General features: G+C 59.6%; 101 protein-coding genes and 8 pseudogenes (2 of these 109 only partly in view). 43 read left to right on the forward strand and 66 right to left on the reverse strand.

Translation table 11 applies throughout. The features are described 5' to 3' along the window. From AB4N80_RS22175 to AB4N80_RS22185, 3 genes are all read right to left on the reverse strand, one after another. A protein-coding gene (locus AB4N80_RS22175; RefSeq protein WP_354336563.1) for an alginate export family protein crosses the window boundary here: on the reverse strand, nt 1–1,280 show its 5' portion. It extends 37 nt beyond the left edge of the window; only the first 1,280 of its 1,317 coding nucleotides appear in the window; it begins with the start codon at nt 1,278–1,280; the stop codon falls past the left edge of the window. Nucleotides 1,281–1,358: 78 nt separating this feature from the next. Then, nucleotides 1,359–2,660 carry an NAD(P)/FAD-dependent oxidoreductase gene (locus AB4N80_RS22180; RefSeq protein ID WP_122568350.1) on the reverse strand — a complete coding sequence of 434 codons (1,302 nt, stop codon included), beginning with the start codon at nt 2,658–2,660 and terminating at the stop codon, nt 1,359–1,361. A gap of 48 nt (nt 2,661–2,708) precedes the next feature. Next, entirely contained in the window at nt 2,709–4,148 is a 1,440-nt protein-coding gene (locus AB4N80_RS22185; RefSeq protein ID WP_240998518.1) for an APC family permease, read from the reverse strand. 226 nt (nt 4,149–4,374) lie between these two features. Between AB4N80_RS22185 and feaR (AB4N80_RS22190) the strand changes: the two genes are divergently transcribed. Further along, nucleotides 4,375–5,340, forward strand: coding sequence for a transcriptional regulator FeaR (feaR, locus tag AB4N80_RS22190; protein ID WP_122568349.1), 966 nt, complete (start codon nt 4,375–4,377; stop codon nt 5,338–5,340). Between the two features lie 125 nt (nt 5,341–5,465). Continuing rightward, nucleotides 5,466–6,278: a molybdenum cofactor biosynthesis F family protein gene (locus tag AB4N80_RS22195; protein WP_122568348.1), complete on the forward strand. Its 813-nt coding sequence runs from the start codon at nt 5,466–5,468 to the stop codon at nt 6,276–6,278. Between the two features lie 164 nt (nt 6,279–6,442). Here the strand turns inward: AB4N80_RS22195 and ydiJ are convergent, their stop codons facing one another. Next, the gene (gene ydiJ, locus AB4N80_RS22200) at nt 6,443–9,505 is read right to left on the reverse strand and encodes a D-2-hydroxyglutarate dehydrogenase YdiJ (protein ID WP_460078834.1); all 3,063 of its coding nucleotides are present in this window, start codon (nt 9,503–9,505) and stop codon (nt 6,443–6,445) included. Between the two features lie 157 nt (nt 9,506–9,662). Between ydiJ and AB4N80_RS22205 the strand changes: the two genes are divergently transcribed. Further along, on the forward strand, nt 9,663–10,565 hold the full coding sequence (locus AB4N80_RS22205) for a LysR substrate-binding domain-containing protein (RefSeq protein WP_122568346.1): 903 nt from the start codon (nt 9,663–9,665) through the stop codon (nt 10,563–10,565). Between the two features lie 7 nt (nt 10,566–10,572). Here the strand turns inward: AB4N80_RS22205 and AB4N80_RS22210 are convergent, their stop codons facing one another. The 4 genes from AB4N80_RS22210 to AB4N80_RS22225 all read right to left on the reverse strand — a co-directional run bounded on the left by AB4N80_RS22210 (nt 10,573) and on the right by AB4N80_RS22225 (nt 14,687). Beyond that, complete coding sequence (locus AB4N80_RS22210; protein WP_460078838.1) at nt 10,573–12,315, reverse strand: OPT family oligopeptide transporter; 1,743 nt, start codon at nt 12,313–12,315, stop codon at nt 10,573–10,575. 324 nt (nt 12,316–12,639) lie between these two features. Continuing rightward, the gene (locus tag AB4N80_RS22215) at nt 12,640–13,053 is read right to left on the reverse strand and encodes a VOC family protein (RefSeq protein ID WP_122568344.1); all 414 of its coding nucleotides are present in this window, start codon (nt 13,051–13,053) and stop codon (nt 12,640–12,642) included. Between the two features lie 23 nt (nt 13,054–13,076). Beyond that, nucleotides 13,077–13,502, reverse strand: a complete 426-nt coding sequence (locus tag AB4N80_RS22220) for a YciI family protein (RefSeq protein WP_460078841.1) — start codon at nt 13,500–13,502, stop codon at nt 13,077–13,079. A gap of 165 nt (nt 13,503–13,667) precedes the next feature. Then, on the reverse strand, nt 13,668–14,687 hold the full coding sequence (locus AB4N80_RS22225) for a substrate-binding domain-containing protein (protein ID WP_122568427.1): 1,020 nt from the start codon (nt 14,685–14,687) through the stop codon (nt 13,668–13,670). 307 nt (nt 14,688–14,994) lie between these two features. Here AB4N80_RS22225 and AB4N80_RS22230 point away from each other — a divergent pair, with 307 nt between their 5' ends. Further along, nucleotides 14,995–15,891 carry a LysR substrate-binding domain-containing protein gene (locus AB4N80_RS22230; RefSeq protein ID WP_122568342.1) on the forward strand — a complete coding sequence of 299 codons (897 nt, stop codon included), beginning with the start codon at nt 14,995–14,997 and terminating at the stop codon, nt 15,889–15,891. Here the strand turns inward: AB4N80_RS22230 and AB4N80_RS22235 are convergent. Beyond that, the gene (locus AB4N80_RS22235; RefSeq protein WP_122568341.1) at nt 15,885–16,793 is read right to left on the reverse strand and encodes an MBL fold metallo-hydrolase; all 909 of its coding nucleotides are present in this window, start codon (nt 16,791–16,793) and stop codon (nt 15,885–15,887) included. The genes AB4N80_RS22230 and AB4N80_RS22235 overlap by 7 nt on opposite strands. A gap of 331 nt (nt 16,794–17,124) precedes the next feature. On the opposite strand from AB4N80_RS22235, the gene AB4N80_RS22240 reads away from it, so the two are divergent. Continuing rightward, nucleotides 17,125–18,375: an MFS transporter gene (locus AB4N80_RS22240; RefSeq protein WP_122568340.1), complete on the forward strand. Its 1,251-nt coding sequence runs from the start codon at nt 17,125–17,127 to the stop codon at nt 18,373–18,375. Nucleotides 18,376–18,401: 26 nt separating this feature from the next. Here the strand turns inward: AB4N80_RS22240 and AB4N80_RS22245 are convergent, their stop codons facing one another. Next, nucleotides 18,402–20,393 (reverse strand): sigma-54 interaction domain-containing protein, encoded by a 1,992-nt coding sequence (locus AB4N80_RS22245; RefSeq protein WP_122568339.1) that lies wholly within the window; start codon nt 20,391–20,393, stop codon nt 18,402–18,404. Nucleotides 20,394–20,577: 184 nt separating this feature from the next. On the opposite strand from AB4N80_RS22245, the gene AB4N80_RS22250 reads away from it, so the two are divergent. From AB4N80_RS22250 to AB4N80_RS22260, 3 genes are all read left to right on the forward strand, one after another. After that, nucleotides 20,578–21,600: a Gfo/Idh/MocA family oxidoreductase gene (locus tag AB4N80_RS22250; protein ID WP_305481374.1), complete on the forward strand. Its 1,023-nt coding sequence runs from the start codon at nt 20,578–20,580 to the stop codon at nt 21,598–21,600. Next, a complete protein-coding gene (locus tag AB4N80_RS22255) occupies nt 21,597–22,388 on the forward strand; it encodes a TIM barrel protein (RefSeq protein WP_460078849.1) in 792 nt (263 codons plus the stop codon). The genes AB4N80_RS22250 and AB4N80_RS22255 overlap by 4 nt, the downstream gene beginning before the upstream one ends. A gap of 81 nt (nt 22,389–22,469) precedes the next feature. Then, nucleotides 22,470–23,396, forward strand: coding sequence for a sugar ABC transporter substrate-binding protein (locus AB4N80_RS22260; RefSeq protein WP_122568336.1), 927 nt, complete (start codon nt 22,470–22,472; stop codon nt 23,394–23,396). Between the two features lie 110 nt (nt 23,397–23,506). Here the strand turns inward: AB4N80_RS22260 and AB4N80_RS22265 are convergent, their stop codons facing one another. Beyond that, nucleotides 23,507–24,382 (reverse strand): LysR family transcriptional regulator, encoded by an 876-nt coding sequence (locus AB4N80_RS22265; RefSeq protein ID WP_122568335.1) that lies wholly within the window; start codon nt 24,380–24,382, stop codon nt 23,507–23,509. 99 nt (nt 24,383–24,481) lie between these two features. Between AB4N80_RS22265 and AB4N80_RS22270 the strand changes: the two genes are divergently transcribed. Then, nucleotides 24,482–25,651 carry a mandelate racemase/muconate lactonizing enzyme family protein gene (locus tag AB4N80_RS22270; RefSeq protein WP_122568334.1) on the forward strand — a complete coding sequence of 390 codons (1,170 nt, stop codon included), beginning with the start codon at nt 24,482–24,484 and terminating at the stop codon, nt 25,649–25,651. 101 nt (nt 25,652–25,752) lie between these two features. Further along, complete coding sequence (dctA, locus tag AB4N80_RS22275; RefSeq protein WP_122568333.1) at nt 25,753–27,060, forward strand: C4-dicarboxylate transporter DctA; 1,308 nt, start codon at nt 25,753–25,755, stop codon at nt 27,058–27,060. Nucleotides 27,061–27,144: 84 nt separating this feature from the next. On the opposite strand, the gene AB4N80_RS22280 is transcribed toward dctA, so the two are convergent. From AB4N80_RS22280 to AB4N80_RS22295, 4 genes are all read right to left on the reverse strand, one after another. Further along, nucleotides 27,145–27,906: an SDR family oxidoreductase gene (locus AB4N80_RS22280; RefSeq protein WP_460078854.1), complete on the reverse strand. Its 762-nt coding sequence runs from the start codon at nt 27,904–27,906 to the stop codon at nt 27,145–27,147. Between the two features lie 33 nt (nt 27,907–27,939). Next, a complete protein-coding gene (locus tag AB4N80_RS22285) occupies nt 27,940–28,767 on the reverse strand; it encodes an EamA family transporter (RefSeq protein ID WP_460078857.1) in 828 nt (275 codons plus the stop codon). Nucleotides 28,768–28,835: 68 nt separating this feature from the next. Beyond that, a complete protein-coding gene (gene gcvA, locus AB4N80_RS22290) occupies nt 28,836–29,741 on the reverse strand; it encodes a transcriptional regulator GcvA (protein WP_122568330.1) in 906 nt (301 codons plus the stop codon). Nucleotides 29,742–29,828: 87 nt separating this feature from the next. After that, nucleotides 29,829–30,401: a TetR/AcrR family transcriptional regulator gene (locus tag AB4N80_RS22295; protein ID WP_122568426.1), complete on the reverse strand. Its 573-nt coding sequence runs from the start codon at nt 30,399–30,401 to the stop codon at nt 29,829–29,831. A gap of 121 nt (nt 30,402–30,522) precedes the next feature. On the opposite strand from AB4N80_RS22295, the gene AB4N80_RS22300 reads away from it, so the two are divergent. From AB4N80_RS22300 to AB4N80_RS22320, 5 genes are all read left to right on the forward strand, one after another. Continuing rightward, the gene (locus tag AB4N80_RS22300) at nt 30,523–31,281 is read left to right on the forward strand and encodes an SDR family oxidoreductase (protein ID WP_122568329.1); all 759 of its coding nucleotides are present in this window, start codon (nt 30,523–30,525) and stop codon (nt 31,279–31,281) included. 136 nt (nt 31,282–31,417) lie between these two features. Then, entirely contained in the window at nt 31,418–32,152 is a 735-nt protein-coding gene (locus AB4N80_RS22305; RefSeq protein ID WP_240998517.1) for an NADPH-dependent F420 reductase, read from the forward strand. A gap of 452 nt (nt 32,153–32,604) precedes the next feature. Then, nucleotides 32,605–32,847 carry a hypothetical protein gene (locus AB4N80_RS22310; protein ID WP_122568328.1) on the forward strand — a complete coding sequence of 81 codons (243 nt, stop codon included), beginning with the start codon at nt 32,605–32,607 and terminating at the stop codon, nt 32,845–32,847. 171 nt (nt 32,848–33,018) lie between these two features. Next, the gene (locus tag AB4N80_RS22315) at nt 33,019–33,459 is read left to right on the forward strand and encodes a hypothetical protein (RefSeq protein ID WP_122568327.1); all 441 of its coding nucleotides are present in this window, start codon (nt 33,019–33,021) and stop codon (nt 33,457–33,459) included. A 30-nt stretch (nt 33,460–33,489) separates the two neighbouring features. Next, the gene (locus AB4N80_RS22320) at nt 33,490–36,411 is read left to right on the forward strand and encodes a DUF4132 domain-containing protein (RefSeq protein ID WP_460078862.1); all 2,922 of its coding nucleotides are present in this window, start codon (nt 33,490–33,492) and stop codon (nt 36,409–36,411) included. A 31-nt stretch (nt 36,412–36,442) separates the two neighbouring features. Here AB4N80_RS22320 and AB4N80_RS22325 read toward each other — a convergent pair whose 3' ends face one another. Next, nucleotides 36,443–37,357 carry a LysR substrate-binding domain-containing protein gene (locus AB4N80_RS22325; RefSeq protein ID WP_122568325.1) on the reverse strand — a complete coding sequence of 305 codons (915 nt, stop codon included), beginning with the start codon at nt 37,355–37,357 and terminating at the stop codon, nt 36,443–36,445. Nucleotides 37,358–37,542: 185 nt separating this feature from the next. On the opposite strand from AB4N80_RS22325, the gene AB4N80_RS22330 reads away from it, so the two are divergent. The 7 genes and pseudogenes from AB4N80_RS22330 (at nt 37,543) to AB4N80_RS22360 (ending at nt 45,592) form a co-directional block, all read left to right on the forward strand. Then, the gene (locus AB4N80_RS22330) at nt 37,543–39,063 is read left to right on the forward strand and encodes an ABC transporter substrate-binding protein (protein ID WP_122568324.1); all 1,521 of its coding nucleotides are present in this window, start codon (nt 37,543–37,545) and stop codon (nt 39,061–39,063) included. A gap of 105 nt (nt 39,064–39,168) precedes the next feature. Beyond that, the gene (locus AB4N80_RS22335) at nt 39,169–40,086 is read left to right on the forward strand and encodes an ABC transporter permease (RefSeq protein ID WP_122568323.1); all 918 of its coding nucleotides are present in this window, start codon (nt 39,169–39,171) and stop codon (nt 40,084–40,086) included. A 9-nt stretch (nt 40,087–40,095) separates the two neighbouring features. Continuing rightward, a pseudogene (locus tag AB4N80_RS22340) lies at nt 40,096–40,997 on the forward strand (ABC transporter permease). Between the two features lie 32 nt (nt 40,998–41,029). Further along, nucleotides 41,030–42,046: an ABC transporter ATP-binding protein gene (locus AB4N80_RS22345; RefSeq protein WP_122568321.1), complete on the forward strand. Its 1,017-nt coding sequence runs from the start codon at nt 41,030–41,032 to the stop codon at nt 42,044–42,046. Then, nucleotides 42,043–43,032, forward strand: a complete 990-nt coding sequence (locus AB4N80_RS22350) for an ABC transporter ATP-binding protein (protein WP_122568320.1) — start codon at nt 42,043–42,045, stop codon at nt 43,030–43,032. Before AB4N80_RS22345 ends, AB4N80_RS22350 begins: the two co-directional genes overlap by 4 nt. Then, nucleotides 43,029–44,453, forward strand: a complete 1,425-nt coding sequence (locus AB4N80_RS22355; protein WP_460078868.1) for a M20 family metallopeptidase — start codon at nt 43,029–43,031, stop codon at nt 44,451–44,453. Before AB4N80_RS22350 ends, AB4N80_RS22355 begins: the two co-directional genes overlap by 4 nt. Further along, on the forward strand, nt 44,450–45,592 hold the full coding sequence (locus tag AB4N80_RS22360; protein ID WP_460078870.1) for a M20 family metallopeptidase: 1,143 nt from the start codon (nt 44,450–44,452) through the stop codon (nt 45,590–45,592). The genes AB4N80_RS22355 and AB4N80_RS22360 overlap by 4 nt, the downstream gene beginning before the upstream one ends. Before the next feature lie 907 nt (nt 45,593–46,499). On the opposite strand, the gene mdeB is transcribed toward AB4N80_RS22360, so the two are convergent. The 4 genes from mdeB to AB4N80_RS22380 form a co-directional block, all read right to left on the reverse strand. Beyond that, nucleotides 46,500–49,199 (reverse strand): alpha-ketoglutarate dehydrogenase, encoded by a 2,700-nt coding sequence (mdeB, locus tag AB4N80_RS22365; RefSeq protein ID WP_460078872.1) that lies wholly within the window; start codon nt 49,197–49,199, stop codon nt 46,500–46,502. Further along, nucleotides 49,196–49,618 (reverse strand): hypothetical protein, encoded by a 423-nt coding sequence (locus AB4N80_RS22370; RefSeq protein WP_122568316.1) that lies wholly within the window; start codon nt 49,616–49,618, stop codon nt 49,196–49,198. Before AB4N80_RS22370 ends, mdeB begins: the two co-directional genes overlap by 4 nt. 56 nt (nt 49,619–49,674) lie before the next feature. Next, the gene (locus tag AB4N80_RS22375) at nt 49,675–50,136 is read right to left on the reverse strand and encodes a transketolase (RefSeq protein WP_460078875.1); all 462 of its coding nucleotides are present in this window, start codon (nt 50,134–50,136) and stop codon (nt 49,675–49,677) included. Nucleotides 50,137–50,305: 169 nt separating this feature from the next. Continuing rightward, on the reverse strand, nt 50,306–51,322 hold the full coding sequence (locus AB4N80_RS22380; protein WP_122568314.1) for a 1-aminocyclopropane-1-carboxylate deaminase: 1,017 nt from the start codon (nt 51,320–51,322) through the stop codon (nt 50,306–50,308). A 199-nt stretch (nt 51,323–51,521) separates the two neighbouring features. Between AB4N80_RS22380 and AB4N80_RS22385 the strand changes: the two genes are divergently transcribed. The 4 genes from AB4N80_RS22385 to AB4N80_RS22400 all read left to right on the forward strand — a co-directional run bounded on the left by AB4N80_RS22385 (nt 51,522) and on the right by AB4N80_RS22400 (nt 54,978). Beyond that, nucleotides 51,522–52,031: an Lrp/AsnC family transcriptional regulator gene (locus AB4N80_RS22385; RefSeq protein WP_163006837.1), complete on the forward strand. Its 510-nt coding sequence runs from the start codon at nt 51,522–51,524 to the stop codon at nt 52,029–52,031. Nucleotides 52,032–52,200: 169 nt separating this feature from the next. Continuing rightward, on the forward strand, nt 52,201–52,719 hold the full coding sequence (locus AB4N80_RS22390; RefSeq protein ID WP_305470589.1) for a transporter suffix domain-containing protein: 519 nt from the start codon (nt 52,201–52,203) through the stop codon (nt 52,717–52,719). Between the two features lie 74 nt (nt 52,720–52,793). Continuing rightward, nucleotides 52,794–53,924, forward strand: coding sequence for an HlyD family secretion protein (locus AB4N80_RS22395; RefSeq protein WP_354336531.1), 1,131 nt, complete (start codon nt 52,794–52,796; stop codon nt 53,922–53,924). Continuing rightward, complete coding sequence (locus tag AB4N80_RS22400; RefSeq protein ID WP_460078879.1) at nt 53,914–54,978, forward strand: DUF2955 domain-containing protein; 1,065 nt, start codon at nt 53,914–53,916, stop codon at nt 54,976–54,978. The genes AB4N80_RS22395 and AB4N80_RS22400 overlap by 11 nt, the downstream gene beginning before the upstream one ends. Nucleotides 54,979–54,995: 17 nt before the next feature. Here AB4N80_RS22400 and AB4N80_RS22405 read toward each other — a convergent pair whose 3' ends face one another. The 6 genes and pseudogenes from AB4N80_RS22405 to AB4N80_RS22430 all read right to left on the reverse strand — a co-directional run bounded on the left by AB4N80_RS22405 (nt 54,996) and on the right by AB4N80_RS22430 (nt 61,485). Next, nucleotides 54,996–55,856, reverse strand: coding sequence for a sensor histidine kinase (locus AB4N80_RS22405; protein WP_460083138.1), 861 nt, complete (start codon nt 55,854–55,856; stop codon nt 54,996–54,998). Beyond that, nucleotides 55,857–56,462 (reverse strand): annotated as a pseudogene (locus AB4N80_RS22410) (response regulator transcription factor); the annotation flags it as partial. After that, a pseudogene (locus AB4N80_RS22415) lies at nt 56,454–58,718 on the reverse strand (sensor histidine kinase); the annotation flags it as partial. The pseudogenes AB4N80_RS22415 and AB4N80_RS22410, both read right to left, overlap by 9 nt. 23 nt (nt 58,719–58,741) lie before the next feature. Further along, on the reverse strand, nt 58,742–59,845 hold the full coding sequence (locus AB4N80_RS22420) for an ABC transporter substrate-binding protein (protein WP_122568309.1): 1,104 nt from the start codon (nt 59,843–59,845) through the stop codon (nt 58,742–58,744). 441 nt (nt 59,846–60,286) lie between these two features. Beyond that, nucleotides 60,287–60,817 carry a DUF2867 domain-containing protein gene (locus tag AB4N80_RS22425; RefSeq protein WP_460078882.1) on the reverse strand — a complete coding sequence of 177 codons (531 nt, stop codon included), beginning with the start codon at nt 60,815–60,817 and terminating at the stop codon, nt 60,287–60,289. A 23-nt stretch (nt 60,818–60,840) separates the two neighbouring features. Continuing rightward, nucleotides 60,841–61,485, reverse strand: a complete 645-nt coding sequence (locus AB4N80_RS22430) for a DJ-1/PfpI family protein (protein ID WP_460078885.1) — start codon at nt 61,483–61,485, stop codon at nt 60,841–60,843. Between the two features lie 126 nt (nt 61,486–61,611). Between AB4N80_RS22430 and AB4N80_RS22435 the strand changes: the two genes are divergently transcribed. Next, nucleotides 61,612–62,166: a TetR/AcrR family transcriptional regulator gene (locus AB4N80_RS22435; protein WP_460078887.1), complete on the forward strand. Its 555-nt coding sequence runs from the start codon at nt 61,612–61,614 to the stop codon at nt 62,164–62,166. 40 nt (nt 62,167–62,206) lie between these two features. Here the strand turns inward: AB4N80_RS22435 and AB4N80_RS22440 are convergent, their stop codons facing one another. Both AB4N80_RS22440 and AB4N80_RS22445 read right to left on the reverse strand, forming a co-directional pair. Continuing rightward, complete coding sequence (locus AB4N80_RS22440; protein WP_122568306.1) at nt 62,207–62,836, reverse strand: LysE family translocator; 630 nt, start codon at nt 62,834–62,836, stop codon at nt 62,207–62,209. Nucleotides 62,837–62,984: 148 nt separating this feature from the next. Next, nucleotides 62,985–64,151, reverse strand: coding sequence for an MFS transporter (locus tag AB4N80_RS22445; RefSeq protein ID WP_122568305.1), 1,167 nt, complete (start codon nt 64,149–64,151; stop codon nt 62,985–62,987). Nucleotides 64,152–64,246: 95 nt separating this feature from the next. On the opposite strand from AB4N80_RS22445, the gene AB4N80_RS22450 reads away from it, so the two are divergent. The 3 genes from AB4N80_RS22450 (at nt 64,247) to AB4N80_RS22460 (ending at nt 68,472) form a co-directional block, all read left to right on the forward strand. After that, nucleotides 64,247–65,140, forward strand: a complete 894-nt coding sequence (locus AB4N80_RS22450) for a LysR family transcriptional regulator (protein WP_122568304.1) — start codon at nt 64,247–64,249, stop codon at nt 65,138–65,140. Between the two features lie 448 nt (nt 65,141–65,588). Continuing rightward, nucleotides 65,589–66,836, forward strand: a complete 1,248-nt coding sequence (locus AB4N80_RS22455) for an OprD family porin (protein ID WP_122568303.1) — start codon at nt 65,589–65,591, stop codon at nt 66,834–66,836. 25 nt (nt 66,837–66,861) lie between these two features. Next, the gene (locus AB4N80_RS22460) at nt 66,862–68,472 is read left to right on the forward strand and encodes an argininosuccinate lyase (RefSeq protein ID WP_122568302.1); all 1,611 of its coding nucleotides are present in this window, start codon (nt 66,862–66,864) and stop codon (nt 68,470–68,472) included. A 125-nt stretch (nt 68,473–68,597) separates the two neighbouring features. On the opposite strand, the gene AB4N80_RS22465 is transcribed toward AB4N80_RS22460, so the two are convergent. Then, nucleotides 68,598–69,824, reverse strand: a complete 1,227-nt coding sequence (locus AB4N80_RS22465) for a cation:dicarboxylate symporter family transporter (RefSeq protein ID WP_122568301.1) — start codon at nt 69,822–69,824, stop codon at nt 68,598–68,600. A 121-nt stretch (nt 69,825–69,945) separates the two neighbouring features. Here AB4N80_RS22465 and AB4N80_RS22470 point away from each other — a divergent pair, with 121 nt between their 5' ends. Then, nucleotides 69,946–70,860, forward strand: a complete 915-nt coding sequence (locus AB4N80_RS22470; RefSeq protein ID WP_122568300.1) for a LysR family transcriptional regulator — start codon at nt 69,946–69,948, stop codon at nt 70,858–70,860. Between the two features lie 64 nt (nt 70,861–70,924). On the opposite strand, the pseudogene AB4N80_RS22475 reads toward AB4N80_RS22470, so the two are convergent. Both AB4N80_RS22475 and AB4N80_RS22480 read right to left on the reverse strand, forming a co-directional pair. Continuing rightward, a pseudogene (locus AB4N80_RS22475) lies at nt 70,925–71,116 on the reverse strand (response regulator transcription factor); the annotation flags it as partial. Nucleotides 71,117–71,765: 649 nt separating this feature from the next. Then, the gene (locus AB4N80_RS22480) at nt 71,766–73,199 is read right to left on the reverse strand and encodes an HD domain-containing phosphohydrolase (RefSeq protein ID WP_305470568.1); all 1,434 of its coding nucleotides are present in this window, start codon (nt 73,197–73,199) and stop codon (nt 71,766–71,768) included. Nucleotides 73,200–73,313: 114 nt separating this feature from the next. Here AB4N80_RS22480 and AB4N80_RS22485 point away from each other — a divergent pair, with 114 nt between their 5' ends. Together AB4N80_RS22485 and AB4N80_RS22490 are read left to right on the forward strand one after the other, a co-directional pair. Then, nucleotides 73,314–74,075 (forward strand): alpha/beta hydrolase, encoded by a 762-nt coding sequence (locus tag AB4N80_RS22485; protein ID WP_122568297.1) that lies wholly within the window; start codon nt 73,314–73,316, stop codon nt 74,073–74,075. 165 nt (nt 74,076–74,240) lie between these two features. After that, nucleotides 74,241–75,800 (forward strand): GMC family oxidoreductase, encoded by a 1,560-nt coding sequence (locus AB4N80_RS22490; protein ID WP_460078897.1) that lies wholly within the window; start codon nt 74,241–74,243, stop codon nt 75,798–75,800. A gap of 43 nt (nt 75,801–75,843) precedes the next feature. On the opposite strand, the gene AB4N80_RS22495 is transcribed toward AB4N80_RS22490, so the two are convergent. Continuing rightward, nucleotides 75,844–76,767, reverse strand: a complete 924-nt coding sequence (locus AB4N80_RS22495) for a LysR substrate-binding domain-containing protein (RefSeq protein ID WP_460078900.1) — start codon at nt 76,765–76,767, stop codon at nt 75,844–75,846. 117 nt (nt 76,768–76,884) lie between these two features. Between AB4N80_RS22495 and AB4N80_RS22500 the strand changes: the two genes are divergently transcribed. Beyond that, nucleotides 76,885–77,658, forward strand: a complete 774-nt coding sequence (locus tag AB4N80_RS22500; protein WP_460083141.1) for an SDR family oxidoreductase — start codon at nt 76,885–76,887, stop codon at nt 77,656–77,658. 134 nt (nt 77,659–77,792) lie between these two features. On the opposite strand, the gene AB4N80_RS22505 is transcribed toward AB4N80_RS22500, so the two are convergent. Beyond that, nucleotides 77,793–78,569: an EAL domain-containing protein gene (locus AB4N80_RS22505; RefSeq protein ID WP_122568294.1), complete on the reverse strand. Its 777-nt coding sequence runs from the start codon at nt 78,567–78,569 to the stop codon at nt 77,793–77,795. A 198-nt stretch (nt 78,570–78,767) separates the two neighbouring features. Between AB4N80_RS22505 and AB4N80_RS22510 the strand changes: the two genes are divergently transcribed. Then, the gene (locus AB4N80_RS22510; RefSeq protein WP_122568293.1) at nt 78,768–79,508 is read left to right on the forward strand and encodes an NAD-dependent epimerase/dehydratase family protein; all 741 of its coding nucleotides are present in this window, start codon (nt 78,768–78,770) and stop codon (nt 79,506–79,508) included. A 64-nt stretch (nt 79,509–79,572) separates the two neighbouring features. On the opposite strand, the pseudogene AB4N80_RS22515 reads toward AB4N80_RS22510, so the two are convergent. Further along, nucleotides 79,573–79,704: pseudogene (locus tag AB4N80_RS22515) on the reverse strand (LysE family translocator); the annotation flags it as partial. Nucleotides 79,705–79,810: 106 nt separating this feature from the next. After that, nucleotides 79,811–80,716: a LysR family transcriptional regulator gene (locus tag AB4N80_RS22520; protein ID WP_122568292.1), complete on the reverse strand. Its 906-nt coding sequence runs from the start codon at nt 80,714–80,716 to the stop codon at nt 79,811–79,813. A gap of 111 nt (nt 80,717–80,827) precedes the next feature. Here AB4N80_RS22520 and AB4N80_RS22525 point away from each other — a divergent pair, with 111 nt between their 5' ends. Continuing rightward, the gene (locus AB4N80_RS22525; protein WP_354336510.1) at nt 80,828–81,679 is read left to right on the forward strand and encodes an NmrA family NAD(P)-binding protein; all 852 of its coding nucleotides are present in this window, start codon (nt 80,828–80,830) and stop codon (nt 81,677–81,679) included. A 144-nt stretch (nt 81,680–81,823) separates the two neighbouring features. Here AB4N80_RS22525 and AB4N80_RS22530 read toward each other — a convergent pair whose 3' ends face one another. The 12 genes and pseudogenes from AB4N80_RS22530 to AB4N80_RS22585 all read right to left on the reverse strand — a co-directional run bounded on the left by AB4N80_RS22530 (nt 81,824) and on the right by AB4N80_RS22585 (nt 90,674). After that, nucleotides 81,824–82,123 (reverse strand): hypothetical protein, encoded by a 300-nt coding sequence (locus tag AB4N80_RS22530; protein WP_122568290.1) that lies wholly within the window; start codon nt 82,121–82,123, stop codon nt 81,824–81,826. A 105-nt stretch (nt 82,124–82,228) separates the two neighbouring features. Next, complete coding sequence (gene arsJ / locus AB4N80_RS22535) at nt 82,229–83,449, reverse strand: organoarsenical effux MFS transporter ArsJ (protein ID WP_460078906.1); 1,221 nt, start codon at nt 83,447–83,449, stop codon at nt 82,229–82,231. A gap of 9 nt (nt 83,450–83,458) precedes the next feature. Next, a complete protein-coding gene (locus AB4N80_RS22540; RefSeq protein ID WP_122568288.1) occupies nt 83,459–84,463 on the reverse strand; it encodes an ArsJ-associated glyceraldehyde-3-phosphate dehydrogenase in 1,005 nt (334 codons plus the stop codon). A gap of 45 nt (nt 84,464–84,508) precedes the next feature. After that, nucleotides 84,509–85,225: an arsenical resistance protein ArsH gene (arsH, locus tag AB4N80_RS22545; protein ID WP_305470562.1), complete on the reverse strand. Its 717-nt coding sequence runs from the start codon at nt 85,223–85,225 to the stop codon at nt 84,509–84,511. 66 nt (nt 85,226–85,291) lie between these two features. After that, nucleotides 85,292–85,762, reverse strand: a complete 471-nt coding sequence (locus AB4N80_RS22550) for an arsenate reductase ArsC (RefSeq protein WP_122568286.1) — start codon at nt 85,760–85,762, stop codon at nt 85,292–85,294. A gap of 27 nt (nt 85,763–85,789) precedes the next feature. Continuing rightward, the gene (locus AB4N80_RS22555; RefSeq protein ID WP_122568285.1) at nt 85,790–86,161 is read right to left on the reverse strand and encodes a metalloregulator ArsR/SmtB family transcription factor; all 372 of its coding nucleotides are present in this window, start codon (nt 86,159–86,161) and stop codon (nt 85,790–85,792) included. Nucleotides 86,162–86,175: 14 nt separating this feature from the next. Beyond that, nucleotides 86,176–86,244: pseudogene (locus AB4N80_RS22560) on the reverse strand (arsenate reductase ArsC); the annotation flags it as partial. A 343-nt stretch (nt 86,245–86,587) separates the two neighbouring features. Beyond that, nucleotides 86,588–87,658, reverse strand: a complete 1,071-nt coding sequence (locus AB4N80_RS22565; protein ID WP_122568284.1) for a flavin-containing monooxygenase — start codon at nt 87,656–87,658, stop codon at nt 86,588–86,590. Between the two features lie 37 nt (nt 87,659–87,695). After that, nucleotides 87,696–88,046 (reverse strand): ArsR/SmtB family transcription factor, encoded by a 351-nt coding sequence (locus tag AB4N80_RS22570; protein WP_122568283.1) that lies wholly within the window; start codon nt 88,044–88,046, stop codon nt 87,696–87,698. Between the two features lie 226 nt (nt 88,047–88,272). Beyond that, the gene (catA, locus tag AB4N80_RS22575; RefSeq protein ID WP_305470559.1) at nt 88,273–89,202 is read right to left on the reverse strand and encodes a catechol 1,2-dioxygenase; all 930 of its coding nucleotides are present in this window, start codon (nt 89,200–89,202) and stop codon (nt 88,273–88,275) included. Between the two features lie 41 nt (nt 89,203–89,243). Next, complete coding sequence (gene catC / locus AB4N80_RS22580) at nt 89,244–89,534, reverse strand: muconolactone Delta-isomerase (RefSeq protein ID WP_122568281.1); 291 nt, start codon at nt 89,532–89,534, stop codon at nt 89,244–89,246. Between the two features lie 12 nt (nt 89,535–89,546). Next, nucleotides 89,547–90,674, reverse strand: a complete 1,128-nt coding sequence (locus AB4N80_RS22585) for a muconate cycloisomerase family protein (protein ID WP_122568280.1) — start codon at nt 90,672–90,674, stop codon at nt 89,547–89,549. A 114-nt stretch (nt 90,675–90,788) separates the two neighbouring features. Between AB4N80_RS22585 and AB4N80_RS22590 the strand changes: the two genes are divergently transcribed. Then, nucleotides 90,789–91,664 carry a LysR family transcriptional regulator gene (locus tag AB4N80_RS22590; RefSeq protein ID WP_122568279.1) on the forward strand — a complete coding sequence of 292 codons (876 nt, stop codon included), beginning with the start codon at nt 90,789–90,791 and terminating at the stop codon, nt 91,662–91,664. A 163-nt stretch (nt 91,665–91,827) separates the two neighbouring features. Here AB4N80_RS22590 and AB4N80_RS22595 read toward each other — a convergent pair whose 3' ends face one another. From AB4N80_RS22595 to AB4N80_RS22640, 10 genes are all read right to left on the reverse strand, one after another. Next, on the reverse strand, nt 91,828–92,325 hold the full coding sequence (locus tag AB4N80_RS22595) for a flavin reductase (RefSeq protein WP_092169021.1): 498 nt from the start codon (nt 92,323–92,325) through the stop codon (nt 91,828–91,830). Nucleotides 92,326–92,335: 10 nt separating this feature from the next. Continuing rightward, nucleotides 92,336–93,295, reverse strand: coding sequence for a PDR/VanB family oxidoreductase (locus AB4N80_RS22600; protein ID WP_122568278.1), 960 nt, complete (start codon nt 93,293–93,295; stop codon nt 92,336–92,338). A 51-nt stretch (nt 93,296–93,346) separates the two neighbouring features. Next, entirely contained in the window at nt 93,347–94,087 is a 741-nt protein-coding gene (locus tag AB4N80_RS22605) for an SDR family NAD(P)-dependent oxidoreductase (RefSeq protein ID WP_122568277.1), read from the reverse strand. A gap of 11 nt (nt 94,088–94,098) precedes the next feature. Next, entirely contained in the window at nt 94,099–94,575 is a 477-nt protein-coding gene (locus tag AB4N80_RS22610; RefSeq protein ID WP_122568276.1) for an aromatic-ring-hydroxylating dioxygenase subunit beta, read from the reverse strand. 15 nt (nt 94,576–94,590) lie between these two features. Then, on the reverse strand, nt 94,591–95,865 hold the full coding sequence (locus AB4N80_RS22615) for an aromatic ring-hydroxylating oxygenase subunit alpha (protein WP_122568275.1): 1,275 nt from the start codon (nt 95,863–95,865) through the stop codon (nt 94,591–94,593). Nucleotides 95,866–95,884: 19 nt separating this feature from the next. After that, entirely contained in the window at nt 95,885–96,247 is a 363-nt protein-coding gene (locus AB4N80_RS22620; RefSeq protein ID WP_122568274.1) for an IacB protein, read from the reverse strand. A gap of 16 nt (nt 96,248–96,263) precedes the next feature. Then, a complete protein-coding gene (gene iacA / locus AB4N80_RS22625) occupies nt 96,264–97,436 on the reverse strand; it encodes an indole-3-acetate monooxygenase (RefSeq protein WP_122568273.1) in 1,173 nt (390 codons plus the stop codon). Between the two features lie 474 nt (nt 97,437–97,910). Next, nucleotides 97,911–98,534, reverse strand: a complete 624-nt coding sequence (locus tag AB4N80_RS22630) for an NIPSNAP family protein (RefSeq protein WP_122568272.1) — start codon at nt 98,532–98,534, stop codon at nt 97,911–97,913. 93 nt (nt 98,535–98,627) lie between these two features. Continuing rightward, nucleotides 98,628–99,158 carry a nuclear transport factor 2 family protein gene (locus AB4N80_RS22635; RefSeq protein WP_305471180.1) on the reverse strand — a complete coding sequence of 177 codons (531 nt, stop codon included), beginning with the start codon at nt 99,156–99,158 and terminating at the stop codon, nt 98,628–98,630. A gap of 7 nt (nt 99,159–99,165) precedes the next feature. Continuing rightward, complete coding sequence (locus AB4N80_RS22640; RefSeq protein WP_305492134.1) at nt 99,166–100,290, reverse strand: amidase; 1,125 nt, start codon at nt 100,288–100,290, stop codon at nt 99,166–99,168. Between the two features lie 204 nt (nt 100,291–100,494). On the opposite strand from AB4N80_RS22640, the gene AB4N80_RS22645 reads away from it, so the two are divergent. Both AB4N80_RS22645 and AB4N80_RS22650 read left to right on the forward strand, forming a co-directional pair. Beyond that, complete coding sequence (locus tag AB4N80_RS22645; protein WP_122568270.1) at nt 100,495–100,971, forward strand: MarR family winged helix-turn-helix transcriptional regulator; 477 nt, start codon at nt 100,495–100,497, stop codon at nt 100,969–100,971. Between the two features lie 139 nt (nt 100,972–101,110). Next, nucleotides 101,111–102,595 carry an aldehyde dehydrogenase family protein gene (locus tag AB4N80_RS22650; protein ID WP_122568269.1) on the forward strand — a complete coding sequence of 495 codons (1,485 nt, stop codon included), beginning with the start codon at nt 101,111–101,113 and terminating at the stop codon, nt 102,593–102,595. Between the two features lie 140 nt (nt 102,596–102,735). On the opposite strand, the gene AB4N80_RS22655 is transcribed toward AB4N80_RS22650, so the two are convergent. Next, entirely contained in the window at nt 102,736–103,200 is a 465-nt protein-coding gene (locus AB4N80_RS22655; RefSeq protein WP_122568268.1) for a DUF4440 domain-containing protein, read from the reverse strand. Nucleotides 103,201–103,413: 213 nt separating this feature from the next. Further along, nucleotides 103,414–104,313: a transcriptional regulator FeaR gene (gene feaR, locus AB4N80_RS22660; RefSeq protein ID WP_122568267.1), complete on the reverse strand. Its 900-nt coding sequence runs from the start codon at nt 104,311–104,313 to the stop codon at nt 103,414–103,416. Between the two features lie 495 nt (nt 104,314–104,808). On the opposite strand from feaR (AB4N80_RS22660), the pseudogene AB4N80_RS22665 reads away from it, so the two are divergent. From AB4N80_RS22665 to AB4N80_RS22675, 3 genes and pseudogenes are all read left to right on the forward strand, one after another. Then, nucleotides 104,809–105,786, forward strand: a pseudogene (locus AB4N80_RS22665) (methyl-accepting chemotaxis protein); the annotation flags it as partial. Between the two features lie 309 nt (nt 105,787–106,095). Further along, a pseudogene (locus tag AB4N80_RS22670) lies at nt 106,096–106,692 on the forward strand (methyl-accepting chemotaxis protein); the annotation flags it as partial. Between the two features lie 152 nt (nt 106,693–106,844). After that, nucleotides 106,845–107,345: a hypothetical protein gene (locus AB4N80_RS22675; protein ID WP_240998514.1), complete on the forward strand. Its 501-nt coding sequence runs from the start codon at nt 106,845–106,847 to the stop codon at nt 107,343–107,345. A 3-nt stretch (nt 107,346–107,348) separates the two neighbouring features. On the opposite strand, the gene AB4N80_RS22680 is transcribed toward AB4N80_RS22675, so the two are convergent. The 7 genes from AB4N80_RS22680 to AB4N80_RS22710 all read right to left on the reverse strand — a co-directional run bounded on the left by AB4N80_RS22680 (nt 107,349) and on the right by AB4N80_RS22710 (nt 114,536). Next, complete coding sequence (locus AB4N80_RS22680) at nt 107,349–108,560, reverse strand: MFS transporter (protein ID WP_240998513.1); 1,212 nt, start codon at nt 108,558–108,560, stop codon at nt 107,349–107,351. A gap of 40 nt (nt 108,561–108,600) precedes the next feature. Next, nucleotides 108,601–109,908 (reverse strand): NAD(P)/FAD-dependent oxidoreductase, encoded by a 1,308-nt coding sequence (locus tag AB4N80_RS22685; protein WP_122568264.1) that lies wholly within the window; start codon nt 109,906–109,908, stop codon nt 108,601–108,603. Nucleotides 109,909–110,116: 208 nt separating this feature from the next. Continuing rightward, nucleotides 110,117–111,313 carry a multidrug effflux MFS transporter gene (locus AB4N80_RS22690; RefSeq protein WP_460078922.1) on the reverse strand — a complete coding sequence of 399 codons (1,197 nt, stop codon included), beginning with the start codon at nt 111,311–111,313 and terminating at the stop codon, nt 110,117–110,119. After that, a complete protein-coding gene (locus AB4N80_RS22695; RefSeq protein ID WP_436278744.1) occupies nt 111,310–111,558 on the reverse strand; it encodes an alpha/beta fold hydrolase in 249 nt (82 codons plus the stop codon). The genes AB4N80_RS22690 and AB4N80_RS22695 overlap by 4 nt, the downstream gene beginning before the upstream one ends. A 31-nt stretch (nt 111,559–111,589) precedes the next feature. Beyond that, nucleotides 111,590–112,882: an NAD(P)/FAD-dependent oxidoreductase gene (locus AB4N80_RS22700; RefSeq protein ID WP_122568262.1), complete on the reverse strand. Its 1,293-nt coding sequence runs from the start codon at nt 112,880–112,882 to the stop codon at nt 111,590–111,592. 58 nt (nt 112,883–112,940) lie between these two features. Then, complete coding sequence (locus tag AB4N80_RS22705; protein WP_092169062.1) at nt 112,941–113,363, reverse strand: RidA family protein; 423 nt, start codon at nt 113,361–113,363, stop codon at nt 112,941–112,943. A 33-nt stretch (nt 113,364–113,396) separates the two neighbouring features. Then, nucleotides 113,397–114,536: a tyramine oxidase subunit B gene (locus tag AB4N80_RS22710; RefSeq protein WP_122568261.1), complete on the reverse strand. Its 1,140-nt coding sequence runs from the start codon at nt 114,534–114,536 to the stop codon at nt 113,397–113,399. A 188-nt stretch (nt 114,537–114,724) separates the two neighbouring features. Between AB4N80_RS22710 and AB4N80_RS22715 the strand changes: the two genes are divergently transcribed. Then, on the forward strand, nt 114,725–115,343 hold the 5' portion of the coding sequence (locus AB4N80_RS22715; protein ID WP_354336701.1) for an AraC family transcriptional regulator. It continues 209 nt past the right edge of the window; 619 of the gene's 828 nt are visible here — the first part of the coding sequence; it begins with the start codon at nt 114,725–114,727; its stop codon lies off the right edge, out of view.

Below are 115,343 nucleotides of genomic sequence, written 5' to 3' on the forward strand. Positions count from 1 at the left end.
TTGGCGCGGCTATTGCCCACTTGCGTCCCGCCGCTCGCCGAACTCTGCTTCGGCTTGTAGAGACCGACCAGTGGCATCAGGGTCCAGTGCGGGTCGATCGCCCATTCGGCATAGATATCCGCTTCATCGGCGTCAAGCTGGCCACGGCGAGTATCGAGCGTACGGAACGTGTAGAGCAACATCCCCAGCTTGAGGTCATCGGCGGCGGTGACCTTCAAACCCAGATGCTGCACGGCCGCGTTGCTGTTGAACGGCCCCGCATAGTTGGCCGCGACTTCACCCTGGAACCAGGTGCCCAGCGCCCGGCCGTTTCCATAGAAAAGCGGGTCGTAGCCCTCTGAGAAACGGCTGTAGCGGTAGTTGATCGAAGGCGTGCCGGGCAGGTCGGCAAAGGTCCAGCCGGCCTCCAGGTACCAGGCGTTCTCCCTGGCGTTGTCCTTGTCTTCCCAGGCGTATTCACCCGCCAGGAATAACCCGGCAACACCGGCATTGCCTTGCCCTCGCACGCTATAGAGCTGCATGCCCTTACGGTCGGGAAACAGCATGTCGGCCATGGTCTGGTCAGTGTCGGTGACGTTCAGGTAGGTCAGGCCAAGGGTGCCTTGGGGACTGACATGTTCCAGCGTACCGACCGCCAGTTCCGGACTGGCTTGGGCCGGGTTGTCAGACTTGAGCCACATCAGGTCACCGCGCCAGCCTTGCTGGCCACCCAAGCGCAGCACGGCCGTGCGGTCGAACGCCTTGCGACCGGTCAGGTAGTAAGCCCCGCCTCGATTGGCCTGGCCGTCGAGAAATTCCTTGCCCAAGTTCAGGGCATCGCCACTGACCAGAAAGCCGTCGCCGATCACAATATTTTGCCGGCCGACCGACAGGTCCACGCCATTCTCGCCCAAGGCGCTGAACAGCGTGCCAGAGTGCCAGCCCACGTAGGCATCTTCGATTTTTGTCGTGCGTTCGTCACCAGAGGTCCAACCCGCCGGATCGCCATCGCCAAAGGTCGCGGAGCTGACCCAGTTCAACGAGCCATAGAGTTGCGAACCGGCGTCGAGGGTATGGCGCGCATCAAGGCCGTATTGCAGCACCGCTTCCTGCCAGCGGCTGGAACCCTCACCGCGGGTCCCAGACTGCGAGTAGTTTTCACGGCTGTAGAAGGCACCAGCCAACGCCAGCAGGCGCGCATCGACTTCTGTTGTCCCATTGTTGTAGAGCGGTTGTGCCAGCCCTGGAACAGCGGCGCAGGTGAGCGAAAGCACAACGATTGTTTTTTTATAGGCGTGCATAGGCCGAACTCCGATGTCAGAAAGGAGAAACAGTGGGCGCCGCCAGGCGGCGCTGGTCAGGTCAGGGATAAAGCGGTGTCAGCGGCGACCGTTGCGGTAGCCCGCCAGTTGGTGACTGACTTTTCCGAGTGTGCAGATCAAGTTTCGCCAATGGTCCTTGCCAGGAATACGCGTTCGCGGGATCGCACTCATCACATCCCAATGCCGCGATCCGCTGGTCATCCCGTCGGCAATGACACGGCTGACCACGTGGCTCGGTGTCACGCCGAAGCCCGAGTAACCCTGGACGAAATAAGCGTTATTGCGCCCAGGCAGCGTGCCGATTTGCGGGAACAGGTTGGCGCTGCACTCCATCGGCCCACCCCAGGCCAGGTCGATTTTCACGTGTTCAAGGTACGGAAAAACCTTGAGCATCAGATGGCGGTTCCATACCTTCAAATCGTTGGGGATGTACTCCAGCAGGCGCGTCGCGGAACCAAACAGCAGACGATTTTCATTGGTCACCCGGTAGTACTCGATCACCGGGCGAATATCACTGAACGCCCCACGGATCGGGCTGATCTGCTCGATCAGCGAGGTCGGCAGCGGCTCCGTCACCAACTGAAAGGCGTAGGTGCTGACCATCGTCTTGTGCAGCTCGGGTTCCAAGCGGTCGAGAAATGCGCCGCAGGACCAGAGGATTTTTTTTGCCCGCACCGATCCCTTCGCCGTGCGCAAGGTGATGGTGTCGCCGTAAGTCACTTCAAGCACGGGGGTGTTTTCATAAATGCGCCCTCCCAGTCCCACCAGGGCCTTGGCCGCCCCCAACAGCATGTTCAGCGAGTGGATGTGACCGTTGCCCATATGCTTGAGGGCACAGCTGTACACATCGGAGCCGACGATGTTCCTGACTTCGGCGCCTTCGAGGTAGGCAATCTCATGCTCCGGATTGAGCTGCTTGTATTCCTTTTCCCACGCCTGCAGCAGGCGCCCCTGTCGCTTGTTGAAACCCAGGTAGCCGTAGCCATGGCAGAAATCCGCGTCAATCTGGTAACGCTGGATGCGGCTCTGGATGATCGATGCGCCCAGATCGCTGATCTCGAAAATCGCCTTGAGTCCCTCCTCCCCGACGCTTTTGCGAATCTTCTCCAGGTCATGGCCGATCCCGGCCATCACGTGTCCACCATTGCGCCCCGAGCCACCAAAACCCAGGTAGCGGGCCTCCAGCACGACCACGTCCGTCACTCCGCGCTCGGCCAGTTCCAGCGCGGTATTGATGCCGGAGAATCCGCCTCCGATGACCACCACTTCGGCTTCCAGATCCTGCTCCAGATCATCGAATTTCAAATCATATTTGCGGGTAGCCGTGTAATAGGTCGTAGGTGTTTCAACGGACAACATGGGTGTTCCTCTTGGTCAGCGCTTTTATTATTGTCAATACGATGCAGTTCAATGCTGGGATACCGGCGGCAAGGCTGGCACACGGTCCTGGACGACGCGTCGATAGGCATACAGCAGCAGCGAACACGTGAGGATGCCCACGGCGATCAAGACTTCTTTCAAACCGCCATAACCGGCCAGTTCGGCCGAGGCGGCCCCAACCACGACCACCACGGCGGTGAACAGGCTCAACAACCAGGCCACCGCCAGCCAGCCGCGCCCCAGGCGCACCGGACGCGGGTGCAACGGCGCGTCCTTGCGCAGCCAGATAAACCCCGAGAGGGCGAAGAAGATGGCGATCAGATAACCGATATTGGCCGTCACCAGAATCGCCAGGGGCGAAGACAGGAAAAAGATCATTGCCAGGTTCACCACCACCGCCACACTCATGCAACGTCCCGGCACCTGATGCTTGTTGAGCACGCCCAATTGCTTGATGGTCAGCCCTTCCAACGCCGTTCCGTACAGCGCCCGCGAGCCATCGGCCAATGCCGCATTCAGGCCCATGAACAGCCCCACCAACAACGTGGCGACAAAAAAGCTGCTCCAGCCCGAGCCCAGCACGGCGTTAAAAGCGCCGATGTAGAAACCGCTGGGGTTTTCCAGGGCCGCTTGCGGATCCACCAAGCCACCCAAGCCGAAGGCCACCGCGGCAAACACCAACACGGTGTAACCGCCTGAACTCATCAACGCTAGGCGCATATCCCGCTGGCTGCGGTATTCAGGGCCGAAGGCCGCGCACATCTCCGTGCCGTAGGCGCTCCAACTGATCAAGAACAGCCAGACCAACGCGGTGCGCAACGATCCCCAGTTAAACGCCTCTTGCGCCTGCCAGGCCGACTGGAACCGGTCCAGGCTCCAGCCATGGGCCAATAACGGTGCGACCGCCAGCACCAGGATCGGCACCAGCAACAGCGCCCCCATGTATTTGGAAATCGATGCCGCCAAATGGATGCCACGCCGGTTGAATTGCCAGAAGATCAGGATCAAGCCCGCCCCGATCAACTGCGCCAGACCGATGTTGGCCAGGCCGGTGTCGAGGCTCCAGGTCTGCTCGGGAAACCACTGGGCCTGAATCAGCGCGCCGGCGCTGACGCCGATGATGGAAAGCACCGCCGACCAACCCAACCAGTAGCCGAACGCGGCCAAAGGGCCGACCCAGGCACAGCGCTTGCGCCAGCCTTCAGCCGCGATCATCGCGATGCCGCCGGGTTTATCGGGAAACATCGCGCTGACCTCAAGAAAGATCCAGTTCTGACAGGCACCGATGGCGGCCGAACCGACCCAGAGCAACAAGGCCGCGACCGGGCCGAGTGCGCCGAGGGCAAAGCCGAAAGAGGCGAAAATCGAGCCCGACACCGCCATCGACAGCGCGAATGCGTCCGTCCAGCGCAGGGTCTTTTGCAGGTGCGAAGCCGAGGCCTGGGTATTGTTATACGTTGTATCCACGGGAATAGACTCCAGCCGAGTAAGAAGCACACGTCCATTAAGCGCCCCTCTGTACGGGCAAGGACATGGTTCAGAATGTCGTGCACATGTCTGTCACTGCCATGGCTGGGCGGATGCTTGCCTTTTCAACAGGCCTGTTACTAAATGCTTCTATCGCCGGAAACCTGCCGACGGTCGATCCAACCATAAAAACAAAACCGGCGCTCAGCCGGCAGCCGAGGTCACGATGCATAACGCTTGGCAAGCAGAGCCGCTCTACCAGGGCCCCCAGGGGTTCGAAGCCTGGCATCACGACCTTGGCGAAAAATGCGGCACCTTTCATGCTGAACCGCCGGCCGGACCGGGTCTGGCGAGTTTCACCGGCGCGATGAAAAACTTGATCGGCCCCCACCCTGCGCTGGACGGCTCGCGCATCATCAGCAACTGTCAGCACCTGCACCGAGCCCACAGCGACATTCGCGCCGACGACAAGGATTTCTTCTACCTGGTCTTACAAGTGGGTGGCAGTGCATCGATGTGCCAGGCTGACAATAGGGCCCGGCTCGGCAAGGGTGACCTGGTGCTGCTGGACATCACCCAGCCCTGCGATTTTTATTTCGATAGCCTGAGCGACCAGATGTCCCTGATCATTCCCCGTCAGGCGCTGCGGCAACGCCTGGGACAGCGGCAATTGCTGTTCAATCGGCCCTTGGCTGCCAACAGCGCCCTTGGCAGCATGGCCGGCCTGATGACCCAGCGCTTGTTCGACGCCGCCAGCCTTCAACCGGAAGAAACCGCAGCGTTGTTCGACGCCTTGCTGATGCTGTTGCGGCCCGGTGTCAGCGCCGCGCACGACGGTGAGCATTCCAGTGGCCAGGCACAGAAACTCGTCAAGGCAAAAGTCCTGATCGAACGGCATCTGCGCGACAGCGAACTGTCTCCCGAGCGCCTGGCCGAAGCCATCGGCACGTCGGTCAGGAACCTGCACCGGTTGTTCGCCCAACAGCACACCACCATGGGACGCTACATCCTGGAACAGCGGCTGCAACACTGCGCCGAGGCCATCCGTCAGGCTGCCCCTCAGGAAAAAATCACCGCCATTGCCTACGCCTGGGGTTTCAACGACGTCAGCCATTTTTCCAAGGCGTTCAAGGCGCGATTCGGCATTTCTCCTCGCGACTATCGCTATCAGCATTCAGACGAATACAGGTGATCTCGGCGTTGTCGGCAATGTGTCACTCCAGCACAAGCGATGGCACCCTGCGCCAAGACATTGATAGCCCCCCGCTCCTAGCATGAAACCTCAATCGGCACCGGCCGTGAAATCGAGGAAGCGTTGTGAGCTATCAAATTGAACAAGCATTGAAGAACCAGCCTTTCGTGCCAGAAGAACACTGGCCAACCCTGGAAGAAATGGCCGATGGTTTCAATGAATACAAATACCCACCGAGCCCATTCCTGGCTGGAAAAAAAGCCAACCTTCGCTTCGAAAACGGCTGGCTGATCGAGCATCACTTTGTCGATGACACGACGCTGACCTGGACCATCCTCGAGGGCGAAGGCACCGGCGCATCCGAAACGGAAACCTACGAAGCGGTGGAAGTACGGCCCGGCATTTTCTTCGTCGAATTCCTGAAACCCGAACACCAGGAGTCGGCCACGCTGGTGTGGAAATACGAGACCGGCGACGTGCTGGCGGCGGTCTCCGCCTTCTACAATCGTGGGAGTGAAAAACGCACCCGTACCGACTTCGTCACCGCCGTGGTCGATGGCAAGCCCGGTGGTTCGCCCATTCTCCAGGCATCCAGCCTGGTCGGTAAGCGCGTGCTGTACCGCTACAGCGCGGACGATTGGTATGAGCACGTCTATTTCGGCGCGCAAACCATGGCCTGGCACTGCGTGAACGGCGCGGAAAAAGGCATGGCCGATGTCGAGCGTTGCGCTTATTTCGACGTTGCCGATGACCTCTACGTGTTGTTCTGGACCGAAACGATCATGCCCGTGGAATCGGTCATCGTCGTGGATCTCGCGCAAATGCGTTCCATCGGACGCTTCTTTTGCTGGGACCCAAAGCCCGGAAAGCTGATCCACCTGACCTTTGGTTCGAAGGCGACGGTACTGAACGAGACGGCGTACCCTGCTTCATTTTGAACGTACGAATGTGTAGGAGCTGTCGAGCGAAGCGAGGCTGCGATCTTCCCCCTGACACTTGAATTTCAAGCGAAAGATCAAAAGATCAAAAGATCGCAGGCTTCGCCAGCTCCTACAGAGCCCAGCGGGAGCAAGCTCCCTCGCCACGGGTTTGTCACTCGCACCTATCCGCGTTCGAGTGACACCGCTTTCACTCGCGCCAACAGCACCTGCAATGGATGAAGCACCGCCACACCCTCTTGCCGCTTCACCTGGCTGCGGCAGGAATACCCATCGGCAATCACCCTGCCCGACTGATTGAATTTCTGCAGGAGCGGCTTCCAGGACTGTCCATAGATCGTGTCAGACGTTCCAGCATTTCGCGTTTCATGCCCATAGGTGCCCGACATCCCGCAACAGCCGCTGGCTTGCACTTGAAGCGTCAGGCCCACGCGTTGGAAAATCTTCTGCCATTGCCCGATGCTGCCCGGCTCGTTGGTTTTCTCCGTACAATGCGGCAGAAAGTGATAAGGCTCGCTCGCCTCCACAACTGCATGTTCCGGCAGCGCATCAATCAACCACTCCTGCGCAAGCATCACCTGGGGAGCGTTACCGGTTTCCAGGGTCTTGGCGTACTCCTGTCGATAGACCAGGGTCATCGCCGGGTCGAGTCCCACCAATGGAATCCCGTACTGCTGAAGGCTGAGCAAGGACTGGCCATTGAAGCTGGCAGCCTTCTCAAACGCCTTCAGGAAACCCTGGACCTGAAGCGGTTTGCCATTGGGCGCGTACGGGGCCAGGAAAACCTTGTAGCCCAGTCTCGAAATCAGATCCACCCAGTCAACAAGCAATGGCGTTTCAAAAAAACGGGTAAACGCGTCCTGAACGAGGATGACGCTTTTCTCCCGCTGCTCAGCGCTAAGCGTTTCCAGGCGTGCAGGGGTTGCCACCTCCACGTTCCAGCGCCGGCACACGGCGGCAAAATCCACCAAACTGAGCAGCGGGCTATCGACCATCCCGGCTACTCGTTCGAGCCCCCAGCGGATCGGCCGGGCACTCATCACGAAGTTGTACAGGCGCGGCATTTTGGCGAGATACGGCACCGTGTATTCCAATGAGCCAATCAGGTAGTCCTTGAGAGGACGCAGGTAGCGGCTGTGATAAAGCTCAAGGAAACGCGAGCGGAACTCCGGCACATTCACTTTGACAGGACACTGACCCGCGCAGGATTTGCAGGCCAGGCAACCGGTCATCGCTTCGTAGACCTCATGGGAAAAATCTGGCTGCCCCATCTTCCGGGCCAGGCTATTCACGGCCCGACGCGCGACACCCTGCGCCCCGCCAGCCCCTCGAACCCGATCGCTGGCCGCCAGCACATCGACACCCTGCTCCCCCTGCAACCTCAGCCATTCCCGGATCAGCGAGGCCCGCCCCTTGGGCGAGTGAATGCGATTGCGCGTCGCCTTCCAGGACGGGCACATGGCGTCATCCGGATCGAAGTTGTAGCACGCGCCATTGCCGTTGCAATGAACCGCCGTGTCATAACTTTGCCAGACGCGTTCATCGATGGTCCGGTCCAGGGCACCGCGCATTTCCACTTCATCGACGCGGGTCAGTCGAGCATCGGGGACCGTATTCGGGGTGGCGATCTTGCCCGGGTTGAGTTGGTTGAAGGGATCGAAAGCCGCCTTCAACGCTTGCAGCGCGGGGTACAAATCACCGAAGTAATCGGGCACGTATTGCGACCTCAGCCCCTTGCCGTGCTCGCCCCACAACAATCCGCCATACTGCTGCGTCAAAGCTGCGACCGCATCGGAAATCGGCCGGATCAATGCGGCCTGAACAGGATCCTTCATGTCGAGGATCGGACGCACATGCAGGACGCCGGCGTCGACGTGACCGAACATGCCGTACTGCAAGTCATGGCTATCGAGCAGCGCACGGAACGCCTGGATGAAGTCCGCCAGGTGTTCAGGTGGAACCGCGGTGTCTTCGACAAAGGGCTGGGGCCTGGCCTCGCCCTTGACGTTGCCCAATAACCCCACGGCGCGCTTGCGCATCGCATAGACACGCTTGAGCGCATCGGCGCCGATCGCCAGGGTGTGGCCCAAGCGGACAACGGAAGCATCACGCTGCAGGTGCAGGACGAACTCATGAACCTGCTGCTGAACCGCCGCTTCGTCATCCCCGCTGAACTCAATGAGGTTGATCCCCAGCGTCGGCGTGGCAGGGTCTTCAGGGAAGTACTCGGCGACGCCGTGCCAGACAATGTCCTTCATCGCCAGCATCAGCACTTTTGAATCCACGGTCTCGATCGACAGCGGCTTCATGGCCATCAACGCCTTGGCATCACGCAGGGCGTCCATGAACCCGGCGTAACGCACGTTCACCAGGATCGAATATTTCGGGATGGGCAGAACATTTAATTTGGCTTGGACGATGAAGCCCAGGGACCCTTCGGAGCCGCAAAGAACGCTGTTCAGATTGAAGCGCCCATCGGGTTCGCGTAGATGGGCCAAGTCATAACCGGTCAGGCAGCGGTTGAGTTTCGGAAAGGTGTCCCTGATCAGTTCGGCGTGGGTATCGGCGATGTCCACCGCGCACTGATAGACCTCGCCCACCCGATCCTGGCGGTTGACCAGCGCCGGCAAAAGCGCGGCGTCGACTGCGGAACTGGTGAGACGCTCACCGCCCAGCAACACCGTCGAAAGCTCAAGCACATGATCGCGCGTCTTGCCGTAGGTGCAGCTCCCCTGGCCACTGGCGTCCGTGTTGATCATGCCGCCAATGGTGGCGCGATTCGACGTCGAGAGTTCGGGGGCGAAGAACAAACCGTAGGGCTTGAGCGCTGCGTTCAGCTGGTCCTTGACCACACCGCTCTGCACCCTGGCCCAGCGTTCCTCGACGTTGATTTCCAGGATGTTGTTCAGGTGACGGGAAAGATCGACCACCACGCCGTCGGTGAGCGATTGCCCATTGGTGCCGGTGCCACCACCACGCGGCGTGAGCACGACTGCACGGTGTACGGGTTCGGCGGCCAGGCGCGCCAGGATCGTCACGTCCTGTTCATCCAGGGGAAACACTGCCGCTTGGGGCAGGCGCTGGTAGATGGAATTGTCGGTGGCCAAAACCGTCCGGTCGCCATGGTCGCGGGCAATCTCGCCTCGAAACCCCGCCACTTGGAGCGCGTTTAGAAAAGCGTCATAGGTCGCTTTCTGGGGATCAGGAGGCGTTAACCGGGCAATCATGATGTATTCCTACAGGCTGAGAAGCTAATCTATGCATTCACATTACGTATGCTCGGCACAAGACGCATCGAGCAGTTGCACAAGGTTTTCATGATTCTTGCCTCCCTTCACGGTGGGAGCAAACGTAATTCCTGCTGGCTTTGCATGAGCTTTATGAATGAACCCTAGACGCCTGACACCCTCGATGTCACTGCTGGTTGCCTTTGAGGCCGCCGCGCGCCATTGCAGCTTCACCAAGGCCGCGGAAGAGCTGGCATTGACCCAGAGCGCCGTCAGTCGACAGGTACAAACCCTGGAGGCGCAACTTGAAATCGAACTCTTCCGCCGTGAAGGCCGCAAGATTGAATTGACCGCGGCGGGCGCGCTGTATCAGCACGAGCTGGCGGCCGCGCTGGGGCGTATTCGAAGCGCAACGTTGCAGGCCATCGCCTACAAGAACGACAGCGGCCCCTTGAACCTGGCCGTCCTGCCAACCCTCGGTTCCAAATGGCTGCTACCACGGATGCATGAGTTCTATGCCAAGCACCCGGACCTGCTGGTGCACATACATTCGAGGATCATCCGCGAAGACGTTCAATCCTCCACCCATGACATGAACGCAATCATCTGCGCAGGCTCGGGGGAATGGCCCGGCTACGTTTCCCATCAGTTGCTCACGGAAAAGCTGGTGGTGATCGCCAGTCCGACCGCGCTGCCCGAGTACCGGGCCATGTCGCCGGCAAACGTTGCCGAGCATGCCTTGTTGAACGTCGTCTCAAGGCCAGGTGTCTGGTCGGACTGGTTCGACAAGCACAACGTCGACCACCGCAACATGCGATCAGGCCCGAGCTTCGAACTCACGGCCCACCTTATCCAAGCCGTATCAGCGGGAATTGGAATCGGGCTGGTTCCGCAGATCCTGGTGCAGGATGAACTGAAGAGCGGCGACCTGGTTGCGTTGTTCGAACCGATGGAAAGTGGGCGCAGCTACTACCTGGTCTATGCGAGCCGATACCAACATCTACCGGCGCTGAAGGCCTTTAGCACTTGGCTTCTGTCGTTGCCGTTTCCCGATAACTGAGGTCGCCTCACCCATTCCCCAGCATCTGCCACAACGACGCCCCTACCCCGGTAATGCTCTCCCCGGCAATCAACCCCGCCGCCGCGGTAATGGCGAAGCGTTCGGTGAGGCTCGGCCAGCGACAGCTCACCAGCCACGTGAGCACCGCACCGAGGGCCATAATCAGGGACACCGAGGCCGGCAAGACGAAGGCCAGTCCCAAGGCCGCCGTGCTTGGCAGATAGCGGGCCCGATGCGCCGGCAGCAGGCTGTCGAGGATCCCCAACAACAAACCGACCAGGCCGCCGATGAAAATCGCCCAGCGAATGCTCGCTGATAATGAATCCAGGCCCAGGGTCAGTGTTTGCGCCACGGCCTTCCAGGTGGCGACCGCCGGGGCCGGCCACTCTTCGGTGAGCAGCATGGTTTGCGGGTCCGGGATCAGGGCCAGATAGGCCAGCACGCCGACGATGCTGCCGACGAAAATCCCCAGGGTCTGGGCGATCAACTGCTTGCGCGGCGTGGCACCAATCGCCCGGCCGACCTTGAAGTCGTTCATCAAGTCGGTGCACTGCCCGGCCGAACCACCAGCGGTGTTGGCGCTCATCAGATTGATCGGTACTTGGCCCGGGGCGACGATGCCGAAACTCAACTGGGACAGTTGCCCAATGGCCCCGATCGGCGGAATGCCCGTGGCTCCGACCACACGGGCGGCCACCGCCGCCAGGCAGATCGCCAAGGGAATGGTCAACAAGGCCATCCATGGGTTGATGCCGAACAACAGCACTTGCAGGCTGACCACCAAAATGATCGACAGCGCGAAACCGACGGCAGGCCCAGGCTTGGGGACCGTCCAGATCGCCCCGCCGCCCGCCTTGGTCGACCGGTGCAAGGCCCACAAGCGAATCGCCAATGAGGCCAAGGTCGAGCAGACCATCAGGCTCACCCCCGGCCAGAGCAACCACTCCACCAGCGCCGCGAACTGCGGGCCGCTGCTGCCGCTCGGCAACTGCACCAGGCCTTGCTCCAGCAGCCACGGCGCCAACCCGCCCCACGCCAGCAAGGCGCCGAGCAGCAGAGTCAGGCCCACGCGAATACCGATGATGCCGCCAAACCCCACCAACAGCAGCGACGGGTCAGCGGTGAAGGTCAGGCGTTCCAGTTGAGCGCTCGGAGACCAGCGCGGGATGGCCCACATGAAGGTGTCGACCGCCTTGACCAGCCCGGACAGCAAGGCGGCGCTGAGCAGCACCTTCAAACGCGTCGCGGCTTCGTGGCCGTGGTTGTAGATGTGCAGCAGCGTTTCCAGGGTTGCCATGCCTTCGGGAAATTTCAGCGCCTTGTCATTGAGCAGTGAGGGGCGCAGGTACCAGGCAATCCAGATCCCCAGGAAACTCACCGAAAAAACCCAGGCCACCATGGGAATGGCCTCCAACTGCTGGCCGGTCAGCAAGGTGTAGGCCGGGATGGGCGCGACCAGCCCACCGGAAATGATCGACGCAGCGGCAGAGGCTACGGTCTGGTTGATATTGCTTTCGTGCAGCGTCCAGGGCAGTCGCCCCACCGATCGACTGGCCAAGCCTTGCCAGATGCCATAGCCGATCAGCAAGGCGATGATCGACATATTGAACGACCAACCGATCTTCAACCCGGCATAGACATTGGAAGGCGTCAGCAGGATACCAAGGACGACCCCCGTACTGACCGCACGCAGGCTAAGTTCGCGTTCGACGGTGGTGTGCAAGGGAAATGTGGACGAGGTTGGATGCATGCGAAGTCCTTATCGGCACTGGGAAGCAGCCGCCAGACGCAGACAGGCCCCCTGTGGGAGCGAGCTTGCTCGCGATAGCGGAGTGTCAGTCGCTAGCCTTGTAACTGATCCACCGCCATCGCGAGCAAGCTCGCTCCCACAGGGGTCATATGGGTCACATAAAGCGGCAACTTAATAAGTGAACGCAGTATCGGCGCAAGGTTCACACGACGGAGGCAAGCCCTGGCTAGCGTGCTCGGCAGAATCGCCAATCCAGGGGGCAGGAAATGAAGAGTGTCGCGAGCGCTGCCAAGGGCCAGACACCGCATCGCGACCGAGGCACCGTCAGGCTTGTTTCGCCCCCTCGCAATTGACCATCCAGGCAATCCCGAAACGGTCTTCGAACATGCCAAAGCGTTCCGCCCAGAAGGTCTCCTCCAAACCCATCTGCACGTGACCTTTCTCACTCAAGCGCTCGAACAGCCGCTCGGCCTCCTCCACGCTGTCGACATTGAGGGAAATCGACACGCCTTGGGGTTTGCTATACGGCTGACCCGGCGGGCAGTCGGACGCCATCAGGCTGAAACTGCCCACGGTCAGGCAGGCGTGCATGATCAGGTCCGGATCCTTGGGCATACCGACGTCTTCAGGCGCCTCGGCAAAGGACATGGAAAACAGATCGCCGCCAAGCACCTCCTTGTAAAACGCAAAGGCTTCCTTGCAGCGGCCGTTGAAGGTCAGGTAAGGGATGATTCTCATGGTGGGTTCTCCTGTCGTCGGTTTCACGATTGACCGGCCATCCGCGCCCGCAAGCGTTCTTCCTGCTCGCGCAATTCAGGGGTAAAGGAGTCGCCGAACTCTTCGAGTTCGAAGATCTGGCGGATTTCGATTTCGCTGTCGCTGACCATCGGGTTCGGGCAGCGCTTGACCCAGTCGATGGCCTCCTGCAATGACTGGACTTTGAAGATCCAGAAGCCGGCGATCAGCTCCTTGGTTTCAGCAAAGGGCCCATCGACGACAGTCCGGTGCTTGCCGGAAAACTGTACACGCACGCCCTCGGCACTGGGATGCAGGCCTTCGCCGGCGAGCATCACCCCGGCCTTGACCAATTCTTCGTTGTAGGCGCCCATGGCGGCCAGCAGTTCCTCGCTGGGCATTTCTCCGGCTTCCGACTCCGGGCTGGCCTTGACGATCACCATAAATCGCATGCTCGTATCTCCTGAGAATGGATGGATCAAGCCGTCCTTGTGACGACTCTACGGACTAATCGAATGGCAACGGCCGAAATCGACAGGTCGGCGCCATAATTTTTCGATAGACCGTTGGCGGCCCGGGAGATCCAAGCTCCCTTGCCGTGAAGTCACGTCCAAATCTCAGGGATTCCACTGGAATCGATAGATGTCTCGATAGCCATTGCTGGGGTCGTACAGCAGCTTCGTCCCGCCGTCCATGGTGATATTGTCGGCATTGACCAAGTGAACAGGTGCCACGAAGCCGCTCACCGGCTTTCCTGCCATCAGTCGGTTCAATTCATCGATCACTTGCCAGCCATGCACATTGAGCGGTTCGGCCACGGTGACGGTCTGGTAGTTTTTTTCCTGGATGCGCAAGAACGCCGAAGCGCTACCGTCACCGGCCGACAACAAGCTGATGCCGTCGCGGGGTATCGCGGCGCTGGCCAAGGTGGCCACCGCGTAGTCGAAATAGATATCGTTGATGGCCAGCGTGTGGGTCCAACGCTTGCCATGGCGCTGAAGCAGTTCCGTGGTGATGGCCGGCATCTTCTCGCGACTTTCGGAGATCGCGACATCGCGCACCTCCAGCAACGAGCATTCCCGACAAGCCCGAATCACGCTTTCCATGGCCTTGGCTTTCGCCATGGCGATGCTGTAGCGGGAGTCGGTCAGGATGACCACGCCGGCCTTTCCGTTCGACTGCGCCACTGCCGCCATGGCCGTGATGCGAGCCACTTCGAGCGGATCGGTCGTGACGTTCATGGCCATCGGCGTGCCGTCAATCGGCCCGGGGCGCTCCCCGGCGTGCCAGCCCACCACCGGCACGCCCTTGTCGGCGAAGACAGCCAGCGCCGCCTTGTTTTCCAAGGCATCGGCGCCGCACAGAATGAGCCCATCGGGGTTCGCCGCCAGGGCGTCGGCAAAGGCCTTTGCACGCCCGGCCGGGGATCCAGCGCCATCGAATACCCTCAGCGTCCAGCCCATCGCCTTGGCAGCCTCGCGAGCACCCTGGGCGACACCGACAATACCGCCGTTGCGCATATCTTCTGCGACTATGGCGATGCTCTTGCCACGCTGGGCGCGCGGGCCGGATTCAGGGCCGCTCCAGGGAACGGCGCCGAGGGTGGCCTTGGCAACCATTTCCTGCGCTTGAGCCACCGTCACCGTGGGGTCCGTCGCGGCCACCAGATCCTGGCCGTATCCGGGCGTTGCCGTGAAGAGACAGAAAACCGTCATTGAAATTATCTTGAGCAACCGGGGCCTGGTCATGCAGGTTCGATCACCGCAGGTGATGACGGGTCTGGAGCCGATGGCGCGATCATAATATGTCATGGCGTCTCTTTTTTTTATGGATGCAACGTTGACGTTCAGTGTCCGCAAGGATAGTCGGTTCTGCTGTCATCAACCCGAAAGGGGAATAGTAAGTTGTAACATCCTTCCAGCCCCGATCCTCGCGAGAGATGAGATGACACTTCCTCCGTTGCACAGTTTCAAGGTATTCGAAAGCGTGGCCCGCTTGGGCAGCCTGGCGGCGGCCGCGATGGAGCTGCACGTCACCGTCGGCGCGGTGAGCCAGCAAGTCAAAGCCCTGCAGGCCAGCCTCGGCGTGGAGTTGTTCGAAAAGCGCGGCCGGCAGTTGGTGTTGACCACCAATGGCCGCCAGCTACAGAAGCGCGTTGCCAACGCCATGGGCGAGATCAGCGCTGCGGTGGACGCCTTGCGCAGTGAAAGCACGGATGAGCCGGTACAGGTCGAAATCACCCTGTCCATTCCCCCGGCCGAAGGCGTGGACTGGCTCACCACCCCGCTGCTGCGTTTCATGGAAGCCTCCCGCTCGGTGCGGGTGAGCGTGATCACCGCGGCGGGCATGCCGCAAGTGGACTGGCGCCGCGCCGATGTCGCGGTGGTCTATGGCACGCCGCCCTGGCCAGGCTTATGGTGGCGCCTGCTGCACGGCATTCAGATGACACCGGTGTGCAGCCCGCAGTACTTGCGCGGGCCCCAAGCCATTCACGAAGTCGCAGACCTGGCACGGCACCGACTGCTCCACGAAGACGATGGCAGCCAGTGGAAGCAATGGCTGGTCGAGGCCGGCTTCAGCCGTGGCGGCATCGAGGATATCCACTTCGAAGACTTCGGCATGGTCCTGCAGGCCGCACGGGACGGTTTTGGCGTGGCGCTGAGCGATGAACTCGTTTCCGCCCGGGACCTCGATCAAGGACGCCTGGTACGGCCGCTGTCGATCTCTGTGCCGGCGGTGCACAACTACTACGTGGCCTGCTCCGAAACGACCCGCGAACGCCCGGAAATCCGTGCGTTCATCGACTGGTTACTGACCACCAGCGGGCAGCCCGATCAGTAGCCGTAGCCCCGGCCGTCGTTGAAACGGATGTTGGTGAGGATGCTGATGTCTTTCTCCACCTTATAAAGCTCGGAGCTCTTGATCAGTTCCGGATCGCTGAAGGCTTCGCCCTTGGCGCGCCCAGCCTGGATCTGGACCATCTTGTCGCGGATCGCCCGCACATCGGCATAGGTCATGGCCGGTACCTGGGTCGGATCCTCGTCAGCATGGGCACCATAGATGGCGGTCTGTTGATCGATCACCTTCATCGTGGCGTCGAGAGAGGCGACGTAGTCCTTCAGGTTCCCGGCCAGCAACCAGGACGGATAGAGGTGGTCCCCGGCCAGCAGGATGTTGTGTGTCTCATCGTACAGCGCCACTTCGTCCGGCGTATGCCCCGGCACGCTCATCAGGCGCACCTTCAGACCGCCCAGGTCGATCGTCTCGTCGGGCTGTATCAGCCGCGCCACCTTGAAAGGGGGCACGACCATGTGATCGATATTACCCAGGTAGACCGGTTCCGGAACGTGATAGAGGCCATCCTTGCCTTTGAAGCGACGCGTGAACGGCGTATCCACCAGGTAAATGCTCTGGAAGTTATGCAACCCGCCGAGATGGTCGAAATGCAGGTGGGAAGGCAACATCGAGAGCGGCTTGTCGGTGATCCTGCGCGCCACTTGAGTGATGTCTTCCTTCTGGTTCGCCCCCGAATCGAACATCAGTGCCTGGTTCGCCCCTACCAGCAGGTAGGAGAAGTTTTTCTGGTAGTAGTGGGGTTCGCCGATGGCGTAGAGAAAGTCCGTCAGCTTGTGTACCACGAATGCCGGGCTGGCCGCCTCGGGGACATCCTGTGCCTGGGTGGCGAAGGGCATGCTGAGCAGCGTGAAGCCAGCAAGGGCGAGAATTTTGAAGAGCGAGCGCATGGGGTGCAGGCCTTTTTATTCGAGTGGATGGGCGACAGGGCAAGGCTGTCGTGCCTATCTCACCGTCTGCGGACGTGCTCATCAATGGACGATTTTTAAAGCGGGACACTTCAAGGCAACTAAAGCATCCTACGCGTTCGATGACGGCAGGATCCGCGAGGTCTGGTCGATTATCGACAAGGAAGCGATCGAAGCTCAGCTCCAATCAACGTAGTGGATGGATGAAATGTAATCCAAGAAGCAATCGCGCTCGACATCCATTATTCGACGCACCCCGAAGTGAGGAACCTGTCGAGCGCATAGTCTGCTAGCCACCCTGGAGGAGATGGCGATGACACGCACCCGCTTTTTTGGAAAAACCGTACTGGCCTGCACGTTCATCCTTGCGATGATTGGTTGGGGGATCGGCTTCTATGGGCCACCGATCTATATGCAAGCGGTCATGGAACGCACGGGTTGGCCGATCGCCCAGGTCTCGACTGCCGTGACCCTGCACTTTCTCAGCGGCACGATTGTCATCGCCAACCTGCCACGCCTTTACACACGCTTCGGGATACCCGCCATCACCCTGCTGGGCAGCATCGTCCTGGGCATCGGCGTGAACATCTGGGCTCAAGCCAACCAGCTTTGGGTGTTGTATGCCGGCGCGGTCTGCTCGGGTATCGGCTGGGTGACGTTGGGTGCGGCGGCCGTTAATACTCTGATCGCGCCGTGGTACGTCAAGGAAAGGCCCAAGGCCCTGGGCAAGGCCTACAACGGTGCCAGCCTGGGTGGCGTGATTTTTTCGCCGCTGTGGGTGTTGCTGATCGAGCGTTTCGGCTTCGCCACGGCGGCGCTGGTGATCAGTGTCATCGCCGTGCTGCTCATAAGTGTCTTCGCCTTCCTGGTCTTCAATAAAAACCCACAAAGCCTGGGACAACATCCCGACAACGCGGATCAGCCGGAACCCGCGCCGGTCAACGCCAGCGCCATGCCATGGACCACAATGCAGACGCTCAGGTCGGCGAGTTTTCGCAGCCTGGCAGCCGGCATGTCCCTGGGACTGTTCGCCCAGATCGGCTTGATCGCGCACCTGTACTCGATCCTGGTGGGACGCATGGGATCGCATGACGCCTCATTCGCCCTGGGCCTGGCCACCGCCAGTGCGATGGGCGGGCGTTACGTCGCCGCACGCCTGATGGTCCAAGGTATGAACCGTCGACAGCTGGCCTGCCTTGGCTATGCCATTCAGATGCTGGGGACACTGATGCTTCTGGGCCTGGACCTTCACCCGGCTGTGGCCTGGATAGCCGTGGGGCTGATCGGCTCGGGCATTGGCAATGCCACCTCCTTGCCGCCATTGATTGCACAAACCGAGTTCAGCCGTGAACACACCGCCAAGGTCATCGCCCTGATGGTCGCGATCAGCCAGGCCACCTACGCCTTCGCACCGGCCCTTTTCGGCTTGGTGCGCGCCGCCTTCACCGATCCCAATCACGCCATCGTCGCCGTCGTGACAGCAGCGGTCATCGTGCAGGTGCTCGCCATTTTGTCGTTCTATCGGGGCATATCCGCTCGCCGCTTCAGGAAAACCGTTTTCTGACCTCGCCCCTGACCATGCGCCAGCCGCTAAGAACGAAACGCCTCAACTTTGAGCCCAAACCGACTCATTTTGTTGTACAGCCCGCCACGCGACACATTCAGCCGTTGAGCCGCCAGGCGGATGTTTCCACGCGTGTCCTTGAGGGCGGCGATGATTGCATTCATTTCGTGGGTACCCAGGTCCGGAGCCGTGCGCGGTTCAGGCACACTGACCCACGGCGCTGGCCGCCCTCGCTGCCTGATGTCCAGCGCAAGATCGCTCGGCTCGATCAGCTCGGTCATCGCCAGGTTGGTCGCCCGCTCGATGACGTTTTCCAACTCGCGAACATTGCCCGGCCAGTGATAGGCGCCAAGCATCTCCAGCGCCTCGGGTGAAAGGTCCTGCATCGTCTTGCGCAGCGACCGGGCACACCGCGCGAGAAAATGCCGCGCCAACAGGGGCACATCCTCGCGGCGCATCCGCAGCGGCGGCACCGTCAGGTTCAGCACGTTGAGCCGGTAGTAAAGGTCCTCACGAAAGGCGCCCTCGGCCACCGCCTGGCTCAGGTTACGGTGGGTGGCGGCGATGATACGGACGTTGACCCGCAGCGATTTTTTCGCCCCCACCCGTGTCACCTCGCCTTCCTGCAGGACACGCAGCAAGCTGACCTGCGCATCAAAGGACATGTCACCGATTTCGTCGAGGAAGATCGTCCCGCCATCGGCCAATTCGAACTTGCCTGCCGACCCGCCGCGAGCCGATCCGGTGAAAGCGCCTTCCACATGGCCAAACAATTCGCTCTGCACCAGGTCACGGGGAATGGCACCACAATTGACCGCCACGAAAGGCCCGCCACACCGGTCGCTGGCATTGTGGATGGCCTGGGCGAACAGTTCCTTGCCCGTGCCGCTCTCGCCGAGGATCAGCGTGGTCGAATCACTGCGACTGGCAATCCGTGCCAGGTGCAGCGCATCCTCAATCGCCTGTGAGCGGCCCAGGATGGTTTCAAAGGTGTAGCTGGCCTGGGTGCCCATGATCCGCCGGGTGATTTCCCGGATGCGCCGGTTCTCGCGCAACGAAACAATCCGCCCACCTTGCTCCAGTGGGCAGACCGACACCAGGCAGGCCAGATGGCTGCGGTCGTGCAGTTCAAAGGTGCAATCCAGGTCCCGTACCCCTTCCCCGCCCCCGAACAGGACCGCATCGGTCAACTCGCTCTTGCCCAGGCTCTTGAACGGACTGCCGAGCAGGTCATGCCCCACGCGGAACAACTGTCGGGCGTAGTGGTTGAGTGCCTTGATGCAGCCCTGCTCATCCAATACCACCAACCCCTCGTTGAGCACTTCAAGGACGGTTTGTTGTTCCTCGAGCAAGGCTTGCAGCGCCATCTGCCTGGAGACGGCTTCGGCCGCGGCCTGGACGGTGCCCAGCGTATGGAAATGAAACCAGCCCGGCTCCGCCGTCAAGGTCAACATCCCCAGCGTCCGGCCCTGGGCATCGCGGATCGGCGCGGCGGCGCAATGCATGCGGCGCTGGCGCAGGCCAAGCCCGAAGTTCTCCTCGGCCAGCACATACACCAAACGGTCTTCGACGATCGCCAGCCCAGTGCAATTGGTGCCCTGTACCGACTCCAGCAGGCGACTGCCTATGGGGGTGAGGTCCAGGCCGCAGAAGTACAACGTCGTGCCTGCGGCATCGGTCAGGTTGATATGGCCCCTGGGGTTATAAGCGAGCAAACCGCGCATGACTTGCGCCGCCGCGGCGATCAGCAGCCGGTTGGCGGCCAGTGTCGCGGTCAGGTCGTCAGGTGCGACAAAACGGTACTCGCCGTCTTCCGGATCGAGGCCGGCATTGACGCTGCGCAACCAGGATTCCCAAATCACCCGTCGGATCCCGGCAGGACGATCGGTCTCCCCACGCAAGCACGCTCGCCAAGCCTCATCCAGCGCAACGCCGGGTCCTTCGTTCAACGACGCAGGGCCCAGGGTGGTGAGGTAATCGCGGTCTTCGGCGCTCAACGCCGCAAGTTGCTGGTCCATTATTCGGCCACATGTTCATATTTTCGACATGTCAGTATAGACATGTCATTAAAACGAACATCAAATCAAATAAAAACCACTAAATATCAATAACTTAACTATTGGCACAGCGTTTGCTCCCTGCCTAAACAGACGAGGACATTCTTACCACCGAGTCGTAAAAACAATAAAGGGAGTCATGTTCATGAGCACATCCAAGACCCTCCGCCTTGGCCTCATCGGCGCTGGCCGCATGGGCAGTTTTCACGGCCTGACCGCCGCCCGGCACATCCCCGGCGCGTGCCTCGCCGCCATCGCCGACCCTACCCCCGGCCAGGCCGCGCGCCTGGCGGCCGAACTGGACGTGCAGAAGGTCTATACCGATCCACAGCAATTGCTGGATGACCCGGACATCGATGCCGTGCTGATTGCCGCCCCGGCACGCAGCCATGCCGAACTGGTGATCAGTGCGGCCCGGGCCGGCAAAGGGGTGTTCTGTGAAAAACCGATGGCCATCACCCTGGACGAAGCGGACCGCGCCATCGCCGCCGCTGCCGATGCACGGGTGACGCTACAAGTCGGCTTCAATCGCCGTTTTGCCAGAAGTTTCCGCACCGCCCACCTGGACGTCGTTTCCGGCCGGATCGGTACGCCACAACTGCTGCGCTCGCTGACCCGTGACCCGGCGTTGAACAACCCGGCCGCGTCGCCGCAATGGGTAATCTTCCTGGAAACCCTGATCCATGACTTCGATACCCTGCGCTACCTGAATCCGGGCGCCGAGGCGGTTGAGGTTTTTGTGATGGCCGATGCCCTGATCGCACCGGACTACAAGGACAAAGGATTTCTCGACACCGCGGTGGTCACGATCCGTTTCGACAATGGCGCCATCGCCACGGCCGAAGCCAACTTCCAGGCCGTGTATGGCTACGATGTCCGCGGCGAAGTGTTCGGCAGCGCCGGCATGCTGACCATGGGCAACGTCAACGACTCCGACTTGCTGCGGTACCTGGCCAATGGGGTCCAGGCCGACACCCAGCGCATGGACACCGACTTGCTGCGTGATGCCTACGTGGCCGAGCTCAACCACTTCGTCAATTGCGTGCGCAGCGGCGAAAAACCCTTGGCCAGCGGTGAAGACGCCCGGGCGGCACTGGCCATTGCCCGCGCTTGCATCGAGTCCTTCCAACAGGGCAAGACGGTGCGTGTGCAGGGAGCACTTTCATGAGTTTCGTACCGTTCAAACTGGCGATCAGCGCCGAGATGGTCTTCCTCGACCTGCCCTTTACCGAACGGGTCAAACGCATCCATGCGTTGGGCTTCAGCGCCGAGATATGGAACTGGGCGAGCAAAGACATCCAAGCCCTCGCGGCGACCGGCGCGGATTTCACCTCCATGACCGGTTACCTCTCAGGCAACCTGACCGACCCCGACGATATCCGGCAACTGCTCGACAGCGCCCAGGAATCCTTGGCCGTCGCCGCGCAATTGGGTTGCCCAAGCCTGAACCTGCATGGCACCGGCCTGGGTGATCAAGGCCTGCCGGTCAAACCCGTGGCCCAGACCACCGGCCGCATGTGGCTGAGCGCCTGCAAGACGCTGGAAAAAATCGCCCGCCTGGGCGAAGACGCGGGTCGGGTATTCCTGCTGGAAAACCTCAACACCGAAGTCGACCACCCGGGCACGCCGTTCGCCCGCGCTGACGATACCCTGGCGCTGATCGAGGCCGTGGGCAGCCCGCACCTGAAGATGAACCTGGACCTCTATCACGCGCAGATCGGCGAAGGAAACCTGATCGAACTGATCCAGCGCGCCGGCAGCGCCATCGGCGAAATCCAGGTCGCCGACGTCCCAGGTCGCATGGAGCCCGGCACCGGTGAAATCCACTATTCCGCCATTGCCAAGGCCTTGTTCGGCATGGGATACAGCGGTGTCGTCGGCCTCGAAGGCTGGGCCAGCGGTGACAGCGAGGTCGCGCTTGAGCGTTTCCGGCAGGCCTTCACGCTTGATGGATAAAGCCCGCGCCGAACTCAACACGTGCGGCAGATTTTCAGCTCTTGGTGACGTACCACTCATAACAACAAAAGGAAAACCATCATGCGTCGTTGCACACTGCTTTTCGCCACCCTGCTATTGCTCTTCAGCCAATGGGCCGCCGCCGACTATCGCATCGGCGTCAGCATCGCCAGGGTCGACGACAACTTCATGACCTACGTGCGTAACGGCCTGGACGAGGCCGCGAAAAAGGAAAACGTGCAGATCCAGTTCGAGGACGCCCAGGGCGATGTGGTGCGCCAACTCAACCAGGTCCAGGGCTTTATCAACCAGAAAGTGGATGCGGTCATTGTCCTGCCGGTGGACACCTCCGCCACGGCCAATATCACCCGCGCCGCGGTCGAAGCAAAGACGCCGCTGGTCTACGTCAACCGCCACCCGGACGAGCGCACCTTGCCCAAAGGCGTCGTCACGGTGGCGTCCAATGACATTGAGGCCGGACAGCTGCAGATGCGCTACCTGGCCGAAAAGCTCGGAGGCAAAGGCAACCTCGCGATCATCATGGGTGACCTGGCGCAAAACGCCACCCACGACCGCACCGAAGGCGTCAAGCAGGTGCTCAAGGACTATCCCGGGATCAAGGTTGTCGAGCAGCAAAGTGCCGAGTGGCAGCGCAACAAAGGGATGGACCTGACCAGCAATTGGCTATTGGCGGGCAGCCGTTTCGATGCCATCGTCGCCAACAACGACGAGATGGCCATCGGTGCGGCCATGGCCTTGCAGCAGGCCGGCAAAGCCAAGGGCGAGATTGCGATTGTCGGCATCGACGGCTTGCCTGACGGCCTGGCGGCGATCAAGCGCGGGATGCTGGTCGCCTCGGTGTTCCAGGATCCCAAGGCCCAGGCGACCAGCGCGGTACAGGCAGCGCTCAAGATGATCAAGGGAGAGCCGGTGGAGACGGACGTCTGGGTGCCCTTTCAGTTGATCAAGCCTGAGCAATTGGCGGTGTTTGAACAACATTACAAGTAGCGACAAGCTCGACATCTCGCCGCGATCCCGGTCAGGGATCAGCGGCGACTCGCAAACCCAACACCTATTTTTATTTGGGTCACGCAGCCCATCACATACAGCACGCCCGGTCACTGCCCCACCCGGGCCCAGAACTCTTCGGCAGATTGACTGAGTGGTGCCGATGGACGGGTCAGATGAATTTCCAAAGGTATATCCCAGCTTTCGTCGAGCGCTCTGACTAAGCGCCCATCCAGCATTTCCTGCTCGGTGAGACTTTTGGGCAACCAAGCCACGCCTTTGCTTTCCAGGGCCATGGACATCAGCACCGCTGCAAGATGGCTGCTGAAGAGTGGCTTGAGGTGAAGGTAATCTTCCTTGCCACGCAGCCTGTGAGCAACGATACGCCCCAACCCAGATTCATGGGTGTACGCAAGGTAGGGCAATGCCGCAGGCGAGGTGCCGAAGTTAGCGGAGGCACTCGCAAGAGGCACAAGAACGTCTTCGCCCACCTTCTTGCCGATGAACTGATCAGGGGCAAGCAAAGGTGGCACGTCGGGATGGCGATGGCAGAGCAGAAACTGGACCTGGCCATGTATCAGCATCTGCTCACAGACCGCCATGCTATCTGAATGCAGTTGCACAGCCTCGATGGGGGCACCGTTCTCCGAGCTTCGAAGCCACTTGGGGAAAAATGTAAATGACAGGGAATGCGTTGCCGCGAATTGAAGCGACTTGGCGGCCATTCCCGCGATCTCTTGAGCCTCGTTGCGCATTCTGTACAAGCGCCTGGCAGCCTCCTGAGCACTGGGCAAAATTTGCCGCCCTGCTTCAGTCAGCGTCGCGCCGTGAGGCGTTCGAACGAACAATTGCACGCCCATCCAGTTCTCTAACGAGCGCACTCTGCGACTGAATGCCGGCTGGGTAACGTGTCGCGCTTCAGCGGCCCGAACAAAGCTGCCGTACTCCGCAAGCGCTGAAAAATCCTCAAGCCAAACGAGCTCCAAGGGCCATGCCTCCTGTGCATAGGGTGCGGCATTAATAGCATTGGGCGGGTGACATCGCAAAGCATAACGTGGGGCTACAAACAACAAGAGGACCCCATCATGCGCATCGTAGACATCCGTGAAAAAACTGTTTCCATTGCCTCCCCAATCGCTAACGCCTACATCGATTTTTCGAAAATGACCTGCTCGGTTGTCGCTGTCATCACGGATGTGATTCGCGACGGAAAGCCTGTCATCGGCTACGGTTTCAACTCCAATGGTCGCTATGGCCAGGGCGCCTTGATGCGTGATCGTTTCCTGGCGCGCATTACGGAAGCAGATCCAGACACCCTCGTCGACCATGCCAACAACAACCTGGATCCGTTCGCCATCTGGAAAACCTTGATGACCAACGAAAAGCCGGGCGGCCATGGCGAGCGCTCGGTTGCTGTGGGCACCATCGACATGGCTGTATGGGATGCCGTCGCCAAGATCGAAGGCAAACCGCTGTATCGCCTGCTGGCCGACCGCTACCGCAACGGCGTGGCCGATGACAAGGTCTGGGTCTATGCAGCGGGCGGCTACTACTACCCTGGCAAAGACCAGACCAAGCTCAAGGCAGAAATGCAGAGCTATCTGGATCGTGGTTACGACGTCGTCAAAATGAAGATCGGTGCGGTGCCGCTGGACGAAGATATCCGTCGCATCGAAGCGGTACTTGAAGTGGTTGGAGACGGTCGTCGATTGGCGGTCGATGCCAATGGTCGTTTCGATCTCCAGACCGGTATTGCGTACGCTGAGGCCATCAAAAAGTACAACCTCTTCTGGTACGAAGAGGTCGGTGATCCGCTGGACTACGCACTCCAGGCCGAGCTCGCCAATCACTACGAACTGCCGATGGCTACCGGTGAAAACCTGTTCTCCCACCAGGACGCCCGCAACCTTTTGCGCCACGGCGGCATGCGCCCTGATCGCGACTACCTTCAGTTCGACTGCGCGCTGTCCTACGGACTCGTGGAGTACATGCGCACCCTGAAGGTAATGGAAGAGATGGGTTGGTCCTCCCGCCGCGTGGTTCCGCACGGTGGCCACCAGATGTCCCTGAACATCGCAGCCGGCCTGCATCTGGGCGGCAACGAATCGTACCCCGATGTGTTCCAGCCTTTTGGCGGCTTCGCTGACGGCATCCGCGTCGAAAATGGCTATGTCGGCCTGCCGGATATTCCAGGTGTTGGCTTCGAAGCCAAGTCCGCTTTGTACGCAGTCATGCGTGAGTTGGGCGAAGGCTGACCCCTTCGATCTGCGGTCTCTTTGAAAGAGGCCGCAGACTCAGGCGTCACCCTCTGACGCCAAGCCACATGCCCACCACAACAATAAAATGAGGTGCTTCCGTGGAAATTTCCAAGTCCCGCTGGTATGGCCAGCTGTATGTGCAAGTGCTGATCGGCATCGTGATCGGCGCAGCGATCGGTTACTTCGTGCCTGATATCGGCGCCAAGCTCCAACCCTTTGCCGATGGCTTCATCAAACTGATCAAAATGCTGTTGGCGCCCATTATTTTCGGTACGGTCGTTGTCGGTATCGCCAAGATGGGCAGCATCAAAGAAGTCGGACGGATTGGCGTAAAAGCGCTGATCTACTTCGAGATTCTTTCAACCATCGCCCTGGTCGTCGGCCTTATTGTGGTCAATGTCGTGAAGCCTGGTGTCGGTATGAACATCAACGCTAGCACGCTCAATGGGAGTGCCATTAGCAAGTACAGCCAAGCTGCCAGTGAACAAGGCGGCGCCATTGAATTCTTTCTCAATATCATCCCGCAAACCTTCATCGGCGCATTCTCCAATGGCGTCATGCTCCAGGTCATCCTGCTTTCGGTATTGATGGGCGTTGCCCTGGTTCAAATGGGCGAAACCAGCAAGCCGCTGATCAATACCCTCGATCTGTTCCTGCAAGGCCTGTTCAAGATCGTTGCCATGGTCATGCGCTTGGCGCCGCTTGGTGCCGGTGCCGGCATGGCGTTCACGATCGGCAAATACGGGATTGGTACCTTGCTGTCGCTCGGCCAGTTGCTGGTCGCGCTCTACATCACGACCTTGTTTTTCATCGTCGTTGTGCTGGGCACGGTTGCTCGATGGTCGGGCCTGCCGCTGATGCAATTTCTTCGTTATTTCAAGGATGAAATTCTCATCACCCTTGGCACTTGCTCAACCGAAGCCGTGCTGCCGCGAATGATGGTGAAGCTTGAAAAGCTTGGCTGTAAAAAATCGGTCGTGGGCATGGTGTTGCCAACGGGGTACACCTTCAATGCGGACGGCACCTGCATCTATCTCACTATGGCCGCCATCTTTATCGCCCAGGCGACCAATACGCCACTGACCTTTATGGATCAGATGATTCTGCTGGGCGTATTCCTGCTGACCTCAAAAGGCTCGGCTGGCGTGGCGGGTGCGGGGTTCGTAACGCTGGCTGCCACGCTGACAACCATCCACTCCATTCCCCTGGTAGGCCTGGTTCTGCTCTTGGGCATTGACCGCTTCCTGAACGAAGCGCGGGCGGTGACCAACTTGATCGGTAACGGCATCGGCACCATCGCCATTGCCAAGTGGGACAACTCGTTCGATGTCGAGGCCTGCGAGCGGGAAATCGCCGCCATGAAAAACGAAAAGGCGGCAAGAAAGGCATTGCTGGCGCAAAAATAAGCCGCAAAGCGCCCCGGTCATGCCACTTCGAACACGGCATGACCGGTCGTGGGACAGCGGCAAAAGACGAACTTGACAGCCGCTCTACTTCCCTCCGGTCACATCCAGGAAGGTGCCCGTCACAAACGAAGCCTGCGACCCCGCCAACCAGAGAATGGCCCGCGCCACCTCCTCCGGCTGGCCACCGCGCCCCATAGGAATCGTATCCTTCATCCGCTCGACTCTTCCCGGCTCGCCCCCACTCGCATGCATCTCGGTATAGATATGCCCGGGTCGAACGCAGTTGACACGAATACCTTCCCGGGCCACTTCCTTGGCATAACCCGTCGTGAACGTTTCAACCGCCCCTTTGGACGCTGCGTAGTCCACGTATTCATTCGGGCTACCGAGGCGGGCTGACGCCGAGGAGATATTGATGACGGCACCGCCACGCCCGCCATAACGATAGGCCATGCGCCGAGTAGCGTGTTGCGCGCAGAGCATCGGGCCCAAGGTGTTGACTGCAAAGATTCGCTGCATGCGCTCGAAGCCCAGATCCTCCAAGCGCGATTGACGTGCCAATATCGAAGCATTGTTGACCAGCACATCGATTCGCCCGAAGCGCAGGTCCAGGGTGGCGAAGAGTTCGGCGACCTGTGCCGGGTCGGCGTTATCGGCACGTACCGCCAAGGCACGGCTTCCCTTGGCCTCGATTTGCGCGGCCACCGCCAACGCCGACGCCTCATTGGCGATGTAGGTCAGCAGGACGTTGTAACCTTGCTCGGCGGCCAGCAGGGCAGTCGCCGCGCCGATCCCGCGCCCGCCTCCGGTGATCAGGATCACGGGCTTTTGTGAACGGTCATTCATGGTCAATCCTCACAGCCAGATGAAAAAACAACGTCAGCCGATCACCCACGTACCGAGTGCAATGACGGCGCAGGCCAACAGCTTGCGTAAGGTCAATGCTTCGCCAAGAAACGCGTACCCGATCAAAGCGGCGAACATGACGCTGGTTTCTCGCAGGGCGGACACCGCCCCCATCGGTGCCTGGGCCATGGCATAGATCACGACGCCGTAGGCCAGCAATGAAACCAGCCCGCCAGCAGAGGCCACGGCGATACCTGGCCGCAGGGCAAAGAGGCTTTTGGCATCGCGCAGTCCGATATAAACCAGGGGCATCATCACGCCCCACAACAGGCACATCCAGGCGGTGTAGGCCATTGGCGCTCCGGACAGACGAACGCCGATGCCATCAACCACGCTGTAAGCGGCAATGAAACAACCGGTTCCCAGTGCGTAGGGCAAGTCAGGCAACGTCCGCCGGCGCCCGGTATAAGCCAGCGAGATGATTCCGGTCGACACCAACGCAATCCCCAGCAGTCCATTCGGCGCCATCCGCTCACCGGCGAACAGCGAAGCGGCCAGGACAATCAGGATCGGAGATACACCGCGGGCGATGGGGTAAGTCTGGCCCAGGTCTCCAGACTTGTAACTGCGCACCAGGAACAGGTTGTAACCCACGTGCAATACCGCGGAGAGCCCAACGCAGAACCAGCTTGCACGGGCGGGCGGCGCCAGCAGCGCGGCCACGATGACGCTCGCCAGGGCGATCGCCATGCACATGATGGTCATGGACCACAAACGGTCGGTGCCCCCGCGCAGCATGGCGTTCCAACTGGCGTGCAGCAGCGCGGCGAACAAGACGAGGCAGATGATGTGTAAGGGCATGCATCATCCTAGGCCGACCCACTAGCGCTATAAAAGCAAAGTATCTTCATCCCAGCATGATGAAAACCTCATGCATAAGTTTGCTGAGTGTCGACCGCCTGGGTCCCCAGCCAACGACGGAAGCTGGCGATATGAGGCTGAGTCTCGATCCCTGTGGGGCACACGAAGTAATACGCCAGAGGCGATGCGAACGGCAGTTCGAACAGCCTTTGAAGACGGCCGTCATTGAGCTCGGCTTCGACATGCCCGCTGCGCGCCAGCGCGATACCTTGCCCCAACAACGCCGCCTCAATGGTCATATTGGTGTCTGCGTAGCGAATGCTTTCCTTCAAGGTCGTAACCTCAACGCCCACTTGGGCAAACCACTGTTCCCATTTCGGCACCCGCGCTGCGCCATCACGGGTAAGCAGTGGATAGCGCAGCAATTCGGCGGCCGTTTGCGGCGTGCCAAAGCGCGCAAGCAACGCAGGGCTGGCGACCGGAAAAATCTGCTCGCGGAACAGAAACTCTGAAAACAGCGACGGGAAATGCCCGTTGCCCAGGCGAATAGCCACGTCCGGGTCTGTCGTCGAGAAGTTAATGGGGCTATCGGTGCTGTCCAGGGTGAGCAGGATTTGCGGATGCGCTTGCGCCAGATCAGGAAGCCGAGGCAGCAGCCACTTCAAGGCGAAAGAATAGGTCGTGCTGACGCTCAGCCGCTGCCGCCCGTTTTGCTCGCGTAAATCGGCCAAGGTGGCCTCGAGCTTCATGAAGAACTCACGCACGATGGGCGCAAGCGCTGCCCCTGCCGAGGTCAGGTGCAAAGAGTTACCACGATGAAACAGCTGCAATCCCCAGAGCTGTTCCAGGTGCTTGAGCTGGTGGCTTACCGCGCTCTGTGTGACGTGCAACTCCTCTGCCGCCGCAGTGAACGTGGCGTGCCGCGTGGCGGCTTCGAAGGCTCGCAGGCTTGAAGAAGGAGGAAGGTTTCGCATGATGTTCCCTTCTATGAGTAAACCCTCATGCTAGCGCCTTTGCCTCTGCCGTTGCAGGCAAGCTGTTCGCCGACCGCTAACTTAATGCTACGGGTTTCTCTCCTTCAGGCTTTCTGGACTGCCAGCACATAGGCCATCCATGACCAAGTCCATCAATCTGGCAAGACGTGGGCGCCATTCGCTCTGGGAATCTATTTGCCATATTCCGGCAGTGGCTAGAAAAAAGTCGTCGTGGGTAACCCCGCTACGAATCGTTCCAGCCTTTTCATTCGCCCTCAAAAGCGACTCGGCTGCCGCCTGGACGGGCGCGTATCCCGACTTCCCCGGGAACTCGTAAGTAGAGGCTGCCTGCCGTATCGCGGTCGCAAGTCCGGACTTTGTCATTGCGTATTCAACGAGGCAGTCCATCCATTCTCGCAGAGCCTCCTTAGGGGGTTTTGTGGCGAGCAGTTGTTCCGCCAACGAGGCCACTTGCTGCATTTCGAATTGGTAGACCTCGAATACCAGTTCCTCTCTGTTAGCGAAATGGCGATAAAACGTGCCCTGCCCCACGCCGGCTTTCTTCGCAATCGCGCTCAGCGGGACCGCAGGATCGAGTGTCAGCTCTGCCACTGCGACCTTCAGAATTCGTTCTCGGTTTTTCTTGGCGTCAGAACGCATCGCCAACTCGTCATTCCTGGGCAAAGTTTTTTCCTTCGCTGCATTGCAAAGCGGACAGTTGTCCGGTAATTTTTTAGCAAGTGGACATCTGTCCGCTTACGTACCCTTACCGGAGTTTACTATGAACAGCACTGGCAACACGATCCTGGTTACCGGCAGTACTTCAGGCATAGGCCTCGGCCTGGCACTCAGGCTTCACAAGGCGGGAAACAACGTCATCATCGCGGGACGTCGCAAGGCTCTGCTCGACAAGATCGTGTCGCAACATCCAGGTATTGAATCGGTATTGCTGGACGTCGCCGATCCACAATCCATCCAGCGCAGCTGCGAAGCGCTTGCGATCAGTCACCCGAATCTGAACGTTCTGATAAACAACGCTGGCATCATGCATTGGGAGGATCTGACCGATTCCCAATACCTGAGCACAGCCGAAGATATCGTGACAACAAACCTGCTTGGCACGATTCGCATGGTGTATGCCTTCACGCCCCAACTGATCAAGCAGCCTAGTGCAACGATCATCAATGTCAGTTCGGCTCTGGCATTCGTCCCACTGCCTGCGACACCGACCTACAGCGCAACCAAAGCAGCCGTTCATTCATTCACTCAAAGTCTTCGCGTGCAGTTGGAAGACTCGTCAGTCGAGGTAATCGAGCTTGCGCCACCGGGTGTGCGCACCACGTTGCTTGGGCAGGAAAATGACGAACACGCCATGCCTTTGGACGAGTTCTTGAATGAAATCTTCGAACTGCTTGAGATCACCCCGACCCCACGGGAACTTGTCGTCGAACGTGCCAAGCCATTGCGGCTTGCTGAAGCGAACGGTGACCATGATGAGATACTGAACATGCTGGCCGGATACAAAGCACCTGCAGAATGAGGCTAACCGGATCTCGGCACAACGCTTTGCATGGGCACCGGCACCATCACGCCGTTTTTGAAGAGGCTGGAACTGCTTGGCGTTGTGACTCGAACGCGTGACTGAATAGTTGTTGATAGGCGAGGAGGTCTTTGAAATGAAAATCGGAATTATCGGTGCAGGCAACATCGGGGCTACCCTGGCCCGTAAGCTCGCTGCACACGGCCATGAAGTTAAACTGGCAAACTCGAAGGGCCCTCAGAGCCTCCAGAACCTTGCCAACGAAATCGGTGTACAGCCGGTGACCAAGGAAGAGGCGGTGTCCGAGGTGGACGTTGTTATTCTCTCGATCCCCTTCGCGAAATACCCTGATCTCAAGGAGACGTTGAGTCATGTTCCCGAGAAAGTCGTCGTCATTGACACATCCAATTACTATCCAGCACGTGACGGGGCAATCAAGGAAGTAGATGACGGCAAGCCCGAGAGTGTCTGGGTAAGCGAGCAGATTGGCCGCCCGATCATCAAGGCATGGAACGCCGTCCTCGCAGCGACGCTTGCCGACAAAGGCCAACCCACCGTGTCTTCAACGCGCATCGCCTTACCTGTAGCTGGGGATGACGCCAATGCCGAGGCAATCGCGCAGGATCTTGTCGAGGATACCGGTTTCACCGCGCTCGCCGCTGGTAGCCTTGAGGGCTCATGGCGCCAGCAACCTGGTACACCTGCGTACTGCACCGAACTCACGTTGCCGGAGCTAAAATCAGCCTTATGTGCCGCTGACAAAACGAAGGCACCTCAAAATCGGGACGCACTTCTGGCCAAGTTCATGGCTTCTGGCAGTCAGTTCACACATGAGCAAATTGTTGCAACGAATCGTGCAATGACTGCCTGACTGCCTGACTGCCTGACTGCCTGACTGCCTGATCAGGCATCACTATTCCACACCCCCCTGCAATAAAAGCCACGATGGGTTGCACTGCCTGACCCGGTCCCCCTGTGGGAGCGAGCTTGCTCGCGATGGCGGTGGGTCAGCTTGCAGTGATGTTGGATGTGCCGACGCTATCGCGAGCAAGCTCGGCTCCCACAGGGGTTCTCGGGGGCTCATGGCCCCCCGTTTTACCCTCCCCTCAGCACTCGGATGACGCCAAGTTATTGGCACAAAAAGCCATGAAATAAAAATATATTAATACAGTGACGGTTTCCCGACACACGGTACCAACGTGCCATTGCTGGCGATTTAAATCCAAGCTCATCATCCGCAGGCAACCTCCCGCTAAACGTTTAGGCCAGCCGACCTGGACTACAGGATGTAATCACTCGCATCGCGCAAGGGAGCATACCGAGATGATGACTGTTTATTTTGTTGTGATGACGATCTGCAGTGGCATCGAAGGCTGTATCGAGGAACGAAAACCAGGGCCTACCTTTGCTACCAGGGCAATGTGCATGGAAACGGCCAGGGTCATGGCGCCGCGCAAAGGTGTGAAGTTCAAATGTCGCAGCGAACGTATGTGGGTGGTCGATGAGACGCCGCCAGTAGAAGGTTACGGCAAAATTGTCTCCACCAAGAGCACAGTCCAGCCTTAGCGTTATGCTTTTTTCGCCGACAACAAAAGTTCACCGGCAGCTCGGCAGTGGGAGGCTGACCGGCGAATAACGTAAATGTGAAAAGAGAACGCTGCGCGGTGAAGTTTATTGCACACCGGGATATGCTAAGGCGCCATCCGCCCGGCTGGCCTGGCTTGCAAGGAATGCGTCATGGAGTTCGTGGTTCATAGCTATTGCCTGAAAGGCGCACGCCAAGAGCCTTTGCTGCCCCCTGTCACCCTGACCCCGACTACGTTGACCTTGACGGTCGCCGAGCTCATTCGCCAGACCGTTGCCGAACAGATCGCCGCGCTGTCGGTCCAGCACTGGCTGGAACAAGCGGCGCTGCGTGAAATGCTCGACCGCCAATACTTGAGCGAGCGGGATGTTCTTCAGCAAGCCCATGAAGGCGCGGTGGTCATGCCTCAGGCCAGCGCACCTCCCGACCTGGATGTCGGCACTGAAGTCGAGCGAGCCTTGAAGGGTTTTGAAACCCGTGCCTTCCGCGTTCTGCACAACGGGGTAATGCTGCAAAGACTCGATGAGACAATCGAATTGAGTCCTCCTTCCACCCTCGCGTTTATCCGCCTGGTGCCGCTGCTCGGCGGTTGATCCTCGTCACTCTCTTCCTCGGATACCCTCATGCAATCACGCCGTCCTGTGCCCGAACAAGCCACACGCCTCGCTGCGCTGCGCGCATTCTGTGACAGAGCGTTGGATGACTACCCCGAGCTCAGCCACTATGACGAATTCGAGCCCGATTTTTGGGACGGCATCGACGTCCTGCGCATCGCCGATGATTGGGTCAGGCAGCATCCAGAGGATGGGCCCAAGGCACTGGCTGATGGTTTTGTGTTCCCGACCGTTTGGGACGATCTGGAGGACCGCCGCGATCAACAGCGTTATGGCCTGCAATATCGACTCTGCGACGCGTGGATCACGGCGCACCCGGATGCCTACGCGCTGGAGCAGATCGGGGCGCGGCTGCAGCACATGCTGCAATTTGCCTTCGAAGACAGTGACTATCCATTGCCCACTGATGAAGATGGCCCTGCCTATTACCGAAGAAGTCCGGACCAGGCCTGGGCCTTCCCCGACGTTCAGGCCTGCATCAGTCGCCTGAGCGATTATCCGCCCACCCCGCCCTGGCAGACTTTCGCCGAATGGTTGCTGGACGGCAGCTGGAACCGCGTGCAGCCCCCTTCCCCAGCTGATGAAGAACAAAGGAAAATCGCCGACGCGTACATCTACGTGCACAAGGAAATCGAGCGCATCGCTCTGGGCCTGCTGGAAGCGGGCCGCCTCGATTACCCGCGCTTCGTCCGGGCGGCCAATACCTGGGGCCGCGCCATGATGTTCTATTCGGACGCCGCCGGGCTGGACAGCGATGATGTGGACCTGACTCGGTACGCCGATGAAGATTTCGACGAGGACGATTCAAACAACGAGGCCCCGAAAGACATCGATGATGAGCCGTCCCAGAGTGATGACATCCCCACTGAAGAACCCGCTGCAGTGCCCCCTGAACTAGCGGACTTCACCGTTCGTTACGTCGAGGATGCCCTGGCTGGATTGCCCGATAACGCCGAGAGGCTGGCTGACACCTTCCGCTCGGTCGAGGTGTATCACACCCGTTGGTTGTTGCAGGCCTTGTCGGTCATCGAACGACTGGGCATGACACCGGATGACTTCGACAGCTTCGGCTACACGGCTGCGGTGCTCCAACCCTTCCTATCGCTTCAGCAATTGCCCAAGCACCAATCGGCAGAGCTGCTCGCGGCGTTGTCCGGCTTTTCAAGAAATACCCTGCTCACCGCCCTGCCCTACGCCGGACAAGCCAGCCGAGTGGTGCTCGACGCGCTCGGTTGGAGTGATCTGCAAGCCTTCCAGCGTGAATACCTGAACATTGCCCTGGCACCTCGGTCCGGCTGGGGCACCGACCTGCCCAATACATTGGATGAAACCGTGGGCGTGGTGGACCGCTACCTGCTGGACAAGGCGCTGGCCGAGGCCGACCCAGGCCACCTGCGCGAGTACCTCGCGGCGCTCGAACCCTCGCACTGGGCGTTTCCCGAGACGCGTGTACTGCTCGACGCCTACCAGGGCATCGGTCGAGCGGCGCTGGAAAAGAAGTTGACCCGCCATGCACAGCCGGCCATACGCATCTATGGCTTGCTGCCCGTCACGGGGCCGGACGACGTACGCCAGCGCTACCTGACGCTCAAGAAACTGCACAAAGAGGTGCGTAAATACGGCGCTCAGCGACAGGCCAACTCCCACGCAGCAGTGCAGGCAGGCCTGGAAAACCTCGCGCGTGTCGCCGGCTACCCCTCGGCGATTCGCCTGGAATGGGCCATGGAATCGGAGATCGCCGAATCCGCCGTGACGGCCGCTTCCATCGATGGCTATGACGTCACACTCATCATCGACGGTTTGTCGCCCACATTGCACATCTGCAAAGCCGGCAAGACGCTCAAAACCGCACCGCCTGCAATTCGCAAGCACGCAGACTTCGTCGCCCTCAAGACGCAGCAGACCCAGCTCAAGGAGCAGATCGCCCGCTTCTGCCGCACCCTGGAAGCGATGATGAGCAGCGGCGAAACCCTGGCGCTGGACGACCTGAAGCCGCTGTTGAAAATGCCCGCGGTTCGTCTGCTGCTCGAACAACTGATCATGCAGGCCGACGACGCTGCGCTGGGCTGGCTCGATGCCGCAACGCTGACGGTGACTGACCTTGAAGGCCGCCAACACGTCGTTGAAAAGAACCTGCGTATCGCTCACCCTTTTCATCTGTTCACGGCAGGACAACTGTCGGCCTGGCAAAAAAGCGTGGTGACCCATCGCCGGGTGCAGCCGTTCAAACAAGCCTTTCGCGAGTTGTACCTGCTCACCCCTGCCGAGCGAGACACCGGCCTGTGGTCCAACCGATTTGCCGGCCACCGCCTGAAAGGCAAAGTCGCCGCCCGGTTGCTGCAGGTCCGCAACTGGTCGACTTCAAGCGTCGAGGACATCTATTACGAGAGCAAAGAGCACGGCATTTACGCCCAGTTCAACTTTCTGGATACCGGTCATTACCTCTCGGAAACGGAACACTTTACCTTCGACACGATTGCGTTCCACCGCGACCAGAAAGCCCTTCCCCTTGAGCAAGTACCATCGCTGCTGTTCTCGGAAGTCATGCGCGACGCCGACCTGCTCGTCTCCGTGGCCCACGCCGCAGACGACTACAGCACCAGCCACGAAACCGTGCAACGCCGCGCCGAACTGGTCGGCGAGTTGATCCAAGGGCTAGGGTTGCAAAACGTCAGATGCGAAGGGCATTTTCTGCACATTAGCGGCCAGCGTGCGAACTACCGTATTCACCTGGGCAGCGCCGCCATCCATATCGAACCCGGCAACTACCTGTGCATCGTGCCCGCAGGCAGCAACGTCACGGCGTTCTACCTGCCGTTCGCCGACACCGACAGGAAAATGGCCGAGGTGCTGAGCAAGATGTTTCTGTTGCTGGACGACATGAACATCACTGACAGCCTGATACTGGAACAGATACAGCGCAGCGGCTGATGTTCAAACAGTGAAAACACATTCACCGAACTCAACGCTTCGCTTTCGCCAGATCCGCAATCAGAAAATCCCTGAATGCACACACCGCTGCCGGTAAATTGCGGCCAGCCATGCTTTGCAGTTCGATGCGGCGTGCCTGCATGCCTTCGTCAAGGATCGGCACGCATTGCAGGACCTTGTCCGCCACCTGCTTTTGCAAGGTCATTTCGCTGGCCAGGCTGATAACGCCTTCTTCGCGGACGAAGCTATAGAGCGCCGCAACGTAATTGGTGGTCAACACCGGGTCGAACAACAACCCCTGGACACCGCAACAGATGTCGAATAGCTGCCGTATCGTGGTGTCGGCCTTGGGTAACGCAATGGGCCAGGGCTGCAGCTCAGCGAGGCTGACCGCCTCACGCCCGGCCAAGGGATGGGAATTGGCGACCACGGCAAAAATCGCCCCGCTCAGGACATGTTCGACCTTGATTTCCCTTTGCGGCGTCAGGCTGAAGGTCATCGCCAGATCGGCTTCGCCGGAACGCACCTTCTCGGTCGCTTCGGCCGGCGCGCAGACCTCCAACGTGAAATGAATGCCCTGATACTCACGCCTAAACGCGCTGATGCTCCTGGGCATGTATTCCAGTGCAAACCCTTCCGAGCAGGCAACGTGCACATGGCCCCGCTGCAAACCATGCAGCTCGGTAATCTCCAGCACCACCTGCTCGGCCTCAAGCTGCGACTTGCGCGCATAGGCCGCCAGGCGCGCCCCCGCCTCGCTGAGCACCATGCCTCGGGCACGACGCTCGAACAGGCTGGCGTCCAGAGCCAACTCGAGCTTGGCAATTTGTCGGCTCACCGCTGAGGCTGCGACATTCAGGCGCATCGAGGCTTCGCTGATCGATCCGCATCGCGCGACTTCCAGAAAATAACGCAGTGCCGTGGACTGCACACCATACAGCTGCATCGGCGCCCCCAGGAATTGCCTTTTCGGCAACGCAAGTATCGAAATATTATTCTTGTGGCATTGATAGCCTTTCCCTACATTCGTGTCTAGACCAAAAAAACATGACCTGAGCTTCTCACCCTCCTTTACGCATTTGCGATTCGCTGCCCTTTGATTCAACCACTCTCGCCAACGGAGACGACGGCATGGGCATCAAAGGTTTCGCCTGCAGCATTGCGCTGACAGGCCTCATCAGCAGTTTTCCGGCGCATGCCGGTAAAGCCAACGACACCCTGGTTTACGCTTCCGACAGCGAGCCTGAAAACATCAGCCCCTATCACAACGATTTGCGCGAAGGGGTGATTCTCGGCCGGCTGATCTGGGACAACCTGATCTATCGCGATCCCAACAGCGGCGAATACAAACCCATGTTGGCCACCCGCTGGACCCAGGTCGACGACACCACCCTCGACTTTGAGCTGCGCAAAGGCGTCAAATTTCACAACGGCGACGCCTTCACCGCCGACGACGTGGTGTTCACCCTCAACTACGTGGTGTCGCCCGAAGCGAAAGTCGTTACCGTGCAAAACGTAGACTGGATCAAGAGCGCCGAAAAAACCGGTGACTACAGCGTCCGCCTGCATCTGAAAAAACCTTTCCCTCCGGCACTGGAATACCTGTCCAACGCCGTTCCGATGTACCCCAAGCAGTACTTCGAGAAGGTCGGCCTGGCCGAATTCAGCCGCAAGCCAATCGGTACCGGGCCGTATAAAGCCGTATCGGTGGTGGCTGGCGAAGGCGTGACCATGGAAATCAACAAGGACTACTTTCCAGACAGCCCACAAGGCAAGCCCCATATCGGTCACCTCAAGTTCCGGGTGATTCCGGATGCGGAAACCCGCCTGGCCGAGTTGATGACCGAGGGTGTCGACTGGACCTGGCGAGTGACCTCGGATCAGGCCGTCGACCTTAAAGGTATGCCGAACCTGACCGTGACCAGCGGCGAAACCATGCGCATCGGCTTCCTGATTCTTGATGCTCGAGGCACCTCCACTGAAAACTCGCCGATGAAGCACCTCAAGGTGCGTCAAGCCATCAACCATGCGATCAACCGCAATGCGCTCGCCACGCAATTGGTGGGGGGCGAAGCCAAGCCCTTGCAGGTTGCCTGTTATCCAGGCCAATTCGGCTGCGACACCTCCGCGGCCACGGTCTACAACTACGACCCGGCCAAGGCCAAGGCGTTGCTCGCCGAAGCCGGTTACCCCAATGGCTTCGAGACAGAAATCTTCGCTTATCGCGACCGTGATTACGTCGAAGCCATCATCGGCAACCTGCGTGCCGTGGGCATCAACGCCAAGTTGCGCTACCTGAAGTACGCGGCCCTGCGCGATCAACAACGTGGCGGCAAGGTGCCCATGTCGTTTCAGGCCTGGGGCTCGTTCTCGATCCTCGACACCTCGGCGTCGGCCGGCACCTGGTTCAAGGGCAACCCGGACGACAACATCAAAGACCCACAAGTCCAGGGCTGGTTGCAGACCGCTGACAACGCCCTCGACCCGCAATTGCGCAAGGACAACTACCGCAAGGCGTTGCAGCGCATCAGCGAACAGGCGTACTGGGCGCCGCTGTTCAACTACTCGATGAACTACGCCTACACCTCCGAATTGGCGTTCACGCCCTATCCGGATGAACTGCCGCGTTTCGTTCAGTCCAGCTGGAAGTAATCCGCCACCGAGCGGATTGATCGAGAGGTGCCGTGGCTTGCGGGCTCACCCGCACCACGGACACGTCCTCACACCTGTCATCCATTGGATATGAGGAAACTTGCCATGCTTGGATTCCTTTTGCGCCGTCTGGGCATCGCTGTTTGCGTCGCCATTACCGTGTCGGTGATCAGCTTTTCTCTGTTGCATCTGTCCGGCGACCTGGCCACGGCCATTGGCGGACCGGAAGCCACCAGCGAACAGATCGAACAAATCCGCGTGCAATACGGTTTGAACAAACCGCTACCGACCCAGTACTTCAACTGGCTGGGCGACTTGCTACGGCTGGACCTGGGCAACTCTTTTTTCTTTCAGGAGTCGGTCTACAACCTTGTCGCCAGCCGATTGCCAATTACTCTCGGGTTAGGTGCCCTGGCGCTGGGCATCGCCTTGCTGGTGGCGATCCCACTGGGCGTGCTGGCCGCAGTCAAACGCGACACCTGGGTCGACCGACTGGCCTTGAGCATTGCGGTACTGGGTCAGGCAATGCCCAGCTTCTGGTTTGCGCTGATGTTGATCGTGGTATTCGCGGTGACGCTCAAGTGGCTGCCGGTGTCCGGCAACTCAACCCTGCTGCACTTCGTCATGCCGGCCATTGCCTTGGGCTACTACGCGACGCCGGCAATCATGCGCCTGACCCGTGCAGGCATGCTTGATGTGCTCAGTTCCGATTACATCCGCACGGCCCGCGCCAAGGGCCTGCGCCCTGCCCGCGTGTTGTTCAAGCACGCACTGCGCAACGCCTTGATTCCGGTCGTCGCGCTGGCGGCGGTGGAGTTTGGCTTCATGCTCGGCGGTTCGGTGGTGATCGAAACCGTGTTCTCCCTGCAAGGCATCGGACAACTCGCCTGGGACGCCATCGCCCGTGACGACTTTCCAGTCGTACAGGCCGTGGTCCTGCTGATTGCGGTGATCTACATCATCCTTACCTTGCTGGCCGATGTGCTCAACGCACTGCTCGACCCGCGCATTCGCGTGCGCTAGGAGGTTTACATGAGCACCCCAACGACCCTCACAATCAATGACTACCTGCCCCCCCCAGCAGCCTGAGCCGAGTACTTGGCAAGAGCTTTCGTCATCGTGGTTTCGCCATCGGCACGGTGTTGTTGCTGATCATCTTCACCGGCGCACTCTTCGCCCCGTGGCTGGCGCCTTATGACCCTTATGCGCAGGACGTGATGCTGCGTATGAAACCGCCGGCATGGATGGCCAACGGCACCTGGGAATACGTGCTGGGAACCGACAAGCTGGGCCGTGATTACCTGTCACGACTGCTCTACGGCGCACGTATCTCACTGTTCATCGGCATCGCGGCGGCGCTTATTTCCGGCTTTATCGGCACGGTCATGGGGCTGTTGGCGGGTTACTACGGCGGCAAGGTCGATGCGTTCATCAGCTACCTGATCACCACTCGGCTGGCGATGCCCGTCGTGATGGTCGCGCTGGCCTCGGCCTCGTTGATGGGCGGCTCGCTGAAAGTGGTGATCGTGCTGCTCGGCTGCCTGCTCTGGGATCGCTTCGCGGTGGTGGTCAGGGCTTCGGTGCAACAGATTCGCGATGCTGAATATGTGGCCTCGGCCCAGGCGCTGGGTTGCTCGACCCTGCGCATTCTGGTCAGTGAAATCCTGCCCAACCTGGTCGGCGCGCTGATCGTCGTCGCGACGCTGGAAATGGCCCACGCGATCCTGCTGGAGTCGGCCCTGTCATTCCTCGGGGTGGGTGTGCAGCCGCCGACGCCGTCCTGGGGTTTGATGATCGCTGAAGGCAAACCCTACATGTTCTTTTCCCCGTGGGTCATCGCCATTCCCGGCGTCGCCCTGATGATTCTGGTGCTGGGCATCAACCTGGTCGGCGATGGCCTGCGCGATCTGATCCTGCCCGACGGCCGCAACTGATCGACGGCCGTAACTAATTGAAGGTACCGAACATGGCACTACTCCATGTAGAAAACCTGCGCGTGGATATCCCCATGGGCAACAGCCCGACGCCGGATGACATGCTGCATGCAGTGCGCGGCCTGACCTTTGAAGTCGAGCGCGGTGAAATGTTGTGCATCGTCGGCGAATCCGGCTGCGGTAAATCCTTGACGTCGCTGGCGCTGATGGACCTGTTGCCACGCAAAGCCAAACGCACGGCGTCCCGGCTGATGCTGGACGGTATCGACATGATCGGCCAGAGCGAACGGCACATGTGCGACCTGCGCGGCAACCGTCTGGCGATGATCTTCCAGGAACCGATGACCTCGCTGAACCCGGCCTACAGCATTGGCGATCAACTCAGCGAAGTGCTGACCCGGCATCGCAAGGTGTCGCGCAAGGATGCCCTGCTTCACGCCGGACGGATGCTGGAGAAAGTCGGTATCAGCAATGCCACCGAGCGCTTGCGTCAGTATCCGCATCAACTGTCTGGCGGTTTGCGCCAGCGGGTGATCATTGCCATGGCGTTGATGTGCGAACCGGACCTGATCATCGCCGATGAGCCCACCACCGCATTGGACGTAACCATTCAAGCGCAGATCCTGCGTTTGATTCGCGACATTCAGAAGGAACTCGGCCTGGCGGTGATCTTCATCACTCACGACCTGGGGCTGGTGGCACGAATCGCCGATCGGGTCGCCGTGATGTATGCCGGGGAAATCGTCGAGACCGCCCCTGCCCTGCAACTGTTCGAGAACCCGCAGCATCCGTACACCCGTGGTCTGCTGGCCAGTATTCCAATCCCTGGCCAGACCAAACCGGGTGAGGCCCTGGGTTCGATTCCAGGCCTGGTGCCAAGCCTGGTCGGCGAACAGCAAGGGTGTGCGTTCCGCAATCGTTGTGGTCAAGCGATACCGGCCTGCGCGCAAGACATCCCCGAAGTCGAGCAGGACGGACACATGGCGCGCTGCCTGTTCGCCGCACCGGCCCCGGCACCGATTCGCCTTCTGGAGCGCGCAAGGTCATGAAAAAAGAAATCACGTTGGAGCTGTGTGACATCCGTCGCGAGTTTCGGATCAACCAAGGCTTTTTCAAACCCGCCGCCATCCTGAAAGCCGTGGATGGCGTTTCCCTGCGTCTGATGCGTGGCGAGACCCTCGGTCTGGTCGGTGAGTCCGGTTGCGGAAAAAGTACCCTGGCAAAGCTACTGCTCGGTCTGTTGCCGCCTACCAGCGGCGATGTGCTGGTCAATGGCAAGCATCTGGCGGCGACGGATCGCAAGGCGATGTCCCGGCACATTCAGCCGATATTCCAGGACCCGTATTCCTCGCTGAACCCACGCAAGACGCTGCGCGAAATCATTACCCTGCCGCTGATCGTGCATGACATCGGCAGCCCCGCCGAGCGGCGCAAGAAGACCGAAGCGATGCTTGATGTGGTCGGCCTGCCCAAGCGGGTCATCGACAGCTACCCGAGTCAGTTGTCCGGTGGACAACGCCAGCGGGTCGCGATCGCACGGGCGCTGATCATGCGACCCGATGTGTTGATCTGCGACGAACCCACCTCGGCGCTGGACGTGTCGGTGCAGGCGCAGATTCTCAACCTGCTGCAAGACCTCAAGCGCGAATTCGGCCTGACCTATCTGCTGATCAGCCACAACCTCGCGGTCATCGAACACCTCGCCGACCGGGTAGCGGTGATGTACCTGGGGCGCATCGTCGAAGAACGTACGCGCGAATCGTTGTTCGCCGAACCCGGCCACCCTTATACCCGCGCCTTGCTGGATTCGGTGCTCACGCCCGATCCGCGTCTGGGCATTCCCGATATCGGCCTGCACGGCACCTTTCCCAATCCGATGTCACCGCCGTCCGGTTGCGCTTTTCACCCGCGCTGCCCGAGCTGCTTCGCACCGTGCAAAACGGCCTACCCGGCCAATGATTCAATTATCGGCGGCAACGTGCGTTGCCACCTTCACGACAATCCTGCCCAAACACTGGAGCTTGTCCACTCATGAGTCGTTCATTGGCAATCAGCAACACCACCGCGCAATTCGACAACGGTGCCTTTTTCAATCTGCTCGAACGCAGCGTCGCCTTGCACACCGAAAGCCAGGCAACGGACAGCCAGCCCGAGTTGTATCGCTACCTCAATGACTTCATCACCCCGCATGTCGAGGCGATGGGCTTCAGCGTCAAGATCTATGACAACCCGGTGGCAGAGCGTGGCCCCTTCATGATCGCCACGCGCATCGAGCATCCCGAACTGCCGACGGTACTGAGCTACGGTCACGGTGATGTGGTGCGGGGCTATGAAGCCCAATGGCGTGAAGGCCTATCACCGTGGCAAGTCACGGTCGAAGGCGATCGCTGGTACGGCCGCGGCACAGCGGATAACAAAGGCCAGCACCTGATCAACCTGACCGCGCTGGAGCAAACGCTCAAGGCTCGCGACGGCAAGCTGGGCTTTAACGTCAAACTGCTGCTGGAAATGGGCGAAGAAGAAGGCTCGCCGGGCTTGAACGCGTTCTGTACCGCCCACAGCGAAGCGCTCGCGGCGGATATTTTCATCGCCTCGGACGGCCCGCGCCTGGCGGCCTCACGACCGACGATTTTTCTCGGCTCACGCGGGGTGTTCAACTTCGAGCTGGTGGTCAATTTGCGCGAAGGCGCCCATCACTCTGGCAACTGGGGCGGGTTGCTGGCCAACCCCGGGATCATTCTGGCCAATGCCATCGCGAGCATGGTCGATGAACACGGCCGGGTGAAAGTGGCAGGCCTGCAGCCCGAGACATTGCCAGAGCCGGTGCGCCAGGCTCTGGCCGATATTGAAGTGGGTGGCGGGCCGGGCGATCCGCAAATCGACGCCAACTGGGGTAACCCGCAGCTCTCGCTGAGCGAAAAGGTGTTCGGCTGGAACACCCTTGACGTCATCGCCTTCAAGACCGGCAACCCGGACGCCCCCGTGCATGCGATCCCCGGCAAGGCCAATGCCCATTGCCATATCCGCTTCGTGGTGAACAGTGACTACAGGACCTTCATCCCGGCTGTGCGTGCCCACCTGGACGCCCATGGCTTCAGCAATGTCGAGGTCAAGCAAAGCCGCATCGATGTGATGCATGCCACTCGGCTGGACCCGCAAAGCCCGTGGGTCAATTGGGCACTCAACTCCCTGACACAGACCACCGGCAAAAAACCTGCGCTGCTGCCAAACCTCGGGGGCTCGCTGCCCAACGACGTGTTCGCGGACGTGCTCGGCCTGCCAACGTTGTGGGTGCCGCACTCGTACCCGGCCTGCTCACAACATGCGCCGAACGAGCACTTGCTGGCACCGGTGGTCAAGGAAAGCCTGCAAATCATGGCCGGGCTATTCTGGGATCTGGGCAACGACGCGGCACGCCTGACTCAGGAACATCAGTTACGGGAGCAGGCGCAATGAGCGCCACGCCACAACAGGCGCTGGACTGGCTTGCCGGCCAGCGCGACGCCATGGAATCGCTGCTACAGCGTATCGTTGACACCGACTCCAACAGCTATGACAAGGCGGGCGTCGACGCGGTGGGCGCGCTGCTCGCGGAAGAACTGGAAGCCGACGGCATTCTGCTCCAGCGCATGCCGGTCGATGGTTTTGGCGACGTGATGCTCGCCGAAGTGCCAGGCGCCTCTGGAAAGCCAGTGCTGTTGCTGGGCCATCGCGACACGGTGTTCCCCAAAGGCACTACCACGACGCGCGGCTACAGCTGCGATGGCAACCTCGCCTATGGCCCCGGCGTCGCCGACATGAAAGGCGGCCTGGTGCTCAATTGCTTCGCGCTCAAGGCACTCAAGCGCGCCGGTCAGTTGCCCTATCCGGTGCAGGTCCTGTACACCGGTGACGAAGAAATCGGCTCCGGCAGCGCCAGAACCCATATCGAAAAAGCCGCCCGTGGCGCGCGTGCCGTGCTCAATACCGAACCCGGCCGGGCCAGCGGCAATGTGGTCAGCGCACGCAAAGGCGGCGCCACGCTGATCATCGAAGTCAGCGGCCGCGCGGCGCATGCCGGGGTCAATCATGCCGACGGCGCCAGTGCCATCGAAGCCCTGGCACGCAAGATCGTCAAGCTCCACGCCTTGACCGATTACGCGGCAGGCATCACCACTAACGTTGGCCTGATATCCGGTGGCACGTCCAGCAACACCGTCGCGCCTAGCGCCTCTGGCCGGCTGGACGTTCGCTTCATCGAACTCAAGCACTGGGATCAAATCCTTACCGCGATCCTGGCCATCGTCGCGGAAGAAGAACTGATCGGCACCCGCGCCATCGTCAAGGAAGCGACCACCTTTCTGCCGATGGAGGCCTGTCACAGCGAACGGCTGCTGCACCTCTACCAACAAAAAGCCCTGGCACTGGGTTTCAGCGTTGAGGGCGAGTTCACCGGTGGTTGTGCCGACTCTGGATTCACTGCCAGCCTGGGTATTCCGACGCTGTGTGGTCTTGGGCCGGTGGGTGGCAAGGTCCATACCGATCGTGAGTATCTGGAACTGGATACGCTGGTGCCTCGGGCTCTGGCGTTGGTGGCGACCATTCTGGCTGTTTGAGGTAATGGGGCTCGCCTTTTTCAGGATGGTAGTGTGTATATCCGTTGCTGCGGTAACGGCTGCTTAGGGTTCCGCCCTTACGGCGGGTCACTTTTGAAGAGCGCAAAAGTAACCAAAACGCTTTTGCCCCACCACTTGGTGCCTCGCCTAGGCTCGGCATGCCCTCACTCCGGCATTGCTCCGTGGGCCCGCCGCGAAGGGCCATCCATGGCCCAGCGCGGCTATCCCGGCATCCATGCCGGGATGCCCACTCCACAATGCCTGCGTTCGGCCAGCGTGGTTTAACGGGGCGTCCAGATCAAGATCCAAAGCAAAGCAAAGCAAAGCAAAGCAAAGCAAAGCAAGAGCGGTGGCATATCCAGCATCCATGTGGCTGAGCACCGCTATCGCGAGCAAGCTCGCTCCCACATGGGATCTTCTGCAGCAACAAAACTCATGTACACCGAAAACCCACTGTGGGAGCGAGCTTGCTCGCGATGACGCCGGCACATCCAACATCACCGCAAACTGACACACCGCCTTCGCGAGCAAGCCCGCTCCCACATCCCACAGGAGAAACGCGGTCCCATCAAGAACCAGGTCGGCTATCAGGCCGCCTCGTGGTGGACGTTGATCTCGGACGCCCCGTTAACCACGATGGCTGAACGAAGGTGTTGCGTAGTGGGCACCTCGGCATGGATGCCGAGGTAGCCGCGCTGGGCCATGGATGGCCCTTCGCGGCGGGCCCACGGAGCAATGCCTTCGTTCAGGCATGCCGAGCCTAGGCGAGGCACCGAGTGGTGGGGCAAAAGCGTTTTGGTTACTTTTGACTGGGCCGGCTTCCGGGCTCTTCAAAAGTGACCCGCTGTAAAAGCGGAACCATAAGCAGCCGTTACCGCAGCAACGGATATACACACCAACCCTGAAATCAAGCATCCCAAGGGACTACCGCGTCAACGTCAATGGCATAACGCTCAATAGCCTCGGCACAGACACTGGCGTCCAGACGCCCCTCATGCACCAATGCAGTCAGCGCACTCAAGACAATCTGGTGGCGATCCACTTCGAAGAACCTGCGCAACTGGTCGCGGGTATCGCTACGGCCAAACCCGTCGGTCCCGAGTACCGTGTACCGGACATCAAGATAACTGGCGATCAACTGCGGCAAGGCGCGAACGTAGTCCGTGCAGGCAATGATCGGCGTCGAGTCGTTGAGCGACGCCTGCAAATGGCTGCAGCGCAAAGGTTGTCCAGGATGCAATCGATTCCAGCGCTCCACTTCCCGGGCATCACGTGCCAACTCGGTGAAGCTGGTCACGCTCCAGACCTGACTGTCGATACCCCAATCGCTCGCCAGCAACTCGGCGGCGGCAATCACTTCACGCAGGATGGCGCCGGAACCCAACAACTGAACACGCCCACGCGCCCCCTCGACTTCATACCGGGCGAACCGATACATGCCTTGGATAATGGCCTGTTCGACGCCTTCAGGAAGGTTGGGCTGCGGGTAGTTCTCGTTCATCAAGGTGACGTAATAAAACTCGTCCACCTGACGCTCCAGCATCTGGCGCATGCCGTGATCCAGGATCACCGCGAACTCGCCGGCGAATGCCGGATCGTAAGCCCGGCAATTGGGGACCATCGCCGCCATTAGATGACTGTTGCCGTCCTGGTGCTGCAGACCTTCGCCCCCCAATGTCGTGCGGCCTGCGGTGGCCCCGAGCAGAAAACCGCGGGCCCGTTGATCCGCCGCCGCCCAGATCAGGTCGCCGATGCGCTGGAAGCCGAACATCGAGTAATAGATGTAGAACGGCAGCATCGGCAAACCATGTACCGAATAGCTGGTCGCCGCCGCAACCCAGGAACTGATCGCCCCTGCCTCGCTGATGCCCTCTTCGAGAATCTGGCCGTCCAGCGCTTCCCGATAGCTCAGGATCGAACCGATGTCTTCCGGCTCATATCGCTGCCCCACGCTGGAGTAAATGCCGATCTGCTTGAACAGGCTGGCCATGCCGAACGTACGCGCTTCATCCGCCACGATCGGCACAATGCGCGGGCCCAGTTGTTTGTCCCGCAGCAAACCACTGAGCATTCGAACGAACGCCATGGTGGTGGACATTTCCTTGCCTTGGGCACCGATGGCAAACCCGCCATAGCTACTGACGTCAGGCACCGCCAATGGTTCGGCAGTCGAAGGGCGCGATGGCATGTACCCACCCAATGCACGACGACGCTCATGCAGATAGCGCATTTCAGCACTGTCTTCAGCGGGTTTGAAGAAGCTCAACGAGGCGGCCTGTTCATCGGTCAACGGCAGGTTGAAACGATTGCGGAACGCAATCAGCGCCTCCCTGTCGAGCTTCTTCTGCTGGTGCACGGTCATCTTGCCCTGCCCTGCATCGCCCATGCCGAAGCCCTTCTTGGTCTGCGCCAGAATCACAGTGGGTTTGTTGCCTTCGAGCAGCGCGCTTTGATAGGCGGCGAAGATCTTCACCATGTCGTGACCGCCACGCTTCAGGCGGTCGATCTGTTCATCAGTCAGGCCCTGTGCCAACTGCGCCAACGCCTCGTTCTGGCCAAAGAAATGATCACGGTTAAAGCGCCCGTCTTTTGCCGCAAACGTCTGGAACTGCCCATCGACGGTGCTGGATAACGCCTTGACCAGTGCGCCATCTGTATCGCGCGCAAACAAACTGTCCCAGTCGGACCCCCAAACCAGTTTGATGACGTTCCAGCCTGCACCACCAAACAACGCCTCCAACTCGTCGACGATGCGACCATTGCCACGCACCGGCCCGTCCAGCCGTTGCAGGTTGCAATTGACCACCCAGACCAGATTATCCAGCCCTTCCCGGGCGGCCACCGTCAGTGCCGACATGCTTTCCGGCTCATCCATTTCCCCGTCGCCAAACACGCCCCAGACGGTTCGCCCGGCGTTGTCTTGCAGGCCGCGATGCTCCAGGTAACGCATGAAACGCGCCTGGTAGATCGAGCTGATCGGACCAATGCCCATGGAGCCCGTCGGAAACTGCCAGAAGTCCGGCATCAACCAAGGATGCGGGTAACTCGACAACCCTCGGGCCCCCTTGGCGCGTGCGCCGATCTCTTGGCGATAATGCAGCAGGTCCTGTTCTTCCAGGCGTCCCTCGAGGAACGCCCGAGCATAGACCCCTGGCGCCGAGTGCGGCTGATAGAACACCAGATCGCCACCGCGCCTTTCGGTTCGCGCTTTGAAGAAATGGTTGAAGCCTACTTCGAACAAATCCGCCGCGCTGGCATAACTGGCGATATGGCCGCCCAATTCGCCATAGGCGTGGTTGGCCCTGGCAACCATGGCCAACGCATTCCAGCGCATGATCGAGGCCAGCCGCTCTTCGATGGCCAGGTCCCCTGGAAATACCGGCTGGCGCTCGACACCGATGGTATTGATGTAAGGCGTGCCATGGCTGGGCCGCCAACCGAGGTCCGAGGCGCTTGCCACCGCCACTAGCATGTCGAGGATCTGCTTGGCCTGTGCCGTGCCGCTATGGGCGATAACCGACAGCAAGGCGTCCCGCCACTCAGCAACTTCTTGAGCATCTTCAGTGCTCTGGCCCGGCCATTGGGCATGAATATCGGACAGGTTCATGGGCATCTCCTGCAAATGTCGGGCAACGCTTCAAGGTGGCGCGAATAGCTCAATCGGGCGAGTTTTTTGACGTGCTCTACCGCATCAATGACGGAGCGCTCGGCCCAGTTGCCTTGCCCTATCTGGTAGATGCACGGATGGCCAATGGAAAGATTGTTTAACAGATACTCCTCAAGTACACCGCAAACGAGAAAGCTGTAATCACACCCCGTTACGTGTACTTCAACACACCTGTCAGTCCCGATATCCGGAGGTTCAACCTGCACCAGTGCAATATTGTCAAAACAGCTAAAGCCATGATGCATCAGATCAATATGATCACTGTCCATTGCGGACACTACGACAACGATGTGCGTACAGTTCGAAGGCTCACGCATCCACTTCATGGTTTTAGAACCACAGTCGGCAGATCGGCTCATGGGTTTGGCCTTTCTATTTGGGTAATCGATTCAGCCATGAATGGCGATGACTTTTGTCAGCTGAAACAGCGTTCCTGCAACCCGCTTTTCACCAGTGTCCGCGTCACCGATAAAATCTCTTCCACCTGTTTATCGATCGCTGCATGGGAGGCTGCGTCTCCCAGTTTGAGGACACGCAGTGGGTGACCGCAGACTGATCCCAGCCAGGTGAAACGGGGTATCGGGCTGGCTTCGACATCCAGTAAAAAACAGCCTTTGGATACGCCGTGCAGCAGTTGGCCGGCCCGGCAGGTGGTCGCCGGCGCCGACGCTATTGGGTTGGACCCAAATTGCAGCCAGTCGAGCATAAACGCCCTGGATTGCTGGACCACCAGATAAGCAACCTGGTCCCAGTCGTCGATCTCCATATGCAACTGGTCAATCATGTATTTGGGCAAAGCGGCGCTGGTCACGATGACGACCCGGGTATCGGCCAGCGGTTCTTTCACCCAGATTGCAGACTGCGATATCGCATGCATGGTGGTACTCCCGGCGTGATTCGTGAGCCTGGCTGACATAATCCCTTATGGGAGCGAGCTTGCTCGCGATAGCGATTGTCAGTTACTTCTGTAGACACTGAACCAACGCAATCGCGAGCAAGCTCGCTCCCACAGGGGCTCCCACAGGAAACTCCAAGCAGTTCTACGCTTAGCCGTTACGAAACAGGAAGCTGTAGGCATTCAGCGCCGGTGCTCCACCCAAGTGTGCGTAAAGCACTTTGGAACCTTCGGGAAATTCACCACGACGCACCATTTCAATCATGCCATGCATCGATTTACCTTCGTACACCGGATCTGTCAGCACCCCTTCAAGGCTGCCGCACAGTCGGATGGCTTCCAACGTACCTTCGTTGGGCAAGCCATATTCCGGGTAGGCGAAACGCGTATCGAGCACCACATCCTCTTCCGTAATCTCGCGACCCAGCTCCACCAGCTCAGCCGTGTGCCGGGCGATGCGCAGGATCTGTGCCTTGGTCTGTTCCGGCTTGGCCGAAGCATCAATACCAATCACATGCTTGGAACGACCGTCAGCCGCGAAACCGACAACCATGCCCGCCTGCGTACTACCGGTCACCGAGCAGACCACGATGTAATCAAACTTGAAGCCCAGTTCTTTTTCCTGCTGCCGTACTTCTTCGGCAAAGCCGACGAAACCGAGGCCGCCATACGGGTGCTCGGAACAACCCGCCGGAATCGGAAACGGTTTGCCGCCCTGCTCCACGACATCGCTCATGGCCTTTTCCCAACTTGGCCGGATACCAATATCGAAACCTGCTGCGTCAAGCCGCACGTCAGCGCCCATGATCCGCGACATCTCGATGTTGCCTACCCGGTCATACACCGCGTCGGAATAGTTCACCCAATTTTCCTGCACCAATACGCACTTCATGCCCAGGTGGGCAGCGACCGCAGCGACCTGGCGAGTCTGGTTCGATTGAATGCCACCGATGGAAACCAGCGTATCGCAGCCTTGCTCGAGCGCTTCGGGAATGAGGTATTCGAGCTTGCGTGTCTTGTTCCCACCAAAGGCCAGGCCACTGTTGCAGTCTTCACGTTTGGCATACAGCTCCACCTTGCCCCCCAGATGTTTACTGAGGCGCTTCAAAGGCGTGATGGGAGAAGGACCAAAGGTCAACGGATAACGTTCAAAACGATTCAGGTTCATGACTCTGCTCCTTGATATGGGATATCCAAGCGCCAGACCGAAAGGGAAAAGACCGCATTCCAGGCTCTTTCCGGAGGGGCTTCGATGAGTTCAATATTAAGAAGAATTCGAAAAATATGTGTTGCAAGTTTCCATCAATTGGAAAAACATAATTTCCATGAAGGCACATCAAACATACTTTTAATGCGTGGAATTCAATATGAGAGCAACAAACGCTCACAAGAACCCGGGCGCTACGGTCCCGGTGCCGCATCCACTGGATCGAACCGACCGCGCTATTCTCAAGGTCCTGCAACGGGATGCCTCCATCTCCAACGTGGCGCTCGCAGAGAAGGTGAAACTGAGTGCCCCGGCCTGCCTCAGGCGCGTCGAACGACTCAAGCAGGTCGGCCTGATCAAGAACATCGTCGCACTGCTGGACAATGAAGCGCTGGATGCGGGGATGGTGGTCTTGATCGGTGTAGTGCTGGACCGCTCCACACCGGAATCCTTCGCCGCATTCGAGGCGGCCGCGCAAAAAGTGTCCGGCTGCATGGAGTGCCATGTGGTGACGGGGGAGTTCGACTACTTCATGTTGCTGCGCACCAAGGACAGCAACAGTTTCAACCGGCTCCACGCGGAGCAATTGCTTTACCTGCCTGGGGTTCGTCAGATTCGCTCGTTCATGGGGTTGCGCCAGGTCTTGTCGACAACCCACATCCCCCTTTGAGGCTCCACTCAGGTCGCCTTGACCCACAGCCTCAGCGCCAACCTTTTTGTAATGGATTGGGGCAGGCGCAGAAAAACTGACACGACTGAATGCGTTGGCAATCCAGCTGCTAAGCTCAATTTCGCTCCAGACCACAACCAATAACAATGTTAAAGAAAGGTAAGGCAGCATGGCCACGGCACAGTCTCCGGCAACGTCCGCGAAATGGCGCTTCAAGTTAGGCATCGCCATTCTTTGTCTAATGCTCACGTTGTGGTTGTTGGTGCCGCTGGCCGCGGCCGCGGATGTACCCCGCGCCACCATCGCGGCGATCACCGGCGCCCTGTTCATCATCAACAAGGTGCTGTTGCTGCTGGTCATCGCCGTGATGGGCAAGGCGGGTTTTCAAGAGCTCAAGCAGCATGTGTTCAGCTATGTGTCAGGCCTTGTGCCCAGCGCTGAACAGGAGGTCAGCGTCACCCGCCACCGGATTGGCCTGGTGATGTTCTGCTTGCCGCTGGTGTGCTCCTTTCTCGAACCCTATGTCGATACCCTCGCGCCCGGTCTGCGCCCCAATAGCTGGGCATTACAACTGCTCGGCGATGCACTGCTGGTTGGCAGCTTCTTCGTACTGGGTGGCAATTTCTGGGAGAAATTGCGCGCGCTGTTTATCCGCACCGCACGGGTCACGGCCACTGACCCGGTCTGAGCCAACGCCCCGGATCGCCTCTCCCCGGCGCGCTGCCAGTTTTTCTTGAGTTGCCATGACTTACAGGTGCCGACATGCCCGAAACACAGAACTCGCCAGTTTCCGTCGAACCTGAGCGCCAAACTGAACCGCCTCCTGAAAAGCCTGCGCCAGCCAATCCGCTGCGGCGCATTGCGCTAGGCGTCGCGGTGTTGATCGCCGTGCTGTTTACCCTCTCCATTTTTATGGAGCGGCGCACGCCCTCGACGTCGCAAGCCGTGGTGCAAGCCTATGTGGTGGAAATGGCTGCCGAGGTGGGTGGCCGTGTGACAGAGATTGCGGTGCTCGACAATGCCCGGGTGAAGGCCGGCCAGGTGCTGTTTCGTATCGACCCGCAACCCTACAAGCTTGTCGTCAGCGAAGCTGAAGCACGGCTGGAGGAAACCGGCCAGACATTGGGTGCCAGTACCGCCTCGGTGGATGCCGCCCAGGCACAGCTGGTGTCGGCGCGTGCACAGCGCGACAACATACGCGAGCAAGCCCGGCGAGTGAATCAATTGGTCGAGCGCGGTGTGTTCGCCCCCGCCCGCCAAGATGAAGCCAAAGCTTCGCTGAGCTCCGCCGAGGCGGCCGTGAGCAAAGCCCAAGCCGACCTGGAACGATCGCGCCAGCAATTAGGGCCCAAAGGCAACGACAACCCGCAATTCAAACAAGCCCTGGCGGCGCTGGAAAAAGCCCGGTTAGATCTGGTGCGTACCGAAGTCATTGCACCGGCCGATGGCGTGATCACCCATCTCCAGCTCGCCGTTGGCCAGGTCGTCAGCGCTGGCCAACCGGCACTGACCTTCATCGACAGAACTACCGTATGGGTGTCTGCCGCCTTCAAGGAAAACAGCCTGGAACATGTGCAGGCTGACGACCCGGCGGAACTGGTGTTCGATGTATTGCCAGGTCGCGTGTTCAAAGGCCGCGTTGAAAGCGTGGGTTGGGGCGTCGCGCAACAGGACAGCAGCAACGCAGCCCTGCCCTCGGTGCGCAACGAGAGTGGTTGGGTGCGCGACCCGCAGCGCTTTCCAGTTCGCCTGATAGTGGAGGAACCTCACCCGATCGGCCCGCGTTATGGCTCACAGGTAACCGTGGTGATCTATACCGATGACAACCCCATGACTAACGCACTGGGGGCATTCATGACACGCCTGGGCGCCTGGCTGAACTATGTCAATTGATCGGCAAGTTGCGCTGGAGCTGCTGCGAATCAAACGCCAGGGATTGCGCGTCGCCCTGGCAGTGACCGTGGGCTTGTGCACGGGTCTGCTCCTGGACGACGTTTTGCCTTTTCTCGCGCCGCTGTTCGCCATCCAGTTCCTCTTGGCCAACCGCCGTGCGCCAGCGCTATCTCAGGGATTGACAACGTTGCTGGTGTGCATGCTGGCCGGCGCGCTGCTGGTGTGTATTACCGGCATGCTCGGTGAGCGGCCGTGGGTGCTCCTGCCGGTGCTGTGGCTGTTCTATTTCGCCTGTTTTACCGCGCAAGGCCAACAACTGGGCGGCGCGGGACCGGCGCTGATGCTGGTCATTGCCATTGTGGTGCCGATGCTCGATATCGTGCAGCCTGATCTGGGCGAGTCCATCGTGCTAGTGCTGGTCAAGGCGGTCAGCCTGGGTTTGCTGCTGACTTGGGGCACCCATGCGCTGCTGCCCGACCCTGCAAGTGAACACACCGACCCGCAAATCCCCCAGCCACGCGAGCTGACGCGGGTGATTCATCAGGCCATGGCCAGCGCGGCGATTCTGCTGGCCATGATTGCGCTGTGCCTGAGCGACCCGCGACTGGCCACGGCGATGGTCGTCCCCATCACGGTGGCCTCGTTGCTTAGCCAGTTTTCCCTTGGCATGAGCAGCCGCACCGCCCTTGGCCTGGTGATGGTCAACCTGCTGGGCGGGGTGGTGGCTTCCCTGGCCTTCACGCTGTTCGAACTGCGGCCGACCCTATGGCTGGTGGCGCTGATCCTGCTGCTGGTAAGCCTGCTGTTTGCCGGCCGAGCCGCCATGGGTAACGCCGCTGGCAAAGTATTCGGCGGGGGGCTCATGACCTTCCTTATTCTGTTCGGGCTCGGTGTATCACCGTTGCCGACAGAAACGCCCCAGCTGTTTTCCACCCGTATTGCCTACGTGCTATTTGCGGTTGTCTATGCCATTGGCCTGGCCACGCTGCTGTGGCCAAGCACCCATGCCGGCCGAGGCGACCAGTGCCCAGCGCAGCCGATCGTCGACCAGTAGTCTCTGCGGTCCGGTGTTCACCGCTTACTCAGCGAAGCCTCAAGAGGAATATCGAGAGTAAAGGTTGCGCCCTGTCCAACTCCGTCGCTATGCACCGTCAAGCTGCCACCCATTTCCTGCGCGGCCAGCGCGCAGCTGTGCAGGCCGAAACCGTGACCGTCTTTACGCGTCGTGAAGCCATGGGAAAAGATACGCGGCAGGTGCTCAGGCGCAATCCCATTGCCGTTGTCGGCCACCGTGATACGCAATACCTGCCCTTCAGCGAGGGAGGCGCTGAGCGTGACACATGGGCTGCGATCGATCACGCCGTCCAACGCCTGCTTGGCATTACCGATCAGGTTCACCAGAATCAGCAGCACCCGGTGCCGGTCCAACGGCAACAGGGGCAAGTCGGCGATGTTCTTGACCATCGTCACCTCCTGGCGGGCCAGCAATCCAGCACTCATGCGCAAGGCATCGTCGATCAACGCTGCGACCGGCACTGTCTCGACAATACTGACGGCAACGGCATAGGACTGTTGGGCCGCGACAATGGTTTTGATGTGGTCAATGCCCTTGGTGAGTTGTCCGAGTTCTTCGATGATGCTCTGTTGCTCTGCCGCCACCACCCCCGCCAGCTTGAGCAGGTAGTCGGGCAGCATCTTTCCCTTGTGGTCTTTGGTGAGAAAGTCGCTCAGGTCGTGAACGTGTTCGTTCATCAACTGAGCCACCTTGCCCAGTCCCCGGGCTTTGGAGGTGCGCATCTGGCTGCTGACCAGTTCTGCCGATACGTTCACGCTGTTGAGGACGTTGCCGACGTTGTGCAGCACCGTCGTGGCGATTTCGGCCATGCCCGCCTGACGGGATTTTGCATGCAGTTCGGTTTGCACCTGGCTCATGCGCAGCGCCGCGCGTACGCGCGCCTTGAGTTCCAGCGGCGAAAAGGGTTTGGCAATATAGTCATCGGCACCACTCTCCAGCCCGGAGACGCAGGCCTCGCTACCGCCGCGGGCGGTCACCAGGATCACGGGCAAATGGGCAAAACCGGCGCTGGCCTTGATTCTGGCTGTCAGGCCAAAGCCGTCGAGCTTGGGCATCATCACATCCGAAACCACGACATCGATGGGTCGAAGCTGCAGCAGTGCCCAGGCCTGCTCCCCATCAGTTGCGGTGGCGACGATGTAATCGTCTCGCAAAAGCTCGCTGAGATAGCCCAGCATTTCCGGGCTGTCGTCGACCACCAGCACTCTGGATCGCGAGGCATGTTCCGGGGGCTGCTCGTCGTCGGCGCCTTGGGGCGAAGCTCGATCGTTGCGACTGCCACTGTGACCGTCGTCGAAACGCAGGTGGCGCTGCTCGGTTGCGCTTGTCGTGCTCGATGACGATCGCTGCTGCATAGGGCTGGCTTCGGTCGGCATGGTGTTCTGCTCAACCCCCAGCGGCAGTCGAACAAAGAAGCACGAACCCCGTCCGGGCTCGCTGCTGACACCGACTTCACCCCCCATCAGTTCGACCAGATCCTTGACCAGGGCCAGACCAATGCCTGTACCGCTGTAGTGGCGCGTGGCGGAATTGTCGATCTGGGAAAAACGCTGGAACAGCAGCGGCAGTTTGTCAGGCGCGATGCCAATCCCCGAGTCTTGCACCGCGAGCTCAAATCGCTCGCCATCGAACGGCGTGACTGCCAGGTGCACGGTGCCGCCAGCAGGCGTGAACTTAATGGCATTGCTCACCAGGTTGAGAAGAATCTTCTCGAAGTGTTGGGAGTCCAGAAACACCGTACCCAGCGCGGGATCGATGCTGCAGGTCAAGGTGCAGCCTTTGCCTGCGGCCACCATGGCGGCGTCCTCGGCCAGAACACCCACCACCTTGTTCAAGTCAATGGGTGTTGGACACAGCTCAAACTTGCCCGCTTCGGCCTTGGAAAAATCGAGGATGTCGTTCACCCGGTTCATCAAGCGCAGGGCGTTGCGTTGGGCGCGGTCGATTTGCACATGCCAGTCCGCTGGCGGGGTAGTCGCCGCCGAGAGCTGCTCCAAGGGGGCGAGAATGAGGGTCAAGGGGGTGCGCAACTCGTGGCTGACCGTGGCCACGAAATCGCTCTTTGCCTGGTTAGCCGTCTCGGCCTGGTTGCGCGCCTGAATGAGTTCGATGGCCTGCGCCTCCAGTACCTCGGTCTGGTGGTGCAGCGTGTCGGTCCGTTCGGCGACCATTCTCTCCAAGGAGGCCTGGACTTGCTGGCGTTCGGCCTCGGCCTCGGCCTCCAACACCCGGATGCGCAGGGCGTTCTCCTGGAACACCCGTACGGCGCGGGTCATGATGCCAATCTCATCGCCGCGTCCGGCGCTGGCGATCTCGGCGTTCAGGTCGCCAGCCGCAAGCCGGCGCATGACCGAGGCCAGGGCCACGATGGGCTGCGCGACGAATCGCGACGTACTCCAGGCGATGGCGCCGGCCAGCAGAATGGCGACGGTGCCGGCAACGATCGTCGCAAGCATGCTGCGATCATTGTGGATCAAGGCGTCGGAGCGTGCTTGGCCAGCGAAGCGCGCCACCAACAGGCCGGCGCTCCGTGCCTCGTCGCGAACCTGGTCGCGTGCGTCGCTCAAGGCACTGCTCGCTTGATGGAACCTGGCGAATGCCGCCCGGTAGCCGGCAATCTGATCGCTGACCGTCAGGGACGTAGCCTTGGCCTGCAGCCCCACGGACGCAGGGAGAACCCGAGAGAGCCGGGAGAGTTCGTCCAGGATATGGCTAACTGAGCCGGCGACCTCGGCCGACGGTGACAGGCGAAACGACAAGGTCTGCGCCTCCAGGGTGGCAACACGCTCGGCGAAACGCTTGGACAACGCGGCGGCATTTCGCAGCAGACCGGTTGCTGCCTGAATGTCGCTGGCGTCATGGGCGACGTGTCCATCCACGTCACCCAACATTGCCTCGAGGCGCTCGGCCATATCCCCGACGGTGGCGAGATACCGCAAAGCCTCGCCTCCCCGAAGCTTGGGCGCTTCGCCAAGGTGCTCGACCGCCAGGCTGGCAGCAGCGAGCGCCGTCGCCAATTGCTCCAGGGCCTCTCTCTCCTGCGGCGCTCCCATCAACTCGTGCAATTGCTCGACCACAGGCTGGAGCGCCGCGCTGGCGTTCCGCGCCGCAGTAGCGGCCTCCCCGTCACCGGTCACCAGCATCCTGGCCACATTGGCGGTGATGATCCGTTCGCCATTGCGCAGGATATCCAGGATGCGATGGGCGCTTTCGATGTTGCTCACCCGCGCCTCGTGCTCCACGGTGCGGGACTCAAGCCCTTTCAACCCATCGGCGATGCCCTGTTCGACGAGGATCGTCGCCTCTCGCATCCGGCCGTAGTGGGCTGTCATGTTCTCCGTTTCGCCGTCCATGGTCAGGCTCGCCGCCCGCAAGGCGGCGATCGCCGCAGCGAGCCGTTCCAGACTGCCCTTGAGCGATTGCGCCTCGGCCACCGCAATGGCGGAGAGGCCGTCGATCGCCGTCGCCACCATGCCTTCGGCCTGGGACAGGCTTCCCTGGTCGCGGGTAGCGATGAAGTTTTCCACCCGCCCGGTGGCCCCGTTGACCGAGGCCAGGATTTCCGCGGAATGGCTGGCGGAATCCACCGCACGTACCATGCCGCGCAGGCCGTAGAGGTTCACCAGCGACACCGCCAGCATCAGGAACACCAGCGCGGCGACCGCCAGGCCAATCCTGACGGCAATGGGCCTGTCCGTGGCGGGCCGGAATGTCGACATGGTGCCTCGCCTCCCGTCCGCCACTACTGCTTCGTCACCTCAGGCAAAGGTGTCGTCGGCGGCGCCGTCTTGTTGATGGCCGCGTCGATCATCGCCACCACGGAAGCCTGGTCATAGGAAGGATTGGCGGCGCCGCCCACCGGCATCGTGGCGAGCCAGGCGTCCAGGTCTTTCCCATCGATACGCACCAGCGGCACTTCGACGAACTTCGGCACCTGCTTGCCCGCCAGAACCTGCTGGGCCACCCAGAACCCCACCTGGGAGACGCTTGGGGAGGCGGAGACGGAGACGGTCTCGTAGCCATTGGCATCGCGCTCCTGTTTCCACAGGGCAAGTTCGTCCTGACGATTTCCCATCACGATGATCGGTAAAGGGCGTCCTGCCGCCTTGAATGCCATGGCCGCGCCATAACCGTCGCCCCCTTGAGTCGCGACGGCATCGATGCTGGGCAGCGACGGCAGCGCCAGCGCCACCTCCTTGCGTGCGACGGAAGCGGTCCAGTTCCCGTAGACGGTCTTGGCGAACTTCAGGCCCGGATAATCGCTGGCGGCCTTGCGGATGCCGTCGCTGATGTTTTTATCGGTGGCATCGCCGGCAATGCCGCGGATCTCCAGCAGCGTGCCGTTCCCCTTGAGGCGCTCGGCGATGTAATCCATTTCCACGCGGCCCATGGCGGACCAGTTGTAATCCACGGTATAGACGCAGCTTTCGGTGACGAGGCTGGCCATGACCACCACCACGATGCCGGCGTTGCAGGCGTCGCGGATCACCCCGTTGAGGGCGGTGTCGGACGCGGCCAGGACGACGATGGCGTTCACGCCCTTGACGATCAAGTCCTGGATATGGGCCGCTTGTTCCGACGCCGAGTTATTCGCGCTGACCACCGGAGCCTCGCGGATCAAGCCATCCTTTTGCGCCTGGACCGCGATCTCCTGCCAGTTGCGCACCATCACCTTGCGAAAATCGCTGCCCGCGTAGGAGTTGCTGAAGGCGATGCTATGGCTTGCGGTAGGGGCGCGGGCGATGCCACCGTCGGCAGCCAGGGCTGGATGGGCGGCAACCATTGCCAGCCCGGTCACGCAGCCAGCGAAGCGCCACAAGAGTTTGTGGATCGGTTTGGTGTTCATGTTGTTCTCCATCGTGCTTGGGGATTACCAAAAGTCATCCACCTGCACCTGCCGACAGCCTGGATCGACTGCTTGATCTGGTTTGGAGAAGTCGGCCTGCAGATTGGAGATTCGACCCTGTGAAGTTTGGAGCAGGCATTCAACTTGAGCCAAGAACCTCACGCAAATGCTCACGAACTGACGATGGGGCGCCCAGGGATCAAAATGCGCCGATGGGCACCTGTTACCAGATGGCTCATTCGGTCACTACAACAGTAGAACCGGGCATGTAGTACTAGACACATACAGACTCCTTTCCTTGGCGGCCGATCATTGAAACCCGTAGATTGCCTGCAGTGGCAATGAGCATAGTCGCAACGTGCCCGATTCGCTCGCGGTCGTGGAGGATTTCAGAATGGACCTCTTTTCAGAGATCCATTTTTGCACACAGCGCTCTCAGCCTTAGGGGCAGCCAGCCAGAGGCCAACCGACGCGCGCCGCGCGCAGGAGGCTGGCCTTGACGACCAAGCGGTGAAAGGGGGCGATCACGAAAATGTAGACCCGGCCCAGACGGTTGTGGCATTGGACCACGGTTGAAAGAACGAGTTGGCGACTGCCTTCTGGCTCTGCCCCTTCAGAACATAGGATCGATATCCGGAAGTCGAGGTGCTTGTCGTCCTCGCCCAACACGATTTCAGTCTGGTTCGTGCTGTAGACCTTGAAGACGCCAACCCGATCAGCAAGGGTTGCCAAATGTTTGGCTGTCTTGAGACCAAAACAGGCAACGATAGTGTCTCGGATGTTCAAGAGCCATCCGATCCAGGATGGCTGATGGGAAAAGATGAATCGAGCCAGCAAATCTGGATTGCCGGATGTGCCCGCAGGGAGCCGAATCGCAAAAGCGTCCGCCAGGTTCATCGACTGGTAAAGAAGGGTGATGCCGGACCTCGAAGGGACTGGCACCGCCTTAATGAGCTCAAATTCTTGGGGCATCGGGGTTCTCTCCTGAGTTCCAACTACCAATTAGACGACCTGCCATGTCGCGTTTCCTGTTGGAAGGCGCGCACTTCTCCTTGTCGGATACTGAGCCCGATCAAGGCATCATAAAGCGCTTGCTGTCCTGTGGGTAGAACAGGCAGCAAGGTCGCACGGCGCTTGTCGGCATCGAACCAGGATTCAACCAACCATCCCACCAGATAGAGCGCCGAAAGGCATCCGCCAGCGGTTGCAACGTTCCCCTGGCATACAAGAGGCTGGTCCATCGGCGTAAGTCCCAGCGCTTGCAAGCCAGATCGTGCATCCGGGTGTGTCGTTGCCTGGCCACTGAGCAGCCCCAGCCGTTCGAGGATGAAAGCGCCGGCGCAGATGGAGCCGATTCGCTGGCGCCTGGCGTCAAGTTCAAACGACGGCAGGAAATCCGGGGCGGCCAGTGCAGCGGGTATCCCTTCCTTTCCGCTGACGAACAATACCGCGTCGGCACTATTGGCCTCGCAAAGCGGACCGTGCACCGAAACAGGCAAGCCGTGCGCCGACCGCACGATAGCGCTGGAAGCCAATATTCGAACGTGCCAGTCCGCCGTGTTGCGGCCTAGAATGTCCCACATCAGGAACAGGTCGATATCCGTGAATTGGTCGAAAGCAACCAGAACGATTTTCTTCAAGGCGAGCTCCATGGAAAGTGCTGGCGTGCAAAACGCAACGGCCATCTTTGCGGGTGTTCGCAGCGTATCAATCGGTTACACACCATACACAGTCTGTATGGCGCCAACTCTGGAGCGAAATAACGGGTGAGAAAACTAACGCGTCACCATTGGATCGCGGCGGGTTTTGAAGCCCTCGACCAAATAGGGCATGTTGGCGTTTCGGCCGAAAGTCTATCGCGCCGATTGGATGTGACCCGCGGATCGTTCTATCACCACTTCCGCAATCGCGAAGACTTTGTACGCACCTTGCTCGCCGCTTGGGAAGAAGACTACACGGAGCGCATGCTCGCTTATGCGGCCCAGGGTCGCAGCGCGGGCGAAATATTGAGACGCTACTTGAGTATTGCCGCTGAGAAGCAACCTGGACGGGAGGTTTCCATCCGAGCCTGGTCGCTGCACGACCCGTTGGTAGGCGAGTTTCAGCAGCGTGTTGACACAAGACGACTGGACTTCGCGATACGGACGTGCCGCCGCTTGGTCCCTATGCCAGGCCAAGCGGAAGTGATTGGACAGGTGGCCCACCTGTGCCTGATTGGTGGTCAACAGGCCGGGCTGCGGCGTGATGCCGCTCGCTTCAACGGTTTCCTGCACCGAGCCTTTTCACTTTTCGAAGGGGCGCTTGCACCGTGGCGGGCCTAGCGGCCTTGAACCCAAGCCGTCGATGACTTTTAAGGTGGGCTCAAGCCGGATTGGAAACCGCCAACTTGAGCCCAAACGCGACAAAAACGCCGCCTGTGAGTCGATCCAGGGCCTTCAAGGCTGCCGGGCGCTTCAGGAAATTGCTCAGTGGCACCGTCGCCGCCACCAGAATGCCGAACCAGGCCAGCGTCAACAGCACGTGTAACGCCGCAAGGAAGAAGGAGTAACTGGCCACGTTCGCGCCACTGGGGACAAACTGCGGGAGGAACGTGATGTAGAAGACACCTATCTTGGGGTTCAGCAGATTAGTCAATAAACCGCGAATAAAGGCGTCACGCGCAGAGGCAGCCACGTTCTCGCTCCCCTGCCCTTGCAGCGTTGTCCGAGGTCGCAGCAGCAGTTTGACACCCAGCCAGACGAGATAAGCGGCGCCGACAATTTTCAGCGCAAGGTAAGCCCACTCCGAAGCTTGCAACAGGGCACCGAGCCCCAGTGACACCGCGGCGCCCCACACCAGACACCCAAGCACGATACCGATAGACGCCATCGCCGCCGAACGTCGCCCCCCGGTCGCTGTAGCACGAAGCACCATGGCGGTGTCCACGCCGGGAGTAACCGTGAGCACTGACGCAGCAGCGATGAAGGCAAGCAGCAGGGAGAAGTCGCTCATGTGGATGTCCATGGCAGTCGGCAGCCCGTAAGGCTAGTCACTCTAATCAGCCACTTGAAGTTTGGTCAAACGTTCTATGTGGCTCCGAGCCCACTGCTCAGCAGTGGTGGCTTGAATCGACTGCTGCTCGCTTGCATTCGCGCCACCGTCACAATGCCGCAGCCACAACCACTCTGGAACGCCAGGCGAAAGCCAGCACCATCAGCAACCCCAAGCCAGCCATTGCCGCTCCGGCCAGGGCAATCGCCGGGTAACCCAACCCCGCGTTGATCACCGCGCCGCCTAGCGCCGCGCCAATCGCGTTGCCAAAGTTGAAGGCCCCAATATTCACTGCCGAGGCCAGATTAGGCGCGTCCTTGGCGGCTTCCATCACGCGCATTTGCAATGGAGGTACCAAGGCAAAACTGGCGATCCCCCAGATCAAGATGGCGACCGCAGCCGGTAGCGGCCAGCGCATCAATACGGTGAACGCCAGCAAGACGAGAATCAACACGCTCAGCGAAACGATCAGGGTGCGGTCTATCGAGCGATCCGCCGCCTTGCCGCCCCACATATTGCCCAGCGTCAGCCCCACCCCGAACAGCACCAGCATGGCCGTGATGAAAGTGGCGGAGGCATGCGTCTCACTGCTCAGGATCGGGGCGATATAAGTGAAAACGGTGAACATCGCACCTGAGCCGACGACGGTCAGGGCCAGCGCCCCCAACACCGGTCCACGGCCCAGTACCCGAATTTCGGCCAACACACCGATGCTTTGCGGCGTCGGCACGTTGGGCAGGGCGAACCACAACGCGGCCATGGCCACTACCCCCAGGCCGGTAATCCCCCAGAATGCGCTGCGCCAGCCGAACAGTTCGCCAAACCAGGCGGCCAGCGGCACGCCGCCGATGGTCGCCAGGGTCAGGCCCATGAACATGGCCGCGACCGCCCCGGCCCGTTTCTGCGGGGCGACCACGCTGGCGGCGACGATGGCGCCAACGCCAAAGAACGCACCGTGATTCAGTGAGGTCACCACCCTGGCGACCATAAGGCTGTAGTAATCGGTCGCCAGCGCTGACATCAGATTACCCAGTGTGAAAATCGCCATGAGTCCGATCAACAGATAGCGCCGGGGAATCCTGCCGGTGGTCAGGGTCATCAGCGGCGCGCCGAGCAGTACGCCAAGAGCGTAAGCACTGACCAACAGGCCTGCGGCTGGAATGGAAACGCCGAGATCCGCAGCGATGCCCGGCAACATGCCCATGGGGGCGAACTCGGTGACGCCGATGCCAAAGGCACCCATGGCGAGTGCGACAAGTGGTGGATTGATACGCATTGGAAGGCTCCTTATCTATGCCGCAGATGCTACGATCCAGCCTTTCCTGGCGGTAGATAGCATTTCTGGCAATCACCTTTGCGCAAGGAGCACAAATGGACTTCAACGGCAGATCCGGTGAAATGACTATGTTCGCCACGGTAGCGCAGGAAGGCAGCTTGTCGGCCGCCGCGCGTGCACTGGGGCTGACCCCCTCGGCGGTCAGTCGGGTCATCGCGCGTACCGAACAACGTCTTGGCACCCGCCTGCTGTTGCGTACCACTCGATCGATCACCCTCACCGCCGAGGGCGAGGCTTACCTTCGCGGCGCCCGGCGTATCCTGGCTGACATGGCCGAGGTCGAAGAAGCTGTCGCCGACCAGGGCGTGCCCAAGGGCCGGTTGCGGGTCAGTGCCGCCCTTGGTCATGGGCGGCAGACCATCGTTCCTCTGGTGGCCGCCTTCAGCGCCCGTTACCCGAACATTGTCGTCGACCTCACCCTCGGCGACGAAGTCGTCGACATTCTCGGCGGCCAGGCCGACGTGGCGGTACGCTTTGGCCATTTGCCCGACAGCCCACTGACCGCGCGCAGGATTGGCGACACCGGCCAGGTGGTGGTGGCCTCGCCCGAGTATCTAGAGCGCCATGGCACACCCCTGGAACCGGAAGACCTGCTACGGCACAACTGCCTGCGCTTCAATTTCCGTCGCGCCGAACCCAACTGGCCGTTCACTCGCGACGGCAGAGCGTTTTCCCTGAAGGTCAGCGGCAACATCGAATGCAGCAGTGGTGAGGCGCTGGCACAACTCGCACGGGTAGGCGCGGGCATCGCGCGTATCGGCGATTTCACCGTCGCCGAGGACCTGCAGCGCGGCGACCTGATACCGCTGCTGGAAGAATGGAACCCCGGAGACCGGGAGCCGATTCATGCGGTGTTCGTAGGTGGCTCGGCGATGCCGGCGCGGGTGCGAGTGTTCGTGGACTTTCTGCTGGAACATCATCGGATGTGAGGGCTGTTAGCCGAATGATCCCTTCGGAAAATCGCAGCTATCGACCAGCGTGTGTGAAAACGCGTATGACGTCGCGGTGACGTTATGCAGGTTCGAGGACCTGCACCCACTGGCTTCTCAACTAACGCCTCAGGTCAGGCCTTTTCTCCAGTAGGTCTCAGTTCCTGAACGGACCACCCGTGATGATCGGCCATGACCTGAGAACGGCCAAGACAGGAAACGGCGGACTCTGTTGAAAAAATCGTCTCCGGTAGTTTAAGACTTTTTCAGGGAGTACTTGGCCGATAAACAAAAGCCGCTAGCCATATTCAAAACATCTGCAATCGACACTTTCTATATATTTTCAATCTGAAAGCCGACTCGTTAGCCTGCACTTGCCGGACGTCGTCTCCCTTCGCCCTCCGGTCACACAACTCTAAAAACAAAGCAGCAGCCAATGGGTATAACAATGACAAAATCCCCTATCGCCCTGGGGTTGACTTCGGCCACCCTGGGTTTGACCCTCGCCTTCCCTACCTTTGCTGAAGCTGACTTTTTCGAAGACAGCAAGGCCGACCTCGAACTTCGCAACTTCTACTTCAACAGTGATTTCCGCCAGGACGGTGCCAACCAGTCCAAGCGGGATGAATGGGCCCAAGGGCTGATTCTCAACTACCAGTCGGGCTTTACCGACGGGCCCGTAGGATTTGGCGTCGATGCCATGGGCTTGCTGGGTTTGAAGCTCGACTCCGGCCCTGATCGGCAAAACAGCGGACTGTTACCCGTGGGTAATGACAAGGCCCCGGACAGCTACAGCCGCATGGGCGCTACCGCCAAAGCACGGATTTCCAAAAGCGTGCTGAAAGTCGGGACCTTGATTCCCAAGCTGCCGACCGTGCTGCCCAACGACGGACGCCTGTTGCCACAAACCTTTCGCGGCGCGCAGTTGACCAGCCAGGACATCGACGGCCTGACCTTCGACGCCGGGCGCCTGACCAGCAACACCTTGCGTAATGTCAGTGGCCACGATGACATCGAAGTCGCCGGCAAAGGCATCAAGGGCGCCGTGCCCAGCGACAAATTCGACTTCGCCAGCGCCAACTACAAGTGGAGCAAAGACCTCGCCACCGGCTACCACTACGCCCGCCTGGAGAACAACTACAAGCAGAACATCTTCAACGTGGTGCACACCCTGTCGCTGGGCAAGTCCCATTCGTTCAAGACCGATTTACGCTACGCCGACTCCAGCAGCGACGGCCATACCAACATCGACAACCAGGCCTTCGGTGCGCGGTTCACCTACAGCATTCAGGGCCACTCGTTCGGCACGGCCTATCAGGTCATGAAAGGCACCACCGGCTTTCCGCACCTCGATGGCACCGACTCCTACCTGGTCAACTACGTGATGATCTCGCCGGATTTCGCCAACCCCGAGGAGAGGTCCTGGCAGGCTCGCTACGACTACGACTTCGCCGCCCTAGGCCTGCCCGGCCTAACTTTCATGACGCGCTACCTCAAGGGCGACAACTTCGAACGCTCCAAAGGCGTGGAAGGCACCGAGTGGGAGCGCAACACCGACATCGGCTACGTATTCCAGAGCGGCGCGCTGAAGAACCTCGGTGTGAAATGGCGCAACGGCACTTACCGCAGCAACGGCAAGGGCAATGACATCGACCAGAACCGGTTCATCGTCAGCTACACCCTGCCCCTGTTGTAACCCATTAAAAATGCGGAGCATTAACATGAACGCCTATAAGACACTCATCCACCTCGCCGTGGCCTTCGCCCTGTTCAGCAGTTACGGCGCCTACGCCGCCGACACCGGGCAGCTGCCCTGCAGCACGACTGAACAGTGCGCGGCCCAGGCCGCGAAAGTCGGCGCCACGACCGATACCTCGCAGGCGTCGCGCAAGGCCAAGGTCGATCCGACCCAAACCCAGTTTGCCTGGCTAAACCGTATCAACAAAGCCTCGATTGTAATGCTCACCGAAGAAGGCATCGTCAAGCCGAACATGGGCCACAAGATCGCTGGCGGCGTGCGTTACGCCATCGACCAGGCCGACCAGCCCGGCGGCAAGCGTCCCGATGATGTGCTGCAACTGGAAAAAATCATGACCGACAAGATCGGTCCCGAGGCGTCGCTGATCCATTCCGGCCGCAGCCGCCAGGACATGCTGGCGACGTTCCGTCTGGCCAAATTACGTACACAGGTACTGGCCTACAGCGAAGCACTGAACGCCACCCGCCAACGGATCCTGCGCCTGGCAGAGAAAAACGTCGACACCCTGGTGCCGGCCTATACCAACGGCGTGCAGGCCATGCCGATCAGTTATGCGCACTACCTGTTGGCGTTCGAAGCCGCGTTTGATCGCGATGGCCAGCGCATTCGTGAACTCTACAGCCGTCTCAACCTGAGTCCTATGGGCACTGCCGTGCTGGCGAACTCCGCCTACCCGCTGAACCGCGAGCGCCTGGCCGAGCTGCTGGGGTTTGATGGCGTGCGGGAAAACTCCTTGGATTCGAGCCAGGTCTCGACCTATGACATCCCGATAGAAGCGGCGAACCTGGCAGCGTCCTCGGCGATTCGGGTGGGCGCGATGATTGGCGACATCCATACCCAGTATCATCAGATTCGCCCTTGGCTGCTGCTGGATGAGGAGTCCACCTATACCAGCAGCGCGATGCCGCAGAAACGAAATCCAGGCTTGCTGATGCGCACCCGTGAGTCGGCCTCGGATGTAGTCGGGCTGTCGCAGACCGTAACCTTACGCGCCCATAACGTTACCACCGGCATGACCGACTACAAGTTCGCCTTCGATTCGCTGGGGCTGTTCCAGTCCACCGGCGAGATGTTCAAGAACCTGAATGCGGTGCTCGACGCGCTGCAAATCAATCCGCAGCGCGCCCTCGAAGAACTGGAGTCGGAGTGGTCCACATCGATGGAACTGGCCGACACCCTGGAGCGGCAATTCAAAGTGCCGTTTCGCATTGGCCATGGCTTCGCATCGCTGATCGTCACCGAGGCGCGCAGCAACGGCACCACGCCGAAGACTTTCCCTTATGCCGATGCGCAGAAGCTGTATCGCCAGGCGGCGGACAAGTACAACTGGACGCCCAACATCTTGCCGTTGGATGAGTCGGGCTTCCGGGCGGCGTTGTCGCCGACCCAAATGGTCAAGACTCGCAAAGGCACGGGCGGCCCGCAGCCGGAAGAGGTCAAGCGGATGCTGGCTGAGGCGCGTAAAACGCTCGATAGCGATCAGAGATGGCTGGCCGAGCGTCGCATAAAACTGAAAGACGCTGAAGACACTCTGAATAAGGCATTCGACAAGCTGGTAGACGCCAAAAACTGAACCGTAAAACACTGGAGACCAAGCCTGGGATGGCGCAGTGTCAGTCAGCCAACCTGACTGATGCTCCGCCATCGCAAGCCAGCCAGCGCCCGCATTTCGAACTGATGTGGACTTGGAAAATGTAGTTACTTCAGACAGGCAAATTCGCGTTTCAAGGCCTCACGATCGATGGAGTTTTGCCACCCACATATCGCCAGGCATGCCACGCCATTACCCAGCACATTGGTCAGCGATCGGCACTTCATCAACCGCTCCACCCCCAGCAGCAGCCCCACCCCTTCCAGCGGAACCAGTTGCAGAATGCTCAAGGTCGCAATCAAGGTAAACAACGCAGAACCGGCGACACTGGTAGCTCCCAGCGAGGTAAACAAAAAAATCAACAACGCCGCCAGCATCTCCGGCACGGCGATATCCACCCCCGCCTGATGCGCAAGAAACATGAACGCGGTGGTGAGATAAAGGTTTGTGCCGGACAAGTTAAAGGTATATCCGGTGGTCAGTATCAGGCGCACTAACTGGCTATCACACCCTAGTGCCTCAAGTTTCCCAATAAGCCCTGGAAGGGCGGCAACCGACGAGCCGGTAAACGTTACCAATAGCAACTCTTCCTTCAAGTAGACAATCAGCCTTGACAATTTGACACCTACCATCCGGGTGATGATCGCGAATACCACGACGATAAAAATCCCGCACACCAAATAAATAACAACTATAAACTTCAACAGCGGCATGACCGAACCTAGACCATATTTTCCGACGACAAAAGCCATGGCGCCAAATGCCGCCAGCGGCGCGAACGTCAAGACGATCCGCAACAACCGGAACAGCACCTGTACGGCAGTTTCCAACCACCCCCGGCATCGATTGCCGAATGCGCCACAACGCTCAAGCAATAGCCCGCAAACCACAGCAAGAAACATCACCTGCAACACCCGATCCTGGGTGAAAACCCTGTAAATGCTGGTCCAAACGGTTGTAAAAGAGAGCTCGCGAAGAGAGTTTTCCAGCACGCTCTGTGCCGGCGCGGGGGCAAAAACGGCCGCGTGATCAAGGTTAAACAGCCCGCCCGTGGCCATTCCCAACGCGAGCGCAGCGATAGACATCATCTGGAAATACAGCACCACCCGGCCGACTACATGGGGGTGTTTGTGTTCGCGATTAAGGCCGGCAACACCGGTAGAAACCAATACAAACAGCAGGAACGGCATCAATAAGCCGACCGTTTTTATGAAGATGTCACTGAACAGTTTCATATCAATCGCCACGTCCGGATAAACCAGGCCCAGCGTCAAGCCGCAGGCAATGGCAATCAATATAGGCAGAGTTCCATTTTTGGCATGAGGGTTCGGCATCCGTACTCCAGGCGATTTTTATTTTTTGTTATTGTCGTGACAGCCCACTTTCGGCATATTGGTCACCCTGAAGATTCATTCAGATCGCAAATAATAAGGTCTTGTCACGGGACATACCACCATGGAACTTCGTCATTTACGTTATTTCATCATGGTGGCAGAAGAACGGCATTTCACTCGCGCCGCCGCGCGCCTGAATATGCAGCAGCCGCCCCTCAGCCAACAGATACGAGCATTAGAGCAAGAGTTGGGTTTCGAGTTGTTCAAACGCCACCCCAAGGGCGTCGACCTGACCGCTGGCGGCTTGGTTTTCCTTGATGAAGCGCGGGTGATTCTCTCACGTGTCGTACAAGGTTCCCTCAAGGCCTCCCGCGCAGCACATGGTATTGAAGGCACCCTGATCATTGCGTTCACCAGCTCTGCCTCCGCGCACCCGCTGATCCCGCGCATCATTCGCGCCTACCGCGAGCAATACCCCGGTGTAGAACTCTCGATCAAAGAAGGCAGCGCCCGTGAAGTCACCGAAGACACTACCGAAAAACGCGTCGACCTCGGTATCCTTCGCGCGCCGGTCACCGCCCCCCAGAGCCTGAGCTTCCATCGCCTGCTCAACGAGGAAATGCTCCTAACCCTGCCTGTCGGGCACTCGTTGCTCAAAGGACCTGACCCCAAAATCAGCATGATTGACCTCAAAGACGAACGCTTCATCCTCGTGCGCCGCCCCGGCGCACCGGGCATGTACGCCAACCTGATCAAGGCCTGCCAGAACGCCGGCTTCGAGCCGAAGATCGCCTTTGAAGTGGAGCGGATGCTTACCAACGTCAGCCTGGTGGCTGCCGGTGAAGGCATCTCGGTGGTGCCCGCCTCCATGCGCGACGTACACCGAGAAAGCGTGGTGTATTGCCGCATACGTGACGCACGGCCTCGGTTGCTGGCGCCAATTACTCTGGTACGGCGCACATTTAACCCCTCGGCGCCGTTGCAGAATTTTATTAGCTTGGCACGGGAGTTGGCCGGGGTTTATCGAAAGACATGAAAGGGGCCTGTTCATTCCCTTGGTCGCCTCCGAAGGCAGGCAATCCACCCAGATGTGCTCTGAATCAGATCAACCCCAGGCTCAGCGCCTTGAGCGTGGCCGCTGCGCGAGTGGTGCACTGCAGTTTGCGGAACATGCTTTCGACGTGAGTGCGCACCGTACTCGGGCTGATACCAAGCTGGCGCGCCACTTCCTTGTTGCTGCCGCCCTCACTGATGCAGCGCAAGATTTGTGTTTCACGTTCGGAGAGTGGGCTGCTTGCTCTCGAGACCGCCATGGGGCGCGTGCCCTCCTCGCTCAAGCCGGGTTGCCGAGGTTGCTGGCTGCGCAATGCCTGCAAGGTCAGTGTTGCAACGCCCAGCCGATAGCGGATCTGCACGGCATCACCCTCGAAGCCGCGGACATAGTTGCGGCCATCGAGCCGCTCATAAGACTGAACCGCCCCCTGAGCTGCCAACGAGCACCCAGCTGCCTGGCCACAGGCTCGCGACGTCCAATGAGGCACCCCCGCGTTCTTTTCAAAACCGTCATCTGGAAATGCCCCAGGAATGAGCCAGATATGATCAGCCGCCATGGCACGGCTCTCGGCATCGCTTGACAAGCAACTAAAACCGTTCAGATCCATCATGCTCAGCTCCTGGTTATTTTATTCAAGCTTGTTCGTCAGGTCCGCCGCCTAATCTTAGGTAGATTTACTAAAAAACGTGTTGCATCTTTTTAGTAAAAATCGAAACAATATTTCGTACTAGTCCAGATAAACTATTTTTATTTCAAATTAACGACAAATTACGCAATAAAAATAACACCGCATCTACTCAGGCCTTTTTCCACCCGCACGCAAGTGCACCTGCCGAGACCACCGAGACTGTCAAGCGATTGAATCAAAAGACTTATTCGGCTTGGCCTCAAATCAACCCCAGCGTCAGGGCTTTGAGGGTCGCAGCCGCCCGGGTGGTACATTGAAGTTTTCGGAACACGTTCTCCACATGGGTGCGGACCGTGCTCGGACTGATGCCTAGCTGACGCGCCACTTCCTTGTTGCTTCCTCCTGTGCTGATACATCGTAGAATTTCGGTTTCACGCTCGGAAAGCAGACCACCGCTTGGCCTGCAGGCAGTTGTCATCGTGTCCCCGCGCGCCGCCGCGATGACCGCCTGACAGGCTCGTCGATCAAAGCGCCCCTGGTCCGCCTCGTCCAGTAACAAGCGGGCGGCATCGTCCTGACTGAAGGCTGGCCGCCACGGCCGCTCGCTCAGCAACGCTTGCCAAGCCAGGGCCGCGGCCAGCAAGCGATGTTCGCTTTGCAGCGCGTCACCATGGAGACTGCGGAAGTAACCACTGCCATCCAGTCGCTCGTAGGCATGGGCCGCTATCTGGCCCGACACTGCCAGCGCCGGTATCTGGCTACAGGCCCGCGACGTCCAGTAAGGCACCAACCGCACTTGCTCAAGATCGCCTTCCAATAACGCACCCGGGGCATTCCAGACTCGATTGGGCACTGCTGCGCGGCCAAGGCCATGGATCAGCGCCGCTTGGCCGAGATGGTCTACGGATGCCTCTGGCAACCCCGAAAGCCTGGCGGCCTCTTGGACCAATTCCGAAGAACGTCGCGAATACCCCGACAGCCATGGCAGCTTGAGATCGATCACATCGCTGACAAGGGTCAGTGGCACCGATGGTGCGGTGTGCCGCGACGCAGCAACATGTGGCGTGCGCAGTTGAGCGAGCCAATCTTCGGCGTGTTGCAGCATTTGGGCGGCGAGCGCTGCTGGATAGCGTCGATCACGCTTGCTGGCGATCCATTGCAATGCCACTTCCAGACCGTGACTGCGGGACAGGATTTCCAGATCACCGGCGAGCAACACTTGGTAAACCACCTCCGGCACCTGCGGATGACGCAGGCCGGACGGCCGTCCCTCGCCGTCGTATTGCTCAAACACATGACGCAGCCCGTGTTCGACTTCGGTGCTCAAGCCCAAGGTATGAGCGATATCACCGGACACCTCACAATGAATCTGCGCCAGCGGCGTGGACCTGCGCATCGCTCGCTGGCCCGCCGCGCTGAGGGTTTGCGTCAGCATCGCGTTGCGGCCCTCGACGTCATCGCCCAGCAGTCGGGTGAAGCCCTCGGCATTGGCGGTGCAGCCTGACCAGCGCAGCAAGGCCACCTGGCGTCCGATCTCGGTGTGCTCGCCAGCGCCATTGCACGCCTGCGCGAGCATCTGCACCAATCGGGCGGTGCGGCGCGACTGATCGAACGGCTGGCCCATGCTCAGGTCGCCCACCATGGACAACGCCAGGATGGCGTCTTCCAATTCGATACAGTCACCTGCTGACATGTCGTTTCCTCCGGGTATCCGATTGAACATTGTTGATGGCCTCGGATAAATGACCGATACCTCAGCCGCCGAGTATCGCTGAAACTGCGCTCACCCCATACAGGAGATCGCATCATGTTCAAACCCAAGGCCCTTGCCCTCACACTCGCCATGACCTGTTCATTGTTCGGCGGCGCGGTCCATGCCGCGGCGCAGCAACCCTCTGTTGTCATCGTCCATGGCGCTTTCGCCGACGGATCCGACTGGGGCAAGGTCGTCCCGCTGCTGCAGGCGGAAGGCATCAAGGTCACCGTGGTGCAAAATCCGTTGACCTCGCTGGCGGACGATGTCGCCGCCACGCAGCGTGTGCTGAACAACCAGGAGAACGACGTCGTATTGGTCGGCCACTCCTGGGGCGGTACCGTCATCAGCGAGGCTGGCACCGACAAGAAAGTACGCAGCCTGGTGTACGTCGCCGCGTTCGCTCCGGATGCCGGTCAAGCCAGTAAAGACTTGGGCAAGGACTACCCTGCCCCGTCCGGCGTGAAAGACATCGCCGCCGACAAAAACGGTTTCCTGTACATGACCACCGAGGGCATGGCCACCGGTTTTGCCCAGGATCTTTCCCCAGAGCAAACCGCGGTAATGGCGGCGACGCAAGGGCCGATCCGGGCCTCGGCCTTCGATGACAAAACCAGCGTCGCCGCCTGGAAAGGCAAGCCAACCTGGTACGTTGTGGCCAAGGAAGACCGGATGATCCAGCCTGATCTGCAGCGCGCTTTTGCCAAGAAGATCGGTGCCAAGGTCACCGAAATCGAAGCCAGCCACGTGCCACAACAATCTCGTCCGGCAGATGTCGCAAAAGTCATCATCCAGGCGGTCCAGAAGAGCCAGTGATTCCAGGCCCCTTCTGCGCCGGGATCGAGGGAAGCGCTGCTGCATCTGAATGGATTGCCACCGGTTTCAGGACAGGGTGGCCGGAAGCTCGGATGCAACGCACTTCCCTCGCAGCAGTCATCGCATCAGGCGAGCAATACCACACCGTCCAAGGAAACCCGCTCAATGCCCATGAATTCCGAGCAGCAAAAGCACCATTATGATTTTATCGTCTGTGGAGCAGGCACCGCCGGCTCCGTCGTGGCGGGACGGCTGGCCGAAAATCCCGAGGTTGAAGTATTACTCATCGAGGCCGGAGGCAGCGATGATCACCCCCACGTGCTGGAGCCGGGGAACTGGCCCCTGAACCTTGGCACCGAGCGCGATTGGAACTTCGTGGGTGCCGCAAACCCTCATCTCAACGACAGGAAAATCCCGCTGAATATGGGCCGCGGATTGGGCGGTGGGTCCAGCGTCAATGTCATGTTGTGGGCCCGCGGCCATAAAAACGATTGGGAAGATTTCGCAGCGCTCAGTGGTGATCCTGCGTGGAGCTACGCGTCGGTCCTGAAGATTTATCAACGCGTGGAAGACTATCGGGGCACCGGCGATCCGGTGCGTCGCGGCAGGGGCGGACCGGTTCATGTCGCGCCTGTGCGAGACGCCCAACCGATTGCCAACGCCATGATCAGTGCGGCTGCCGGCATGGGTATACCGGCTTTCGAGAACCCGAACGGCGCCATGATGGAAGGCCGCGGAGGTGCGGCCTTGAACGACCTCATCGTCAAGGACGGCCGGCGTAATTCCATTTACCGCGCCTACGTCGCTCCACGCTCTGGTCAGCCCAACCTCACGGTCCTGACTGATACGCTTGTCAGTCGCGTGCTCTTCAGGGACCAGCGCGCCATCGGCGTACAAACCCTAAAAGATGGGCAGATCGAGTGCTTTTACGCCGATCACGAAGTCATTCTTTCGTTGGGGGCGGTCAACACGCCCAAGGTCCTGATGCAATCAGGCGTGGGGCCGGAGGAGGAATTGCAGCGCCATGGTATTCCGGTCCTCCAGCATCTCCCCGGCGTCGGCGCCAATCATCAAGATCACGTGTCCTTTGCGGTTATTTTCGAATACGCGACGCCACAACCGGTGGGTTACGGCGGCTCGGAGGCGACGCTGTACTGGAGCAGCGAAAGTGCTTTGCATCTCCCGGACATGTTCCACTGCCAGGTCGAATTTCCAGTACCCAGCGCAGAGACCGCATCACTTGGCGTGCCTGCACATGGCTGGACAATGTTCGCCGGCCTTGCCCACCCGGAAAGTCGCGGCTGGGTCAAGCTCAGCGGCCCGAATGTGACGGATGCCCCCATCATTCAACCCAACACGCTGTCGCATCCCACCGACCGGCGCAACGCGCTGGAGAACATCCGTTTTGTCCAGGAACTGGGCGCGCAGGCCCCCTTCAAGGGCTTGGTGAAACGTGAAAGCCTGCCTGGAAAACTGGACACCCAGTCGCTCGAACACTACGCGCGCAACGCTGCCGTCACTTACTGGCACCAATGCGGTACGGCAAAAATGGGCCAGGACGCGATGTCCGTGGTTGATGGTCAATTGCGCGTCTACGGAATCCAGGGCCTGCGCGTTGCCGATGCGTCCATCATGCCCCATGTCACGAGCGGCAATACGATGGCCCCGTGCGTCGTGATCGGCGAGCGGGCCGTGGAGGCTATACGGGCCACTTACGACCTATGAGCTTCATGCATGCGCCCGTGACTCCGTTCGTGCGAACAAGCTGCTAAGGGCTGTTTCCTGCGGCCAAGGGTTGAATGTTGGCACGGGCCAAGTCGGTAAACGCCTTGAGCGCCGCCGAAGGGTTGCGCCGGTTCGGGTAATACAAACACAAGTTGTCTCGAGCGGGTGTCCAATCCTCCAGCACCCGCTCAAACTCTCCGTTCTCGATTTCGGCTTGAACGTCCTGTTCCATGAAAAAACCGAGGGCCACGGCGGCCCCAACTACCGCCTTGGCAAGGCCAGGCTCGTCCAGCGTGAATTGCCCGTTAACATCCAGCCTGATGACCTCCCCGTCGCGTTCCAGATGCCAAGGAAAAATGGCACCGTTGGGCAGGCGGATCCGCAAGCAGTGATGAGTGAGTAGATCGGCTGGCGTCCGAGGTTGGCCGTGCACCTCGAAGTACGCTGGCGAGCCCACGATGGCATAACGTTGCGGTCGGCCCAACGGGACGACAATCATGTCGCTGGGTACCAGATTGGCAGACCGCACACCGAGGTCGAAGCCGTCAGCGACGATATCCACCAGGCGCCCTTCGGTAACCAGATCGATGTGCACCTTAGGGTAACGCCGCGAAAACTCCAGAATCAGCGGCATCAGGGACGTACGCGCGGCACTGGCAAAGGCATTGATGCGCAAGACTCCCGAAGGTCCGACATTGTGCGAGCGCACCGCCTCGAGCGCCGCGCGAACATCCTGTAGCGCCGGCCCGACTTGCTCCATGTACAGCCTGCCGGCCTCGGTGAGCGACACGCTGCGTGTGGTGCGGTTGAACAGCCGCGTTTCAAGGTTCGACTCCACCTTGGCGATGGTATTGCTCAACGCAGTCGTCGAAACACTCAAGTCGATAGCGGCTTGTCGAAACGAGGCCCGGCGCGCCACGGCCGTCACCGCCTCCAACTCGTTAAGCCCTACACGAAGATCCGGCATTTGATTGTCCTGATTATCGGGATTAGTCATTACATTTATGCCAGTTGAGCAAACTATCCCGTGGACGGCAAGATCATTGGGTGTCATCAACTCACCGTCAGAGATGGAAATTACGCCATGAATCTTGATTTGAAAGGCAAGCGCATTCTGGTTACCGGCGGCACCAAGGGTGTCGGCAAAGCGGTGGTTGAGCTGCTGCTCGACGAAGGCGCAAAAGTGCTGACCTCGGCTCGCCAGGCAAACATCGAAATGCCGCCAGACTTATGCATTCCGGCTGACCTGTCGACTCGGGAAGGTTGTGAGACCTTGGTGGCCGCGACCAAGCGAATATTGGGCGACGTCGACATCATCATCCACGTACTGGGTGGCTCATCGGCACCGGGTGGCGGCTTTGCTGCACTGGACGAGGAGCACTGGCAACGCGAGCTCGATCTGAACCTGTTTCCAGCCGTGCGCATCGACCGTGCCTTGTTGCCGAACATGCTCGAACGCAACGAGGGCGTAATCATCCACGTGACGTCCATTCAGAACCGGCTGCCGCTGCCTGAAGCAACGACCGCTTACGCGGCTGCCAAGGCCGCGCTTTCGACCTATAGCAAAAGCCTGTCGAAGGAGGTCTCGCCAAAAGGCGTGCGTGTTGTCCGGGTATCGCCGGGCTGGGTTGAAACCGAGGCGTCGGTTGCCTTCGCCGAGCGCCTGGCGAAAGAAGCAGGCACCGACTACGAAGGCGGCAAGCAGATGATCATGAACGCGTTAGGCGGTATCCCACTCGGCCGCCCTTCGAAACCTGCAGAAGTGGCGAACCTCATTGCCTTCCTGGCTTCGCCTCGCGCGGCCTCCATCACGGGCAGCGAATTTGTCATTGATGGCGGCACCATTCCAACGGCTTGATGAGAGGTGTGGGGCGTTTCGGCTGTCCGCCCCAAAAGCCCCGATAACACCATCGTCGTTTACATTTTCATTTACTGGGGCGTCCATCTAATCAATCCACCCATCAGGAAACATGATTGAAAGGCTTGGACACATCAACCCAAGTCAAAACACCCAGCTGGGAGATGACCAACCTCGGGCCTTGCATACAAATACCCCTGCATCAGCTCGATCCCCATGCCTAGAAGCGTCGAGCTTTCTTCACGGGTCTCGACACCTTCGGCGATGACCAGGATACCCAAGCGCCTGGCGACCAGGATGATGCCTTCGACGATCGCTTGTTTGACCGTGTCTCGATCGATGCCTCGGGTCAGTGCCATGTCAATCTTCAGTACCTGGGGTTGGAACATGGCCAGCAGGTTAAGACCCGAATAGCCCGCGCCAAAGTCGTCGACGGCGGTAACGAAACCCTGGCGCTCGTACTCCACGAAAATCGATTTGAGGTGTTCAGGGTCGACCACCTTCTCGCCTTCGGTCACTTCGAACATGAGCCTTTCTGGCGGGAAATGGGTCAAGCGCGCCGCTTCCAGGGTGGCCCGGATGCACGTCTCTGGCCGGTATACGGCGTTGGGCAGGAAATTAATGCTCAGCAAGCAATCGGGAATATCCAGCAGGCCCAGCCTTGCGGCTTCCTCGATGGCTTTCACCCGGCAGGCCTGGTCGAATCGGTAGCGGTTGCTGTCGTTCACGAGCCCCAGGATGTAGCCCGCCGACTCGCCATTGATACCTCTGACCAACGCCTCATAAGCAAACGCAGCGTGTGTCCGGACGTTGAAAATAGGCTGGAAGGCCATGGTGAATTCAAACCCCAGCGCATCATGGTTGCGGCATTCGGCGCAGCCGAGCGATTGGAACGGAGGGCGTTTCGTCATGAGCAATATTCCGTGGCGGTCGTGATACATTCCTGCGGTTACAAGGAACTGTAGCCGACACCACCTGAGTCGGCACAGGCCGAAGTTTTTGAAGCGTTATCGGCCGGTCCCCCACCGTTCACCTTGATCGGTGCGACATGTATCGGGCACTGCTGATCTCAAATGCTCAATGCAGCTTAACGGTAAGGACACATACACATGAGCGCACGAAAAATTTTAGTCACAGGTGCGGCGGGTCGGATTGGCACCGCTTTTTGGACAGCGCAAGCCGATAGATTGGATTTGCGTCTTGCTGATATAGATGTGCAGACATTTCCGAAATCAGCACAAAGTTTCTCTCTCGATGTCAGGGATCAGTCAAGCTGCCTTGAGGCCTGCGAAGGCATCGATACCGTGATTCATCTAGCTGCTGACCCGAGTCCAGACGCTAACTTCATGACTTCTCTCCTGCCTGTAAATATCGTTGGCACCTACAACATGTTGTTCGCCGCGAAGGCACAAGGTTGCAGGCGGTTCATATTTGCGAGCAGTGCCCAAGCCATTGAGGGTTACCCGAAGGACGTCCAAGTACATGAACATATGTTGCCCAGGCCAGGAAATCTTTATGGGGTTAGCAAAGCATTTGGGGAGGCTCTCGCATCGATGTATGCGAACGATGGTCAAATGACAACCCTTGCAGTGCGCATTGCAAACGTAGCCCAGTTTCAGCAGGGAGAGACCCACAGCCACAGGGATGTAGCTGCGTTTATCAGCATGAGGGATGTCGTAGCGCTACTTAGAAGTTGCGTGGATGCAGAGCTGAGCGGGTTCCATGTGATTCATGGCGTATCAGACAATAGATACAAGCGCCTTTCCATCGATAAGACCCGAGAAGTTGTTGGTTACGCACCCACTGACGACGGGTTTGAGATTTTAGAGGGACATGCTCTCCCTGATTGATTGGCACTCGTTTGCTGCGGCCCATTTGTAGTCAGAACTCATTCTGATGAGCAAAGGCGTGCTTTCAGGTATGGACAGGCAGAGCCAACCCGAAAAGTACAAAAAAACCACCGCAGACTTTATTGAATCGCCGCCCGGTTCGAGCTAACCAAGGCCTGACCTGGTGCGCAGCGCTGGCCACCAGTGAAAGCACGACAGCAAAGCCGAGCATAATTTACGTCGTAGTAATTCAACCGGCGCTGGGGGAGATGACCGGGTGAAAAGCCGGATCGAAGACTATGTTGAGTATTTTGAAGGCTTTCTCATCGACTAAGAGCTGCTACAAACTCAAGAAATGCCCGCACCTTGGCTGGCGGCAAATGCCGTGAGGGGTACAACGCGTAGAGAGGAAAATATTCATCGGGCCAATCCGCAAAGAGCTCAATGAGCCGTCCCTCACGCAACGCGGCCTCTACACCTAACTCCAATACCTGGGCCACAGCCTGCCCTTCCTCGCAGATTCGGTGCATCGTGCCTACGTCATTGACCATTAGCCTTCCGTGCGTTTTGACGCTCACACGCTCGTGGCCTCGATGGAATTCCCAAATGAACGGTTTGCCCGTCTGAGGATCTCGAAAATCGACACACACATGCTCCGAGCTCTCAAGCTCTGAGGGATGCAGTGGACGACCGTGTTTTTTCAGATAAGCCGGAGAAGCAACAGTGAGCACGCGTGTTTGCAGCAACTGTCTGCCAATTAGCGAGGAAGAAGGTTGCTCGCCAAAGCGCACAGCAAGATCAACTCCGTCGGCCACCAGGTCCCCCATCTGTTCTCGAGTCACGAGATCCAGCTCAATAGCGGGGTAGGCCGCCATGAAACTTCCGAGGGCCGGGGCCAAGATCAGTCTGGAAAAATACGGGTCAACATTAACGCGAAGCCGTCCCCGCACTGCGGTTGCACTGCCAGATGCCATCGTTGCTGCTTCCTCCAATGCGGCGAGTAGTGGCGCTATTTCTTCATACAGTCGACGCCCTTCATCTGTGAGCTTTACCGATCGAGTGGTTCGGTCAAATAAACGGATCCCCAACCTCGTTTCGAGACGAGCGACAGCCCTACTGACCCCGGACTGGGTCATGTCCAGCGCATTGGCAGCTTTAACGAAACTCCCGCTATCAACTACGGCAGAGAGCACACCCATACCGTTGACCAAACGCCCGTCGAAACTCATTAATGATTCCCCGTCATTGAATCAATGACACTCATGATATCGAAGAAAACTCGCAAGCAACGCAATAATTCGCCCATAGCGACAACGGGTCGCTCTTAAAGAAGAACTCATATGTATACGGTAATGGGTGTTACAGGTCAGGTAGGTGCAGAAGTGGCTCGCAATCTGCTGGCTGCCAATAAGCGCGTCAGAGTCGTGGTACGTGACGCTGAAAAAGGCAAAGCATGGGCTGCCAAAGGGTGCGAGGTTGCGGTTGCAGACGCTAATGATGTGAGTCCGCTGGCTGCCGCGTTCAGTGACAGCACCGGCGTATTCATTCTGCTGCCTCCCAACTTCGATCCTTCCGAAGGTTTTCCAGAAGCACGCTACATCATCGAGAACCTGCGCGCCGCGCTGGAAACAGCGAAACCTGAGAAAGTGGTGTGCATCTCCACGATTGGCGCTCAAGCACATCAGCCTAACTTGCTGAACCAGCTTCAAATCCTAGAACAGCGTTTTGACACGCTGGACCTGCCGATCACGTTTTTGCGTCCAGCCTGGTTCATGGAAAACAGTCTTTGGGACATTGAGCCCGCCAAGAGCAATGGCGTGATCCCAAGCTTCCTTCAGCCATTGGATAAGCCAGTTCCTATGATCGCGACGGCTGACGTCGGCAAAGTAAGCGCTGAATTGCTGCAGGAAAGCTGGCACGGCAAGCGAATCGTGGAGCTGGAATCCGAGCAACAGGTTACGCCCAATGACATCGCGGCGACGTTGTCAAAGCTGCTGGACAAGTCGGTGAAAATGGAAGCGGTACCCAGCGATACCTGGGAAGCGCTGTTCCGCTCTCAAGGCATGAAAAACCCTCATCCGCGCATTCAGATGCTCCATGGTTTCAATGAAGGCTGGATTCGCTTTGAAGGCATCCCACGCAAGGGACGTGTTGAATTGAAAGAGGTTCTGGCGGCGCTTCTGTCCCGCTGATAGCTTTTGGGTGCGACGCGATGTTGCCTCGTACCCAATGCCATCCTGGAAAACATGAGCCAGGAGCTGGCCTTGCCGCTTGCGTAACGGGCGGCAATTTAATCCAGAGTCCAATATATGACTCCTATCAGAGCCGCAGAGCGACTATTGATGAGTGTCTGCCTCTTCAGCCGGATAAAACTCGCCCTCCTTTCCCATCTTTTTCAGCCGTTCGCGCGCGATCAGCTCAACGCTGGCCACTGCGGCCTGATCGTCAGGGTCGACCAACTGCAAGCACAGGCGTCGGACATTCTGATCGTGGGTGCCCTCGCTGAGCATTTCGTGGGTGAAGACTTGTTCGCCACGCCATAGGCATAGCTGGGTATGAGTCCCGCCGAGCCATATCTCGTTGATTGATCTAAGGTCAGTGGTAGCCAATTGATCCACGGTGATTGTCTTATCCATTGCGCTGTACCTTAACAATGACTAGATACAGGTAGACTTACAGGCACAGCGGGTCGTTCCCAGGCCGCCAACGTTTTTCCTTGCCGCTGCCCCATCAGAACGCCTTCAAATCGCCTGGGCATGCCTTGGTAATGCGATGGAAATCAGGGCGGCCAGCAATACGAACACGCTCGAGATCCACAAGCATGCCTCCAGACCGTACAGCTGATAAACCCAGCCGGAGAGCACGGTGCCGATCAGTCGTCCCATGGCGTTGGACATGTAGTAGAAACCCACGTCCAGGGATACGCCGTCTTCGTTGGCATAAGACACGATCAGGTAGCTGTGCAGGGACGAATTCACTGCGAACAACGCGCCAAAGACCATGAGGCCGCCTAGCAGTACCGTCTGCGGTGACCACCCGCTATCGAGCCCAAGCGCAATCAAGGCTGGTAGGGCCGCCAGGGCAAGTGCCCACACAAAAGCTGCACGACCATCCGGTACAGGCCCCCTTTTCTTGCCGGTGATGTTGGGTGCGAAGGACTGCACAATACCGTAGCCAATCACCCAGGCCGCCAGGAAGCCGCCCACCTTCCAGAAATCCCAGCCGAACACGCTGCTCAGGTACACCGGCAAGGCCACCACGAACCAGACATCCCGGGCGCCGAACAGGAACATTCGCGCCGCCGAAAGGGTGTTGACTGCCCGGCTTTTGGACAAGATATCGCGAAACTTGGGTTTGGCTTTTGCCTTGCCCAGGTCCTTCTTCAACAAAATCACGCTGCTGATCCAGATCAGCGCCAGGACGCCCGCCATGGCCAGCAAGGCGCCTTTGAAGCCGATCAGGGCCAGCAAGGCTCCACCCAGAAAGAAGCCGACGCCCTTGAGTGCGTTCTTCGAGCCGGTGAGGACAGCCACCCACTGATAGAGCGTGCCTTGCTGCCCATTGGGCACCAGCAGCTTGATCGAGCTTTTGGCGCTCATTTTGTTCAGGTCTTTGGCAATCCCAGAGAGCGCCTGGGCGCCCATTACCCAGGGGATGGTCAGCCAGGCAACCGGAACCGTGAGCATCAGCAGCGCTGCGACCTGGATGCCCAGCCCGATGTTCATGGTCCGGTTAAGACCCAGTCGAGCGCCGAGATAACCACCCACCAGGTTGGTGATCACCCCAAAGATTTCGTAGAACAGAAACAACGCGGCGATTTGCAGTGGGCTGTAGCCCAAGGCGTGAAAGTGCAGCACCACCAACATGCGCAGGGCGCCGTCGGTGAGGGTGAAGGCCCAGTAGTTGCCCGTCACGAGCAGGTACTGCCGAACTTCCGGTGCGAGGGCTGACAAGGCTTTCATGACCGCTCCTCAGACTGCCAGACCGACCAGCCTGGCCAATTCGACGGCGCGGTTGGCATAACCCCATTCGTTGTCGTACCAGGCATAGAGTTTGACCTGGGTGCCATTGATGACCATGGTCGACAGCGCATCGATGATCGATGAGCGCGGGTCGGTACGGTAATCGATGGACACCAACGGACGCTCCTCAAAACCGAGGATATCTTTCAGCTCGTTCTCGGAAGCGTCCTTGAGGAACTGATTCACTTCTTCGACAGTGGTGGCCCGCTCGACTTCGAAGACACAGTCGGTCAGCGAAGCGTTGGCCAGCGGCACGCGCACGGCGTGACCATTCAGGCGTCCACGCAGCTCCGGGAAGATTTCGGCGATGGCGGTGGCCGAGCCCGTGCTGGTCGGAATCAGGCTCATGCCCGAAGCACGTGCACGACGTAGATCCTTGTGCGGCTGATCAAGGATGCTCTGGGTGTTGGTCAGGTCATGGATGGTGGTGATCGAGCCGTGACGAATGCCCAGCTTTTCGTGGATGACTTTCACAACGGGGGCCAAACAGTTGGTGGTGCACGAAGCCGCGGTAACGATACGGTGCTGCGCAGGATCGAACAGGTGCTGGTTGACGCCCATGACAACGTTCAACGCGCCCGGCTCTTTCACCGGAGCGCAGACCACTACACGCCTGACGCCCTGATCCAGGTAGGCCTGCAACACCGCCACGGTTTTCATCTTGCCGCTGGCCTCGATCACCAGATCGCAGCCCGACCAATCTGTCTCGGCGATCGCCTTGTTGGCCGTTACTTTGATCCGTTTACCGTCGATGACGACGTTGTCGCCGTCGGCGCTGGCTTCGTTGTTCCAACGGCCATGCACCGAGTCGAAGTTGATCAAGTGCGCATGGGTCAACGCGTCGCCCGCCGGGTCGTTGATCTGCACGAATTCGAACTCAGGCCAATTCCAGGCTGCCCGCAGAGCAAGGCGACCGATCCGACCAAAACCATTGATGCCAATTTTAATAGTCATGTTGTTGTGCTCTGTCTCTGTTGTCAGTGGGCGTTCGATTGGGTGTCAAATCGACCGCTGGTTAACACGCTTCATCAGTTCTTCTGCCGACTCCTTGCGCTCGGAATAACGATCCACCAGATAGTCCTGACGGTCGCGAAGCAATAGCGTGAATTTCACCAGCTCTTCCATCACATCCACGACACGGTCGTAGAACGCCGAAGGTTTCATCCGCCCGTTATCGTCGAATTCCATATAGGCCTTCGGCACGGACGATTGGTTGGGGATGGTGAACATACGCATCCAACGTCCCAGCACTCGCAACTGATTGACCACGTTGAACGACTGCGAGCCGCCGCACACTTGCATCACCGCAAGGGTCTTGCCCTGAGTGGGTCGAACCGCGCCCATGGCCAGTGGCACCCAGTCGATCTGCGCCTTGAACACAGCGCTGATGTTTCCGTGACGCTCTGGAGAGCACCAGACCTGTCCCTCGGACCACAGCACCCAGTCACGCAGCTCCTTCACGCGAGGATGGTCGTCGGGTGCGTCATCTGGCAGTGGCAAACCTGACGGATTGAAAATCCGCGTCTCGGCGCCGAAGTGCTCCAGCAGTCGAGCGGCCTCCTCCACCAACAGACGACTGAAGGAGCGCTCACGAGTGGACCCGTACAGCAGCAAAATGCGTGGCTTGTGGATGGAGATTTTTTCGATGCCGAGCTTGTCTGTCGACGGTAGATCGATCAGTTCAGTATTGAGTTGGGGGATGTGGTTATCGTACATAGTCATTGTCCTGCGCAATGGCGCTCTTGGAGTCTTCGAACCAGCGGCGTTTCATTGCTCCTGTGGTTACAGCGTGCCAATGAGAGCCAGCTCTGCCTTGAGCTGCTCGGAACTCAGTTGAGAAAGCGGTAGAGCCAGGAAGGCTTGGATGCGGGTTCTGATTTGTTCCAGGGTGACTTCAAACGCCGCCTCTATCTCTTCTTGAGTTCCGTGGTCTTGCGAAGGATCAGCCAACCCCCAATGGGCCTTGGTGGCCGGCCCGAAAAATACAGGACATGCCTCCCCGGCGGCCTTGTCGCACACCGTGATGACGAAATCAGGTGCCAAGCTCATATGGGCATCACTGGGCTTGCTGAACAGCCCGAGCGTCGAGATACCGGCCTTTTCCAAGGTTTTGAGACTCAGCGGATGCACTTCGCCTTTGGGTTGACTGCCTGCGCTATAGGCTTTCATGCCGTCAGCTGCCAAGTGATTGAAGACCGCTTCACAAAGGATGCTGCGGCAGCTGTTGGCAGTGCAGAGAAAAAGGATTTTCATCGAGCGGTCTCGTAGTCGAGGACGGAATCAAGCGACCTTGTTTTCACAGCACACGGCTGCACGTTCAGGACGGTCACCCATTGCATCAAGGCGTTTGGCATCAGGGCTTAACCAATGCTTGTTGCTTTCGAACGTAGTGGTCAGCACTTGATGAACCCAATCGGGGAGATTGGGGTGCAGCCGGTAATAAACCCATTGGCCTTGCCGACGGTCCGAAAGCAGACCGCATGTGCGCAACTGCGCCAGGTGCCTGGAGATTTTTGGCTGACTCTCGTTCAACGCGCAGGTCAGTTCGCAAACACAAAGCTCCCCTTCTCGAGTGATGAGCAGCATGGTGCGAACACGGGTTTCATCAGCCAGGCATTTAAAAACAGTGGTGGGTGTCAGATGGTCAGCCATATTGATTCTCAGCGTTAGGTTTTCACCAAGACGAACATCTTGATGCGCTCATGAATTTCATGAAGCGTGTGGCGAAATGCGTCGGCTTGGACTGCGTGCGGTCAGCGTTGACGGTACAAACGAACAGAACTCGGGCTCTGCTGGTCATCGTGAAGATCTCAGCTCACATACGGTTTTCCGAATATATGTTTTTATGCATACATGGTAAAGCCCTGCGACAAAGAAAACGCTGTAAAAATCGACTCCTGCCAATAACGCCACTCTTAAGCCCAGTACTTACGGGGCTAACAGAATATTTATCAGCAGAAAGCCCCATGCGCATCTGGATAGTCGAATATATGAATTTTGTAATAAGTATGTCATACACTTGAGGGTAGCCTCGGCTCCGATCCAACCAACCTGGAGCTTGAAAATCGATAACCGGCATCAAGCGAACACCGGGTCCGATGCATTATCGATAAAACGCATCAAGCCAGGAATGATGTGAGAAGCATCGGGCCCGACACCTCTAAGGGTGGCCGAGGCGAAGTTACGCTGCTTCGGTAATCCCACAAAATACAAACCCGGCACGTGCTCCGCCTGCCCGTTACGTTGCCTCAAGCGTTCATTGCCCGCCACGTGCAGACCCGCCAAAAAACCAAGGGTCGGACGAAATCCGGTCGCGAAAACCAGACTGTCCACTTCAGTGTGCTGCCCATCAGCCCAGATCACCCCCGTTGGCGTTACCTCCGTGAACATCGGCTTACGCTCAAAAAGCCCCTGCTTCATGGCTCGACGATAGGTGCCGTCATCCAGCACAGGGGTACTTTGATCATTCAGCCAACGAGTCTTCTCAAGTCCTGTCCACTTGAGCCAAGCATGAAAATCCATACCGAGGACCTTTTGCGGAAAAAACCGAATCGATTCCCGTGTCGCCAATACAACGCGACTGACTTGAGCCAACTCATGGGCAATTTGTACGGCAGAGTTGGCCGCACCGATGACCACGACGCGTTGATCACTGAAGCCCTCGGCATTTCGGTAATCCGCACTGTGTAAACGTTGCCCGCGAAAACTCTCCAGCCCTGGAATGTCAGGGGTGAACGGCTGATTGAATCCGCCCGTGCAAACGATCAATGCTTTTGAGCGCAAACACTGGCCATCAGATGCCTGAAGCAAAAACAGCCCATCCTCTCTACGCACGTTCTGGACGCGCGTGTTCTGGCGAATGGGTAGCTGGAAAGCGTTCGCGTACCGCTCCAGATAACGTACGACTTCATCGCGTAACGGGTAATGCTTGGCTTGCGCCGGAAAAGGCATTCCAGGTAACGATGAGTAAGCAGCAGGGGAAAAAAGTCTCAAGCTGTCGTAATAATTGCGCCAGTTTCCACCTGGCTGGCTCTCGGCATCCAGAATAAGAAACCTGAGATTCTGCTGCCGCAGATGCCAACCGCACGCGAGCCCAGCCTGGCCCGCACCAATAACGATGACATCCATGGACTCGTTAATTATGTTCATATATGCACATCCATACATATATACAGATAAATAAAAACTACTTTGGTGCACCAGGGCAGCAAAACGGAGTCAGACTTTTCATGTGCTGGAGAATGGCTTCGAGCCGTGTCACCACTGCCGGTCCATCCACCTCGTAGAACATTTGCCGACTGACCTTGGTGGCACGGACGATGCCTGCCTCTAATAGCACTTGTAGATGTCGGGACACCACTGAACGTTCTTGAGGCAGCCCTTCTGCAATCTCGGCGATATCCGCTCGCCCCAGTTGCATGACTCGCTTGAGCACAGCTACCCGCGACGGCTCGCACAGAGCTTTGAAAAAGGATCCATCGAGCGAGTCGATAGCAGCATCAATTGCACGGGTACGTGCGGAGGTTGGGTTTGTCATGCGGTGGACTATATGTGCAGACTCATGCACACGTCAACTTGTTGGTCTCCCGTCGGTACGCCCTCCACCAGGCCGGCCAAGCCCCCCCCCCTGGCCAGGCCCAAGGCGCTCGATTGCTGCCGAGCTGCAGGCGATGCTGTACTCGGTCCAAGCGTGAGCACAACACAAATCAAGCGGGCTTGATCGCGATTGCGAGCAAGCCCGTGCACACATTTGTTTATCGCGTTCAATCCTGGAGTGCGCGAACGCGCTGCATGCGTTGCTGCTCTGCCGGCGCAGCGGCCACCTGCAGTTCAAAGTCAAAATCAATCTGCGCAAACCGCCCCTCCACGCCAAACTCCCGCGCCAGTTGCTGATCGTCACTGAAGCGGATCTCTGCAATCAACTCATCGCGCGTCGCATAGGCAAAGTCATCGTGCAGATACGGGTCGTCCGATAGATTGATTTGCGTGGTCAGGTGCCGATAACCCGGTGCCGAAATGAAGAAGTGAATATGCGCCGGCCGTTGCCCATGGCGCCCCAATTGGTCGAGCAACTGCTGGGTCGGCCCGGTCGGTGGGCAGCCATATCCCGACGGTACAATGCTGCGAAAGCGGTAGTTGCCCTGGGCATCGGTCTCGATGCGCCGACGCAGGTTGAACTCCGATTGCGTTGTATCGAACCAGGAATAGGTACCGGCGGTATTGGCCTGCCACACATCGACGATCGCCCCCGCCACGGGTTTACCATCGGTGTCGCGTACCTGGCCGCGCATGAACAGCGGTACCGCAGGATCCAAGCCATCATCCAGGCGTGCTTCGTGCTTGGACAACGGCGCACCGGCCACGTACAACGGACCTTCGATGGTGCGCGGCGTGCCGCCGGTCTTGCCCGCTTCTTCGTCGGCGGCGTCCATCAGCATATCCAGGTAATGCTCAAGGCCCAGGCCGGCGACGAGCAAGCCAGCCTCCTGGTTCTTGCCCAGCTCGTTCAGGTAGTTGACTGCCTTCCAGAACTCCACCGGGGTTACGTCCAGGTCTTCGATAATGTTCACGGTGTCGCGCAGGATCCGGTAGATCAAGGCCTTGGTGCGCGGGTTACCGCCGTCGTTGAGATTGCCGCTGACTTCTTCGAGAAAATGCTGGGCGTGGGCAGTCTGGGAAATTCGAACGGGCATGGTGTACTCCTCATCTTGTCGTTATTAGGTAGAAAGCAGGCTTAGCTGTCGTCTTCATGGATCGACGACGGATGCCGACACAGGGCGTTCACTTCGATGGCCATGTAGGGAAAAAGCGGCAGCTGCATTAGCAAGTCATGCAGATCCTGAACGCTATCGACATCGAACACGCTGTAGTTGGCATAGTGCCCGGCAATGCGCCACAGGTGACGCCATTTGCCCTCTTGCTGCAGCCGTTGCGCCAAGGCTTTTTCTTCGGCCTTGAGGCTGGCGGCACGTTCGGGGTTCATGTCGACGGGCAGGTTCACGGTCATTTTTACGTGAAACAACATGGCAGGCGCCTCTTAGTGTTTGTCACGACGAAAGAACGCCAGGCGCTCTTCATCGATGGCCAGGCCCAGGCCCGGAGCGGTGGAGACATGCAGCTGAAAATCGCGATACACCAACGGCTCGCTGAGAATGTCTTCGGTGAGCAACAGCGGGCCGAACAGTTCGGTGTCCCAGGCCAGCTTGTTCAGGGTGAGGAACGCATGGGCGGAGGCCAGGGTGCCGATACCACCTTCAAGCATGGTGCCGCCGTACAAAGCGATGCCGGCTGCTTCGGCGATCGCCGCCGTGCGCAATACCGCTCGCGGGCCGCCGTTCTTGGCAATCTTGAGGGCAAACACCGAAGCCGCACCTTCGCGCGCCAGGTTGAAAGCGTCCTCGACACATTCGATGGATTCATCCGCCATGATCGGCGCCGGACTCGACAGGTTCAGCCGCGCCATACCGCCACGGTTGTTGCGCGAGATCGGTTGCTCGATCAGGTCGATACCGTTGTCGCCCAGCACCTTGCACGCTCGCAGCGCCACGGCCTCATCCCAGGCCTGATTGACGTCAACGCGCACACTGGCGCGCTCACCCAACGCCTTTTTGATCGCGATCACATGGGCCAGGTCGCGCCCAACATCACCGGCACCGATCTTCAATTTGAAAATTCGGTGCCGGCGCAGGTCGAGCATCTTCTCGGCCTCGGCGATATCTTGCTCTGTGTTGCCGCTGGCCAAGGTCCAGGCCACCGGCAAGGCGTCACGCACACGGCCGCCGAGCAGTTCGCTGACCGGCAGGCCCAGGCGCTTGCCCTGCGCATCGAGCAAGGCGCTTTCGATACCGGACTTGGCAAAGGTATTGCCGCGAACGCTGCGCTCCAAGCGCAACATGGCCGCGTTGATATTGCTGGCGTCCTGGCCGATCAACAGCGGCGCGAAGTGGCGGTCGATGTTGATCTTGATACTGTCGGGGCTCTCGTTGCCGTAGCTCAGGCCACCGATGGTGGTGGACTCACCGATGCCCTCGATGCCGTCGGCGCAACGCACGCGGATGATCACCAGGGTCTGGTTTTGCATCGTGTGCATCGCCAGCTTGTGCGGGCGAATGGTGGGAAGGTCGACGATAATCGTCTCGATCGACTCGATGGCGCAAATCGGCATGGTAATACCCGTTGGGTTCTTTATAGGTTTTAACCGATTCTGCGCCGCCTCTTTCCAGGCTTCCAATATAGAATTAGTCTTGATTAATACTCTGTAGGTATGAATGGAGCCATCATGGAACTGCGTCATCTGCGTTATTTCCAGGTGCTGGGCGAAACCCTCAACTTCACCCGCGCCGCCGAACGCCTGCACATCGCCCAGCCCCCGTTGAGCCGGCAGATCCAGCAATTGGAAGAGGAACTGGGGGTGATCCTGCTGGAACGTGGCCGGCCGCTGCGCCTGACCGAAGCCGGGCGGTACTTCTATGAACACGCCAATGTGTTGCTCGAACAGTTGAACAAGGTCTGTGACAGCACGCGGCGCATCGGCCAGGGCGAAAAAACCTGGCTGGGCATCGGCTTCGCCCCATCGACCTTGTATGGCGTGCTGCCGGAACTGATCCGACGGCTGCGCACCCATGAGGCGCTCGAACTGGAATTGGGCCTGTCGGAGATGACCACCTTGCAGCAGGTCCAAGCGTTGAAGGCCGGGCGCATCGATGTGGGCTTCGGGCGCATTCGCATCGACGACCCGGCGATCGTCCAGCGCGTACTGGTGGAGGATCGGCTGGTGGCGGTATTGCCCGCCGGTCACCCGTTGCTCGCTGCGCCCGCCACCCTCGCCCAACTCGCCGCCGAGCCGTTTGTGCTGTACCCCGGCAACCCACGCCCCAGTTATGCCGACCATGTGATCGCGTTGTTCGACGCTCACGGTTTGAGCCTCAAGGTGGCGCAGTGGACCAACGAGTTGCAGACCGCCATCGGCCTGGTCGGCGCTGGAATGGGCGTGACGCTGGTGCCGGCCTCCGTGCAACTGCTGCATCGCGCGGACATCGGCTATACGCCAGTTGTGGAAGCCACTGCGACCTCGCCGATTATTCTCAGCCGAAGGGTAAATGATAAGTCGCCGGGGCTCAGTCATTGTTTGCAGTTGGTGGAGGAATTGATCTGAACTCTTGTAGCCGACGTACAGTTGCGCCAGACGATTCCACACCGGCCCTGTCACACAACTCAAAACGGGCCGATGGGGAATTCGTCCGCCAGCACGCTGAGCGAACTGGCCGCCGACGCACCGAAGAAGCAGCCGCCCGTCCGGGCAGCACACGTAGTGAGACTCAGCAAGCCTTCGATGCTTCGCCCAGACGATGGTAGGCCCGGTTGAAGTAGACCAGGCCCTCGTCCGCGCCGCTCTGGCGAATGGTCTGGATCTCGCAGTAAAAAATACTGTGGGAGCCCACCTCGTGGACCTGCACGATGCGGCAGTCGAAATTCACCAGCGCATCAAGCATCACCGGCGCGCCACTTTCCAGGGTGGTCCACTCCGTGACGGCGAAGCGTTCATCCATCGTCAGCGTGCGGTCGGCGAAAGCGCCGGAGAGTTGCTGATGATCACCGCACAGCGTGTTCACGCACACCGCGCCGTTACGCTTGAAATGCTCGTTGGAATGGGAAGAACGGTTCATGCACACCAACAACGTGGGCGGCGAATCGGTCACGCTGCATACCGCTGAGGCGGTGAAACCGAACCGGCCCGCCACACCATCGGTGGTGATGACCGACACGGCGCCGCCGAGCATGGCCATTGCATTGCGAAAATTGCTTACGTCTACCATGGTCGACTCCTCAGATATCCAACACGAGTTTTTTGGATTTTGCGCGCGAGCAACACACCAGGATCTGGTCGTTGCCGGCCTTCTCATCGTCGGTGAGGTACACATCGCGATGGTCCGGTTCGCCTTCGAGCACATCGCACAGGCAGGTCCCGCACACACCCTGCTCGCAGGAAATCTCGATCTTGATCCCCACCTGTGCCAGCGCGGCGAGAATGCTCTGCCCTTCGGCCACCTGCACGGTCTTGCCACTGCGCGCGGCGACCACTTCAAAGCTGCCGCCTGAGCTGTCCACCTCCACCTGGAAATACTCCTTGTGGATATGCGCCTCGGTGTAGCCGCGATCACGTGCCCCCTGGATCACCCAGTCCATGAAACCGGCGGGACCGCAGGTATACAGATGCACGCCCGCCTCGCCCTGGCCCAGCACCTTGTCCAGATCAAGCCGCTGTTCGGCACCTTCGTTGTCGAAATGGGTGAACACATTCGCCGCAAACGGCGCGCCGGCCAGCTCAGCGAGAAACGCACTGCGACCTCGTTCACGCCCGCAGTAATGCAGTTCGAAGGCCTTGCCTGCCGCGTGCAGGCTGTAGGCCATGGCGATCATCGGCGTGATGCCGATGCCGCCGCCCAGCAGCAGCGAACGGTACGCATCGGCGGCCAGTGGGAACAGATTTCGCGGTGCACTGATCTGCAACTGGCGACCTTCGAGCAGGTACTCATGCACACCCACCGAACCGCCGCGCGAGGCCGGGTCCTTGAGTACGCCGAGGCGGTACATACGCGGGTCGGCCGGGTTGCCGCACAGCGAGTACTGTCGCACCAGCCCCGGGCCGATGTGGAGATCGACGTGCGCGCCGGCATCGAATACCGGCAGCGGCGCACCGTCACGACGGATCAGGTCGAGGACGACCACGCCGTCCCCTTGCAGCTCGCGCTTGCGCACGACTACGTCCAACAGTTCTTCAATCATGGCCGTTATTCCATGGAATTCGCAAAGGCCGCCGTGGCGGCTCGGTAATAGTCAGCGCATGAACAGGCCGCCATTCACGTCCCAGGTCGCCCCGGTGGTGAAATAGGCCTCGGGCCGCGCCAGTTGCACAATCAAGTCAGCCAGAAAATCCGCATCGCCCAGGCGCTGCACCGGAATATTCGCCAGCAGCCCCGCCAGACGCTCCGGCGGTATCGCCGCGCGCACCGCCGTCGAATCGATCGGCCCTGGGGCGATGGCGTTCACCGTCACCCCGTGTGCGGCAAATTCCTTGGCGAAGATTTTGGTCAGCGTCACGATGCCGCCCTTGCTCGCGGCGTAATGCGCGCCGGTTGCGGTGCCGCCGTTCTGCCCGGCCAGGGACGCCATGTTGATGATGCGCCCGTAGCCGGTTTCGGCCATGTACGCGCCCAGCACCTGGCAGCCCAAGAACACGCTGCGCAGGTTCAGGCCCACCACGGCGTCGAACTCCTCGGGGCTGATCTGCATCAGCGGCGTGGTCTTGGTCACCGCGGCGTTATTGACCACCACGTGCAGCGCGCCGAAGCGCTCCAGCACCTGGGCCAGACCGTTTTCGAAATCAGCCTTGCAGCCTGCGTCCAGTTGCAGCGCGAGGGTGTGCTCACCACCGGGGTCCAGCTGAGTGGCGCAGGCCTGGGCGGCCTCAAGCTTGATGTCGGTGACCACCACCCGATACCCGGCCCGCAGCAGGCCGGCACAGAAATGCTGCCCCAGGCCCTGCCCTGCCCCCGTTACCAATGCGATCTGGCTCATGTCGGCGCTCCTTAAAGGATGTAGCCGATACCGGCGAGGGCATCGTCACTGTTGATCAGGCTGACCACTTTGCGGTGGATCTTGAAACCGCGCTCACAACGGATCAGGTCGTAGGTCAAGTCGGCGCTGTAGAACTTCAGGCTTTCCTTGCGGAACTCACGCACGTTCTGCGCACAGCGCACGGTGACGTAATGACCGTCATCGCTCAGCACCCGGAAGCGCGACTGCATGCGCACCGTGCGCGGTTGCGGGCTGGTGGAGATCGACTCGCCACCGATCAAACGCTGTACCCGCAGCTCACGCATATGATGGTCGTCGTAGGCGTAATTGAGGGTGTTCTCAAAGTCGGTTTCCCTGGGGTCGATGGGAATGATGTAGGTGCCTTTTTCGGTCCACATCTTCAACCAGCTGTCGTATTCACCGTGGTCGAGCATGTCGCCTTCCTGCCAGATGAAAGCGGTCACTTCTTGCAGCAATTGCAGGTTCATAAGGTTCTCCACGGGTCAGGCCGACATCATCTTCTTCCACTGCTGGTAGCCGGCGCGCATGCCGGTTTCGGCACTCACATCGGATACCAGCCCGTCTTCACTCGCCTGCTCGCCGGGCAAGCCCCGGTTGAGCATGATCCACAGGTCTTCACCGGCGCTGGCACCCTTCTGCACACGCTCCCAGGCCTCGGAATCATCCGGGGTGCCGAAGCCCATAGGCCCCTGGAAGTGCTCATGCAAGCGCAGGCGATAACGGTTGGCCACGGCCGGACCGCCGTCCATGGTGATCACCGAATGGTGGATTTCGGTCTCGGTCACCGAGATCGGTTGCAGCACCCGGAAGAACGCCATCGAGCACGCTACATTGGGAAACAGATTGAGGTTGAAGCCGGTACCGCCTACCGCGCGCACAATGCGACGCACCTGTTGCTCCTCGATGCCTTCGTCGCGCAATTCGGCCGCCAACTCCTGGAAGCGCTCGGGGATCGGCTTGTCCAGGTCGGCTTCGAGGTCGATCAGGTCAGGAATCATCACCATCACGCTGTGGCCGTTGCCCAGGTCCTCGACGTAGCCAGGGCCCTTGACGAAGTCGAAGAGCTCCATGGTCTGCTCATCCACCGACGACAGGAAACTCTTGTGCACCAACGGGAAGTGGTAGGCGTCGGTGGTGTTTTCCAGCTGGATCTTCCAGTTACCGGGGAAGCGGAAACGATGTTCCCCCGGAACCTTGATGCCATAGCCGGCGCCCTGCTTCATGAACAGGTCCATCCACTTCTTCGCCGCGCCGAGGTAATCCTCCAACGGCTCGATGTCGTCCTTGAAGGTGGCGAAGATCATGCCGGCGTAGCTTTCAGTACGCAGGCTGACCAGCGGCAGCTCGGCCTTGTCGATGCAGTCGCCATAGCTTTCCGGGTGCGGAATGCCGCGCAGCGAGCCGTCCAACGCGTAGCCCCAGCCGTGGTATGGGCAAACAAAACTGTTGGTCTTGCCTTTCTTGTGTTCGCACACAGTGGCGCCACGATGGCGGCAACGGTTGAGCAGCACGTGCACGTCTTTCTTGCGATCACGCACCACAATCACCGGCTGCTTGCCGATGTAGGTGGTCTTGTAGCTGCCGTTATCGGGGATCTCGCTGGCGTGGGCCACCCAGATCCAGGTGCTGTAGAAAATTTTCTCCAGCTCGGCGTCGAACAGTTGCGCGTCGGTGTACATCGACGTGTGGACGCGGTCGGCCTGCACCAGGTCGGCGGGATCGACGGCGAGGTTTACAGCGGGAATCAGCTTGGTCATGGGAGTGTCCTCGTCGGCATCAAGTACGCTGAATGATCAGCTCGCGCCCAACCCGGGCTTCAACCTTGGTGTAGCGCCAGAGCTTGTAAGGACCGTCGCCCACCGGCGTGCTGCGAAACAGATTGCACGCGGCATGCACGGTCTCGATGTCCGGCACGTCGGCCAGCAGATAGGTGGTCCACGGAAAGCCATCGGACGGCCCGACCATGCTCTGGTCGTCATCCATGTTGCCCAGCACCTTGACCCCGGCGAGGTCGTGAATGCCGTTCCACATAGCGCTGAACGCCGCCCACACCTGCAATTGTTCATCGCGCGGGGCATCGAAAAAATTCTGGTTGATGCCCATGCAGAACAGCACGCGCAACATCTTTTTATCGCTCATTTTTCTTTCTCGACGGTTAGAGATAGCCAGGCAGAGGCTGTTTGCCGAAGAACATGGCTCCGGCGTTCTGGTAGGTGATATCGCCCATGAATGCGTGCTGGGTCACCACCTGTGCATCGTTGACGCAGCGCGCCAGTGGGCTGTCGTTGTACACGCCGCTCATGCCTGAGAGCATCTGCGCGGTCCGCGCCACATCCGCGGCTACTCGGGTGGCATGGGTCGATGAGAGGCGAAGCAGGTTGATCGCGGCCGCGGGCACCGCATCGCCGGCCAGTACGTAGTCCCAGGCGCGGTCGATGGACTCGTAGAAAAATGCCCGCGCGGCCCGCAGTCCGGCTTCCGCCCGGGCGATGTCGACCTGGGCCAAGGGGCGATCGGCAATCGCCGGTGCCCCGGTGACCGAGACACGTCCGCTGGCCATATCGGCCAGGGCGTCGAGTGCCGCGCGAGCTACGCCAAGGCCGACCACCGAAAGCACCTGAGTGGCGAATGACAGCGATGGGTAGCGGAAGAACGGCTCGTCCAGGTTCGGCAGGCCGCCGCGCACGAACGTCCACTCTTCGGCGACCCGTACATTTTCGGCCACCAGATCATGGCTGCCGGTGCCGAGCAAACCGACGGTGTCCCAGGTTTCTTCGATGCGGATCTCACTGCGCGGCATCACCGCGATACGTGGCAGACCGAAGGTATCGCCGTTTTTCGGGGCGATGCCGACACCGACGATGTCCGCGCCCAGGGAACCGCTGGAGTACTTCCAGCGACCGTTGACCACAAAACCGCCATCGACTACTTCAGCCGGTTGCGGCGGAAAGATGCCGCCGGCGAACACCAGGTCGGGACCGTCGGCATACACCTTGGCGATGCTCTCAAGCGGCAGTGCCGCCAGGTAGACCGGGCTCATGCCGAAACTGGCGACCCAGCCGGCGGAACCGTCGGCCTGGGAGATGCGCTCGATCACCTGACAGAACTCCGCGGGCGAACACTCCAGGCCACCAAAGCGCTTGGGCACCAGCGCCCGGTAAATGCCGTGCTGCTTGAAGGCTTCGATTACATCCTGCGAGATGTAGCGCTGACGGTCGAACTCACCAGCACGGGCACGCTCACGCACCTCGTCAAGCAACACCTCAAAAGTGGGGCCACTGGCAAGCGAACTCACAACATCTACCGCTGGTTTTTTTAGCGAATGCATAGATTTACTCCGTCGACAGGAACGGTATGGGGCTGAGCTGAAAGTCAGTGCCGCGCTCGGATGGAAAAGCGGGCAGATCGAATGAGCGGTGCTGACGCAGTTGACGAGCCTTGGGTCTGAAGGACGACTGCGCGGGCAGAGCGAGCGGGATGAATCGGCATGGTGGTTACCTTTGTTTTTGTGGGTGCCGTTGAGGCGAATCTGAGCCAATTTACGTGAATTGTCAATTGATTTATCACGCTTAAAAACACCAAAAATCACGTATAAATAGACAAGAAAAAACACAAAAACTATACTATCTTGTTGTTTTATATAGATAACTATTACTTTCACCTAGTAAGAAAACAGGCGCAGCATAAAAAAATATCTGTATTTTTTAGCTATCCTTATCGCAAAATCGAAAGACGACTGACTCTCCGCTATCACAGGCAAGCCCGCTCCCACACTGGATATACAGGCGAGCCACAGATGCCTTCAGCGCAACGGCGAGAACGGCGCCGGCAGGTAGACCGTGGAGTGCATCTGCAAGAGCTGCGGCGCGGAGTTTTCCGGCGGCCAGGCGCCGTCGGCCACGGCGCGGGTGCGCACATCAAGACGCTGTTCCAGCGAGCTGTAGGGCCAGATGTGCAGGTAGCGAGGAATCTGCCCGCTGGTGGCATAGAGCGCGGCATACACCGGGGAATAATCCGCCCCGGTGCGACGCGCTACGGCCTTGCCCCAACCCTGCAGCGTTGGCGCGAGCCCACTGGGTACGAGGTTGTATTCACGCAACTCGTAGAACGGGCCATGAACCCCGGGCGGCAACGGTTCGATAAAGGCAAAGGCGCTGTAATCATCGACTTGCTGGCCCAACACAAATGCACCAATCCCGAAGCCATCGGCCGCTAGCAGATACCGCTCGCGCTCGCGTTCGCGAGACTCGGCATCGTCGAACCCACGCAGGACCGCGATACGATTCTGCGAACCGATTTCCGACACCCAACAGCCCATCAAATGAACGCCCTCGCCCGCCTCTTGCAAACTCTGCTCAAGACGCGGCAAGGCTTCGGGCACGGTTCGTACACGCAAGGTAAAGGTCAATAGTTCGAACAGTTTCACGGCGGTCTCCAGAGATCATGCGCACGGCGCGACCGCCGTTATCGGCAGTCGCGAGACAATGGAAGGTGGGGGGTTGTCAGTGAGCGCGTCGGGTCACTGTGCAGCAGGCTGGGGCACCGGCAGCTCGGCGTCGCTGTTCCATGCCTGTACCGGGCGGCCGAACAGGTTCTCGGTCTGGAAATGCGCCATTCGCCACTGCCCATCTTCTTCGGCGAAGCGCACCGTCAGGCGTGCCGCATTGAGATGGGAGGCGCCGCTGGCGAAGGTGGACGTCTGCAACATCACCCAACTGCCAACGACGGCGCCGTCCTGCACCTCGATCAGCTCGCTGGTGAGGAAGTGCACGTTGAGGGCAAAGTGCGCCGGCGTTTTCATGTAGCCGGCAAACATCGCCGCAATGGCTTCGCGCCCGCGGTAACCGCCGAAACTCTTGGTGTACTTGGCGCCCTTGCCCTCCCATATCGCATCCTGGGTGAACAGACCAGCCAGCTCGTCGAGCGGCGTGTGGGCGTCGAGTGCATCACACAGCACCATGTAGCGGTTCATGCAGGCGCGGGCGCTGTCCTGGATTTCAAAACGGCGCAGGCGTTGTTCCAGGTCTGCGCGTGGGATCACCGTGCTCATGCTCATCTTACCCCTCGTGGCTGGCGTACAGGCGTTCAAGCAAACGGCCGGCAATGGCCAGCAGCTGTTCATCGGCGCCCTTGGCCCCCACCAGTTGCAGGCCCACCGGCAAGCCCTCGGCGCTGGCCAGCGGGATGCTCAACGCCGGGTGCCCCGACAGGTTGAACGGTCGCACGAAGGCCGTCATGCCCAACACCGCCTGGGTGTCGGCTGCGTCGGCGAGGGTCAAGGGCAAGTCCGGCATGGTCGGCAGCACCAGCACATCGACCTGCTGCAATGCGGCGTCGACTTCGGCGCTGAACTGCACGCGCACCTGCTCGGCCTGAGCCAGCGCCGCGGCCGTGGTGTTGCCGGCAGCGGCCAGGCGAGCGGCGATGTCGGCGCCCACTTTGCCGGTTTCCAGCAAGTGCCCACAGGCATCGAAGGTCTCGCGGTTAATCACCACCATGCCGGCGTCATAGGCCGCCTTGAGGCTGGGCAATGCAAGGGTTTCGCTGGGCAGTCGACTGCCGGCGATGGCCGCATCGATCACACGCTGTACCGCTGCGCTGGCCTGCACCGTCACGATGCCCAGGCGCGGCGTATTGGGTACCGACACAGGCTTGAAGGTTGGGTCGATCGCCAGCATGGCTGTGACCAGCATCGGCAGGCTCGCGGCAAACGGGCCAACGCAATCGAGGCTACTGTGCGCCGGCATCACCCCGCGACGGCTGACCCGACCGAACGTCGGCTTAAAGCCGAACACTCCGCAGCAACACGCCGGGATGCGCACCGAGCCCCCCGTGTCGGTCCCCAGGGAAAAATCCGCCAGCCCAGCCGCCACGGCCGCCGCCGAACCGCTGGAGGAACCCCCTGGAATACGCCCGGGAAAACGCGGGTTCGGCGCGGTACCGGTCCAGTGATTGATCCCCGTGGTGCCGAACGCCAGTTCATGCAGGCTGGTCTTCGCCACCAGGCGGCAGCCCTTGTCCAGCAGGGCCTGCACCACATCGGCATGGACCGTGGCCGGCGCGGCGTCAGCCAACGCCTGGCTGGATGCACGGGTTGGCAGGCCGGCAATATCGATGGTGTCCTTGACCATCACGGTCGGCCCATCGCCGCCAAGGGAAAGCTGTTCAATCACCAGGGTCATGTCACGTCACCTTCAGTGCCAAATGCGGAATCAAGACGCCCGATGCGCCGTTCCCTTTTTCACACTCACCGAATATCACGTGAATTGTCAATCAAATTTCAGCCCTACCATGCGACCTTCACCCGCACCCTCAATGCCTGAATAATCGCGCCGAAATCACAAGAAAAGTCTATTATTGGCCGCCTCCCCTGAGCTGAGCACACCATGACTTCTGCAAAAAAACCCGCAAATCGCTACGACCCCGGCAGCGAAAACTTTCACAAGGAAGACTTCCCGTACTACTGGCTGGCCATGGTGCATGGCCGCTACAGCCAGTACATGGAAAAGGCGTTGAAGAAAATCGGCCTGGATATTCCGCGTTGGCGCGTGCTGCTGATCCTCAAGGAGAACGGCCAGTCGAGCATTTCCGAGATCTCCACCCACGCGATCGCCAAGCTGTCGACCATCACCAGGACGGTCTATCGCATGAAGGAAGACGGCCTGGTGGATACCGCGCCCTGCGAGGGCGACGGCCGGGTCACCCAGGTCCGGATCACCACCGAGGGCCGCGCGGCGATCGAACGCATCCAGGTGGCGACCAGTGACGTGTTCAAACGCAGCTTCACCGGCATGACTGAAGCGCAGATCCAACGCCTGAGCCGCTTGCTCAAAACGATGTTCGATAACCTCGGCGAACCTTGAGCCAGGCGCTGGCAGGGACTGTCAGGCATATCCAAGTTCCAGGCAGACTCGCACAAGCAGGCAAACGTGCATCCGCTTTTAATGCAGAGGTCTTTCGAGCGCCCTTCGGGCGCGACAACCCCCTCATTGGAGCGCCGCCATGCACATTGCCTTATTGCCTTCAGTCGCTGCCTTCCTGGCCCGCGACCATTCCAACTTCATCGACGGCGCGGTGCACACCAGCGCATCCACCCAGCGCATCGGCGTCATCGACCCCGGCACCGGCGAGACGGTCGCCCATCTGCGTGACGCCCAAGCCGAGGATGTAAACCTGGCCGTCGACAGCGCAGGCATTGCCTTCAAGGGCGCCTGGGCGCGCGTCACACCTTACCAGCGCGGTGTCCTGCTCAATCGCCTGGCCGACCTGATCGAAACCCATGGCGAAGAACTGGCGCAATTGGAAACCATGAGTTCTGGCAAGTCGATCAACTTGTCGCGCCATATCGAAGTGGGCCAGAGCGCGGTGTTCCTGCGTTACTTCGCCGGCTGGGCGACCAAGATCGGCGGCCAGACCATGAGCCCGTCGTTTCCCTCCATGGACGGCGAGCAATACAGCGCCTATACCCTGCGCGAACCCGTGGGTGTGGTGGCGGCCATCGTGCCGTGGAACTTCTCGTTGATGATCGGCGTATGGAAACTGGGCGCCGCACTGACCACCGGCTGCACCGTGGTGCTCAAACCCAGCGAATACACCCCCCTGTCCTTGCTGCGCCTGGCGGAGCTGGCAATCGAGGCCGGAATTCCGGCTGGCGTGATCAACGTGGTCAACGGCCGTGGCCAGGTCGGCCAGCAGTTGATCGAACACCCTGGCGTGCGCAAGGTGTCGTTCACCGGTTCAGTGCCCACCGGCATAGCCGTGGGCAAGGCCGCCATGGCCGCCGACCTGACCCGAGTTACCCTGGAACTGGGCGGCAAGAACGCCGCTGCGCTGCTGGCCGACGCCAATGTCGATGACGCCGTGGCGCGCTTCGTGCAGTCGGCCTATGTGCACCAGGGCCAGGTGTGCGCATCGCCCGAGCGCTTGTTCGTGCACCGCTCCATCGTCGAGCAAGTGACGCAGAAGATTTCAGCAATGCTGTCGCAGATGGTCATCGGTTCGCCCCTGGATGAACACGCCCAGTTCGGCCCACTGTCAAACAAACCGCACTTCGACAAAATCCTCGGCTTTTTCGACCGCGCCCTGCAGGGCAACCAGGTGGTGTGCGGCGCACGCGCCGTGGACCGCGCCGGTTACTACGTGGAACCGACACTGATCGTAGCCACTGGCAAGGACGATCCGCTGCTGCACGAGGAAACCTTCGGCCCGGTGGTGTGCGTGCTGGCGTTCGACGATGAAGAAGAACTGGTCACACTGATGAACGACAGCCCGTTCGGCCTCACGGCGAGTCTCTGGACCAACGACCTGTCCAAGGCCTTGCGCTTGATCCCACGGATCGAGGCGGGCACGGTGTGGGTCAACATGCACACGTTCGTCGACCCTAGCGTGCCGTTTGGCGGGATGAAGGCTTCGGGCATTGGTCGTGAATTCGGCAGTGCATTTATCGACGATTACACCGAACTGAAATCCGTGATCATTCGCTACTAAACAACATCGATAGCGACGCTGTTCGCAAAGCGCGGACTGACAAGATCAGAACCTGGTCGAGATCAGTACCGCGCTATACACATTGAGCTTGTCACCACCTAACTGCTTTCGGACGGTTGTGCGCGCCAGTACACTTTCTGTTACTGAGCGATTGCACCGTTGGCGAACATGTCCGCGACGATGAACCAATTGCCATGCTCTTTTTTCCAGACAAACAGGCTCTTCATCTTGAAGGGAGATTCGTTGCCCACTGGCGTCACGTCCCAGGTCACCCAGGTGTAGGCTGACTCATCGTTGAGTTGTACCAACCGGTTGAGATGGATGACGGTACTCTTCGACCCCTCCATCAGATGCTGAACCAGACCGGTAAGCTGTGCCCTACCCTGATAGAGTTCCGGGACACCTTCGCCGGTGATCTGGGTCTGCTCGGTGTAGACCTGCTCGACAACTGCCTTGGCATCTTTCTTCGGCCAGCTGGCGGCAATGCCGTCGAGTTTGCTCTCGATGATTGTGTGCAGCGGTGTGGGCGACTGCGCATGTGCGCGAGGAAAACCACAGGCCAGAGCAGCCAGAAGCACAAGGGAGGACGACACTTTTTTGTTCATGGGGCACCCGTTTCAAGATTGAATGGCTCAGATCGCTGTAGGCCAGATTGTAACTGGCACACAGAAATCCTGAAGCAGATGGGCGCCGATTGATTGGTCGTGCTGGACGGCATTTTGCAAATCATTGCCAGTCGCGCTCAAATCGCGGCCAACAAAAAGCCGTGCGGATGCGACACAAAGACAATCACATCGCACGGCTCGCTGAACCCAAGGTCAGTGCCCCAGGCTTCTGTAGGTACTCGGTGTAAGGCCCATCTGCTTCTTGAAGGTCTTGGAAAAATGCGCCGAGTCGGCGAACCCCCAATAGCTGCCGATATCGGTGATTGAGCGATGCGCGCAAACGGGGTCACGAAGATCCTGCGCTGCTTTCAAAAGCCTCTCGCGCAGGATGTAACGGCAAACACTATCGCCACTCGCCTCGAACAGCCTGTAGAGCTGGCGGCTGGAAATACCCAGCTCTTCGGACAGCGACGCTGGCGACAGCCGCGGTGAGTCAAGCCTTTGCTGGATGACCGATTGCACTTCATGCAACTGCCATCCCGGCGAATGGTCGCTCGCCCGGTACTCCAGCACCGACTCAAGCAAGGCCACCAACGCCCCCTGCACGCCCTCGCCATCCTGCGGGCAAGACCAGTGAGCCAGCTCGCCTCCAGCGACCTGACGCACCAGCGTGCCAAGCAGTTGGCCACAGACACCCGTGGTCGACAGCTTGCCGAAACGGGTACGGTCCAGGCCTTTGAACAACTCACGCGGCAGAGGAATCGACACATGGGAAAACAACCCTTGGGGTGTCATTTTCACCGAGTCGGAAAAATCGAGCAAAGCGAGGTCACCTGCTCGCAGGTCAACGACCCGATCCCCCAGCTCAATGGCCATCGAGCCTTGTTGTTGTAACACAAGGAAACACCTATCCGACGAATCGCGCGCACCTACCCGAACTGATTTGGCAATCACATTGGCATTGCTACGAATGTGGGCGACAGCCGTGCTGCCTACCTGCGTGTGTTTGATTTCCCCAATGAAAAGGCTCTGGCAATGGTCATAGCGCGTTTCGAAACGGCCGCAGGCCGCGCGTACACTTTCGTTCCATGCCGACAACGCTTGACCACTCATAGATATTTTCTCCGGGGCTTGCCCAAACTTAGTGCGATTTTCACGTGATTTCGGTAACAAAAAACAGCATTTTCAAGGAGCAAGCACAGAGCGCGCCAACTCGTGAATAAAACAATTGAAGGGGCATTATTTGTCTGTCAACGCCAAGCCTTTGTGCCAGGGTGCCAGCCCATTTGGTTTGCAACCCAAGCCCGCTAGCCTGTGGTGTCAATCACGCGCCGCGGAATCGAACACACTATGAGCCTCGCATTGAGCATTCAAAACAAGATCGCCCTGCTGGCCAGCGTCTGCCTGGCTACAGTGGTGGCACTGGTCGTGGGGCTGTCCCTTGGGCAACGCCAGACCAGTGAGGACTTGATCGTCGACGCATCCGGCCAACTGTTGCTTACGGCGGCCCAGAACAACTTGCAGGCCCAAGGCCAGTCCCAGGCCCTGGCTATTCAACAAGGGTTCAGCCGGGCCTACGAGTTCGGTCAAGGTCTCAGTCGCCAGGTGATGCATCTGCGCGACCGCGCCGACAAGGACCCAGCAGCGTCCCGCGCCTTGAGGCAGGACCTGGCGCAGGTGCTGCATCAGGCAATTACCGAGCGCCCTGAATTGCTGGGCCTGTTCGTTGTCTTCGAACCCGATGCATTGGATGGGCGCGATGCAGAGTTCATCGGTCAGCAAGCGCTGGCCAGCAACGACAGCGGGCGCTTCTCGATGTACTGGCTACAGCCCTCGTCCGGAAAACTGGAAATGGTCCCGGGCGATGAAAAGCTCCTGGCCGATACCTCTCCAGGCCCCAGCGGCGCGCCGTTCAATACGTTCTACACCTGCGCCCGCGACCACGCCAAAGCCTGCCTGCTCGACCCCTACGTCGACAATTCGAGCGCACCGGCGCGGCTGGTCACCACGATTGCCTTGCCACTGATTGAAAACGGCAAAGTCGTGGCGGTAATGGGTCTGGACATCAGCCTGGAGACTCTGCAACGGGATGCTCAAAAAGCGAGCGCCACTCTCTATGACGGCCAGGGCGGCATTTCGATTATCAGTGCGGCAGGCTTGGTGGCCGGTGACAGCCTTCACCCGGAGCAACTGGGCAAGCCATTGCAGGCAACGCTTCCCGCCCAGGCCACGGATGTGCTCAAGACCATGCACGAGGCACAGGTTCGAACCCTTGAAAACGACCAACGAATCAGCGTGATCGTGCCGATTCGTCCCTTTGCCGATGCAACACCGTGGGGCGTGGTGGTCACCGTTGCAAAAGAGGTGCTGGCCGCCCCGGTGGTCACCTTGAAGGACCGGATGTACGCGCAGCGGGTAAGCAGCCTGCTGCTTGAACTCGCCCTGGGCATTGCCGCGGCAATACTGGGCGTCGCCATGATGTGGCTGACGGCCCGCAGCGTAACCCGCCCCCTGCTGCGGGTGGCTCGACTGCTCGAGGATATCGCCGATGGCGAAGGTGACCTCACGCGACGTCTGGCGTACCCGGCCAAGGATGAGCTGGGCCGACTGTGCAACGCCTTCGATCGGTTTCTGGATCAATTGCAACCGGTGATCGCCACAGTGCAGGGGGCCGTACACAACGCTCGCGAAACGGCCAATCAGTCGGCCCAGGTCGCCAGCCTCACACATGCCGGCATGCAGCAGCAGATTCGCGAGTTCGAACAAATGGCAACCGCTCTGCACGAGATGTCAGCGACTTCGCAGGATGCCGCCCAGAGCGCCGCGCAGGCAGCGGATGCCGCGCGGCATGCCGACCAGGCCACCAGCAATGGGGTGCGCGTGATCGAAAACACCGCCCAAGGCATCCAGTCGCTGGCCACAGGCATGAGCAACGGCATGGTGCGTCTGCAAGCGTTATCGTCGAGCAGTCAACAGATCGGCACAGTCATGGAGGTCATCCTCTCGATTGCCCGACAGACCAATCTGCTCGCCCTCAATGCCGCCATTGAAGCCGCGCGGGCCGGTGATGCCGGTCGTGGCTTTGCGGTAGTGGCCGATGAAGTCCGTAGCCTGGCCCAGCGCACTCAGGCGTCAGTCGAAGAGATCGGTGCCGTGGTCGAAAACCTGCACAGCGGTACCCACGATGTGACGGCGGCGATGCAGCAGAGCCATGACCTGGCCCAACGTAACGCCGTCGAGGCGCGCCTGGCCCTTGAAGCGCTGGAACAGATTCGCCAGGCGGTCAGCGTCATCACCGACATGAACGTGCAGATCGCCTGCGCCACGGAAGAACAGAGCAGCGTCGCCGAAGAGATCAACCGCAACGTCGTAGCGGTGCGTGATGTCACGGCCTCGCTGTCGACCCAGGCCGAACGCTCCGCGAGCATCAGTCAGCAACTGAACGAACTGGCCACTGAGCAACAGGCACTGGTGCAGAAGTTCAAGACCTGAGCGCAGACCAAGCAGAAGCTTTCACTCATTCAGGTGCTGTACGCGTACGCACTGGCAGCTGCCTTTTTCTATCCACCCAGGATGCACCTATGTTCAAGACCGCTTTGCTGACGTTATCGCTGACGTGCACACCTGTACTTGCCGAGACAAATATGAATTCAGATGTCGATGAAAACGCCTTTGTGGCACTGATGCAGAAGGAGATCACCAACCGAGCCACGGCGCGCTACGCCATCGGGGCCATTCTGGGGCGGGATCAGCCACAAGCGGCCTTACCGTTCTGGAGCAGCTATCAAGCACTGGAGGCGTTGAACGAGGAAGTCTATGCAGCGCCGACCGCACAATTGGGTGTGGAACCCAACCGTTTCAGCGCGTGGCTCAAAGGCCATTCAGCGGCGTTGTACTACTGGCTGGCACCCAAGCGCATGATCACGACCATGGCGCAGGCAACCGGGGAGTACTATCAGGAGCTACGTGCCGATGCCGCGCAGGTACCTGCACGGCATGAGGATTTCTATCAGTACGTATTACGCCAGGAGAAGGTTCAGGTTGAAGCCTTCACCCTGGCCGACAAGGATGATTACGCCACCGCCAGCGAACGCCTGGCGGCGTTCGTCGAGGCTCAGCGCAACACCCTGGTGCGCGCTGAGTAGCGCTTACAGTCGGGAAAGGACTGCGGTGTCTGAGCCCTGGGTGCGCTTGAACGCAAGCTGTACTCTCAACACCGCAACACCGTAGATGGCCAGGACCGCCACCGAACAGGCGCCGGAGAACACCAATACTGCAGAGTAGCCGAATTCCTCGATCAGGAACCCGCCAATGGCCGGCCCGAATGCCGCACCGAGGGACAGGCACAGCGCGCCCAGTGCGACCAGCTTGCCCGACAGGTCGAACTCAGCCATGACGCCAAAGGTATAAGCCAGCACGAAGCTGATCGAAAAGAGAAAGCAGATAACCCCAGCAACGTACGTAGCAAGAGAAGAGAACTGCGCCAGGGCCACCAGGCCCAGCAGCTCCGCCAGGATGATCACGGCCACCGGCATGAAGCGCCCCACCTTCAGGCCAATCGCCGACGCGATGAAACCACCGCCGGCATTGATCAAAAAGCCCAATGCCAGCACCATCCCGATGGTATCGGAGGTCAGTCCGGTCTTTTTCCCCATGAGTTCAAGGAACGCCCACACAGACATGATGCCGGTCAGGAACACCAGGCTGGCAACCAGACTCAACCATACGATGGCTCGACTCTCGGCGCTGGCAATCAGCACGGAGGCATCGGACGCATCCAGTTGTCGCTCGCTGCGGCGTGGCACCCAGGGCAGCGGCAAGATGCCCATCACCACCATGGCAATGGCGATGGTGATCAACATGCCTTCAAAGCCCCAGACGGGCGCCACCGCCACCGGCAGCACGATGAGCAAAAAGGCACCCGGCACGGTCTCGATACCCAGCTTGAAACCAAACGCACGTTCAGGCTGAGAACTGTCACCGAAGATCGTCATGGCCAGGGCATACAAAGCACCTGTCCCGGCGCCGGCCAGGGCCATGATTACCAGCAGCATTTCATAGGAAGGGGCACGCAAAACAGACAACACCGCGCCCACCACTACAGCCGACGACAGTGCCGAAATAACCCGCCAACTGAGCTGGTGAATCCACAGCAAGGAGGCCAGCCCGAACGCCCCAAACCCCAGGTTCATGGCCATGGCGAGATTGCCCAGTTGATGCTCGCCAAGGCCGAAACGCTCCGCAAGCGCTCCAAACAGCACGGGAAGCACGTTCAATAACAGCGCGCCTGCGCCCGAGACCAGCCCTGCACACAGATAAACGGATACTTTATCGATCGGATTTTTTTTTGTAGTTTTCATTTTAAGTGTCCTGGCTTGATAAACAGAGGCTCAAGTTTGCTTAACGGCGGCCTACACGGTAGGCATTGAGTTGGCGAGAAACCTTGCCCAGGGAGCACAGCACAGCCCTGAAACGGTCCTTGCCGAAAATACGCTTGCGCGGAATCGAGCTCATCGCATCCCATGCTGGCGAGCCACCGCTCATGCCATCGGCGATAACCCTGGCGATCACCTGACTGGGTGTGACCCCGAACCCGGAGTAACCCTGCACATAGAACACATTCGGATGCCCTTCCAGCGTGCCGACCTGTGGAAACAGGTTCATCGTGCAGTCCATCGGGCCGCCCCATGCCAGATCGATCTTGGTATTGGCAAGGTAGGGAAACAACCTCAACATCTTTTTGTGGGTCCAGACCTTTAGGTCCAGAGGGACATACTCAAGCAGCATGCCGGCAGTGCCGTACATCAGGCGGTTATCCGAGGTGATCCGGTAATAATCGATGATCGGCGTGATATCGCTGAAGGCGCCACGGATCGGGCTGATACGCTCGACCATTTCGTCGGTCAGCGGCTCGGTGACCGTATTGAACGCATACACGTTGATGGTGGAACGGTCGAGTGAACGGTCCAGCTTGTTGAGGAAGGCCCCGCAGGCAAACAGCAGCTTGTCAGCCTTGACCGAACCTTTTGCCGTCCTCACGGTGACCTGGGGCCCGTAGTTCACCTCAAGCACGGGAGATTGCTCGAAAACTCTAGCGCCATGGATTTCAGTCAATGCCTGAGCCTGCCCAAGCAGCAGGTTCAGCGAATGAATATGCCCATTGCCCATATGCTTGAGCGCGCAGGTATAGACGTCGGACCCGACAATACTGCGTACCTGTGAACCTTCCAGGTAAGTGATTTCCTGATCTGGGTTCAGGCTCTGGAAGTCTTTGGCCCAGGCCTGCAACAGCTTGCCCTGACGCTTGTTGAAGCCAAGGTAACCGTAACCATGCCGAAAATCCGCCTGGATGTCGTACCGCTCGATGCGTTGCTTGATCAGGCTCGCACCCAGGTCGCTGATTTCGAAGATCGCCTTGAGCCCCTCGGGGCCGACATCCTTTTCGATCGTCTCCAGATCATGGCCGATGCCCGCCATCACGTGGCCGCCATTGCGCCCCGAACCGCCGAAGCCCAGGTAATTGGCTTCCAGCACCACCACATTGGTAATACCCCGCTCGGCCAGCTCCAGTGCCGTGTTGATACCCGAAAACCCTCCCCCGATGATCACGACCTCAGCCTCGATATCATCTTCGAGGTCCCGATAATGCAGGTCGTACTTACGGGTCATGGTGTAGTACGAAGAAGGGTTTTCCAGAGACAACGACATGCCAGCCTACCTTTTTATTATCAGGGCCATACAGCGACGATAGCCTCCCTGGATGCATCGATAGCCAACATTGCATTGGCCGCGTAATGCGCATCCGAACGACACCGCTCTGCTTATCACGCCTATAGTGTGTAGCGGATTGGCTGGGCTGGCATGTCCAATATTGCCGGATTTTTGGTTAAGGCTGACAACTCATCCGCCAGTTGGCTCAAGCCTGCACTGCTACCGAGCGGGCAGGCGTACGGAGGATGAAAACATAGGCTGCGAGGCAACCCAGCCCGCAACACCCCACCACCAGGCACATGGGCCACGACGTGCCGTCGGCCAAATGGCTCACCCACAGACTGGCCAGCGCTCCGGTAGCGAATTGCACCGAGATTCCCAGTGCGACGCTCGCCCCGGCCTGGCGTGGAAACAGCGCCATCAGGCAGGCCGTGCAATTGGCCCCGAGCAAACCGGTCACGCCCATGTAGAGCACCATGCAACACACGATGCTCGCCAGCCCGCCCCATTCGGTAAACCCTACGAGCAACAGCATCAGCCCAGCCCCGCCCGCCAGCACGGCGCCCACGCCCAGCATGCGTTGCGGCCCGTAACGGCCCACCCGGCGGGCATTGATGAAGGTCACCAGGATGATGCCGAGGATGTTCAGGGCGAACAATCCACTGAACACCCGTGGCGACACCCCGAAGTAAACGACATAAACAAAGGGCGAAGCAGTGATAAAGGCGAACATGCCGCCAAACGCCAGAGACATGCACAGGATCAACGTCACCGCCCTCGGCTGGCGGGCGATGGCAAGGTAGGCCGCAAAGGCCGCCTTAACCGACGCGCCACGCTCCTGCACCGGCAAGCTCTCCTTCAAGCCCAGCGCGACCATCAACAGGCACAGGCTGGACAGGATGAACAACGCGGCGAAGATCGTACGCCAGCCCTGGATCAGCACCAGCCAGGTACCAATCATCGGCGCGACCAGCGTCGCCATCATGGTCAACAGGTGCATCCACGACAGTACCTTGGCCGCCTGCACCAGGCCCACCAAATCCCTGGCGACAGCGCGGGCCAGCACCAATGCGCCCGCCCCGCCCAGCGCCTGAAGAAAGCGCCAGGCAATCAGTTGCTCGACACTGCCGGCAAACAGGCACCCCAGGGTTGCTACCACGTAGACCATCAGGCTGCCCAATAGCAGGGGACGACGACCATAACGATCGGACAGCGGACCGTAGAACAACATGCCCAGGCACAGCCCGGCGAGAAAAGCACTGATGGTATGTTGCACCTGCGCAGTGCTGCTCGACAGGTCCTGGGCGATTTGCGGAAGACTGGGCAAGTAAGTGTCGATCGAAAACGGCACGAAGGCCGTCAGCGATGACAGCAATGCAATCAGCCGCGCACGTGCGTTCATCGGCCCGGCCTCTCGAGGCGTTCAAGAAACGCGACGACCAGCCGATTGAAGACCTCACCTTGATCGTCATACACAGAGTGGCTGGCGTCCGCGACTTCGGCCATGCACGCCTGCCCATTGCTGTCGCGCATGGCTTGCAGCGTCGCCGCCGGCAGAACATCCGATCGCGCACCACGAATGAGCAAGGTCGGCCAATCCAGGGCACGCACCGCCGGATTGATGAAAAAACGGCTGTCCGGGGACATCGTTTTGCTCCGTGAGTGCAGGACCTGCGACTTAGAAACGATCAAAGCGATATGGGCTTGGATCGATGATCGGCGTATGCCCGCTGACGAGATCGGCTGCCAGGTGACCAGCCGCCGGCGAAGTACCGAAGCCGTGTCCGGAAAAACCGGTGGCCACGGTCAGGCCGGGAATTTGCGCGACCGGCCCTATCACCGGATTCGAATCCGGAGTCACATCGATGGTACCCGCCCAGGCCTGGGCTATCTTCGCTTGCTCGAACACCGGCCAGGCAGCCTTGAGGTTATTCATTGCATCATTATTGAGCCGCGGGTTGGCGGCCGGATCCTGCACGCGTACGCGTTCGAACGGGCTGACGCTGTCGGCCGACCAGCGCCGGGACAGCGCCAGGTCGTTGAAAAAATACTTGCCCAGCGACACGTTCAACACGCTGCGCTGTGCTCGGAACTGCGGCATGTATTGCTTGGCAAGTAACAGGTGGTCGAGCGTCAAAAAGGCGTCCAGCTTGCCGCGCTGGGTAATGATGAAGCCGCCGTCCTTGTGTTTGCGAAACGAAAAGTCCGGCGCCCCCACGGCAATTTCGGTGGGCCCTTGCATCGGATGGGTACGCAGCACCGAACAGGTCAAGGCCAGCGTCGGCAACGACACGCCGAGATTGCCCAGAAAACGCCGCGACCACATCCCGCCTGCAAGCAATACCTGGTCGCAGCGGATCTCGCCTTTCTCTGTGACCACCCCACTGACCTTGCCGGCGGACATTTGCAGCGTCCGCACCGCACACTGCTCGATGATCACCACGCCCAGGGCCATGGCGGCCTTGGCAATCGCGCTGCTGGCCAACGTCGGTTCCGCGCGAGCATCGGACGGCGTGTAGATCCCGCCGGCCCAGTCATCCTTGCCGCCCGGCACGAGCTGCGCGATCTCGCGCTTGCTGAGCAATCGTGAATCAAGGGAGAGGTGCTCGACCGATTTGAGCCAGCCTTCATGCATCGCCATCTGCGCTTCGTTGCGCGCGACGAACATGATGCCCTCTTGCCGGTAGCCCACATCCGCGCCAACGCGCTCAGGCATTTGTGCCCACAAGCGGTCCGCGGCCAGAGCCAGCGGAATATCGCCGGCATGGCGACTGGTCTTGCGCACCCAGCCCAGGTTTCGTGAGGACTGCTCGCCAGCAATACGGCCTTTTTCCAGCACCACTACGGCAATATTGCGCTCGGCCAGGGTCAGCGCAGCCGTCAAGCCGATGATTCCACCGCCGATGATGACGACAGAGGTCGCGGTGGGAAACACGGTAGACGTATTCACGGGCGCAATAGTCGGGGCCATGATCAAGACTCGATAAGCAATGGAGGTTGGCCGCGCAAGCGCACGGCCGTGTAATGGTTTACTGCGACAGACGAATGACTTCGACTTGCGCCTTGGAGGCGTTGCGATAGGCAGTCACTTCCAGTTCCACCTTGTAGACCGTCGAACCCAACGGCGGGCACGTGACCGTACTGGCCGGGTCGACGCCGCGAAACTTCTCGCCGATCAGGGTCATGACTGCCGGCACATCCTTGGGGTCCTGGATGAACACCCGCGAGCACACCACATCGGCCAGGCTTGCATCGACGGCGGCCAGGGCGGTTTCGATGTTGGCGAAGACCTGGTGCGTCTGCTCGAGGATGTCCTCCGGGATCAGTTTGGTTTGCGGATTGCGGCCAGCGGTATTGGACACATAGATCCAGTTGTCCACCACCACCAGGCGCGAATAGCTGGCCTGGTCTTCAAATGGGGAACCGGTCTTGAGCTTGATGATTTTTGTCATGTCGAAGGTCTCGTCAGTTGGGTCAGGAATGGCTCAGCGCAGCACCGGGGTTTCCCACAGATTCAGTTTCACGCCGATGCCTTTTTCGATGGCATTGCGGTACACCACGGTGCCCCAGGCCACGTCTTCCACGGGCATGCCGCCCACCGACATGATGATGATCTCTTCATCGTTGCGACGGCCTTGGGCTTCGCCGGCGACGATCTTGCCGATGTCTTCGAGCTCGTCCGCCCGCATCTTGCCTTCGGCGATCATGTCCATGAAACGCACGCCGATCACCGGTACGCAGTGGTGCGCAGGCTTGGGCAACTCTTCGAACCAGGCTTCATAGAGACCGGTGTTATCCAGCACCTTGCGCACGTCGGCACGCTCCATCCCTTCATCCAGGGAGCAGGACGCCGGCATCGCCATGAAGGCCCCCGGTTTGACCCACTCGCGTTTGACGATTGGGTAGTTTGAGGGGTCGCCCACCTCACCAGAGCTACAATAAGTAACAAGGTCGGAGTCACGTACCACTTCTTCGAGGCTGTCGACCACTTGTATCGTGGTGACCTGTGGGTAGGTTTCCTTAACCCAGGCAATAAAATCATTCAGGCTTTTCTCGCCACGGCCCTTGATCTTCAAGGTATCGATTTGCGGGCATACGGCGATGAATGCGGCGAGCGTGGTCTTGCCCATCACACCCGGACCGAGCAGACCGACCACTTTCGAGTCCTTGCGGGCCAGGTGGCGCGCGCCGACGCCGGGAATCGCACCGGTGCGATACGCCGACAGCAGGTTGGCGGACATATGCGCCAGCGGTGCGCCCGTGTCGGGGTCATTGAGGGTAAACATCAGAATCGAGCGTGGCAGGCCTTTTTCGCGGTTGGCGATATTGGAGCCGTACCATTTGACGCCCGCGGTGCAAAAATTGCCGCCCAGGTAGGCCGGCATTGCCATCATGCGCCGGTCAGCGGTGGGCTTGGGCATGTTCGGGAACGGCGAATCCTTGGGAAAAACCACCATCGCGCCATGGGAATCATTGTTCGGGCCTGCCATGCGGTAATCACCGATGTACAACAGGCCGAACATCTCCTCCATGGTGTTCACACAGGCCAGCATGTCGGTCACGCCAGCGCGGATCATGTCCTGCTCGGACAGGTAGATGAAGTCTATTTTTGTAGTAGTTGACATAGTTATTCTCGAACTGAAGGTGATATCGCTGCGGTAGGCGCTGCTCCCACGCTATCGAGGTCGAGTATCAGGGCGCGGTTTTCGGCGGTATTGTAAATTTCGGACATTGACGCTTGTCCCTCCCGCACGTAAGAGTTGGCGCGAAAAATGCGTGATTATTCGCGTATTTTCCACTCAAGGGTCCGGTCATGGTCAACCTGCGCGCGCCGACGCTACGGCACCGCACCGCGTACGAACAACCCTGGTTCGTGCTCAGTTCATCGCGGTATTCGGTAATACCTTCCGACCATCCGGCGATTTCGCATTTCTATGCCTTCGATGTCGCCCACTCAGCTGACCTGCTGGCGGTGCCGGACGGCTGCGTGGACATCGTGTTCGACTGTGATACCACACGCCCGAGTGTGAGGATCTGTGGCACTCCGCTGGAGGCGCAACGGGTTGAACTGCTCCAGGGGCATCATTACTTCGGTGTGCGCTTTTCGCCCGGGGTAATTCCTGGCTTCATCAACGTACTGGCTGAGGACCTGACCGAACAGGAATGGGATCTGCTGGAAGTCTCTGCGTTTGCCCAGCGCATTTTCGAAAGCATCGTCAAAGCCTCGCAGTTGCACGAACAGGTGAAGCTGTTCAACGACTACCTGGCCCCACGCCTGATGGGCAGGACATCGAAACTCACCGCGATGGTCATCCAGCAGGCAATCGCGCGCCGTGGCGATCTGCGCATCCAGCAGCTTGAAGACCTCAGTGGCTACACCAGTCGCACCATCCATCGCCAGTTCAGCCAGGACACCGGCCTGTCACCCAAGA

This window comes from Pseudomonas sp. H3_A02, assembly GCF_054671965.1.

Coding starts and splice junctions, on each gene's coding strand:
- AB4N80_RS22180 (WP_122568350.1), bottom strand. CDS start 2,660: ATGTTGTCCGTTGAAACACCTACGACCTATTACACGGCTACCCGCAAA.
- feaR (WP_122568349.1), top strand. CDS start 4,375: ATGCATAACGCTTGGCAAGCAGAGCCGCTCTACCAGGGCCCCCAGGGG.
- ydiJ (WP_460078834.1), bottom strand. CDS start 9,505: ATGATTGCCCGGTTAACGCCTCCTGATCCCCAGAAAGCGACCTATGAC.
- AB4N80_RS22205 (WP_122568346.1), top strand. CDS start 9,663: ATGAACCCTAGACGCCTGACACCCTCGATGTCACTGCTGGTTGCCTTT.
- AB4N80_RS22210 (WP_460078838.1), bottom strand. CDS start 12,315: ATGCATCCAACCTCGTCCACATTTCCCTTGCACACCACCGTCGAACGC.
- AB4N80_RS22215 (WP_122568344.1), bottom strand. CDS start 13,053: ATGAGAATCATCCCTTACCTGACCTTCAACGGCCGCTGCAAGGAAGCC.
- AB4N80_RS22220 (WP_460078841.1), bottom strand. CDS start 13,502: ATGCGATTTATGGTGATCGTCAAGGCCAGCCCGGAGTCGGAAGCCGGA.
- AB4N80_RS22230 (WP_122568342.1), top strand. CDS start 14,995: ATGACACTTCCTCCGTTGCACAGTTTCAAGGTATTCGAAAGCGTGGCC.
- AB4N80_RS22235 (WP_122568341.1), bottom strand. CDS start 16,793: ATGCGCTCGCTCTTCAAAATTCTCGCCCTTGCTGGCTTCACGCTGCTC.
- AB4N80_RS22240 (WP_122568340.1), top strand. CDS start 17,125: ATGACACGCACCCGCTTTTTTGGAAAAACCGTACTGGCCTGCACGTTC.
- AB4N80_RS22245 (WP_122568339.1), bottom strand. CDS start 20,393: ATGGACCAGCAACTTGCGGCGTTGAGCGCCGAAGACCGCGATTACCTC.
- AB4N80_RS22250 (WP_305481374.1), top strand. CDS start 20,578: ATGAGCACATCCAAGACCCTCCGCCTTGGCCTCATCGGCGCTGGCCGC.
- AB4N80_RS22255 (WP_460078849.1), top strand. CDS start 21,597: ATGAGTTTCGTACCGTTCAAACTGGCGATCAGCGCCGAGATGGTCTTC.
- AB4N80_RS22260 (WP_122568336.1), top strand. CDS start 22,470: ATGCGTCGTTGCACACTGCTTTTCGCCACCCTGCTATTGCTCTTCAGC.
- AB4N80_RS22270 (WP_122568334.1), top strand. CDS start 24,482: ATGCGCATCGTAGACATCCGTGAAAAAACTGTTTCCATTGCCTCCCCA.
- AB4N80_RS22280 (WP_460078854.1), bottom strand. CDS start 27,906: ATGAATGACCGTTCACAAAAGCCCGTGATCCTGATCACCGGAGGCGGG.
- AB4N80_RS22285 (WP_460078857.1), bottom strand. CDS start 28,767: ATGCCCTTACACATCATCTGCCTCGTCTTGTTCGCCGCGCTGCTGCAC.
- gcvA (WP_122568330.1), bottom strand. CDS start 29,741: ATGCGAAACCTTCCTCCTTCTTCAAGCCTGCGAGCCTTCGAAGCCGCC.
- AB4N80_RS22295 (WP_122568426.1), bottom strand. CDS start 30,401: ATGCGTTCTGACGCCAAGAAAAACCGAGAACGAATTCTGAAGGTCGCA.
- AB4N80_RS22300 (WP_122568329.1), top strand. CDS start 30,523: ATGAACAGCACTGGCAACACGATCCTGGTTACCGGCAGTACTTCAGGC.
- AB4N80_RS22305 (WP_240998517.1), top strand. CDS start 31,418: ATGAAAATCGGAATTATCGGTGCAGGCAACATCGGGGCTACCCTGGCC.
- AB4N80_RS22310 (WP_122568328.1), top strand. CDS start 32,605: ATGATGACTGTTTATTTTGTTGTGATGACGATCTGCAGTGGCATCGAA.
- AB4N80_RS22315 (WP_122568327.1), top strand. CDS start 33,019: ATGGAGTTCGTGGTTCATAGCTATTGCCTGAAAGGCGCACGCCAAGAG.
- AB4N80_RS22320 (WP_460078862.1), top strand. CDS start 33,490: ATGCAATCACGCCGTCCTGTGCCCGAACAAGCCACACGCCTCGCTGCG.
- AB4N80_RS22325 (WP_122568325.1), bottom strand. CDS start 37,357: ATGCAGCTGTATGGTGTGCAGTCCACGGCACTGCGTTATTTTCTGGAA.
- AB4N80_RS22330 (WP_122568324.1), top strand. CDS start 37,543: ATGGGCATCAAAGGTTTCGCCTGCAGCATTGCGCTGACAGGCCTCATC.
- AB4N80_RS22335 (WP_122568323.1), top strand. CDS start 39,169: ATGCTTGGATTCCTTTTGCGCCGTCTGGGCATCGCTGTTTGCGTCGCC.
- AB4N80_RS22345 (WP_122568321.1), top strand. CDS start 41,030: ATGGCACTACTCCATGTAGAAAACCTGCGCGTGGATATCCCCATGGGC.
- AB4N80_RS22350 (WP_122568320.1), top strand. CDS start 42,043: ATGAAAAAAGAAATCACGTTGGAGCTGTGTGACATCCGTCGCGAGTTT.
- AB4N80_RS22355 (WP_460078868.1), top strand. CDS start 43,029: ATGAGTCGTTCATTGGCAATCAGCAACACCACCGCGCAATTCGACAAC.
- AB4N80_RS22360 (WP_460078870.1), top strand. CDS start 44,450: ATGAGCGCCACGCCACAACAGGCGCTGGACTGGCTTGCCGGCCAGCGC.
- mdeB (WP_460078872.1), bottom strand. CDS start 49,199: ATGAACCTGTCCGATATTCATGCCCAATGGCCGGGCCAGAGCACTGAA.
- AB4N80_RS22370 (WP_122568316.1), bottom strand. CDS start 49,618: ATGAGCCGATCTGCCGACTGTGGTTCTAAAACCATGAAGTGGATGCGT.
- AB4N80_RS22375 (WP_460078875.1), bottom strand. CDS start 50,136: ATGCATGCGATATCGCAGTCTGCAATCTGGGTGAAAGAACCGCTGGCC.
- AB4N80_RS22380 (WP_122568314.1), bottom strand. CDS start 51,322: ATGAACCTGAATCGTTTTGAACGTTATCCGTTGACCTTTGGTCCTTCT.
- AB4N80_RS22385 (WP_163006837.1), top strand. CDS start 51,522: ATGAGAGCAACAAACGCTCACAAGAACCCGGGCGCTACGGTCCCGGTG.
- AB4N80_RS22390 (WP_305470589.1), top strand. CDS start 52,201: ATGGCCACGGCACAGTCTCCGGCAACGTCCGCGAAATGGCGCTTCAAG.
- AB4N80_RS22395 (WP_354336531.1), top strand. CDS start 52,794: ATGCCCGAAACACAGAACTCGCCAGTTTCCGTCGAACCTGAGCGCCAA.
- AB4N80_RS22400 (WP_460078879.1), top strand. CDS start 53,914: ATGTCAATTGATCGGCAAGTTGCGCTGGAGCTGCTGCGAATCAAACGC.
- AB4N80_RS22405 (WP_460083138.1), bottom strand. CDS start 55,856: ATGAGCCAGGTGCAAACCGAACTGCATGCAAAATCCCGTCAGGCGGGC.
- AB4N80_RS22420 (WP_122568309.1), bottom strand. CDS start 59,845: ATGAACACCAAACCGATCCACAAACTCTTGTGGCGCTTCGCTGGCTGC.
- AB4N80_RS22425 (WP_460078882.1), bottom strand. CDS start 60,817: ATGCCCCAAGAATTTGAGCTCATTAAGGCGGTGCCAGTCCCTTCGAGG.
- AB4N80_RS22440 (WP_122568306.1), bottom strand. CDS start 62,836: ATGAGCGACTTCTCCCTGCTGCTTGCCTTCATCGCTGCTGCGTCAGTG.
- AB4N80_RS22445 (WP_122568305.1), bottom strand. CDS start 64,151: ATGCGTATCAATCCACCACTTGTCGCACTCGCCATGGGTGCCTTTGGC.
- AB4N80_RS22450 (WP_122568304.1), top strand. CDS start 64,247: ATGGACTTCAACGGCAGATCCGGTGAAATGACTATGTTCGCCACGGTA.
- AB4N80_RS22455 (WP_122568303.1), top strand. CDS start 65,589: ATGACAAAATCCCCTATCGCCCTGGGGTTGACTTCGGCCACCCTGGGT.
- AB4N80_RS22460 (WP_122568302.1), top strand. CDS start 66,862: ATGAACGCCTATAAGACACTCATCCACCTCGCCGTGGCCTTCGCCCTG.
- AB4N80_RS22465 (WP_122568301.1), bottom strand. CDS start 69,824: ATGCCGAACCCTCATGCCAAAAATGGAACTCTGCCTATATTGATTGCC.
- AB4N80_RS22470 (WP_122568300.1), top strand. CDS start 69,946: ATGGAACTTCGTCATTTACGTTATTTCATCATGGTGGCAGAAGAACGG.
- AB4N80_RS22480 (WP_305470568.1), bottom strand. CDS start 73,199: ATGTCAGCAGGTGACTGTATCGAATTGGAAGACGCCATCCTGGCGTTG.
- AB4N80_RS22485 (WP_122568297.1), top strand. CDS start 73,314: ATGTTCAAACCCAAGGCCCTTGCCCTCACACTCGCCATGACCTGTTCA.
- AB4N80_RS22490 (WP_460078897.1), top strand. CDS start 74,241: ATGCCCATGAATTCCGAGCAGCAAAAGCACCATTATGATTTTATCGTC.
- AB4N80_RS22495 (WP_460078900.1), bottom strand. CDS start 76,767: ATGCCGGATCTTCGTGTAGGGCTTAACGAGTTGGAGGCGGTGACGGCC.
- AB4N80_RS22500 (WP_460083141.1), top strand. CDS start 76,885: ATGAATCTTGATTTGAAAGGCAAGCGCATTCTGGTTACCGGCGGCACC.
- AB4N80_RS22505 (WP_122568294.1), bottom strand. CDS start 78,569: ATGACGAAACGCCCTCCGTTCCAATCGCTCGGCTGCGCCGAATGCCGC.
- AB4N80_RS22510 (WP_122568293.1), top strand. CDS start 78,768: ATGAGCGCACGAAAAATTTTAGTCACAGGTGCGGCGGGTCGGATTGGC.
- AB4N80_RS22520 (WP_122568292.1), bottom strand. CDS start 80,716: ATGAGTTTCGACGGGCGTTTGGTCAACGGTATGGGTGTGCTCTCTGCC.
- AB4N80_RS22525 (WP_354336510.1), top strand. CDS start 80,828: ATGTATACGGTAATGGGTGTTACAGGTCAGGTAGGTGCAGAAGTGGCT.
- AB4N80_RS22530 (WP_122568290.1), bottom strand. CDS start 82,123: ATGGATAAGACAATCACCGTGGATCAATTGGCTACCACTGACCTTAGA.
- arsJ (WP_460078906.1), bottom strand. CDS start 83,449: ATGAAAGCCTTGTCAGCCCTCGCACCGGAAGTTCGGCAGTACCTGCTC.
- AB4N80_RS22540 (WP_122568288.1), bottom strand. CDS start 84,463: ATGACTATTAAAATTGGCATCAATGGTTTTGGTCGGATCGGTCGCCTT.
- arsH (WP_305470562.1), bottom strand. CDS start 85,225: ATGTACGATAACCACATCCCCCAACTCAATACTGAACTGATCGATCTA.
- AB4N80_RS22550 (WP_122568286.1), bottom strand. CDS start 85,762: ATGAAAATCCTTTTTCTCTGCACTGCCAACAGCTGCCGCAGCATCCTT.
- AB4N80_RS22555 (WP_122568285.1), bottom strand. CDS start 86,161: ATGGCTGACCATCTGACACCCACCACTGTTTTTAAATGCCTGGCTGAT.
- AB4N80_RS22565 (WP_122568284.1), bottom strand. CDS start 87,658: ATGAACATAATTAACGAGTCCATGGATGTCATCGTTATTGGTGCGGGC.
- AB4N80_RS22570 (WP_122568283.1), bottom strand. CDS start 88,046: ATGACAAACCCAACCTCCGCACGTACCCGTGCAATTGATGCTGCTATC.
- catA (WP_305470559.1), bottom strand. CDS start 89,202: ATGCCCGTTCGAATTTCCCAGACTGCCCACGCCCAGCATTTTCTCGAA.
- catC (WP_122568281.1), bottom strand. CDS start 89,534: ATGTTGTTTCACGTAAAAATGACCGTGAACCTGCCCGTCGACATGAAC.
- AB4N80_RS22585 (WP_122568280.1), bottom strand. CDS start 90,674: ATGCCGATTTGCGCCATCGAGTCGATCGAGACGATTATCGTCGACCTT.
- AB4N80_RS22590 (WP_122568279.1), top strand. CDS start 90,789: ATGGAACTGCGTCATCTGCGTTATTTCCAGGTGCTGGGCGAAACCCTC.
- AB4N80_RS22595 (WP_092169021.1), bottom strand. CDS start 92,325: ATGGTAGACGTAAGCAATTTTCGCAATGCAATGGCCATGCTCGGCGGC.
- AB4N80_RS22600 (WP_122568278.1), bottom strand. CDS start 93,295: ATGATTGAAGAACTGTTGGACGTAGTCGTGCGCAAGCGCGAGCTGCAA.
- AB4N80_RS22605 (WP_122568277.1), bottom strand. CDS start 94,087: ATGAGCCAGATCGCATTGGTAACGGGGGCAGGGCAGGGCCTGGGGCAG.
- AB4N80_RS22610 (WP_122568276.1), bottom strand. CDS start 94,575: ATGAACCTGCAATTGCTGCAAGAAGTGACCGCTTTCATCTGGCAGGAA.
- AB4N80_RS22615 (WP_122568275.1), bottom strand. CDS start 95,865: ATGACCAAGCTGATTCCCGCTGTAAACCTCGCCGTCGATCCCGCCGAC.
- AB4N80_RS22620 (WP_122568274.1), bottom strand. CDS start 96,247: ATGAGCGATAAAAAGATGTTGCGCGTGCTGTTCTGCATGGGCATCAAC.
- iacA (WP_122568273.1), bottom strand. CDS start 97,436: ATGCATTCGCTAAAAAAACCAGCGGTAGATGTTGTGAGTTCGCTTGCC.
- AB4N80_RS22635 (WP_305471180.1), bottom strand. CDS start 99,158: ATGAGCACGGTGATCCCACGCGCAGACCTGGAACAACGCCTGCGCCGT.
- AB4N80_RS22640 (WP_305492134.1), bottom strand. CDS start 100,290: ATGACCCTGGTGATTGAACAGCTTTCCCTTGGCGGCGATGGGCCGACC.
- AB4N80_RS22645 (WP_122568270.1), top strand. CDS start 100,495: ATGACTTCTGCAAAAAAACCCGCAAATCGCTACGACCCCGGCAGCGAA.
- AB4N80_RS22650 (WP_122568269.1), top strand. CDS start 101,111: ATGCACATTGCCTTATTGCCTTCAGTCGCTGCCTTCCTGGCCCGCGAC.
- AB4N80_RS22655 (WP_122568268.1), bottom strand. CDS start 103,200: ATGAACAAAAAAGTGTCGTCCTCCCTTGTGCTTCTGGCTGCTCTGGCC.
- feaR (WP_122568267.1), bottom strand. CDS start 104,313: ATGAGTGGTCAAGCGTTGTCGGCATGGAACGAAAGTGTACGCGCGGCC.
- AB4N80_RS22675 (WP_240998514.1), top strand. CDS start 106,845: ATGAATTCAGATGTCGATGAAAACGCCTTTGTGGCACTGATGCAGAAG.
- AB4N80_RS22680 (WP_240998513.1), bottom strand. CDS start 108,560: ATGAAAACTACAAAAAAAAATCCGATCGATAAAGTATCCGTTTATCTG.
- AB4N80_RS22685 (WP_122568264.1), bottom strand. CDS start 109,908: ATGTCGTTGTCTCTGGAAAACCCTTCTTCGTACTACACCATGACCCGT.
- AB4N80_RS22690 (WP_460078922.1), bottom strand. CDS start 111,313: ATGAACGCACGTGCGCGGCTGATTGCATTGCTGTCATCGCTGACGGCC.
- AB4N80_RS22695 (WP_436278744.1), bottom strand. CDS start 111,558: ATGTCCCCGGACAGCCGTTTTTTCATCAATCCGGCGGTGCGTGCCCTG.
- AB4N80_RS22700 (WP_122568262.1), bottom strand. CDS start 112,882: ATGGCCCCGACTATTGCGCCCGTGAATACGTCTACCGTGTTTCCCACC.
- AB4N80_RS22705 (WP_092169062.1), bottom strand. CDS start 113,363: ATGACAAAAATCATCAAGCTCAAGACCGGTTCCCCATTTGAAGACCAG.
- AB4N80_RS22710 (WP_122568261.1), bottom strand. CDS start 114,536: ATGTCAACTACTACAAAAATAGACTTCATCTACCTGTCCGAGCAGGAC.